This is a genomic window from Alcaligenes faecalis, assembly GCF_009497775.1.
GTDB lineage: Bacteria > Pseudomonadota > Gammaproteobacteria > Burkholderiales > Burkholderiaceae_B > Alcaligenes > Alcaligenes faecalis_D.
In genome coordinates, this window is the sequence record NZ_CP031012.1 from 3,038,142 (window position 1) to 3,153,484 (window position 115,343).

Annotated in this window: 93 protein-coding genes and 2 pseudogenes (2 of these 95 cut by a window edge); 48 read left to right on the forward strand and 47 right to left on the reverse strand. The window is 57.3% G+C overall.

Annotation, left to right across the window (positions count from 1 at the left end; all coding sequences use genetic code 11):
• Together dbpA and DUD43_RS14125 are read left to right on the forward strand one after the other, a co-directional pair.
• Positions 1 to 522 carry the 3' portion of an ATP-dependent RNA helicase DbpA gene (gene dbpA, locus DUD43_RS14120; protein WP_153230765.1) on the forward strand. It extends 879 nt beyond the left edge of the window, so the window shows 522 of its 1,401 coding nt (coding positions 880-1,401); its start codon lies off the left edge, out of view; its stop codon occupies positions 520 to 522.
• A gap of 309 nt (positions 523 to 831) precedes the next feature.
• Positions 832 to 1,278, forward strand: coding sequence for an OsmC family protein (locus DUD43_RS14125; RefSeq protein ID WP_153230766.1), 447 nt, complete (start codon positions 832 to 834; stop codon positions 1,276 to 1,278).
• Between the two features lie 47 nt (positions 1,279 to 1,325).
• Here DUD43_RS14125 and DUD43_RS14130 read toward each other — a convergent pair whose 3' ends face one another.
• Complete coding sequence (locus tag DUD43_RS14130; RefSeq protein WP_086061156.1) at positions 1,326 to 2,279, reverse strand: LysR substrate-binding domain-containing protein; 954 nt, start codon at positions 2,277 to 2,279, stop codon at positions 1,326 to 1,328.
• Between the two features lie 386 nt (positions 2,280 to 2,665).
• Here DUD43_RS14130 and hcaE point away from each other — a divergent pair, with 386 nt between their 5' ends.
• The 12 genes from hcaE (at position 2,666) to DUD43_RS14190 (ending at position 14,072) form a co-directional block, all read left to right on the forward strand.
• On the forward strand, positions 2,666 to 4,024 hold the full coding sequence (hcaE, locus tag DUD43_RS14135) for a 3-phenylpropionate/cinnamic acid dioxygenase subunit alpha (protein WP_042487239.1): 1,359 nt from the start codon (positions 2,666 to 2,668) through the stop codon (positions 4,022 to 4,024).
• Positions 4,021 to 4,569, forward strand: a complete 549-nt coding sequence (hcaF, locus tag DUD43_RS14140) for a 3-phenylpropionate/cinnamic acid dioxygenase subunit beta (protein WP_042487236.1) — start codon at positions 4,021 to 4,023, stop codon at positions 4,567 to 4,569. Before hcaE ends, hcaF begins: the two co-directional genes overlap by 4 nt.
• Positions 4,570 to 4,597: 28 nt before the next feature.
• A complete protein-coding gene (hcaC, locus tag DUD43_RS14145; RefSeq protein ID WP_026484793.1) occupies positions 4,598 to 4,918 on the forward strand; it encodes a 3-phenylpropionate/cinnamic acid dioxygenase ferredoxin subunit in 321 nt (106 codons plus the stop codon).
• Positions 4,915 to 5,730, forward strand: coding sequence for a 3-phenylpropionate-dihydrodiol/cinnamic acid-dihydrodiol dehydrogenase (gene hcaB / locus DUD43_RS14150; RefSeq protein WP_153230767.1), 816 nt, complete (start codon positions 4,915 to 4,917; stop codon positions 5,728 to 5,730). The genes hcaC and hcaB overlap by 4 nt, the downstream gene beginning before the upstream one ends.
• Positions 5,730 to 7,025 (forward strand): 3-phenylpropionate/cinnamic acid dioxygenase ferredoxin--NAD(+) reductase subunit, encoded by a 1,296-nt coding sequence (hcaD, locus tag DUD43_RS14155; protein WP_153230768.1) that lies wholly within the window; start codon positions 5,730 to 5,732, stop codon positions 7,023 to 7,025. The genes hcaB and hcaD overlap by 1 nt, the downstream gene beginning before the upstream one ends.
• A gap of 19 nt (positions 7,026 to 7,044) precedes the next feature.
• Positions 7,045 to 7,992 (forward strand): 3-carboxyethylcatechol 2,3-dioxygenase, encoded by a 948-nt coding sequence (locus tag DUD43_RS14160; RefSeq protein ID WP_042487230.1) that lies wholly within the window; start codon positions 7,045 to 7,047, stop codon positions 7,990 to 7,992.
• Positions 7,993 to 8,024: 32 nt separating this feature from the next.
• Complete coding sequence (locus DUD43_RS14165; RefSeq protein ID WP_153230769.1) at positions 8,025 to 8,879, forward strand: alpha/beta fold hydrolase; 855 nt, start codon at positions 8,025 to 8,027, stop codon at positions 8,877 to 8,879.
• 1 nt (position 8,880) lies between these two features.
• The gene (mhpD, locus tag DUD43_RS14170; RefSeq protein WP_045930314.1) at positions 8,881 to 9,678 is read left to right on the forward strand and encodes a 2-keto-4-pentenoate hydratase; all 798 of its coding nucleotides are present in this window, start codon (positions 8,881 to 8,883) and stop codon (positions 9,676 to 9,678) included.
• A gap of 25 nt (positions 9,679 to 9,703) precedes the next feature.
• A complete protein-coding gene (locus DUD43_RS14175) occupies positions 9,704 to 10,651 on the forward strand; it encodes an acetaldehyde dehydrogenase (acetylating) (RefSeq protein WP_153230770.1) in 948 nt (315 codons plus the stop codon).
• A 17-nt stretch (positions 10,652 to 10,668) separates the two neighbouring features.
• The gene (gene dmpG, locus DUD43_RS14180) at positions 10,669 to 11,703 is read left to right on the forward strand and encodes a 4-hydroxy-2-oxovalerate aldolase (protein ID WP_045930316.1); all 1,035 of its coding nucleotides are present in this window, start codon (positions 10,669 to 10,671) and stop codon (positions 11,701 to 11,703) included.
• Between the two features lie 139 nt (positions 11,704 to 11,842).
• Positions 11,843 to 13,087: a 3-(3-hydroxy-phenyl)propionate transporter MhpT gene (gene mhpT, locus DUD43_RS14185; protein WP_153230771.1), complete on the forward strand. Its 1,245-nt coding sequence runs from the start codon at positions 11,843 to 11,845 to the stop codon at positions 13,085 to 13,087.
• A gap of 367 nt (positions 13,088 to 13,454) precedes the next feature.
• Positions 13,455 to 14,072 carry a hypothetical protein gene (locus tag DUD43_RS14190; protein ID WP_153230772.1) on the forward strand — a complete coding sequence of 206 codons (618 nt, stop codon included), beginning with the start codon at positions 13,455 to 13,457 and terminating at the stop codon, positions 14,070 to 14,072.
• 40 nt (positions 14,073 to 14,112) lie between these two features.
• Here DUD43_RS14190 and DUD43_RS14195 read toward each other — a convergent pair whose 3' ends face one another.
• Positions 14,113 to 15,267 (reverse strand): fimbrial protein, encoded by a 1,155-nt coding sequence (locus tag DUD43_RS14195; RefSeq protein ID WP_194273399.1) that lies wholly within the window; start codon positions 15,265 to 15,267, stop codon positions 14,113 to 14,115.
• Positions 15,268 to 15,652: 385 nt separating this feature from the next.
• Between DUD43_RS14195 and DUD43_RS14200 the strand changes: the two genes are divergently transcribed.
• The 6 genes from DUD43_RS14200 to DUD43_RS14225 all read left to right on the forward strand — a co-directional run bounded on the left by DUD43_RS14200 (position 15,653) and on the right by DUD43_RS14225 (position 26,546).
• Complete coding sequence (locus DUD43_RS14200) at positions 15,653 to 16,219, forward strand: fimbrial protein (RefSeq protein ID WP_153230774.1); 567 nt, start codon at positions 15,653 to 15,655, stop codon at positions 16,217 to 16,219.
• A gap of 66 nt (positions 16,220 to 16,285) precedes the next feature.
• Positions 16,286 to 17,041, forward strand: a complete 756-nt coding sequence (locus DUD43_RS14205) for a molecular chaperone (protein WP_153230775.1) — start codon at positions 16,286 to 16,288, stop codon at positions 17,039 to 17,041.
• A 127-nt stretch (positions 17,042 to 17,168) separates the two neighbouring features.
• The gene (locus DUD43_RS14210) at positions 17,169 to 19,841 is read left to right on the forward strand and encodes a fimbria/pilus outer membrane usher protein (RefSeq protein WP_153230776.1); all 2,673 of its coding nucleotides are present in this window, start codon (positions 17,169 to 17,171) and stop codon (positions 19,839 to 19,841) included.
• The gene (locus DUD43_RS14215) at positions 19,838 to 22,627 is read left to right on the forward strand and encodes an ATP-binding protein (RefSeq protein WP_153230777.1); all 2,790 of its coding nucleotides are present in this window, start codon (positions 19,838 to 19,840) and stop codon (positions 22,625 to 22,627) included. Before DUD43_RS14210 ends, DUD43_RS14215 begins: the two co-directional genes overlap by 4 nt.
• Before the next feature lie 97 nt (positions 22,628 to 22,724).
• Positions 22,725 to 25,862: a hybrid sensor histidine kinase/response regulator gene (locus DUD43_RS14220; protein ID WP_194273400.1), complete on the forward strand. Its 3,138-nt coding sequence runs from the start codon at positions 22,725 to 22,727 to the stop codon at positions 25,860 to 25,862.
• Between the two features lie 24 nt (positions 25,863 to 25,886).
• Entirely contained in the window at positions 25,887 to 26,546 is a 660-nt protein-coding gene (locus DUD43_RS14225; protein WP_153230779.1) for a response regulator, read from the forward strand.
• On the opposite strand, the gene DUD43_RS14230 is transcribed toward DUD43_RS14225, so the two are convergent.
• Positions 26,543 to 27,466 (reverse strand): EAL domain-containing protein, encoded by a 924-nt coding sequence (locus tag DUD43_RS14230; protein WP_153230780.1) that lies wholly within the window; start codon positions 27,464 to 27,466, stop codon positions 26,543 to 26,545. The two genes, DUD43_RS14225 and DUD43_RS14230, sit on opposite strands and share 4 nt — an antisense overlap.
• A gap of 420 nt (positions 27,467 to 27,886) precedes the next feature.
• On the opposite strand from DUD43_RS14230, the gene DUD43_RS14235 reads away from it, so the two are divergent.
• Positions 27,887 to 28,069, forward strand: a complete 183-nt coding sequence (locus DUD43_RS14235; protein ID WP_153230781.1) for a hypothetical protein — start codon at positions 27,887 to 27,889, stop codon at positions 28,067 to 28,069.
• Complete coding sequence (locus tag DUD43_RS14240) at positions 28,062 to 29,474, forward strand: amidase (protein WP_153230782.1); 1,413 nt, start codon at positions 28,062 to 28,064, stop codon at positions 29,472 to 29,474. Before DUD43_RS14235 ends, DUD43_RS14240 begins: the two co-directional genes overlap by 8 nt.
• Positions 29,475 to 29,908: 434 nt before the next feature.
• Here the strand turns inward: DUD43_RS14240 and DUD43_RS14245 are convergent, their stop codons facing one another.
• Positions 29,909 to 31,246: a PLP-dependent aminotransferase family protein gene (locus tag DUD43_RS14245; protein ID WP_153230783.1), complete on the reverse strand. Its 1,338-nt coding sequence runs from the start codon at positions 31,244 to 31,246 to the stop codon at positions 29,909 to 29,911.
• Positions 31,247 to 31,441: 195 nt separating this feature from the next.
• Here DUD43_RS14245 and DUD43_RS14250 point away from each other — a divergent pair, with 195 nt between their 5' ends.
• The 3 genes from DUD43_RS14250 to DUD43_RS14260 all read left to right on the forward strand — a co-directional run bounded on the left by DUD43_RS14250 (position 31,442) and on the right by DUD43_RS14260 (position 34,557).
• Entirely contained in the window at positions 31,442 to 32,638 is a 1,197-nt protein-coding gene (locus DUD43_RS14250) for an MFS transporter (protein WP_153230784.1), read from the forward strand.
• A 309-nt stretch (positions 32,639 to 32,947) separates the two neighbouring features.
• The gene (locus tag DUD43_RS14255) at positions 32,948 to 33,310 is read left to right on the forward strand and encodes a hypothetical protein (RefSeq protein ID WP_153230785.1); all 363 of its coding nucleotides are present in this window, start codon (positions 32,948 to 32,950) and stop codon (positions 33,308 to 33,310) included.
• Positions 33,307 to 34,557 (forward strand): FKBP-type peptidyl-prolyl cis-trans isomerase N-terminal domain-containing protein, encoded by a 1,251-nt coding sequence (locus DUD43_RS14260; protein ID WP_153230786.1) that lies wholly within the window; start codon positions 33,307 to 33,309, stop codon positions 34,555 to 34,557. Before DUD43_RS14255 ends, DUD43_RS14260 begins: the two co-directional genes overlap by 4 nt.
• A 112-nt stretch (positions 34,558 to 34,669) precedes the next feature.
• Here DUD43_RS14260 and DUD43_RS14265 read toward each other — a convergent pair whose 3' ends face one another.
• From DUD43_RS14265 to DUD43_RS14315, 11 genes and pseudogenes are all read right to left on the reverse strand, one after another.
• Positions 34,670 to 35,422, reverse strand: a complete 753-nt coding sequence (locus DUD43_RS14265) for an SDR family NAD(P)-dependent oxidoreductase (protein ID WP_153230787.1) — start codon at positions 35,420 to 35,422, stop codon at positions 34,670 to 34,672.
• 111 nt (positions 35,423 to 35,533) lie between these two features.
• Positions 35,534 to 36,286: an SDR family NAD(P)-dependent oxidoreductase gene (locus tag DUD43_RS14270; protein ID WP_045930327.1), complete on the reverse strand. Its 753-nt coding sequence runs from the start codon at positions 36,284 to 36,286 to the stop codon at positions 35,534 to 35,536.
• A gap of 784 nt (positions 36,287 to 37,070) precedes the next feature.
• Positions 37,071 to 39,314 (reverse strand): annotated as a pseudogene (locus DUD43_RS14275) (DUF3141 domain-containing protein); the annotation flags it as partial.
• 73 nt (positions 39,315 to 39,387) lie between these two features.
• Entirely contained in the window at positions 39,388 to 40,572 is a 1,185-nt protein-coding gene (locus tag DUD43_RS14280; RefSeq protein ID WP_086061162.1) for an acetyl-CoA C-acetyltransferase, read from the reverse strand.
• Between the two features lie 70 nt (positions 40,573 to 40,642).
• Positions 40,643 to 41,389: an acetoacetyl-CoA reductase gene (phbB, locus tag DUD43_RS14285; RefSeq protein ID WP_153230788.1), complete on the reverse strand. Its 747-nt coding sequence runs from the start codon at positions 41,387 to 41,389 to the stop codon at positions 40,643 to 40,645.
• Positions 41,390 to 41,394: 5 nt separating this feature from the next.
• A complete protein-coding gene (locus DUD43_RS14290; protein WP_416202927.1) occupies positions 41,395 to 41,835 on the reverse strand; it encodes a phasin family protein in 441 nt (146 codons plus the stop codon).
• A gap of 54 nt (positions 41,836 to 41,889) precedes the next feature.
• Positions 41,890 to 43,014, reverse strand: a complete 1,125-nt coding sequence (locus DUD43_RS14295; protein WP_153230790.1) for an ABC transporter permease — start codon at positions 43,012 to 43,014, stop codon at positions 41,890 to 41,892.
• A 1-nt stretch (position 43,015) separates the two neighbouring features.
• On the reverse strand, positions 43,016 to 45,757 hold the full coding sequence (rbbA, locus tag DUD43_RS14300) for a ribosome-associated ATPase/putative transporter RbbA (protein WP_153230791.1): 2,742 nt from the start codon (positions 45,755 to 45,757) through the stop codon (positions 43,016 to 43,018).
• A gap of 3 nt (positions 45,758 to 45,760) precedes the next feature.
• Positions 45,761 to 46,840 carry an HlyD family secretion protein gene (locus DUD43_RS14305; RefSeq protein ID WP_153230792.1) on the reverse strand — a complete coding sequence of 360 codons (1,080 nt, stop codon included), beginning with the start codon at positions 46,838 to 46,840 and terminating at the stop codon, positions 45,761 to 45,763.
• On the reverse strand, positions 46,837 to 48,342 hold the full coding sequence (locus DUD43_RS14310; RefSeq protein WP_153230793.1) for an efflux transporter outer membrane subunit: 1,506 nt from the start codon (positions 48,340 to 48,342) through the stop codon (positions 46,837 to 46,839). The genes DUD43_RS14305 and DUD43_RS14310 overlap by 4 nt, the downstream gene beginning before the upstream one ends.
• A 137-nt stretch (positions 48,343 to 48,479) precedes the next feature.
• A complete protein-coding gene (locus tag DUD43_RS14315; protein WP_153230794.1) occupies positions 48,480 to 50,234 on the reverse strand; it encodes a PHA/PHB synthase family protein in 1,755 nt (584 codons plus the stop codon).
• 465 nt (positions 50,235 to 50,699) lie between these two features.
• Here DUD43_RS14315 and DUD43_RS14320 point away from each other — a divergent pair, with 465 nt between their 5' ends.
• The 3 genes from DUD43_RS14320 (at position 50,700) to queC (ending at position 53,002) form a co-directional block, all read left to right on the forward strand.
• The gene (locus tag DUD43_RS14320; RefSeq protein ID WP_153230795.1) at positions 50,700 to 51,365 is read left to right on the forward strand and encodes a TetR/AcrR family transcriptional regulator; all 666 of its coding nucleotides are present in this window, start codon (positions 50,700 to 50,702) and stop codon (positions 51,363 to 51,365) included.
• Positions 51,366 to 51,617: 252 nt separating this feature from the next.
• Complete coding sequence (locus tag DUD43_RS14325) at positions 51,618 to 52,292, forward strand: 7-cyano-7-deazaguanine/7-aminomethyl-7-deazaguanine transporter (RefSeq protein WP_153230796.1); 675 nt, start codon at positions 51,618 to 51,620, stop codon at positions 52,290 to 52,292.
• The gene (gene queC, locus DUD43_RS14330; protein ID WP_153230797.1) at positions 52,289 to 53,002 is read left to right on the forward strand and encodes a 7-cyano-7-deazaguanine synthase QueC; all 714 of its coding nucleotides are present in this window, start codon (positions 52,289 to 52,291) and stop codon (positions 53,000 to 53,002) included. The genes DUD43_RS14325 and queC overlap by 4 nt, the downstream gene beginning before the upstream one ends.
• 8 nt (positions 53,003 to 53,010) lie before the next feature.
• Here queC and DUD43_RS14335 read toward each other — a convergent pair whose 3' ends face one another.
• From DUD43_RS14335 to serC, 3 genes are all read right to left on the reverse strand, one after another.
• Entirely contained in the window at positions 53,011 to 53,823 is an 813-nt protein-coding gene (locus DUD43_RS14335; RefSeq protein WP_153230798.1) for a DUF6216 family protein, read from the reverse strand.
• A 54-nt stretch (positions 53,824 to 53,877) separates the two neighbouring features.
• Positions 53,878 to 55,167: a serine hydroxymethyltransferase gene (gene glyA / locus DUD43_RS14340; protein ID WP_153230799.1), complete on the reverse strand. Its 1,290-nt coding sequence runs from the start codon at positions 55,165 to 55,167 to the stop codon at positions 53,878 to 53,880.
• Between the two features lie 72 nt (positions 55,168 to 55,239).
• Positions 55,240 to 56,322: a 3-phosphoserine/phosphohydroxythreonine transaminase gene (gene serC / locus DUD43_RS14345; RefSeq protein WP_153230800.1), complete on the reverse strand. Its 1,083-nt coding sequence runs from the start codon at positions 56,320 to 56,322 to the stop codon at positions 55,240 to 55,242.
• Positions 56,323 to 56,448: 126 nt separating this feature from the next.
• On the opposite strand from serC, the gene DUD43_RS14350 reads away from it, so the two are divergent.
• Positions 56,449 to 57,954: a PLP-dependent aminotransferase family protein gene (locus DUD43_RS14350; protein WP_042487158.1), complete on the forward strand. Its 1,506-nt coding sequence runs from the start codon at positions 56,449 to 56,451 to the stop codon at positions 57,952 to 57,954.
• Between the two features lie 11 nt (positions 57,955 to 57,965).
• Here the strand turns inward: DUD43_RS14350 and glyA (DUD43_RS14355) are convergent, their stop codons facing one another.
• Positions 57,966 to 59,261: a serine hydroxymethyltransferase gene (gene glyA, locus DUD43_RS14355; RefSeq protein ID WP_153230801.1), complete on the reverse strand. Its 1,296-nt coding sequence runs from the start codon at positions 59,259 to 59,261 to the stop codon at positions 57,966 to 57,968.
• 665 nt (positions 59,262 to 59,926) lie between these two features.
• Here glyA (DUD43_RS14355) and DUD43_RS14360 point away from each other — a divergent pair.
• From DUD43_RS14360 to DUD43_RS14380, 5 genes are all read left to right on the forward strand, one after another.
• Positions 59,927 to 60,880 (forward strand): AurF N-oxygenase family protein, encoded by a 954-nt coding sequence (locus tag DUD43_RS14360; protein WP_042487153.1) that lies wholly within the window; start codon positions 59,927 to 59,929, stop codon positions 60,878 to 60,880.
• Positions 60,877 to 61,929 carry a 2Fe-2S iron-sulfur cluster-binding protein gene (locus DUD43_RS14365; RefSeq protein WP_153230802.1) on the forward strand — a complete coding sequence of 351 codons (1,053 nt, stop codon included), beginning with the start codon at positions 60,877 to 60,879 and terminating at the stop codon, positions 61,927 to 61,929. The genes DUD43_RS14360 and DUD43_RS14365 overlap by 4 nt, the downstream gene beginning before the upstream one ends.
• 32 nt (positions 61,930 to 61,961) lie before the next feature.
• A complete protein-coding gene (locus DUD43_RS14370; protein ID WP_153230803.1) occupies positions 61,962 to 62,684 on the forward strand; it encodes a glutamine amidotransferase in 723 nt (240 codons plus the stop codon).
• Positions 62,681 to 63,550, forward strand: a complete 870-nt coding sequence (gene pdxK / locus DUD43_RS14375; RefSeq protein ID WP_153230804.1) for a pyridoxine/pyridoxal/pyridoxamine kinase — start codon at positions 62,681 to 62,683, stop codon at positions 63,548 to 63,550. The genes DUD43_RS14370 and pdxK overlap by 4 nt, the downstream gene beginning before the upstream one ends.
• 85 nt (positions 63,551 to 63,635) lie before the next feature.
• On the forward strand, positions 63,636 to 65,627 hold the full coding sequence (locus DUD43_RS14380; protein ID WP_042487145.1) for a BCCT family transporter: 1,992 nt from the start codon (positions 63,636 to 63,638) through the stop codon (positions 65,625 to 65,627).
• Here DUD43_RS14380 and soxR read toward each other — a convergent pair.
• Positions 65,624 to 66,100, reverse strand: a complete 477-nt coding sequence (soxR, locus tag DUD43_RS14385; protein WP_153230805.1) for a redox-sensitive transcriptional activator SoxR — start codon at positions 66,098 to 66,100, stop codon at positions 65,624 to 65,626. The genes DUD43_RS14380 and soxR overlap by 4 nt on opposite strands.
• Before the next feature lie 281 nt (positions 66,101 to 66,381).
• Here soxR and DUD43_RS14390 point away from each other — a divergent pair, with 281 nt between their 5' ends.
• From DUD43_RS14390 to DUD43_RS14400, 3 genes are read left to right on the forward strand one after another with little or no spacing between them, the layout of a single operon-like run.
• Positions 66,382 to 67,455, forward strand: a complete 1,074-nt coding sequence (locus DUD43_RS14390) for an efflux RND transporter periplasmic adaptor subunit (RefSeq protein ID WP_153230806.1) — start codon at positions 66,382 to 66,384, stop codon at positions 67,453 to 67,455.
• Complete coding sequence (locus DUD43_RS14395) at positions 67,452 to 70,568, forward strand: MexW/MexI family multidrug efflux RND transporter permease subunit (protein ID WP_153230807.1); 3,117 nt, start codon at positions 67,452 to 67,454, stop codon at positions 70,566 to 70,568. Before DUD43_RS14390 ends, DUD43_RS14395 begins: the two co-directional genes overlap by 4 nt.
• Positions 70,565 to 71,998, forward strand: coding sequence for an efflux transporter outer membrane subunit (locus DUD43_RS14400; RefSeq protein WP_153230808.1), 1,434 nt, complete (start codon positions 70,565 to 70,567; stop codon positions 71,996 to 71,998). Before DUD43_RS14395 ends, DUD43_RS14400 begins: the two co-directional genes overlap by 4 nt.
• 2 nt (positions 71,999 to 72,000) lie before the next feature.
• On the opposite strand, the gene DUD43_RS14405 is transcribed toward DUD43_RS14400, so the two are convergent.
• The 4 genes from DUD43_RS14405 to DUD43_RS14420 form a co-directional block, all read right to left on the reverse strand.
• The gene (locus DUD43_RS14405; protein WP_153230809.1) at positions 72,001 to 72,420 is read right to left on the reverse strand and encodes a hypothetical protein; all 420 of its coding nucleotides are present in this window, start codon (positions 72,418 to 72,420) and stop codon (positions 72,001 to 72,003) included.
• Positions 72,421 to 72,600: 180 nt separating this feature from the next.
• A complete protein-coding gene (locus DUD43_RS14410) occupies positions 72,601 to 73,290 on the reverse strand; it encodes an ANTAR domain-containing response regulator (RefSeq protein ID WP_026484656.1) in 690 nt (229 codons plus the stop codon).
• 3 nt (positions 73,291 to 73,293) lie between these two features.
• Positions 73,294 to 74,448 (reverse strand): transporter substrate-binding domain-containing protein, encoded by a 1,155-nt coding sequence (locus DUD43_RS14415; RefSeq protein ID WP_228125808.1) that lies wholly within the window; start codon positions 74,446 to 74,448, stop codon positions 73,294 to 73,296.
• A 131-nt stretch (positions 74,449 to 74,579) separates the two neighbouring features.
• Complete coding sequence (locus DUD43_RS14420; protein WP_153230811.1) at positions 74,580 to 75,062, reverse strand: AmiS/UreI family transporter; 483 nt, start codon at positions 75,060 to 75,062, stop codon at positions 74,580 to 74,582.
• A gap of 677 nt (positions 75,063 to 75,739) precedes the next feature.
• On the opposite strand from DUD43_RS14420, the gene DUD43_RS14425 reads away from it, so the two are divergent.
• Positions 75,740 to 76,600, forward strand: coding sequence for a DMT family transporter (locus DUD43_RS14425; protein WP_153230812.1), 861 nt, complete (start codon positions 75,740 to 75,742; stop codon positions 76,598 to 76,600).
• A 1,094-nt stretch (positions 76,601 to 77,694) separates the two neighbouring features.
• Here DUD43_RS14425 and DUD43_RS14430 read toward each other — a convergent pair.
• The 3 genes from DUD43_RS14430 to DUD43_RS14440 are packed head-to-tail and all read right to left on the reverse strand — an operon-like array spanning position 77,695 to position 80,547.
• The gene (locus tag DUD43_RS14430; RefSeq protein WP_153230813.1) at positions 77,695 to 78,285 is read right to left on the reverse strand and encodes a c-type cytochrome; all 591 of its coding nucleotides are present in this window, start codon (positions 78,283 to 78,285) and stop codon (positions 77,695 to 77,697) included.
• Complete coding sequence (locus DUD43_RS14435) at positions 78,282 to 78,890, reverse strand: cbb3-type cytochrome c oxidase subunit II (protein WP_153230814.1); 609 nt, start codon at positions 78,888 to 78,890, stop codon at positions 78,282 to 78,284. The genes DUD43_RS14430 and DUD43_RS14435 overlap by 4 nt, the downstream gene beginning before the upstream one ends.
• Before the next feature lie 4 nt (positions 78,891 to 78,894).
• Positions 78,895 to 80,547 (reverse strand): cbb3-type cytochrome c oxidase subunit I, encoded by a 1,653-nt coding sequence (locus tag DUD43_RS14440; protein WP_153230815.1) that lies wholly within the window; start codon positions 80,545 to 80,547, stop codon positions 78,895 to 78,897.
• Positions 80,548 to 80,782: 235 nt separating this feature from the next.
• On the opposite strand from DUD43_RS14440, the gene DUD43_RS14445 reads away from it, so the two are divergent.
• A complete protein-coding gene (locus DUD43_RS14445) occupies positions 80,783 to 82,210 on the forward strand; it encodes a PLP-dependent aminotransferase family protein (protein WP_153230816.1) in 1,428 nt (475 codons plus the stop codon).
• A gap of 116 nt (positions 82,211 to 82,326) precedes the next feature.
• Positions 82,327 to 82,752, forward strand: coding sequence for a lipocalin-like domain-containing protein (locus tag DUD43_RS14450; protein ID WP_194273401.1), 426 nt, complete (start codon positions 82,327 to 82,329; stop codon positions 82,750 to 82,752).
• A gap of 41 nt (positions 82,753 to 82,793) precedes the next feature.
• Here the strand turns inward: DUD43_RS14450 and DUD43_RS14455 are convergent, their stop codons facing one another.
• Positions 82,794 to 83,717, reverse strand: a complete 924-nt coding sequence (locus DUD43_RS14455; RefSeq protein ID WP_153230818.1) for a LysR family transcriptional regulator — start codon at positions 83,715 to 83,717, stop codon at positions 82,794 to 82,796.
• A gap of 100 nt (positions 83,718 to 83,817) precedes the next feature.
• Between DUD43_RS14455 and DUD43_RS14460 the strand changes: the two genes are divergently transcribed.
• From DUD43_RS14460 to DUD43_RS14480, 5 genes are all read left to right on the forward strand, one after another.
• Complete coding sequence (locus DUD43_RS14460; RefSeq protein WP_153230819.1) at positions 83,818 to 85,164, forward strand: aspartate aminotransferase family protein; 1,347 nt, start codon at positions 83,818 to 83,820, stop codon at positions 85,162 to 85,164.
• Between the two features lie 158 nt (positions 85,165 to 85,322).
• Positions 85,323 to 86,159, forward strand: coding sequence for a glutamate racemase (gene murI, locus DUD43_RS14465; protein WP_153230820.1), 837 nt, complete (start codon positions 85,323 to 85,325; stop codon positions 86,157 to 86,159).
• Between the two features lie 902 nt (positions 86,160 to 87,061).
• Complete coding sequence (locus DUD43_RS14470) at positions 87,062 to 89,140, forward strand: LamG-like jellyroll fold domain-containing protein (RefSeq protein WP_153230821.1); 2,079 nt, start codon at positions 87,062 to 87,064, stop codon at positions 89,138 to 89,140.
• A 21-nt stretch (positions 89,141 to 89,161) separates the two neighbouring features.
• Entirely contained in the window at positions 89,162 to 89,359 is a 198-nt protein-coding gene (locus DUD43_RS14475) for a hypothetical protein (protein WP_153230822.1), read from the forward strand.
• Positions 89,360 to 89,380: 21 nt separating this feature from the next.
• Positions 89,381 to 91,558, forward strand: a complete 2,178-nt coding sequence (locus DUD43_RS14480; protein ID WP_153230823.1) for a phosphocholine-specific phospholipase C — start codon at positions 89,381 to 89,383, stop codon at positions 91,556 to 91,558.
• A gap of 158 nt (positions 91,559 to 91,716) precedes the next feature.
• Here DUD43_RS14480 and DUD43_RS14485 read toward each other — a convergent pair whose 3' ends face one another.
• From DUD43_RS14485 to DUD43_RS14505, 6 genes and pseudogenes are all read right to left on the reverse strand, one after another.
• Positions 91,717 to 92,193, reverse strand: a complete 477-nt coding sequence (locus DUD43_RS14485) for a hypothetical protein (RefSeq protein ID WP_153230824.1) — start codon at positions 92,191 to 92,193, stop codon at positions 91,717 to 91,719.
• A 24-nt stretch (positions 92,194 to 92,217) separates the two neighbouring features.
• A complete protein-coding gene (locus tag DUD43_RS14490) occupies positions 92,218 to 92,766 on the reverse strand; it encodes a SecDF P1 head subdomain-containing protein (RefSeq protein WP_153230825.1) in 549 nt (182 codons plus the stop codon).
• Positions 92,767 to 92,830: 64 nt separating this feature from the next.
• Complete coding sequence (locus tag DUD43_RS14495; RefSeq protein WP_153230826.1) at positions 92,831 to 93,604, reverse strand: OmpA family protein; 774 nt, start codon at positions 93,602 to 93,604, stop codon at positions 92,831 to 92,833.
• A gap of 74 nt (positions 93,605 to 93,678) precedes the next feature.
• Positions 93,679 to 99,504: a YadA-like family protein gene (locus tag DUD43_RS14500; protein WP_228125809.1), complete on the reverse strand. Its 5,826-nt coding sequence runs from the start codon at positions 99,502 to 99,504 to the stop codon at positions 93,679 to 93,681.
• A gap of 78 nt (positions 99,505 to 99,582) precedes the next feature.
• Positions 99,583 to 99,654: pseudogene (locus tag DUD43_RS19440) on the reverse strand (ESPR domain-containing protein); the annotation flags it as partial.
• Positions 99,651 to 100,940 carry an EAL domain-containing protein gene (locus DUD43_RS14505; protein ID WP_153230828.1) on the reverse strand — a complete coding sequence of 430 codons (1,290 nt, stop codon included), beginning with the start codon at positions 100,938 to 100,940 and terminating at the stop codon, positions 99,651 to 99,653. The pseudogene DUD43_RS19440 and the gene DUD43_RS14505, both read right to left, overlap by 4 nt.
• Before the next feature lie 574 nt (positions 100,941 to 101,514).
• Here DUD43_RS14505 and DUD43_RS14510 point away from each other — a divergent pair.
• Positions 101,515 to 102,078, forward strand: coding sequence for a recombinase family protein (locus DUD43_RS14510; protein WP_153230829.1), 564 nt, complete (start codon positions 101,515 to 101,517; stop codon positions 102,076 to 102,078).
• Positions 102,079 to 102,152: 74 nt separating this feature from the next.
• Here DUD43_RS14510 and gspF read toward each other — a convergent pair whose 3' ends face one another.
• Genes gspF through gspG form a run of 11 tightly spaced genes read right to left on the reverse strand, consistent with a single transcriptional unit; the run spans position 102,153 to position 112,111 of the window.
• On the reverse strand, positions 102,153 to 103,355 hold the full coding sequence (gene gspF / locus DUD43_RS14515; RefSeq protein WP_153230830.1) for a type II secretion system inner membrane protein GspF: 1,203 nt from the start codon (positions 103,353 to 103,355) through the stop codon (positions 102,153 to 102,155).
• Positions 103,356 to 103,369: 14 nt separating this feature from the next.
• On the reverse strand, positions 103,370 to 104,788 hold the full coding sequence (gene gspE, locus DUD43_RS14520; protein ID WP_042487051.1) for a type II secretion system ATPase GspE: 1,419 nt from the start codon (positions 104,786 to 104,788) through the stop codon (positions 103,370 to 103,372).
• The gene (gspD, locus tag DUD43_RS14525; RefSeq protein ID WP_153230831.1) at positions 104,785 to 107,085 is read right to left on the reverse strand and encodes a type II secretion system secretin GspD; all 2,301 of its coding nucleotides are present in this window, start codon (positions 107,083 to 107,085) and stop codon (positions 104,785 to 104,787) included. The genes gspE and gspD overlap by 4 nt, the downstream gene beginning before the upstream one ends.
• Positions 107,086 to 107,098: 13 nt before the next feature.
• Positions 107,099 to 107,845, reverse strand: a complete 747-nt coding sequence (gene gspN, locus DUD43_RS14530) for a type II secretion system protein N (RefSeq protein ID WP_153230832.1) — start codon at positions 107,843 to 107,845, stop codon at positions 107,099 to 107,101.
• On the reverse strand, positions 107,842 to 108,393 hold the full coding sequence (gspM, locus tag DUD43_RS14535; RefSeq protein WP_194273402.1) for a type II secretion system protein GspM: 552 nt from the start codon (positions 108,391 to 108,393) through the stop codon (positions 107,842 to 107,844). The genes gspN and gspM overlap by 4 nt, the downstream gene beginning before the upstream one ends.
• Entirely contained in the window at positions 108,390 to 109,355 is a 966-nt protein-coding gene (locus DUD43_RS14540) for a GspL/Epsl periplasmic domain-containing protein (protein WP_153230834.1), read from the reverse strand. The genes gspM and DUD43_RS14540 overlap by 4 nt, the downstream gene beginning before the upstream one ends.
• A gap of 4 nt (positions 109,356 to 109,359) precedes the next feature.
• Positions 109,360 to 110,220 (reverse strand): type II secretion system minor pseudopilin GspK, encoded by an 861-nt coding sequence (gene gspK / locus DUD43_RS14545; RefSeq protein WP_153230835.1) that lies wholly within the window; start codon positions 110,218 to 110,220, stop codon positions 109,360 to 109,362.
• Complete coding sequence (locus tag DUD43_RS14550; RefSeq protein WP_153230836.1) at positions 110,217 to 110,816, reverse strand: PulJ/GspJ family protein; 600 nt, start codon at positions 110,814 to 110,816, stop codon at positions 110,217 to 110,219. Before DUD43_RS14550 ends, gspK begins: the two co-directional genes overlap by 4 nt.
• Positions 110,813 to 111,172 carry a type II secretion system minor pseudopilin GspI gene (gene gspI / locus DUD43_RS14555; protein ID WP_153230837.1) on the reverse strand — a complete coding sequence of 120 codons (360 nt, stop codon included), beginning with the start codon at positions 111,170 to 111,172 and terminating at the stop codon, positions 110,813 to 110,815. Before gspI ends, DUD43_RS14550 begins: the two co-directional genes overlap by 4 nt.
• Positions 111,169 to 111,639, reverse strand: a complete 471-nt coding sequence (locus DUD43_RS14560; RefSeq protein WP_153230838.1) for a type II secretion system protein — start codon at positions 111,637 to 111,639, stop codon at positions 111,169 to 111,171. Before DUD43_RS14560 ends, gspI begins: the two co-directional genes overlap by 4 nt.
• Before the next feature lies 1 nt (position 111,640).
• Complete coding sequence (gene gspG, locus DUD43_RS14565) at positions 111,641 to 112,111, reverse strand: type II secretion system major pseudopilin GspG (protein WP_153230839.1); 471 nt, start codon at positions 112,109 to 112,111, stop codon at positions 111,641 to 111,643.
• Positions 112,112 to 112,240: 129 nt separating this feature from the next.
• Between gspG and DUD43_RS14570 the strand changes: the two genes are divergently transcribed.
• Both DUD43_RS14570 and DUD43_RS14575 read left to right on the forward strand, forming a co-directional pair.
• Entirely contained in the window at positions 112,241 to 112,681 is a 441-nt protein-coding gene (locus tag DUD43_RS14570) for a hypothetical protein (protein WP_153230840.1), read from the forward strand.
• A 55-nt stretch (positions 112,682 to 112,736) separates the two neighbouring features.
• Complete coding sequence (locus tag DUD43_RS14575) at positions 112,737 to 113,870, forward strand: HPP family protein (RefSeq protein ID WP_153230841.1); 1,134 nt, start codon at positions 112,737 to 112,739, stop codon at positions 113,868 to 113,870.
• Between the two features lie 100 nt (positions 113,871 to 113,970).
• On the opposite strand, the gene hppD is transcribed toward DUD43_RS14575, so the two are convergent.
• Together hppD and DUD43_RS14585 are read right to left on the reverse strand one after the other, a co-directional pair.
• On the reverse strand, positions 113,971 to 115,047 hold the full coding sequence (gene hppD, locus DUD43_RS14580) for a 4-hydroxyphenylpyruvate dioxygenase (protein ID WP_153230842.1): 1,077 nt from the start codon (positions 115,045 to 115,047) through the stop codon (positions 113,971 to 113,973).
• Between the two features lie 268 nt (positions 115,048 to 115,315).
• On the reverse strand, positions 115,316 to 115,343 hold the 3' portion of the coding sequence (locus DUD43_RS14585; RefSeq protein ID WP_153231649.1) for a sulfite exporter TauE/SafE family protein. Its footprint extends 722 nt past the window's final position; the window shows 28 of its 750 coding nt (coding positions 723-750); its start codon lies beyond the right edge, outside the window; it ends in the stop codon at positions 115,316 to 115,318.

Consider the following 115,343-nt stretch of genomic DNA (forward strand, 5'->3'; position numbering starts at 1 on the left):
AATCAAAGCTGCGCCGTACTGGTCGCCACCGACGTGGCCTCGCGCGGTCTGGATATTCAGAATCTGGGCGCCGTCATCAACGTAGACGTCACCAAGGACAGCGAAGTGCATATTCACCGCGTTGGCCGTGTTGGCCGTGGTGATCAGAAAGGCCTGGCCCTGAATCTGGTCTCGCGCAGCGAACAGCGCTGGGTGAAACTGATTGAAGAATTCCAGGGTAGCGAAGTGAAATGGGGCAATCTGAAAGCCTTGCGCTCGCAGTCCAAAGAGCCACTGCGCGCCCCCATGATGACGCTGGAGATTCAGGGCGGCAAAAAAGACAAGCTGCGCCCCGGCGACCTGCTCGGTGCCCTGACCCGCGATGTAGGCCTGAAAGGCGACCAGGTAGGCAAGATTGCGATTACCGACGCCCGTTCCTACGTAGCCCTGGACCGCCAGATTGCGCGTCAATACTTTGACCGCATCGCCAACGCCAATATCAAGGGCCGTCGCTTCCGTATGCGTTTTGTGGAAGATAAGTAAAAAGGACTGCCCCAGGGGCAAAACCAAAGACCGGCAACGCCAGCACTATAGCCTATTGGAAGCAATAGCCCGTGCCGTTGCCGAGTCGGCAAGCGGCAGCCACTCCTGCCAGTAGTTGCTAGCTATTAGCTTAGGCAGCTAATTTTTAAAATAAATGCCGCGGCTAAAAAAAATATATAAACTACCCTTCAAGCCAAAAAGCTCCGCCCCCACCTGGCCGTACTAAAAACGCCCATATTCAATTTTAAAAAAGAGACAGAAGTCTGGAATCATTAGCCAATTAACAAGCCACAAGCAAAAGGAACAGCCATGAGCAACCACGTTTTTTCTGCAACCGCAACGTTAATCGACCAACTAAAGACTGAATGCACCTCCCGGGATTTTTCCCTTGTTATGGATGAACCCAGCAAGAGAGGCAATGAAAGCAGTGGAATGACTCCCCTGGAGGCCCTGCTTTCGGCAATTGGAGCCTGCAAATGCATTGCTGCAAAAAGCTTTGCAAAGAGTCAAAAAATTGACTTAATCGACATAAAAATCGAGCTGGATGGTGAAATAGACACGGATGGCTTCTATGGAATAAACAAAGAGGCCAAAATGGGATTTCATAAAATCACATCCAAATACTATATCCAGGCCAATAATAGCGATAAAGAAATAGAAGAGTTTGTCAATTTCGTTGAGAGAACCTGTCCAGTTCTGGACACAATAATAAATGCCCCCGAACTCTCAAACGAGATCAACATTATAAAAAAATAAGATAAAGCCAGTCTTCTTGTAGAAAATACCGTGGCCTGTGTGAGTAACTACATACAGGCTATTTTGCTGGGCGCCTGTTTCAAATGACTGGCTGCTGAAGGTCCCGAACCATGCCAGCGTGCCAGCTCCCGTATACGCTCTATCAGGCTGGCAGCGGCTTCACTCATGCTGCCGGTCTCTCTTGGGTAGGCCATCAATAACTCGCAGCGCGGGCCGCCGCCGATCAAGGGCCGCGACACCACGTTCTTGGGCATGAAGTATTCCGCGTAAGTCGGCAACAAGGTGTAGCCCAACCCGGCCGCCACCAGATTAATGCTCATCAAGGGATTGGCCGAGTTATAGGTATGCTCGGGCACCACCTTGTGGTGGGCCAGATAACGAGCCAGCACATCGTGCATGGAACGGCCATAGGAGCGGTCCACTGCAATCATGGGCAGGCGGTTCAAGCGCGCAGGCGGGATCAGGCTATACGCTTCCAGTCGATGGCCTTTAGGCAGATAAACCCGCAAGGGCTCATCCAGCACCACCTCGCTACAGACATTGCTCGCCCGCACCGGACCGCGCATAAAACCCAGATCCAGTTCCCCTCGTGCCATGGCCCCTTCCTGCTCGTTGGACGTCAGACTGCGCAGCACCACATCCACCTGCGGAAAAGCAGCACGGAAAGCAGGCAAAACTGCCGGAAAAATACGGACTTCTGCCGCTGGCACAAAACCTATCGTCAGCACTTCCCTGGCTTGCGACGCCGCTTTGCCGGCACGTATCACCGCCTCGTCTACTTTCTGCAAAATCTCGCGGGCATCATCCAGGAAAACAGCCCCCGCTTCCGTCAGTTCGACTTTGCGACGAGTCCGGTTCAGCAAGGGATAGCCAATCTCTTCCTCCAGATTACGGATCTGCTCGCTCAGGGAGGGTTGAGAGGTGTAGAGCCGCTCGGCAGCACGGGTGAAATTCAACTCTTCCGCGACTGCAACGAAGTAACGCAAGTGTCGCAATTCCAAGTTTGTCTCCTGTCAAATTAGTCGCCCTCTGCCCGGATCGGACCCGAACAGCATCTGGCTCAGCCTGCGGTATCTCACCTGAACAGGCCGTTCTTGTAAGCACTATTGTCGCTGCTACCAAGACTTCAAAAGCAGCTGCAATTCCCATTGCTGCAGCGCAGCAATTGAAGCTCTCGTAAACCCTAACCCTCCGTAAAGCCGCATCAATATTGGGCTTCAGACTTAAGCCCTATCCATACCAGGGTTTTAAAGCGGACTTATCGGGTTTGCCGATCACCCGATCTAAAGCAAGTATTGGTCGGATTCATTTCAAGCTTCTACATTTTGCCGTTGGCGACAAAAACCTGTTTTGCAAAAGCACGCATTGCAATAGCGAGGAGCAAGCGATGGGAATCAACCCTGAAAAAATCGAAGCCTTGGTCGACGCACGTAATGGACGCGTTACCCCTTCCATTTACACCGACCCGGATATTTATGAGCTGGAGCTGGAACGCATCTTTGGCCGCACCTGGCTGTTTTTGTGTCACACCAGCCAGATTCCCAAAGCGGGAGACTTCTTCAATACCTACATGGGCGAAGACCCGATTATCGTGGTCCGTCAAAAAGACGGCTCGATCAAGGCCTTCCTGAACCAATGCCGACACCGCTCAATGCGCGTGTCCTATGCCGACTCGGGCAACACCAAAGCCTTTACCTGTCCCTACCACGGCTGGAGTTATGGCACCAACGGCGATCTGGTGGATGTACCGCTGGAACCACGCGCCTATCCGCAAGGCTTGTGCAAGGAAAAGTGGGGTCTGCAGGAAGTGACCCGCGTCAAAGTATACAAAGGCCTGGTCTTTGGCAATTGGGATGCCACCGCTCCTGATCTGGAAGAGTATATGGGCGACATTGCCTGGTACCTGGACGGTGTGCTGGACCGGCGCGAAGGCGGTACCGAGATCATTGGTGGTGTTCAGAAATGGACCATTGAATGCAACTGGAAATTCCCCGCCGAGCAGTTCGCGTCTGACCAATACCACGCCTTGTTCTCGCACGCGTCTGCCGTGCAAGTGCTGGGCCAGAAGCCCGGGGACGAGGACAAGGCACTGGGCGCCGGTCAAACCGCACGCCCGGTCTGGGAAACCGCCAAGGACGCCGTTCAATATGGCCAACGTGGCCATGGCAGTGGCTTCTTCTTTACCGAGCAGCCCGACGCCAACGTGTGGGTAGATGGTGAAGTTTCGCAATACTTTCGCGACACCTATGCCGAAGCCCACGAGCGCCTGGGCGAAGTACGTGCCCTGCGTCTGGCCGGTCACAACAATATGTTCCCCACACTGAGCTGGCTGAACGGCACGGCGACGCTGCGCGTCTGGCATCCACGTGGCCCGAACCAGGTGGAAGTCTGGGCATTTTGTATTGCCGATGCCGCTGCACCCGACGATGTGAAGGCTGCCTTTGAACGCAGCGCCACCCGCGCCTTCGGCCCCGCCGGTTTCCTGGAGCAGGACGACTCCGAGAACTGGGCTGAAATTCAGAAAATCCTGCGTGGCAAACGCGCCCGTGGCACTCAGTTGTGCATGGAAATGGGCTTGGGTAACGAAGGTCTGCGCAGCGACGGCGTACCGGGCGTTACCAACTACATCTTCTCCGAAACAGCCGCTCGCGGTCTGTACAAGTACTGGGCCGACCTGATGGTGTCCGAGACTTGGGATGAAGTGCTGGAGCGCAGCCGCGTCTACGAAGAGGAGCTGGTGAAATGAGCGCCGTCATTGAAGAACCAACCCAAACAGCCATCGTCGACATGCAACTGCATCATGAAATTGCCGACTTCCTGTACATGGAAGCCGAACTGCTGGACGACTGGCAATTTCGTGATTGGCTGGATCTGCTGTCCGAGGACATCCACTATCACATGCGCAGCACCAGCAATGCGCAAACCCGTGATCGCCGCCGCAGCGTACAACCGCCGACCACCTGGATTTTCAACGACAACAAATTCCAGCTGGAACGCCGCGTTGCCCGCCTGGAAACCGGCATGGCCTGGGCGGAGGAACCGCCTTCGCGCACACGCCACTTTGTCAGCAACCTGCGTATCCGCCCCTCCGCCGACGGCCAGGGTTACGAGATACGCAGCAACTACATCCTGTACCGCGCCCAGAAAGAAAAGGACGAGACCTGGTACGCCGGCAAGCGCCTGGATTATGTACGCCGCGCAGACAATCGCTTTGGTTGGGAACTGTATGAACGCGAGATCGTTCTGGATCAAGTCGTCATTACATCCCACAACCTGAGCGTTCTGTTCTGACCCTGCTCACTTTCCGATGTTGATTGATATGACACGCATTACCGCATGTGAAACCGGTGCCCTGGCCGATGGCGAGGCACTGAAGATAGACACTCCCGACCGCCAGATTGCCCTGTTCAATATCGATGGCACCTTCTATGCGACTGACGACCGTTGCACTCATGGCAACGCGTCCATGTCCGAAGGCTATATCGAGGACGACGGCACCGTGGAGTGCCCGCTGCACGCTGCCCGTTTCTGTCTGAAAACGGGCGCTGCCCTGTGCCAGCCCGCGACCGAGGCGCTACGCACCTATCCGGTGATCATCAGCGAAGGCATGGTCTATATCGATCTGGAGGCCCAGGCATGAATGGCTGGCTGCAAAACGAAGTCGCCTTGATCACTGGCGGCGGTTCAGGCCTGGGTCTGGCATTGGTAGAGCGCTTTCTAAAGGAAGGCGCATCCGTAGCCGTGCTGGAACGCTCGGCAGAAAAATGTACCGATCTGGAACAGAAATTCGACGGCAAAGTGCTGGCCATCCAGGGTGATGTGTGCAGCGCAGCCGACAACCAGAAGGCTGTGGATGCCACGGTGGCCCGCTTTGGCAAGCTGGACTGCTTTATCGGCAATGCCGCAGTCTGGGACCATGGCGCAAGGCTGATCAACACCAGCATGGAGCATCTGGACAAAGGCTTTGACGAGCTGTTTGCCATCAACGTCAAAGGCTATCTGCTCGGTGCCAAGGCCGCCGCGGCCGAACTGGTCAAATCCTGCGGCAGCATGATTTTCACCTTGAGCAATTCGGCTTTTTACGCCGAAGGCGGTGGCCCGCTTTATACCGCCAGCAAACATGCCGCGGTCGGTCTGATTCGTGAGCTGGCTTTTGAGCTGGCGCCTAAAGTCCGTGTCAACGGCGTGGGGCCTTGCGGCATGAAAACGGATTTGCGTGGCCCACAAGCTTTGGGGCAGCAAGATACGCGCATCATGGATTCGCGTTCACCGGATGCCATCAAAGCAATCCTGCCCCTGCAATTCTTTCCCGAACCTGAAGAATTTACCGGCCCCTTTGTGCTGCTGGCCTCGCGCCAGAACAACCAGACTCTGACCGGCGTCATGATCAATGCCGACGCAGGTCTGGGAGTACGCGGCATACGCAATGTGGCCGGCGGACTGGAGTTGTGATGCAGACACCTCATATTGTGATTATTGGTGGGGGACAGGCCGGTGCCACGGCTGCCGCTGAACTGCGCCGCCGTGACTTTGCCGGACAGATCACCCTGGTTGGTGAGGAGCCCCACCTGCCTTACGAACGCCCGCCCCTGTCCAAAGACGCCTTGCTGGACCCCGACAATGTGCAGCTGACCCTGCATCCGGCCAGCTTTTACAGCGAGCAGAACATCAGCCTGAAATTGGGTATCCGTGCCGAAGCGATTGACGCTCAACAAGGCTGCATCACCCTGTCCAACGGCGAAACCCTGCGCTACGACAGCCTCTTGCTGGCAACGGGTGCGCAAGCGCGACGCCTGCCCGAACTGGACGCGCTGGGTGCGGTATCGCATGTTCTGCGCACCCTGGACGATGCCAACCGCATTCGTGCCCAGCTCAAACCTGGCAGCCATGTGCTGGTGGTCGGTGCCGGTGTCATTGGCCTGGAACTGGCATCCAGCCTGGTCGCTTTGGGCGCCACAGTGGAGCTGATCGATCCGGCCAGCCGCATCATGTCGCGCAATGCCCCGGAGGTCCTCAGCCAGTATCTGCAAACCGTGCATGAAGCTCGCGGCGTGCGCTTTCACCTGGGTACCCGTGTCAGCAAGGCTCGTCTGGACGAAGAACAGAAAGTGGCGCTGACACTGGACAACGGCCAGCAACTGCAAGGTGATCTGCTGATTTACGGTGTCGGTGTGACCATTGATACCCGTTTGGCCGATAGTGCCGGACTGCACACCGAACAGGGTGCGATTGTGATTGATGAGCACGGCCGCAGTTCCCAGCCTGCTATTTATGCCGCTGGCGACACCACCGTGCAAATTGGTCTGGATGGCCGCTGGCAACGTCAGGAGACCTGGGAAAACGCCAACCGTCAGGCATGCATGGCCGTTTGCCACATGCTGAATCAGGAACCTGCCCAGGCCTGCCCGGCCTGGTTCTGGACAGACCAATGCGATCTGAACATTCAATTCGCCGCAGACATGGCCGCCGCCCACTGGATTGTGCGCGGCAATCTGGACACACCTCCTTTTGTCCTGATTGGTCTGGACCCGGAAGGAGCCATTTGCGGTGCCATCACGGTCAATCAAGGCCGTGATATGCGCCCGCTTAAAGAGCTGATCGAACACCGGGCCGTCCTGCCGCTGGAGGTCTGGACCGACCCCGCCCAGAACCTGCGCAATCTGGCCAAACAAGTCGCGCAGACAGCAGACAAGCAAACCGCCATCTCCGCCTTGACTGGCGAAGCGGCGGCACCCGCACACCCATAATCAGAATCAGGAGACTGACATGCTGGCACACCTGGAGTGTCTTTCACATACGCCTTTGCTGGGGCATCACGATCCGGCACAAAACGTACTGGACGAGGTCTTTGCAGTACAGAAAGCCGCCCGCGAACGGATTGCGGCATTCAAACCTGACCTGATCGTGCTGTTCACCCCCGATCACTTCAACGGTTTTTTCTACAACGTCATGCCCAGCTTTTGCATCGGCACCGGCGCGCATGCCATTGGCGATTTTGACAGCCTGGCCGGACGCCTGGACGTGCCCTTCGAGCTGGCCACGCAATGCGCCACCCATGTGATCAATAGCGGCGTGGACGTCGCCATTTCACACGATATGCAGCTGGATCATGGTGCCGCCTATCCGCTGGAGCACCTGGTGGGCAGTCTGGACCAGTACCCGGTTATTCCAGTTTTCATCAATTCGGTTGCCGCGCCCTTGCCAACCTTCAAGCGCGCCCGTTTGCTGGGCGAGGCCATCGGCCAATGGGCCCGCTCCACTGGCAAGCGCGTGCTCTGGATCGGTTCGGGCGGCTTGTCGCATCAACCTCCCGTCCCCGTCTACGCCGAAGCCCCCGATGCCGTTCGACGCTCGCTGGACGGCGAAGGCTACACGCTGTCGCCCGAAGCCCGTGCCGCCCGCACACAACGCACGATCGATGCTGGCAGAGCCTTCACCCAGGACCCTTCTGTTCTGCATCCGCTCAACCCCGAATGGGACCAGAACTTTCTGGATCTGCTGCAAACGCAGGGCTATGCCCAGCTCGATGAGGTCGCCAACGACGACGTGTCCGCCCTGGCAGGCCGCAGCGCCCACGAAGTCAAAACCTGGGTAGCTGCCTTTGCCGGGCTGTCGGCCTATGGCCCGTACGAAGCAGGACATCGCTACTACCGCGAAATTCCCGAGTGGATTGCCGGTTTTGGCGGCTTGTCTGCCCATCCCAGCAAGAACTGAAATCCACCACAACAAAACATCAGGAGATTGTCATGAGTCTGAATGAATCTGATTACAGCCGTTTCGCGACCGTGGTCGAGGAAGGCAAGGAACTGCGCATCCACTACAACGATCTGGGTCAGGGCGAACAGACGGTTGTCATGCTGCACGGCTCGGGCCCCGGCGCCACCGGCTGGGCCAACTTCAATCGCAATATTGAGCCGCTGACCCAGGCTGGTTACCGCGTCCTGCTGATCGACTGTCCTGGTTGGGGCAAGAGCGATTCCATCGTCAACAGCGGCTCGCGCTCCGACCTGAACGCCCGTGTGGTGAAAAGCATTATTGACCAGCTGGCCATAGACAAAATCCACATGCTGGGCAATTCCATGGGCGGCCATAGCTCGGTGGCCTTTGCCCTGACCTGGCCCGAGCGCGTGGCCAAGCTGGTTCTGATGGGTGGCGGCACAGGTGGCATGAGCCTGTTTACCCCCATGCCCAGCGAAGGTATCAAGCTGCTGAACGGTCTGTACCGCGAGCCCACGCTGGAAAACCTGAAGCGCTTTAACAATGTGTTCGTCTTCGACGCCAGCGTGCTGACCGAAGAGCTGCTGCAAGCCCGTCTGAACAATATGCTCAGCCGCAAGGACCACCTGGAAAACTTCCTGAAATCCCTGGAAGCCAATCCGCGCCAGTTCCCCGATTTCAGCCCTCGTCTGCCTGGCATCACCGCCCCTACCCTGATCATCTGGGGCCGTCAGGACCGGGTTGTCCCTTTTGATACTGGCCTGCGTCTGCTGGCTGGCATTCCCAACTCCGAGCTGCACGTCTACAACCAGTGCGGTCACTGGGCGCAATGGGAGCATGCCGAGAAATTCAACCAGCTGGTTCTGGATTTCCTGGAGCGTTGAAATGAACAAGGCATCCAGCGATCTGCTCGATACCCTGGCCAGCCGTCTGCGCCAGGCCGAGAGCAGCAATCAGTCCATAGACCCGATTCGCAGCCTGATTGGTGAAGACAATGCCGAGGCGGCCTACACCATCCAGCGCATCAATATTGCCCGTGGGCTTGCCCAAGGCCGTCGCCTGACGGGCCGCAAGATTGGCCTGACCAACCCCAAGGTCCAGCAGCAACTGGGCGTGTCGCAACCCGACTTTGGCGCCCTGTTTGCCGACATGGCCTATGGCGATGGCGAAACCGTCCCTGTCGAGCGTGTCCTGCAACCCAAGATTGAAGCCGAAATTGCCCTGGTACTGGAGCGCGACCTGCCCCATGCCGACACCAGCTTTGGCGATGTCGCCGCGGCAGTAGGCTGGGTCATGCCCTCTCTGGAAATCGTGGGCAGCCGCATTGCCAACTGGGATATCCGCTTTGTGGATACCGTGGCCGACAACGCCTCCAGCGGCCTGTACGTGCTGGGCGGCCCTGCTCGTCGCCTGGACGGCCTGGACCTGCGCAATGCTCGCATGAGCCTGCATCGCAATGGGGAACTGGCCTCCAGTGGCAGCGGTGCCGAATGCCTTGGCCACCCTTTTAATGCCGCCGCCTGGCTGGCCCGCACCATGGCCAAACTGGGTGAACCGCTACGGGCCGGCGATCTGATTCTGACCGGCGCACTAGGCCCCATGGCACCCGTTGCCCCCGGCGATCACTTTGAAGCCGTGATCGAGGGCATAGGCTCGGTATCCGTCACCTTCAGCGCAGGCTAAGTCCCCTTTGTACGGAGTAACACACATGACAAACCCCAACGGCATTGCCGTCGCCATCATTGGCTCGGGCAATATCGGCACCGACCTGATGATCAAGGTGATGCGCCAAAGCAAACACCTGAAAATGGGCGCGATGGTCGGTATCGACCCGGCCTCCGATGGTCTGGCCCGTGCGGCCCGCCTGGGCGTGCCCACCACCCATGAAGGACTGGTTGGGCTGTTGAAGCTGCCCAACTTCAAGGACATTCGCATTGTGTTTGATGCGACCAGCGCCGGTGCCCACGCCCGCCACAACGCCGTCCTGCAAGAGCACGGCATCCAGGTTATTGACCTGACCCCTGCGGCTATCGGCCCTTACACCATCCCGGTCGTGAACCTGGACGACAATCTGGACGCACCCAACATCAATATGGTCACCTGCGGCGGACAAGCCACCGTCCCCATCATTGCGGCGGTCTCGCAGGTCACTCCCGTGCACTATGCCGAGATCATTGCCTCGATCTCGTCCAAATCGGCCGGTCCGGGCACCCGCGCCAATATTGACGAGTTTACTGAGACCACCAGCAAAGCCATGCAAGTCGTGGGCGGTGCCACCGTGGGCAAGGCCATCATTGTGCTCAACCCGGCCGAGCCGCCTTTGCTGATGCGCGATACCGTCTACACCCTCAGCGATCCGGGCCAGGAAGCGGAAATCGAGCAGTCCATCCAGCGCATGGCCGACAAGGTTCAGGCCTACGTGCCCGGCTATCGCCTCAAGCAAAAAGTGCAGTTCGATGTGATCCCCGAGGACAAGCCCATCAATGTGCCCGGTCTGGGATGGCGCTCCGGCCTGAAAACCTCGGTGTTTATCGAGGTGGAAGGCGCCGCACACTATCTGCCTGCCTATGCTGGCAACCTGGACATCATGACCAGTGCCGCGCTGGCCTGCGCCGAGCGTCTGGCCCAAACCCGCCTGCTGACGCAAACCGCATGACACGCAAGGACATCACAATGGCACACGATCCCAACAAGAAGCTCTTTATTTCCGACGTGACCCTGCGCGACGGCAGCCACGCGGTACGTCATCAATACAGTCTGCAAAACGCCATGGATATTGCCCGTGCCCTGGATCAGGCCAAGGTCGATTCCATCGAGGTGGCCCACGGCGACGGGCTGTGTGGCTCCAGCTTCAACTACGGTTTTGGCGCACACACCGATCTGGAATGGATTGAGGCCGTGGCCTCGGTCATTACCCATGCCAGGATTGCCACCTTGCTGCTGCCAGGCATTGGCACCATCCACGATCTGAAAGCCGCCTATGACGCCGGTGCCCGCATTGTGCGGGTGGCCACGCACTGTACCGAGGCCGACGTCAGCAAGCAGTACATCGAATATGCCCGCAATCTGGGCATGGACACGGTGGGCTTTCTGATGATGAGCCACATGACCACACCTCAACATCTGGCCGAACAAGCCAAGCTGATGGAAAGCTACGGGGCGACCTGCTGCTATGTGGTCGACTCGGGCGGGGCCTTGAACATGAACGATGTGCGCGACCGTTTCCGCGCTTTCAAGGATGTGCTCAAGCCCGAAACCGAAACCGGCATTCACGCCCATCACAACCTGTCCCTGGGTGTGGCCAACAGCATTGTGGCCGTGGAAGAAGGCTGCGACCGCATTGATGCCAGCCTGGCGGGCATGGGTGCCGGAGCCGGCAATGCTCCGCTGGAAGTGTTTATTGCCGCCGCCGCACGCATGGGCTGGAATCATGGCACGGATCTGTACACCCTGATGGATGCAGCGGACGATATTGTGCGCCCCTTGCAGGATCGCCCGGTGCGCGTAGACCGCGAAACCCTGGCCCTGGGCTATGCAGGCGTATACAGCAGCTTCTTGCGTCACAGCGAAGTAGCCGCCCAGAAATACGGTCTGAAAACCGTGGACATTCTGGTCGAACTGGGCAAGCGCCGCATGGTTGGCGGCCAGGAAGACATGATTGTGGACGTGGCTCTGGACTTGCTGCAACGACAAGCCGCGACGGCCTGATTCCAAAACTCTAAAAAAGCTTTACCCCGACTCACCGCCGCTTTGGCGGTCGGTGAGCGGATTTCTGCGCCCTGAATTCGGGGCGGGCAGGTCGCAGAAGCAATAAAAAAACGTCCCGGTCAACCGAGGAGACATTGCAATGACACAAACCCACGGCCGCAGACACGCGGTCATCACGGTGGCGATCTGCTTTCTGATCGCTGTTATCGAAGGCATGGATATTCAGGCCGCCGGCATTGCCGTTAAAGGCGTGGCAGCGGAGTTTGGACTGGATAAAACCTATCAGGGCTATTTTCTAAGTGCAGGCATTCTGGGACTGCTACCCGGTTCACTGATGGGCGGGCGTTGGGCAGATAAATACGGTCGCAAGGCCGTGCTGATTGCCTCGGTCGCCATCTTTGCCCTGTTTACCCTGTTCACCGCCTGGGTCAACAGCCTGGCCATTCTGTTGCTGGTGCGCTTTCTGGCTGGTGCCGGGCTGGGCGCAGCCATGCCCAACCTGATCACTCTGGCCGCCGAATCGGTCAAGCCAGAGCACCGTGCCCGCGCTGTGGGCATGATGTATGCGGGCATGCCTGTGGGTGCAGCCATCCTGTCACTGGTGGCCGCTTCCAACTTTGGCGAGAACTGGAAAAACATCTTCTATCTGGGCGGCTTGCTGCCCCTGCTCGTCATTCCTGTCATGGTATGGTTCTTGCCCGAATCACGCGAGTTTCTGCAGGCACGCCAGAGCCGGACCATCGTCCAGGGACGTTTCCAGGATCTGTTCAGCAATGGTCTGGCCACCCGTACGCTGCTCCTGTGGGTCAGCTATTTCTTCACGCTGATGGTGGTGTATCTGATGCTGAGCTGGCTGCCTTCCCTGTTCCAGGAGCTGGGCTTTAGCCGCAAGCAAGGCAGCACCGCACAATTCTGGTTCATGGTCAGCGCAACCGTGGGCACCGTCTTGCTGGGCTATCTGACAGACCGCTGGCACAAGGCTTTGGTGATCGCGCTGATGTATGGCGGAATCCTGGCCGGTTTGCTTAGTCTGAACGGCGCATCGGGCTTGGGACAAATGTATTGGGCCGCCGCATTGACGGGCGCTTTTGTCATCGGTTGCCAAGGTGTCCTGTATGCTTTTGGCGGCATCGTCTACCCCACCGCCGTGCGAGCCACAGGTGTAGGCACTGCCGCTGCAGTCGGCCGCATTGGCGCCACCTTGGGCCCGACCATTGCAGGCATGTTGCTTAGCCAGGGCTATGGTGCTGCCGGTGTGATCAGCTCGGCCATTCCCTGCATTATTGTCTCGGCGCTGTGCATGTTCCTGGTGGTGCGTCAGATCAGTCAGGAGCGAGCACTGGCCTCCAGCAATCCCGCCCTGTCAGCAGCAGGCAAAGCGTAAAAACAGAGCAGATTGCAAATCAAAACCGGGCTGCAATCTGCACACCAGTCCTCCCATAGCCAGCCCTTGCACTTAAGGGCTGCTGCCAAGCCAAAGTAGCACTGTCTGCATGACTGGCTCTCGAAGGTTGACCGTATTCGACCTTGGGGGCCACTCGCAATGGCAGCTCCCCATTCAGCGTTGCAGACCTATGCGATCTATGCGGGGTCACTTGTGACAATCCCTGAGGAGAATGGAAACAAGAATAAAGAATGACGGGATACAATGGCCGGCTGCTATTTTTTGGCAGCAGTTTTTTATGGTCGGGCGTAACCCTGCAGCGGGGAAACAAGAACAAGGTGCCTGACCCAGCACGGAAACACGAGTGATGGACACAGTCATACTTCTTCTGATCGCCGCTATTGCCTTGCATTTTGTGCGGGCACGCTATCAACGCGAGCGCATTATCTTGCTGGGCCGCCACTTGAGCAGCTTCCAGCTGGAGCGCCACATGGAAACGCTGACAGAAGGCTATGCCCGCGCCATCGGTGAACAGGATCCCTCGCGCCAACTGCAGGTTCTGGAGATGTTTGCCCAAACTGAACATGCCGTGGCGACACAGGTTCAATCCTTGGCGGATCTGCTGCAAAAGGAACCCGCAGAAAGCACCCGTGTGGGCATGCTGCCCTTCTGTGTGCCTTATGCAGAACGAATCATCCCGTCCATGACGCGAGACTTTCGTCAGCTCCTGCAGATTCATGCCGCCGGGCTGCGCCATATGGCGGACAACCCCGAGCAGTTGGACCCCAAAAGCCGGGCCTACCATTTGTCGGCAGAGCTGTACCTGTTTCAGCACAGCTGCCACTGGTTCTGCAAATCCCGCACGGTGGCCGATGCCCGCTTGCTGGCACGCCACAAGGTGACGCATCAAAAGGTATTGGAATCCGTCTCTGCCCAGACTCGCAACGCGTATTTACGCTGGCAGCAAAGCTCGGACAAGAAATAAAAAATGGAGCCTGTTGGCTCCATTTTTTATTCGCTGCTTATCAGGGATACACAATCACAAAGGTGGCTGCCGCCTCCAAAGGCCCCGGTCTGATATCCGCTTCAGTTTTATTCGGAAGGCGTACGTATTGGGCGGTAAAGCCGGTAGAAAGCGTCGCCCCGTCTGCTGTTGCCGGTCCTACCGTCGGTGCATAGCGCTGCGGCACCCAGGAGCCTGACGGTGCGGGGCCAAAAGGCACGGGTTCATACTCACCACGATGAAACAGACGGATGCCCACTGCCGGATTACTCGTCAGCAGATAGTCTTTGGGCGTTGCCGTATCCCTGGTGTCGGTAAAGTAAAAACTCAGCTTGGTGTCTTTCGTACAGCCTGTTCCCTCAATCAGGAAATAATTTTGCCCTGCCTCACCCGAGGGACGAAGAGTACTGGCAGCTGGAATCTGACCAGGGTCAACCGGCCCCAAGGTGACGCTCTGCGTCAAGGTACTGGTGGCGAACTTGCAACTTGGCAAGGCAGGTTTGGGCAATTCGGGCACCTGCAAGGTTCCTGTAAGTGCTGCCATAGGGTCCAGCCAGCCATTCACACACAACTGAGGAATAGCAGCCCCCTTTTTATTCGAGGTAGCCACCGTCGTCTGACCGCTCTCAGTAAAAGTCAACTTGCCACCCTTGTAGACCGTCTCATCAATAATGACTAATTCCATATTAAAGAACTGGGTCATAGTGTAGTTCGCACGAGTCTGAGCCTGCAGAACTCTAAACCAGCTCTGACCTGAAATAATCGTGCCTGTGCTAGCTGGAGGAGCCAGCATTGTCAAATTAGTAGTTGCCGAGTAGCCGCCCCAGCGAACCACCAATCCCAATCCGGGCATACCGCTCAAGGGGACAGCACTGTAATTATTGCTAACGACCTGCCCGCTCGCCAAAACGTCGGCAACCTCACCATGAGCTAAAGGTATATAGAACTGTGCATACGCAGAGATACGCCCGATCACGTCACCATTTTTAAAAACCTGACCGCCGGGCACCATGTTCCAATTTCCACTGGGCGTCAAATCGCGTGAGCGGAAACAAGTGGTGGACTGTGCCTGCACCTGACTCATTCCGGCCAACAATACGATGGGTACCAACCATGCTCGGGCCCCAGCAGACAACAAACCTGACAACCCTTTTTTTTCAAATAAACGTTTCAACATGTCGCGCTCCTGATTCCTTAGCATTACATCGCCTCTATAAAGCGAGCCTAATTACAAAGGAATTTTAAAAGCGCGGCCTATTTTTTTATTTAAGACTAATCCGAGAATACTTTTCCCGTCTTTAATAGATACTTGAATCCCATAGAGGTTAATCGTCAAGAATTGCAAAGCCAGCAAGCAAGCCACTTGACAGAGAATTTAATTAAAAAACAAATCCTCTCAATTAACAGGACTGCATTTTAAGAATAGTCCTAAATCTTTTCACCGATTGATTTCCTAAACTTCAATTGTGCCCAAACAGAGCACACTCCTGGGAACCTTCGAGCGCCCCAAGGCGTACAACAAGGTTGCTTCGTTTGTCCAACAATCGGAAGTCAAATCAATCATGAAAAAGATCCTTTTCGGCCTCACTATCCTTTCCGCTTTCGCCGCTACCGGTGCCCACGCTGCTGACCCAACGATCGGCGCTCGCGGCAATATCCAATTTACCGGCAGCATCAACGCTGACAGCTGCACCGTGCGCTCGCCTGGTGCTTCCAGCTCCGGTGCCAACATGCTGGTCGATATGGGTCCCGTTTCGGCCAAGACACTGGGTACCGAAGCTGTGCCAGCAACCTCCGCTGGTGGCATCACTGCGATCTCCAAAAACATCGATATGCAAATCGAATGTGCCAGCGGCACCAAAGTTGAGCTGAAGCTGGCTCCTACCGCTACCTCCGGTAAAGGTATTGCTGTTACCGGTGGCGCACAAAACGTGCAGATCATGCTGGTCAGCGACCAAACCGTCCTGGACTTCACGGACGGCACCGCCAAGCTGGAAGCTCCTTACGCTGGTGGCGCCATCAACATCCCTCTGACCGCCTACTACACCCGCAAGGCTGGTACTGACGTGGCTGATGTGGTCGGCGGCCAAGCCAACGCAACCGTTGCTTACGAGCTGTCTTACGAATAAGACCGCATAAGCCCCTGGCGAAGGGTGATCCTCTTCGCCAGACCCACCTCTCAAGGAGAATGAACCATGTCCATCTTAACTTTCAAGAAACTGGCTTTCGGATGTCTAACCCTTGGCGCTGCGCTGTTGAGCAGTCAGGCAAATGCATCGATCTCCTTGAGCGGTACTCGTCTGATCCTGCCCGAGAAACAACAAGAAGCCTCCATCGTGGTTCGCAACGACAATTCGCCCATCCTGGTTCAGTCCTGGCTGGAAACGAATACCGATCACGATCAAGCTGAACTGCCTTTTGCCATTACCCCCGCATTGGTCAAAGTTGCCCCTAACGGACAACAAGTGATGCGCGTGCTCTATGCCGGTGGTGATCAAGGCCTGCCCCGCGACCGCGAAACCGTGCTCTGGCTGAACATCCAGGAAATCCCCCAACAGGGGCCCGGTGAAAACCAGCTGCAGATTGCCATTCGCCAACGCATCAAATTATTTTTCCGTCCTGACGGCCTGCCCGGTTCGGCAGAGCAGGCCCCTGCCCAGCTGCAGTGGTCTGTGGTGAACAGTCAGGGCAAACCCATGCTGGAAGTCCACAACCCCAGCGCGTATCACGTGTCCATGTCTACCCTGCGCACCGCCAAGGGCCAGGATATGGAAGACCCCGGCATGATTGCCCCCGGCCAGACTCGTCTGCTGCCACTGGGCCGCTCGGGTGCCCAGGACACCTTGCAGTTTCGCGCTATCAGCGACTACGGCAGTGCCGATCCGTATGAAGTGCGCCTGAACGGCCAAACCAAAGTCCAGCCTCGCGCCTTGAGCACGGACACGCCGTAAGACGGCGGCCCAGTCCGCCGCCCCTCCCCCGCTTCACGTCTGACCCTTTCGGCTACTGGCATCTGGCCAGTAGCAGGAGCCCTTGCACGTCTTCAAACCGTCAATTACGCCCCCTGGGTGCAGAGTCATGTTCACAAAAAACCATCAGTTCTGCCAACGCATTCGCCCCATCAGCCGCCAGCCACTGGCCGCGCTGTGGCTTGCCTTGCTGCCCTGCATGGTCATGGCGGCTGGCTCCGCCCAGGCTCAGACGAACGCTGTCACCATTCCCGCTCCCCAGGACAATCAGGCCGAAGCGGTTCAAGTAGCCGCTCTGGATAACACGGAAACGCTGGGCTTTAACATGGCCTTCCTGCAAGGCCAGGCCTCCACCGCGGACCTGCGCACCCTGCTCTCGAACAGCAACGTGTCCGAAGGTGTGCAACGCGTGGACTTGTACGTGAACCAGCAGCGCACCGGACGACGCGACATCACCTTCAAGCGCAACCCGCGCACCGACGAGAACGAGCCCTGTTTCAACCAGGAGATGCTCGATCAGGTCGGGATTGACATGAGCAAGCTGCCCGCCCCGGTATCGGCCGAAGCCACTTGTTTGCGCGTGCCCGAGATCGTGCCTGAAGCCACAGCAGTGTATGAAAGCGCCCAGCTGCGTTTGATGCTGAGCATCCCACAGATCTATCTGAACCCCAGCAAACGCGGCTATGTAGACCCGTCGCTGTGGGATTCGGGCCAGACCGCGGCCTTTGTGAACTATGGCGTCAATGTGCGCCGTGACCAGAGCAAGGGCATGGCCGCCACCAATGACGTCAGCGCAGACCTGCGCATGGGCGTGAACATTGGCTCCTGGCGTATACGCAACAACTCCTACTACAGCTCGGGCACCAACCGTTCCAGCACCTTTACCAGCCAGAACACCTATGCCCAGCGCGACATCGTCGCCCTGAAAAGTCAGCTGCTGGCAGGCCAAACCTATACCCGCTCGCCACTTTTTGACAGCGTGCGCTTTATGGGCGTGCAAATGCTCTCGGACGACGCCATGCGTCCTGATAGCGAGCAAGGCTACGCGCCCGTGATCCGTGGCACGGCCGAGAGCAATGCCACCGTGGAAGTGCGCCAGAACGGCTATGTGATCTACACCACCAACGTGGCACCCGGCCCGTTTGCAATCAGTGACCTGTCTCCTTCGGGCTCGAACGGCGATCTGGAAATCACCATTATCGAAGCCGATGGTTCCCGCCGCATCCTGCGCCAGGCTTTTTCCGCCCCTCCCCTGATGGTGCGTGAAGGCCGCCTGAGCTATGACATTGCCGCCGGTCAGGTACGCCTGAACGACGACATGCAAGAGCGCCCCAATTTTGTCAGCGGCTCCATGCTGTATGGCGTCAGCGCCAACACTACCCTGGCCGCAGGCGTGCAAGTGTCCAAAGACTTCAACGCCTATTCCATGGGCGTAGGCATGAACACCCAACTGGGTGCAGTTTCGCTGGATGCAACCCGCTCCACCAGCCGTGTTCGGGGTCAGCAATCCCAGGGCACCAGCATGAACCTGCGCTACAACAAGTTCATCGAAGCCACGGGCTCGAACGTGTCCATCAATATGCGTCACGACCTGAGCCGTGGCTATCGCACCCTGGCCGACCACGTCAATGCCAGCGAAGCCCCTTCGCACCTGCGTCTGTATGGTCAGCGCAACTCGCGCCAGCGTATTGATGCCAACATCAGCCAGCCCGTGGGCGGCGGCAATATGTACCTGAGCGCCTCCTACAACAAGAGCTGGGACAGGGATTCCTCCAACAGCTTGTCGGTGGGGTACAGCAACCATATCGGCAAGGTGAACTACAACCTGTCGTACACCCGCACCCGCAATCTGCAATCCTCGTTCGGTCCTTCGCGTTCGCACGACAACGCCATCATGCTGACCCTGAGCATTCCTCTGGGTAGCGGCCCGAATGCGCCACAAAGCTTTACCACCATCAGCCACGACAATACCGGCAATGCAGTCCAGGCTGGTGCCAGTGGCCTGCTGCCTACCGAGCGCGAAATCAGCTATGCCGTTGCCGGTGGTCGCAGTGCAGCCGGTGAAAGCAGTGCCTCGGTCAACGTAGGCACAGCGACTTCCTTTGCCCGTCTGAACGCTGGCTACTCCTACGGCAACCGTCACAACTCCGGCAACTTCTCGGCCAATGGCTCGATTGTGGCGCACAGCGGTGGCGTGAACCTGGGTCAGGCCCTGGGCGAGACCATCATGCTGGCCAAGGTGGAACCCGCCGTTGCCGGTGTGGGCATCTCCAGCCACGCCGGGGTCGAAACCGGCTCGAACGGCTACGCCATCATCCCCAACGCCACGCCGTACCGCAGCAACCACGTCAGCCTGGATACGCGTAACGCCCCCAAAAATGCCGAGTTCGACAATGCGGTGCAGCAGATCGTGCCGACGCGTGGTGCTGTTGCGCTGGCCACCTTCAAGGCCGAAGTCGGCTACCGCGTGCAGTTTGAACTGCGCGACGAGCAAGGTGCATCTCTGCCCTTTGGTGCCATGGTGCGCGATGCCGCGGGCCAGCAACTGGGCATGACCGACCCGCGCGGCCGCATTCTGACCATGGTTTCGCCCGAACAAATGCGCGGTTATCTGGATATCAACCGTGATGGTCAGCTGTGTCGCGCTCGCTACGAACTGACCGAAAACGCGGAAAACCTGAACTATCAGCTGGTTCGTCTGAGCTGCGTCAACCGCGATCCCGATCCCATGCTGCCTGGCGATCTGGCCAAACAGGGCACAGCCCAGGACGGTGCGGTATGAAAACGGCACAGCTAAGGGGCGGCCCTCTGCGTGAGAACCTGCCTGTCATGCAGGTTCCGCGCTTTCCCAGTGTCTTGCTGGGTGCCTTGTCCCTGATTCTGATTCTGTGTGCTTCCCTGGGCACGGGTGCCTATTTGTATGCGTCGGCCACACACCTGATTTCCGAATATCGTCGCCAGCTCAATAGCGCCGCTGACCACGCTCAATTGTTCTTTGACCAGCGTGAAGTGCTGCTGCGTGCCGTGGCGGCCAGCGCGGTTGCCCCGGATACGGTCGTGCTTTCGCCCCAGTCCCGCAATCTGGAGGCCATCAGCACACCGGACAATGGCTCTGCCGATCCCTACACCCTGCTCTTGACGCGTCGCCATTGGAACGCCATCCATCGCACCGGCACTCTGCGTTATAGCGAACTGAATCCCGCCCAGGATTTCCGTCTGGAGCAGGAGGGTCAGCGTCTGTCCTGGGAACCTCAGATGGATGCACTGGCAACGCGCCTGATCACCATCAATCAAGAACCCCATGCCCGGCAAATCCCCGTGGTCTGGCTGCATCAGGATGATGACTCCCCATCGCGGCTGGTGGCCTACACCCCTATCGACAGGGACAATCGCCAGGGCGCCTGGCTGGGTCTGGAGCTGAAGGACATAGACCGTGCCTTGACCCTGACGCCACCACCACCCAGCACTGAATACATTCTGTTCGATATACGCGGGCAAGCCGTCCTGTTCAGCAGCGCCCCACCCGATGCGTCCGAACTGCGCTGGATCCAGCAGGACTATTTTGGTTTTGATGGCAAAGGCTGGCCGCAACACATCATCCTGAGCAAATCCATCGGCACCGGCGGCTTGCGGGTGCTCTACGCCTTGCCAACCCAGCAGTTGCTGCGCGATGGCCGCAGCGCCCTGATTACCGCCTTGCTGACGCTGACCGTCTTCACCACGATTGTGCTGGTCGGTGCCAGCCTGATCCGACGCCGTTTGCTGCTGCCTGCCCGCCAGCAACAGCAAAGCCTGGTTGATAGCGTGTCCCTGAATCGCAAGCTGATTGCCATGGCGCCTGTGGGCCTGGCTTTGGTCGATGCCCAGGGCGACGTGATCTTCCAGGAAAATCTGCAGGCTCGCACCTGGATGCAAGGCGATGATCAATGGCGCACACGCTTGCCTGGCGAGCACGATCAAAGTGCCTGCACCGACATCACCTTGAAAGATGGCCGCAGCGTGCGCGTGCATGCCATCAGCCTGAATTACCGTGGCAACCGGGCAGCCCTGTGCTCCATCATCGACATCACAACCGAGAAAGCCGAAGAGGCAGCGCTGCGTCATTCCCGCCAACTGGCGGAAAACGCCAATATCGCCAAGACCCAGTTCCTGACCACCATGAGCCATGAAATCCGCACGCCCCTGTACGGCATTCTGGGCACGCTGGAACTGATTTCCCTGGCAGAAAACCAGAAGCACCCTTCGCCCTATCTGGACACCTTGCGTCGCTCGGCCGAAACCCTGTTCCGGGTCGTGGGCGAATCGCTGGACCTGTCCCGCATCGAAGCGGGCCATGTCACGCTGGAGCCACGCGAGTTCACGGCCCAGGAACAAGTTGATGAGGTAATTGCCGCCTTTGCCGCCACTGCTCAGAACAAGGGCTTGCTGCTGTATTCGGTAACTCCGGTGCGGGCCTTGGTCCCCACCATTGGTGACCCTTTGAAGATTCGCCAGATTCTGGGCAATCTGGTCAGCAATGCCATCAAGTTCACAACATCCGGGCATGTAGTGCTGCGCCTGCATACCGAACCGCAACCGGGCAACCGTCTGGCCCTGCGTTTTCAGATTACGGACTCCGGCCACGGCATCAATGCCGATGTGCTGCCCAAGCTGTTCCTGCCCTACTTCAGCATGAACGAAGGCGGTGTCAGCAAGCAACCGGGCACCGGCCTGGGCCTGCCTATTTGCCAGCGCCTGGCCAGCCTGATGGGCGGCTCCCTGTCTGTAGTCAGTGAACCGGGGCTGGGCACCAGCATTACCTTTGAAGTGATTTTGCCTGTGGCCTCGCCTCCTGGCACACCCCCGGCTCCCGAGTCCCTGCTGGCGTTCCGTCCCGTCTATGTCACTGGGGACATTCCGGAAATCGTCTCCAACGTCAGCAAGTGGCTGCGCCATTGGGGGGCCTATGCCTTGCCCTACAACGGACAGCCCGCCAAGCCCGGTACGGTGCTGGTACATAGCTGGCCGTCCTTTGCCACCAGCACGCCTGAATGGACTGGACGTCAGGTCATGGCTCGACCCAATACACCGGCCACTACGGCAGCCGAACAAGCCGATTATTTTTATACCGCCTCGACCGCCATGAACGACATCATGCATGCGGTACAGCAGGCGCAGGCCCTGGATTGTGCACCCGCGCAAACCGAAGAGGCTTTTAATCCACCGGTACGCACACAACGTGTACTGGTGGTGGACGACAACCCGGTGAACCGGCAGATTCTTCAGGAGCAACTGACCTTGTTGGGCTGCACCACCCATCTGGAAGCCAATGGCGAAGCCGCCCTGGCCCTGCCAGACAAAAACCGTTTTGATATTGTCTTTACCGACTTGTTCATGCCCGGCATGGACGGCTACTCCCTGGCCCGTGCCTTGCGTGCCGAGGGGTATCAGGGACGCATTATTGGCATTACGGCCAATGCCATTCTGGACAAGGACAAGGAGTGGTCTGCCGCCGGCATGGATGCCCTGCTGATCAAGCCTTTGCCCATGGCCGCCTTGCGCGACAGCCTGCAGCCTCCGACGCTCTAGGCCTGCCCCACTTATGCACGATTCCTGCGTCGCCATCGCGGCGCGGGACGGTATGATACGGCAGGACTTGCCCTATACGGCGCCCCCACGGAGAACCATGGCCAATTCACCCTTTAACCGCATGACGCGACGCTCGCGTGGACACACGCGGCTGTTGCTCAGCGTTATTCCTGTTTCCTTTATTTTGCTAGGCGCGCTGGTCGTAGGCGGCCAGCATTTTTTCAGCAATGAGCGCCATCGCCTGGAATCAGATTTCACGGTGACGGTGGCTTATATCCACGAACAGGAACGCTTTCTGACTCACTTGAAAGCCGATGCGGCCAAACTGGAAGCCGGGCCGGAGCCCAAACCTCCGCCGGTAGAAAGCGGCCAGGCTGTCAGCATCTGGCGGCCAACCGCCAGCGTGTCCTTTTCCATGCTTTGCGAGCAGCATTGCCGTGCGCCCAAAGAGGCTTACGGGACGATGGGTGCGGACCTGGCCGACAGCTTTGCCTCCTTCTGGGCACTGTCCTATTTCCCATCCGGCTATTTGTTCCTGTTCCATCCCGAGATGGAAGACAGCTTGAGCATTCCGGAGCTGGAATCTTCCCGAACCGATACCGTCCTGCCTATTGCTTCGCACAAAGAGGCACGCCAGCATATTCAGCCGCCCAGCAAGCCCGTCCCCGGCCCGCCAACGGTGAAATGGGTTTCCTTGCCCGAACACCCTTTGCATATGCTGGGCATCATCCCGATTTCCTTGCCCGGCCTGCCCATTCCCGGTGCAGACCCGTCCTTGTTCCAGGCCATGAGCCTGTTTGATAAAGGCCGACTGCGCGAGTTTTTCGGTCAATCCGAAGCGCCGGTAGGCTATCGCTTCTGGCTGCACCATGCCGAGCAGGGTTTGTTGATCGGCAAGAACGACTCCCCCGACCTGAAACATGATGGTTTCACCATCAGCCTGCAAGGGCTGGCCTTCCAAATGCGCGACACGTCGGGCACCTGGACGGGACGCTATCTGATCAGCCCCAGCCAATTGCTGGACAGCACCTGGGTCCCCCTGGGGACAGTGGCGTTTTTATTATTGAGTCTCCTGGGTGGCATAGCCTATGCCCGCTGGTACGGACGCCGTGTGGTGGAACCGGCCCGTCAGGCACAACGAGCACTGCTGGAAAGCCAGGACTTCAACCGCAGCATTATTGATACCTCGCCAGTCGCGCTCTGCGTGATCAGCAAGGACAAGCGACAGATTATTTTTGGCAATGCCCAGGCGCTGGAGTGGCTGGAACTGGATGCAGGCGACAGCTTGCCTGAGCAGTCTCCCCTGTCTCTGGCCTTGAACGAACTGCAGCAGCAAGGACCGGATGCGAACGAGGGCAAAGTAGATTTGGCCGATGGCCGCAGCCTGCATCTGGCCTGTGCGCCCAGCCGCTATCACGAGCAGGATGTCTTGCTGTGTGTCCTGATGGACCTGACCGCCCAGGAGGAAATCCAGCGTGAACTGGAGCGCGCGCGTGCCGCGGCGGACGAGGCCAGCACCGCCAAATCCGCCTTCCTGGCCACCATGAGCCACGAAATTCGCACCCCCTTGTATGGCGTATTGGGCTCTTTGGAATTGCTGTCCATGACCGAGCTGGATGGCCAGCAGCATCAACAAGTGGACCGGATTCAGGGGGCCTCGCGCCAGCTGCTGCAAATCATCAGCGACATTCTGGACATCAGCCGGATTGAAGCCGGTCAAACACATGTGCAGACCGTGCCCTTGGACCCGGTCGCACTGGTGCAAGATTGCACCGCCACCTATACCGCCATGGCCCAGCAGAAAAACCTGCTGCTGTTTTGCCATGTCAGCCCGGATGTGCCGCGCAACGTTCTGGGCGATCCGCTGCATATACGGCAGGTTCTAAGCAATCTGATCAGTAACGCCGTCAAATTCACACAGGCGGGCCACATTATTGTGCGACTGCGCCAGGAGCAGATTGCCAAGGGAAAATCGCAATTGCTGTTTCAAGTAGCGGACAGTGGCGTAGGCATTGAGCATAAACGCCAGGACAAGCTGTTCACTCCCTTTTATGTGGCCCATTCGGGTGAGCACACCATACGCGGAGCGGGTCTGGGCCTGTCCATCTGCGCCCGTCTGGCCGAACTGATGGACAGCCAGATTCAGCTGACCAGCGAACCCGGTCTGGGCAGCAGTTTCTCTTTTACGCTGAATCTGGATATAGAGCCCGCCGGTGAGCAAGCCCGCCCTGCTCCAGACCTGCAAGGTATGAGGCTGCATGTACGCACGCCACATGCCGAGCTGTCCGAGTCAATTTGCACCTGGCTGAATCGCTGGAATGCCCAGGCGCAAGCCATGCTGCCCAGCTATCAACTAATCGGCAATGCTGAGGATGTCTTGCTGGATGTGATGATGCCCGCCAGCAGCCCGGCTCCAAACTGGCCCGGCCCTTACGTCAGCATCTCCGCACGTGATGGCAGCGCCACCTTGCCCGAGGCCGATGGCACCAACCCGGAAAGCATTGCCCGTGCGCTGGAGCGCTGGAAGACACAACAGGACGCCACGCCCGAACAGGCTGTCGCGCCACCCGTCAAAGCCGCCATCAAAACACCCAGCCGCCCCGGTCTGCATGTGCTCGTGGCGGAAGACAATCCGCTGAACCAGGCTACCTTGCGCGAGCAACTGGAGCGTTTGGGATACCAGGTGACCCTGGCTCAGGACGGTGAAGAGGCTCTGGGGCTGTGGGATGGAAACAGCCATGATCTGCTGCTAACTGACGTCAATATGCCCAATATGACGGGCTACGAACTGGCCCGACGCTTGCGCGCCCAGGGCATGAACGCGCCCATTATCGGCATTACAGCCAATGCCATGCGTGACGAGGCCCAGCGCTGCACACAAAGTGGCATGAACGCCTGCCTGGTCAAACCCATGGATCTGGCCACCTTGGGCAAGCTGCTGGAATCCCTGGTCAGCTCGCCCGTGCCCCAACGCTATCGGGCTATTTTTCGCAGCACCATGAGCAAGGATCTGGAAGCGCTGGAACAAGCCCTGCAAGAGCAAAACGCAGCCCAAAGCCAGGCCGTGTTGCATCGTATGGCTGGCGCGCTGGTGGTGATGGGCCTGCATGAAATCGCTGACAGAGTGAAGGAATTGGAACAGAATTTCAGGCAGAATACTCAACAAACTGAAACACAAGTTCAAACAGCCATCGCAGTTTGCAATGCATTACGCGAACTGATCGAACGAGCTTAGCAAAACAGGCAAGGAAACCCCGGTATGCCCGCCATTCAAAAATTGCGCGTCATCATTGCAGACGATCACCCATTGATCCTGATGGGCATACGCGAGCTGCTGGGACGCGATATCAACTTGAGCGTCGAGGCCGTGGCGGCCAGCCCCTCGGAGCTGGTCGAACACCTGCAAGGCAATCCGCCGGATGCCGTGATTACGGACTACTCCATGCCTGGCGACGAGCAATACGGCGACGGCATCCGCTTTATTTCGTATCTGCGCCGCCACTTCCCCGACGTGAAACTGATTGTGCTGACCATGGTGTCCAACCCCATGATCATTTCTTCTTTGTACGACGCAGGCGTGCAAGGGGTGGTGCTCAAACAGGACGAACTGTCCGAGGCGCTGGTGGCCCTGCATTTGTTGCGCCAGGGCGTGAAATATTACCCGGCCAATTTCAAACAGGACACACCCAAGGATGTGCTGGAAAGCTCGGTGCCCGATCGCCTGGCTTCCCTGAGCCCGCGTGAATTTGAAGTGCTGCGCCTGTTTGCCATGGGTGACTCCATCAGCAGCATTGCTGAACAATTAAATCGCAGTATCAAAACCATCAGCGCGCAAAAAGCCTCGGCCATGCGCAAGTTGAATGTGCATAACAACCAGGATCTGATTGTGTTTTGCACTCAACACAATCTGTTTTCCTAAGCCGCCCAACGCTGACGCATCCACATATCCAGCTCGAAAGCGGGAGTGGGTTTGGCAAACAAATACCCTTGCGCGTAATCGCAGCCCATTTGCTGCAAGATATCCAGATCAGCCTGGGCTTCCACCCCCTCTGCCGTCACTCGCAAGCCACGTTCCTTGGCGGTCGCAATCCAGCCCAGAACCTGATTGGCCTGCTGACGGTTGCCCGACAAACCATGCACAAAACGCCGGTCCAGCTTCAACTCTGAAAACGGTGCACAGGCCAATCGTTCCATGGAGCTGTAGTCCACACCCACATCATCCTGAGCCAGTCCAAAGCCTATTGCCACCAGGCGACAAGCGCCCATGAACAAGGCACAGGGTGTTTTGGTATCGGAGTTCTCCAGCAGCTCGAAAGTAATGTCACAGGCCCGACCCTGCTTGGCTTGTACACAGGCCATCAAGCGATCTGGCAGACCAGCATCATCCAGCAAATGCGTGGGCAAATTCACCGACACCGGCATCACCGTTCCTTGACGTCGCCAGTAAGCCTGCAGGCCCAGCACCTCCTGGAGGACGTGCATCAGCAAGGCTTCATCCAGGCCGTGCTCGCTGAACCAGGGCAAAAACGCATTAGGCGACAACAGGCCCAATTGTGGATGACGCCACCGCGCCAAGGCCTCCAAAGCCACCAGCTTTTGGGACTGCACCGATACCTTGGGCTGCAACCAGGCCTGAATCTGATCCTTGTGCAAGGCATCCAGCAAGCCAGCCCGGCTGATGATCACTCCCCCTGCCTGAGCACCCGGCAAGGCAACCGCAGGCCTTGGCACCCACAAGCCCGACTCGGAGCGGGCGCGAAGGGTGGACCGAGCCAGTGTTCTGGACGGGCGGTAGGTCAAACATCCGGACGATTGTTGAAACACAGAAGGTGCAAACATGAAGAGCCCCGGCAACAAGAGATGCGCATCACAAGCCGCCTTGCGGTTCGCTAGCCATCATCGATGCTTCAAATCGTAAGATTCCGGGCGCTGTACGGGTCTAGGAATAATCCGAAAAACCCGCTGGCAAAACCTCAACGCAGGGTAAACATGGAGGCTCTGTCCACAGCCAAGGGCCTGCAAAGCCTGCGCGCACAGCTCTCCCCCAAAGCGCTGGAAAACCCTAGTATTTTTCAAAGAACAGATTTTGTAGATTAAATAAGCAGACATCTTCGTCTGCCAAAAACAGATGCATGCGCTGCCAAAGTTGCCAGCGACATGCAGGCAATAAAGCCTCATTCCCTTTCACAAGGGGTGGGGCTTTTTTTGTGCGCGCGATTTATGCATGCCTGTTTTATGACCACCACAAGGAGAAGACAAATGACGGTAAGTGTGAAAGACGCCTTGGCCGCAAAAGGGATACATCCCAGCCCCCAGCATTTGGAGAAACTGGAAGTCAAATGGCGCGAAATCCAGGCCATGAAAGGCAATCTGGAAGGCATTGCCATTGACGATGCAGACCTTGCGATCAAACACCTGGCCGGAGGCGACCACCATGAATAAAGATCTACTTGAACTGAGCGTTATCGACCTGGCCGACAAGCTGCGCAGCAAAGCCGTCTCCCCCGTTGAAGTCACCGACAACCTGCTGGCCTACATCGAGCAATCCAACAAGCAGACCAACGCCTACATCTCTGTGACGGCTGATCAGGCCCGCAAGAGCGCCAAACAAGCCGAGCAGGACATCATGGCCGGGAAGTACAAAGGCGTGTTCCATGGTGTGCCGCTGGCCCTGAAAGACAATATTTACTTTGCGAACGAGGTCACCACCATGGCCTCCAAAATCCACAAGGACTTTGTCTCCAAAGACGACGCGACCGTGGCCACCAAGCTGCGCGATGCCGGGGTGATCTTCACCGGCAAGCTGAACATGCACGAATACGCCTGGGGCATCGACAACAACAACCCCCACTTTGGTGCCGTCCACAACCCCTGGAACGCCGACCGCGTCCCCGGTGGCTCCAGCGGTGGATCGGGTGCAGCCGTGGCCTCCCACAGCTCCTACAACACCCTGGGCACCGACACGGCCGGTTCCATCCGTATCCCATCGGCCGCATGCGGCATCGTCGGCCTGAAACCCACCCATGGCCGCGTCAGCAAATTCGGCGTCTACCCCCTGGCCTGGACCCTGGACCACGTAGGCCCCATGTCCAAAACCGTGGCTGACGCCGCTGCCATGCTGGAAGTGATCGCCGGCTTTGATGGCCGCGACCCCACTTGCGCCAACGTTCCCGTCGGTTCCTACCTGAGCGCACTGAATGGCAACGTTAAAGGACTGCGCATCGGCATCATCGAAGACTACTTCTTCAAGAACGTGGACGCCGGAATCGAAAAAGTAATCCGCGACCGCTTGGCCGACCTGGAAAAACAGGGTGCCAAAGTCATCCCGCTGAAAGTCCCCGCCCTGCGCTACTCCGAATGGGCCGAGCTGGCCGTCAGCCTGACCGAAGCTGCCACCATCCACCACCAGGACCTGATCAAACGCCCCGACGACTTCGGCGGCGACATCCGCTTCCTGTTTGAACTGGGCGAACTGTTCAGCGGCATCGACTACCTGCAAGCCCAGCAAGTACGCCGTGCGCTGAAACAGCAATTTACCGCCACTTTCAAAGACGTAGACGTCATCATCGCCCCCACCCTGCCTTGCCAGGTACCCAATATCGGCACCGATACCGTCAACATCAACGGCAAAACCCTGGACTTCATCGACGAAGGCATCCGCTTTACCGGCCCCAGCAACCTGACCGGCCTGCCCGCCGTCACCGTGCCAGCCGGTATCTCCGAAGGCATGCCCGTGGGCCTGCAAATCATCGGCCCCGCCTTTGAAGAAGCCCGCATCCTGAACGTTGCCTACGCCGTGGAAAACATGAAACCACTGGCAGGACACCACCCCGTCCTGAAACCGTAAGCTCAACCAGGCACCACAGGAACAAGCCCCTGTCCGCTACAAGCAGACAGGGGCTTTCTTTAGAACCAGGCCAAAGCCATCAAAATCGTAAACACAGAGGGACTCTATTTTCTTTCAATAAGCCATTCGGGTTCGCCCCAGGGCTGAGCGGCGAGTCAGAGTTCTTGCCGCGGGCGATTGCGGGATACGGGGTGCAAGCGCCCTTCTGTTCGCGCCCGACGCTTGTGATGTGTCCGGGGGACACATCACCGGGCAAGTTAAGGGCGCGCCCGTATCCTGCAATTGCCAAGGGGACCGACGCGCAGCGTCGGCAAGGACTCAGCCGCTCAGCCCTGGGGCGAACCCGAATGGCGTCTTTCAGAACGAGCCCCCTGCTCCAACCCGAGACGCTTCAGACAAGAAAGCAATCTAAACGAAGTCAAACAGCACAGACATTACCCCCCCCCCAAGCAAGGCATCACCTCCTGCGTCAAATGCGCCACATTCAAGCGCATCCTGTCCTTGAAATCCTTGTCTACCGCAAACGAGGCCCCCGGCATCAGCAAAATCCCCTGCTGTTCCAGCCTCTCTATATAAGCCGTCAAATCCGACATCTCCGGATGCCCAACCCACAAGAACATCCCGCCCTGCGCCGGTACATCAAACACCCAGCCGTATTCCGTCAGCACTTTCTGTGCAATTTGCTGATGCGTCATCAACTGCCGCTGAATCGCCTGCGTATGTTTCGCATACGTGCCATCCGCCAGAATCGTATTGACAAAGCGCTCGCAAAACCCCGGCACAGCCACACTGGTCAACAGCTTCAAACGAATCAAAGGCTCCAGCAACTGCATCCCACAAGCGATATAGCCAATCCGCAAGGAGGCCGACAAGGACTTGGAAAAACTGCCTATATAAACCACATGCTCCAAATCCCCCAGCCCTGCAAAAGTCTGCCGCACGCCGGGGAAGAAATCCCCGTACACATCATCCTCGACAATCAGGAAATCGTGCTCCACCGCCAGCTTGACCACGGCAAAAGCCACCTTGGGACTTAAACCCGCCCCGGTCGGATTATGAAAAGTGCTATTGCAGAAAAAGGCCCGTACCTTATGCGCCTGCAAAATCTGCTCCAAGGCAGCCACATCCGGCCCATCCACCAGGCGCGGCACACCAATGGGCACACCGCCACACAAGCGAATCAGCTTGATCAAATTGCCATTACACGGCTCATCCACCAAGACATGATCACCCTGCCGAATCACCGTGCGCGCAATCAGATCCAGCGCTTGCGTCGCCCCCAGAGTCGTCACAATCTGCTGGGGAGAGACCTCGATCAAAGTCGATTGCCGCAACAACATGGACAGTTGCTTGCGCAAGGGCAGATAGCCCTGAATGTCGCCATACTCAACCAGACCACTGCGCCCGGAACGCGCCGTCTTGCGTATGGCCTTGGCCAAGGCATCCGTATCGCGCCACGGCACAGGCAACCAGCCACAACCCAGCTTGCACTGCTCGGGCTTGGCTTGCAGGATTTTAAGCAAAGGATCCGTCGCCGCCTCGGACGGCGATAAGGGCAAGTGCTCCCCCAGCCCGGACCAGCGCGCCACAAAATAACCGCGACCTTGCAAAGCCTCCAGCATCCCCTCGCCAACCAGACGGGTGTAGGCACTGACCACGGTGTGATGGCTCAGGCCTTCTGTGGCCATCATCTTGCGGATGGAAGGCAGTTGCTGCCCCACCGCCCAGTCACCCTGAAGAATCGCTTCCTTCAGACGCTCGTAAAAATCCATGCTGCCTGCCTCTAAACACTGTTAGAAAAAATTAACTAACAGTTTTCAGGATAGTACACCGACTGTTCGAGACAAACGCCTCGTGAAAATACAAAATCGTCCCGACAGTTTTTCATTGGCTGCGTCTGTATAGCTCTGCTCTCAGAAACAAGGCTTGTATCAGCGCCCTCTCTCACCCCCGCACCCAGTAGCACCATGACAGCCACCCACCTTCCGTTTCGAACTTACTTGTACTTCCTGGCCCAATCCATCAACCTGACTACCGCCGTCATGTCCGTCACCATGGCGGCTCTGGTCGGTGGCAGTCTGGCTCCCGAACCGTGGCTGTCCACCGTGCCCTACGGTTTTCAGTTCCTGTTTGTGATGCTGTTCACGCTGCCAGCCTCCAGGCTGATGGCCGCCATAGGCCGGAAAAAATCCTTTTTGCTGGCCAGCCTGCCCTTGGCCGCCTCCGGTGTGGTCGGTTATTGGGCAATCGAAATGAAGCAGTTTTCCTGGCTGGTGGCCTCGCATGCCTTGCTGGGTATTTATATTGCCTTTGCCAACTTCAACCGCTTTGCCGCCACCGACGGACTGGGCAGCACGCTCAAACCGCGCGCTATCTCCCTGGTTGTGGCCGGAGGAGTGATTGCCGCCGTAACAGGCCCCTTGCTGATACGGGGTTTGAAAACCAGCAGCTTCGGGCCAGAGTTTGCCGCCTGCTATGCCGCCTTCACCTTGCTGGCTGTGATCTCCTTCATCCTGAATCTGTGCATCAAAGAAGTGCAGCCTGCCCAACAGACTGCTCGCAAGAAAGCGAATCGTGGCCAGACCTTGGGTCTGGTGCTGCATAACAAGACACTGGCCATTGCCATCTGCATCGCCGCAATCGGCTACGGCATCATGAATTTGCTGATGATTCAGGCGTCCATGCATATGTCCCATCTTCATGTGCATTTTTCAGACATCAGCACGGCGATTCAATGGCATGTGCTGGCCATGTTCGCCCCCTCTTTCTTTACCGGCATCCTGATCCAGAAGTTTGGCCTGAAAACCATTGCCATCACGGGCATTCTGCTTTTGCTCTTGAGCAGCCTGGTCAATATTGTTGGCCACAGCTATACGACTCTCAGCCTTTCCTTATTGATTCTGGGTTTGGGCTGGAACTTCACCTATGTGGGTGGCAGCGCCTTGCTGACAGAGACGCTGGAAGGCAAGCCGCAGTTTCTGGAAGTGCAGGGCTTAAATGATTTGGGTGTATCCATCTGCGCCACCCTGGGGGCGTTTGCACCGGCCTTTCTGTTCAGCTTTGCAGGCTGGGGCGGCACCAATATTCTGTCCGCCCTTATCTGCCTGCTGCTGTTGCTCCTGTCGCTGATTTATATACAGCCCACAAAAACCGGTAAGCCCTAGAGCCGGGCCTGCCCAGATCTCCACAGCCTGCTCATTCCCAATGAAATCGCCGCATCCCTGCCTGGGAAGCGGCGATTTTTTACGTCGGTCTCAATAATCGTAAGCCATGAAAATCAGATAGTTCTTAATTTTTAGCCCGAGTCTGCATGTTCCAATTTCTGCACCCAACAAGCCAATGCAATCTGCTTTTCTAAAGGTCCAAAACAAGGAGTCTGGACCCCGTGTTTTCAAGGCTTGCAGCAACGCTCGAATTCAATACTCGTCCCCAAAAGAATCTGAATAAAGATAGTCGAACGTATCGAGGAGTTTATGCGATTCACCTTTCCCGGCGCGGCCATTGTGGCCGCCTTTGTTTTATCTGCCTGCCAAACAACCGCTCCTGTTCACAACGCCCCGGAGACCAGTGCACCCAGCAAAGAGGACAAGTGTTATCAGGAATTCGCTGCACTCAAGGAGCTGGACCCTGTTGCCTACGAAAAGTACCGGCAGCAAATGCGGACCATAGACGCGAACTTCGGGATCTATAAAAGCAATGCAGCACTGATTGATGAAAACGCCTCAGAAATCATGCTGACTGAAGTCAACAAGATGCTTTCTCTGGTTTGTGTCCGAATTAATAACGCCGTCTATTCCAATATGATGGATCGCGTTCAGAGCCTGAACAAGCTATGAGAAAGTACTTCAACGCAGCACTCTGCTGCAGCTTGCTGCTGTTTTATGAGGCTTCCCACTCGGTAGGAACGGGCCTGCTGGACCGCCTGGCTCACGAAAATATCATTGGGGATGGCCTGCCCAGACCGCAAGGGAATACAGGCTCGGCTCCAGCCAGCGCCCTACCCTCTACAACAGTTCAGGTCGAGAACAATGCCTTGCTTAGAAACGAGCTGCATCAGGCCAATACACAGCTGATTGCCTTGCAGCAACGCTTGTCGGATACCGAAAACCTGAACAGCCAGCTGCAACAACAATTGCAGCAACTACAGGCAGAACCGGACGGCTCTCTGGTCCTGGCTCCTATTGCTATTGATCAGGAACAGAACCAGGCCAGGATCAAGGAATTAAGCCAGCGTCTGGAAGAGGAACTGAATCAGAAACATGCTTTGGCATCGGAGCTGGAAAGCCTGCAAAGAATCCAAAGCCAGGACCTGTCCAATGGCCAGTCACAGGACAACAAGCTTGCCGCAACCGCGACTGAAATCGCCGCGCTTAAAAAAGAAATTGATGAGCTGAAAGAGGCGAAACAGGACTTGCAGCACCGGCTGGTTGCACAGGCGCTGAATTCAAGCAAGAATGAACCCACAGGCTCGCCCCGGCGCATGATTGTGAATGACGCCGCCTCGCCAGACATTCGCCTTAGCTACGCCATCGGTGCCTGGTATGCGGACAGTGCACCGCACGAGACGCAGAAGCTGGCCAGCATTGGCAAACAGCTGGACTTGCAAGCCTTCTCCCAGGGCTTTAGCGACAAGATCGACCAGCGCCTGCAATTGTCCTCCAGCATCATTTCTATAGAGCTGGCCAACGTCGACAAACTATTGGAACAGGCCATGCTGTCCAAGAACGAGAAGCAGGCCAAATCGGTTCTGGCAGCAGCGGGAGCGGAAAAGGGGGCAGTCAAACTGCCGGATGGAGTGGTCTACAAGATTCTGAACAAGGGCAAGGCACCGATGGTGAGTGCCAGCAGCGATATCTTGTTTGAGCTTGATGAGGAACTGGGCACGGGGGAAATCCTGGCCGCCAGAGAAACCAAAACCAGCCTGACCGTGGACCTGCCGCCGCTTTTCCAGGACATCGTCAAACAACTGGGGATTGGTGGCTCTGCCCGCATCCATGTCCCTATCACGGAGGCCCATGCCGCTACCGGTGTGCCACCCGGCTCGGTGTCGATCACGACGATCAAGATTATTGGTGTGAAATAAAACAAATGCCGGTACTCGCATAAAAACGAGCACCGGCATCAGGACAGCTTTGAACACAAACCTGCGGCAATGGCTCCATCCATCAAAGCAACAGAGCCACCACCGCTATCGCTTACTTGGCGGTATAGCCACCATCGGCAACCAGACATGCACCTGTCATGAAGCTGGCCCCTTCCGAGAGCAGAAAGGCAATCGTATGCGCAATCTCGTCAGAATGACCCAGGCGACCAATAGGATGCTGAGTCACCAGATTGGCACGCGCGGCCTCGTCATAGTCTGACAGGATGGGCGTATCCACATAGCCGGGGTGAATCGTATTGATGCGTATGCCCTTGGACGAATACTCCAGCGCCGCCGCACGACTCAGGCCCACTACCCCATGCTTGGCCGCGTTATAGCCGGGCAAGCGTGCATTGGACACCAGCCCCATGATGGACGACATATTCACAATCGCCCCACCACCAGCCGCCAAAATAGCCGGGATCTGATAACGCAAACCGTAGGCCACGCCATTCAGATTGGTATCAATCAGGTTGTGCCAATCGTCCAGATCCATCTCGCCCACCGGCTTGGAGCCACCCAGAATGCCTGCATTATTCACCGCAAAATGCAGGGCACCGAAGTTCTCGATGGCGTAATCCACCAGTGCCTTCACCTGATCCGGCTTGGTCACGTCCGTTACTTTCGCAACGGCCTTGCCACCGGCTTTTTCAATATCCTTGACCACCTCGTCCAGCGCACTTCGATTCCGACCCGATACCACCACAGACAAACCATTCGCAGCCAGCAGGCGGGCTGTTGCGGCACCAATACCCGAAGTAGCGCCGGTAACCAAAGCAGAGTGACCAGAGAATGAATACTTCATTGTGGAACTCCTTCAAAAAATAGGCCCCGCTCAAAGTGGGGGCCCGGATTTTCGCTGGCTAGTCTTGGATTGAGGTACTGATTTTGTTCTCGCAGCGACGTGATCCCCAACTTAACGAGAGGTGTAACCCCCATCAGCCACCATGCACGCGCCCGTCATGAAGCTGGCACCGTCCGAGAGCAGGAAGGCGATAGCGTGGGCAATTTCATCGGCATGGCCCAAACGGCCAATCGGGTGCTGGGCTACCAACGCTGCACGAGCCGCATCATCAAAGCCCGACAGAATGGGTGTATCCACATAACCGGGATGGATGGTGTTGATGCGTATGCCTTTGGCGGAATATTCCAGTGCGGCAGAACGGCTCAGGCCAATCACCCCGTGTTTGGCGGCGTTGTAGCCGGGCAAAGTGGGGTTGGCCACCAGGCCCATGATGGACGACATATTGACGATAGCGCCCCCGCCTGCGGCCAGAATGGCGGGAATCTGATAGCGCAGACCATAAGCCACGCCGTTCAGATTGATGTCGATCAGGCGACGCCAACCGTCCAGATCCATCTCGCCCGCCGGGCCGGAATCCCCGCCCACACCAGCGTTATTGACCGCAAAGTGCAAGGCACCGAAATGCTCGATAGCGCAATCGACAGCGGCTTTCAACTGATCGGGCTGGGTGACATCGGCCACATTCGCCACGGCCTTGCCACCGGCCTGCTCAATTTCCTTGACCACGGCTTGAACCGCGTCGGCCTGTACGTCAGACACCACAACCGACAGGCCATTGGCCGCCAGCAGGCGGGCCGTAGCGGCACCGATACCCGAGGCGGCGCCCGTTACCAAAACAGAGTGGCCGGAAAATGAATACTTCATACTGAAAACTCCTTCAAAAATTCACTGAAGCCAAGTCTCAAGACTTGCGCTGACGAGTCCGGGACGCCGCGCCCGTGCTGGCAGGCTTGGTGACAGCCTTGCCATGCCTGGATGCTGGCGACGAACTCGTTGCAGACTTGGCGGCCGATTTGCTCGCTGGCGAGGCTGGTGCTGACTTGGCGGCTGGCTTTGTTGCCGGCTTTGTAGCTGCGCTTGCCGGACCAGGCTTGGCTTCTGCACTGGCGGCCTTGGCAGGTGCGCTGGCAGCAGGCTTGCTTGCAGCTTGCTCTGTGGGAAACAGAGATCCAGAAGCAGACGACGTAGCAGCGGGCTTAGTAGCTGAACCTGTAGCAGGTCGTGCTGCTGAGCTAGTCGTTGCAGACTTGGGGGCTGGCGATTTGCTTGCCGCCGGGGCCGCCAAGCTTGAAGCCCCTGATGCTGGACTCCCGGCAGCGCTGGTCGCTTTACCCGTTTCCTTGTTAGCCTCTACCGACTTGGCCTGGGGTTTGGCCGCCTCTGCTTTTGCTGCGGCACCGACTTTGGTATCACCCACGGCGCGAGCAGCAGGCTTGTCAGCTGCGGGCTTGGCTGCCGCTTGAGCCGGAATACCTGCCGAGGTCTGAGCAAGCGGTTTTGTCGCTGGCTTGGCAACTGGTTTCACTGGTGCTGCTGTTTTAGCCGTCGTATCTGCTGACGATGTACCCGTCGATTTCGCGGCCGTTTTCTTTGCTGGCTGGGCCGTCGTCGGCTTTACTGACGCAGGAGCAACCGACTTATTGGCCACTGCTGGCGTCGTTTTAGCAGCGGCCTTTGTTGCGGCCTTGCTTGCTGTTTTGGCAACGGGCTTGGTGTCTGCACTGCTCGACTTCCCGCCCTGCTCCTGCTGTTTGGCGGCTGCCTCGAACAAGCCCAACACTTCTTCCGACGCCTTGACCACTGCTTCGGGAGCGGCATCCTGCTCGTCAATGGCGCTGATCAGTTTCTTGATCAGGGACGCCACCAGACGGATTTCCTCTGGCGTATGTTTGCTCAACAAATGCGGAATCGCTTCTACCGCTTTATGGCCGTGATGCGCCAGCACCAAAGCCTGCTCGCGGATCGCAGCACGCATTTTTTCAATATCAAAATTGCCCGTGTCGTACTGCTCGCGCAGACGCATGGCAGCATGGTGATAACGCTCGTCCACGCTGTTGCGCTGTTTGGCGATATGGAACAAACCGCGCAGTGCCGCTTCCAGCAAACCGCCTTCGTTCAACAAACCGTCCAGTCTGTGCATTTGCTGACGCACAAACGCCAGATGTTCAGGCGAGCTGCCAGGATGCGGGCGTGCCGGCACAGAATCACCCGGAGCGTGGCCCGCCAGGGCCATCAGCAAAGGCGAACCGTACACCGTGTCGAACCAGATCTGATAGATGCTGTCGCGACGGTCCCGGTAATTATTCAAGACCCGTTCCATAGCCTGGGAGAAATTCTCCTGCGCTTCCAGGAACAGATTATCGTCATCCACAGTCTGGCGCTGCTGGCTGATGTTCTCGGCCCATTGATGAATCGTGGCAGCCCAAGGGTGGGCGCTGGTCCAGGACTCGTAGGACAGACGCATAGGGTGCAGCGCTTCCAGCAATGCCGCGGTATACGGCGTGGACAACGCTTTGACCCACGGTTGCAAGGTGCTCTTGTAGAAAGCCAGGTTGATTTCCGACAAGCGTGCAGCCGCTGCAAAGCGGCGGTCTGATTCAGGATCTGGCTGCACAATCTCGGCAATTTCCGCCAGATTGCTTTGACGCACCGACATCAAATAGGGGTCGTTCAGCAAGGTGTCGTCATCAGGTGTTTCTTCAACGGTGGCCCGATAAATACCGGCAGGCAACAGATCAATCTGGTCAATGGTGCTGGCAAATTTGCGGTGCTCCTTGCTACCCACACTGCCGGACACAAAAATACCCAAATGCCCGATACGGTCATGGGTTGTGAACACGATGGTCTGGTCGTGACTGCGTACATCGTCGTCATCCAGATACAGATCGGTAATCCAGCCCAAAGCCTGTGCAGGCGGCGTGATGTTGTCGCCAAAGGAGCTGAACACCACAATGGGCGAACGGATATTGCGCAGGTCGATACGGATGCCGTCCGAGGTCATCAACTGAGCCGTAGACAGCTTGTTGCCGATGAACAGGTTATCCACGATGTACTGCATTTCCACATCGTTCAGGAACACATAACCGCCCCAGTACTTCTCGAAGCCGATATAGCGTTCGGCCTCGGTGTCGGCCTTGGCATACACGTTGTACTGCTTGGACCACAAGGTATTGGCAGGGTCCAGGTTTTCAAAGTTCTTGACCAGCCACGCGCCATCAAAACGGCCATTGCCCAGGTCGCTGGTCATGGCAGTCAACCAACTGCCGCCCAGCAAACCACCGGCATAACGCATGGGGTTGCGACCAGCCCAGTAGGACACGGGGGCCCCGGCCAGAATCAGAGGGCCAAACAGCTCCGGCCAGACAGCGGCGGCCATCATGACCTGCCAGCCTGCCTGACAATTGCCGATCACCACCGGCTTGCCCTGACTTTCCGGATGCAGCTCGGCCGCTTTGCTGACAAAGGCAGCATGGGCACGCATCACATCCTCGACCGTCTGGCCGGGAATGGGGTCGGGTAAGAAGCCGACGAAATAGCAAGGGTGCCCTGCTTGCAGCGCGGCACCGATTTCACTGTCGGACTTGAAGCCACCGATCCCCGGCCCATGCCCCGCCCGGGGGTCCACCACCAGGAAAGGACGTTTGCTGGGATCGGTAGGCTGATCTTCCGGTGCCAGAATGCGCACCATCAGATAGTTGACGGGTCGGGGAAGAGTCAGACCCGACATGACCAGTTCAGCCGGGAAGTTCAGCACATTCGGCACTTCAACCTTGCGTTGGGCCTGATACTGATCCCCGACCTGACGCTCGATATCAGCATACAGAATGGCGCGCTGCCAGGCGTCCACAAAGTACGAGGAGACGGTCTGACCCAGGTTCCAGGGATTCATCATCCAAGGGGACCAAGCCGTGCTGTCGTCACGAGACTTATCTGTCATCATCTTCTCCCTTCAATCTGCTATCTGTTCAAGCGGCCTCAATGGCAATCGCTACGCCTTGACCACCGCCAATGCACAAGGTGGCCAGACCTTTCTGGGCACCACGGCGACGCATTTCATGAACCAGAGTCACCAGCACGCGCGCACCGGAAGCACCAATGGGGTGACCCAAAGCGATGGCACCGCCATTGACGTTGACCTTGTTCATATCCCACTGCAAGTCTTTGGCCACAGCCAGCGACTGGGCGGCAAAGGCTTCATTGGCTTCGATCAGGTCCAGCTGATCCAGTTCCCAACCCACCTTTTTCAAGACCTTGCGGCTGGCCGATACAGGCCCAATACCCATGATGGCCGGGTCTACACCCGTGCTGGCCCAGCCACGAATCCAGGCCAGAACGGGCAGGCCCAATTCCTTGGCTTTTTCTGCGCTGGCCAGCAATAGCACGGCTGCGCCATCGTTAATGGTGGATGCATTGCCCGCTGTGACCGTGCCCTCTTTCTTGAAGGCGGGACGCAGCTTGGCCAGAGACTCCAGGGTGGTTTGTGCGCGTGGTTGCTCGTCGGCCTCAACACGGACTGGGTCGCCCTTGCGCTGGGGCACGTCGATCGGGGTGATCTCGTCCTTGAAACGCCCGGCCTCCATGGCGGCCACGGCTTTACGCTGGGACTCCACCGCAAAAGCATCCTGCTGTTCGCGGGTGATGCCGTAACGCTCGGCCAGGTTTTCTGCCGTGATACCCATGTGGTAGTTGTGGAAGGCGTCGGTCAAACCGTCACGCAGCAAGGTGTCGTCCATCATGGCGTGGCCCAGACCCAAGCCGGTACGTGCCTTGTGCACAACAAAGGGAGCCAGGCTCATGCTTTCCTGACCCCCAGCCAGCACCAGATCGGCATCGCCCAGGGCAATGGCCTGTGCCGCCAGATGCACGGCTTTCAAACCCGAACCGCAAAGCTTGTTCAGGGACATGGAGGGGACTTCATAAGGCAGACCGGCGTTCACGGCGGCCTGACGGGCCGGGTTCTGGCCAGCTCCGGCGGTCAGAATCTGGCCCAGAATAACTTCATCAATCTGCTCGGCTGCAACGCCCGTGCTCTGGAGCACGGCACGGATCAGTTGTGCGCTCAAATCGTGGGCGGGCACCGTAGACAGCCCCCCTTGAAAGCGGCCGATGGGGCTACGAGTCGCAGCAACAATTGCGATATCTTTGTGCATATCCATTCCTTTCATAAGTCGCAGGCCCGACAAGCGGGCCCATACAGACAGCAGCCGAACAGGGTCGGGCTTAGTACATATGCTGGCCGCCATTCATGGCGACATTACTACCTGTCATAAATCCGGCTGCTTCGCTGGCAATAAACGTCACCAAAGCGGCAATTTCCTCGGGCTTGCCCAGACGGCCAACCGGAATGCCCGCGATAATGCTGTTACGCACATCTTCAGGCACGGCCATGACCATTTGCGTAGCCAGATAGCCGGGGGAAATCGTGTTTACCGTCACGCCCTTGCGCGCCACTTCCTGAGCCAGCGCCTTGGTAAAGCCGTGCATCCCTGCCTTGGCGGCCGAGTAGTTGGTTTGACCGAACTGCCCCTTGCTGCCATTGATGGACGAGATATTGATGATCCGGCCCCAGGTACGCTCCAGCATGCCGTCAATAAAGGGCTTGGTCACGTTGAATACCGAGTCCAGATTGACGCGCAGCACGTCATCCCACTTGTCCTTGCTCAGCTTGCGGAACGTGCCATCGCGCGTAATACCGGCGTTATTGATCAGGATGTCGACCTGCAGGCCATCCTTCTCAATGGCTTGTGCCATTTGCTGGCACGACTCGAAGTCGGCCACATCAACGTGATAGCCCTGAAACACATAACCTGCATTGGCCTGCTCTTTAAGCCAGACCTGGGCATCGGCCTCGCTGCGCGAGTGAGTCACCAGGACTTGGTGGCCCGCATCATGCAGGGCACGGGCGATCTCTTGACCCAGACCGCCCATCCCACCTGTCACCAACGCCGTGCGTTTAACCGTAGACATACCGCTTATGCTCCCTTTTTAGTGTCAGAGGCGCTGGCAGCATTTGCCCAAGGTGCGCCCCACTGCTTGAAAATATCCATCATTGGCACGGCTGCGCTGGTATTGCTGACCACCGTCATGACCGACTTCTGCCAGGCTTCCAGTGCTTCCTGCAAACCGGAGGTGAACTCGGTCTGGTTCTGGATGGCCAGCTGATTGACGGTCTGGCTGTCGTTGACGCCGTGCTGGAACAAGCGCCAGAACGTGTCGGCCGGCAAAGTCGCCAGGGACTGCCAGTTGCCGGTTTGCAGCAGGCCTTCAATTTCGGCCGTGGTCTGCTCCATGCTCCTCATGCTGCTTTTCTGTACGGACTCCAACCAACGGTGACCGCCCTCCTGCAGCAGGCGCGTGATACGCAGTTGCAACTCAACATTGGCCTTGTACAGATCCAGGGGAAGTGTCTCCATGCTCATCGAAATCTCCTTAAAGGAAAAAAGTGCCCCCTGACGGGGCCCAGTCCATCAAGCCATCTGAGAGATGGTGTTACGAAAACGCCGCAGCGACAGAACGAACAAAGCCGTCCCGATCACCAGCAGGGCTAAAAAGGGTTGCCACACGGTTTCAAGACCCGCGCCGCGGAACAAAATGGCCTGCCCCAGCGACACGAAGTGCGTGGTGGGGGCCAGTTGCATCAGGTTCTGAACAATTTCCGGCATGCTTTCGCGGGGGGTACGACCGCCCGAGAGCAAGTTCATGGGCAGCAAGGTCAGCATCAGGAGCAAACCGAATTGCGGCATGCTGCGCGACAAGGTAGCCAGATAAATGCCCATGGAAGTCATGGCGAACAAACACAGCACCGCGCCGCACAAGAACAGCGGGATAGAGCCTTCAATCGGCACACCCAAAACACCGCGCACCACAAAGTTCAGCGAGGCCGCCGTTGCCACCAGGACCACCAGACCCATGGCCGTCACCTTGGACGCCATGATCTCGCCGGGAGTAACCGGCATCACCAGCAAGTGTTCGATGGTGCCGTGCTCCCGTTCCCGAATCAGGGCTGCCCCGGTGAGAATGATGGACAACATGGCCACCGAGTTGATGACCTCGGCAATACTGCCGAACCAGGCTTTTTCCAGCGTGGGGTTAAAGCGTATCCGCAAGGCCAGATCTACCGGCAAGGCATCAATGCTGCGATAGCGCCGCACGAACTCGTTGACCTCACCCATCACCACCTGCTGGATGTAGTTATTGCCGGTAAAGGCCTGACTCATGCGGGTGGCGTCAATATTCAACTGCACTTCCGGGCTGCGTCCGGCCAGCACATCGCGCTGGAAATTTGGCGGAATATTCAGCACAAAGGTGAAGGCGCCGGTATCCATGCCCGAGTCCATTTCGCCGTACTCGATCATGCGCGGGTGAATGAACTCCGGCGGATAGAAAGCCGAGGTAATACGCGCGGACAAGGGGCTTTGGTCCTGATCCACAATTGCAATGGGCGCATTGTTCAGGGTTTCGGGCTGAGCCGTGGCCGAGGTGTAAATCGAGACCGAAAACACGTACACAATGAGCAGCAACATCATGGGGTCACGCGCCAGACTCCACAGTTCCTTGCGACCCAGCAACAGCACATTCTTGAGTTTTCTCATCTCACTTCTCCTGCTTTTTCAGCAGCATGACCGCCGCACCCAGGACTACCGGAATCGCCAGCGCCAAGGCCAGCAAGGCCCCATGCAAATCCGAGAAAGTCAGAGCCTTGTTAAATACCCCACGGCTGATGTTGAACATATGCGTAGCCGGGTAAATTTCACCTGCCCAGCGACTGATCCCTTCCATGGAAGACACGGGGTTGAGCAAACCCGAGATCTGCACGGCGGGCAGCATAGTGCCGATCATGGCGAAGAACATGGCCGCAATCTGGCTCTGGGTCACCGTGGAGGCCACCAGACCCATGCCGGTCGAAATCACGCAGAACATCAAGGTGGCCACACTCAAGGTCAGGAAACTGCCCTTGATAGGAACGTCAAAGACCGTGATTGCCAGCAGACACATGCATAAAAAGTTGATCATCGCCAGGCCGATATAGGGAATCTGCTTGCCCAGCAAGAACTCCACTCGCGTCACTGGCGTGACGTACAGATTGATGATGGAACCCAGTTCTTTTTCACGCACCACCGATAGCGCCGTCAGCATGGCCGGCAGCATCAACAAGAGCACCGGAATCACGGCGGGAACCATGGCGGGCAAACTCTTGACGTCCGGGTTGTAGCGGTAACGGTCCTGAATACTGGCGGGAACCACCAGGGCCCCTGCCCCCAGGCGTTCCTTGGCCTGTGTAATCAGCCATTGCTGGTGCATGGCTTTCACATAGCCCTGAATCGTCTCGGCGCGGGTAGGCATGGAACCATCCACCCAGGCGGCAATTTCAGGCTTGCTACCACGTAGAACATCACGTCCAAAACCGGGGGGAATTTCAATGGCCAGGGCAATCTTGCCGCGCCGCATTCTGTCGTCCAGATCCTGATAATCCGTCAGCGGCGGCTGCTCCAGAAAGTAGCGTGAGCCGGACAGGTTCAAGGCGTAGTTCTGACTGATACTGGTTTGATCCCGGTCCAGCACGGCGTAGCGCAAATCCTCTACGTCCAGCGTGATACCGAAGCCCATCACAAACAGCAAGATCAGGGAACCGGCCAAGGCCAAGGTGGCACGCACCGGGTCGCGACGCAGTTCCAGCGCTTCGCGCCAGGTGTAGCTCAATAGACGCTGCAAGCTGAAACGGTCGCGCTTGTCGCTATGCGCCTGCTCGGGGGCGACCACGGCTTGTTCGGGATCGGCTTCCACTTCCGGCTCGGGGCCGCTGGCTTCCAGCAAGTAGCCGATAAAGGCTTCTTCCAGATCCGCCGCACCCCGTTTTTTCACCAGATTGGCGGGCGTGTCACTATCGAGCACCTTACCGGCGTGCATCATGGACATGCGGTCGCAACGCTCGGCCTCGTTCATGAAGTGGGTCGAGATAAAAATCGTGACCTTGTCACGACGCGACAGCTCGATCAGCAAACGCCAGAAATTATCCCGAGCCACCGGGTCCACGCCGGAGGTCGGTTCGTCCAGAATCAGCAGTTCTGGCTTGTGCACCATGGCCACGGCCAAGGACAAACGCTGACGCATGCCCAGAGGAATCGCATCGGGCAGGCGGTCCAGAATCTGGCCCAGCTCAAAACGCTCCACCATTTCAGCCACACGGCCTTCCACCTCGTCCTCGGGGACGTGGAACAGCTGGGCGTGCAGCACCAGGTTTTGTCGGACCGTCAACTCGCTGTACAGGGAGAAAGCCTGCGACATATAGCCCACGCGACGGCGGGTATCAATGTCCTTGGGGTTCACCTCGTGCCCGAACAGCCAGGCCTGACCTTCAGACGCAGGCAGCAGCCCGGTCAGCATCTTCATGGTGGTGGACTTGCCGCAACCATTCGAGCCCAGAAAGCCGAAAATCTCGCCACGTCGGATTCGGAAGGACACATTGTCCACGGCGGTAAAGTCGCCAAAACGAATCGTCAGCCCTTCGGCTTCAATGGCGATATCGTCAGCATCCACATCCAGCGGCGGGATTTCTACAGCCTGGTGACCTTGGCGCTTGTCGTCCGGCAAGAGACGGATAAAGGCCTGCTCCAGACTCTTGCTTTCGGTACGCTCCAGCAATTCCTTGGGCGAACCCGTTGCCAGAATCTGGCCGTCATCCATGGCAACCAACCAGTCAAAGCGCTGGGCTTCATCCATATAGGCGGTAGCCACAATCACGCTCATGCCGGGGCGTTCGATGCGGATGCGCTCGATCAAATCCCAGAACTGCTTGCGGGCCAAAGGGTCCACACCCGTGGTCGGCTCGTCCAGCAGCAGAAAATCCGGGTCGTGAATCAGTGCGCAGCACAGCCCCAGCTTTTGCTTCATACCGCCCGAGAGCTTGCCTGCGGGCCGCGTCAGAAAAGGATGCAGACCCGTGCTGCGCGTCAGATCGTCAATTCGACGACGGCGCTCGGCCGCATCGTGTCCGAACAAACGGCCAAAAAACTGCAAGTTTTCTTCCACCGACAAGGTGGGGTACAAGTTCTTGCCCAGGCCTTGAGGCATGTAGGCAATGCGCGGGCAAATCTGGTCGCGATGGCTTTTTTCCGCCATATCGCCACCCAGCACTTCAATACGGCCTTCCTGAATCACGCGGGCACCGGCCAGCAGGGACAGCAAGCTGGACTTGCCCACGCCGTCAGGACCAATCAGTCCGACCATGCAAGCGGCAGGAACATCCAGGCTTAAACGATCCAGTGCGAGCGTGTCGCCATAACGCTGACTAAGCTCAACAACGCGAGCAACGGCCGCCGCTTGCTGCTTGGGCATGGTTTACTCCGTCAAGGTAGAAGTCAGCGACTCAGGCCAGCTGGCATTGGGGTCCAGCTTGACCCAGGCCACACCGGGCAAGCCGGTCTTGACTTGCTCCAGATGCTTTTTCAGCAGCTCGGGGGCGATCTGGGCCTTGACGCGGAACATCAGCTTTTGACGCTCCGAGGCTGTTTCCACACTCTTGGGGGTGAACTGAGCGGAGCTGGCCACGAAAGACACAGTGGCTGGAACCGGGATATCAGGAATGGCATCCAGCACCAGACGCACCTCGGTACCCAAAGCCACCTTGCCGGCTACTTCGCTAGGCAGGAAGAAGGTCATGTACACATCGGACAGGTCCAGCACATTCAGCACACGGCCACCGGCACCCAGCACTTCACCGGGTTGGGCAACACGGAATTGCACACGACCGTCGCGGGGGCTGACCAGCTTGCTGTCACGCAAGTCGGCTTCGATACGGGCGACATGTGCAGTGGCCGCTTCCACGGCAGACTGCGCGCCGATCAGCTGAGCTTTAGCGGCGTTAATAGCGGCTTCTGCGGCAGTGGCCTGGGCCTTGGTGGCGGCGACGGCAGCCTGGGCACCACGCACACGAGCGCGGTCATCATCCAGTTCCTGAGCCGAAGCGGCACCTTCCTTGGACAAGGTGGTGGAACGGGCCAGACGACGCTGGGCCGCATCCAGTTCCGACTCACGCTGACCAATCAGGGCTTTGGCGGCGATGGCATCGCTTTCACGCAAGGCCACTTGGGCCTGAGAGGCCGCCACATTGTTTTCTGCCTGACGCAAACCAGCCACGGCTTCGTCGCGGGCCGCTTCCAGACTGTCTTGCTGCATGATGGCGAGCACTTCGCCTTCTTTCACAAAGTCGCCCTCGTGAGCGGCAATGCTTTGGATACGTCCGGCAAACTTGGTGGAGATATCAATCTCGGTCGCTTCGATACGGCCATTACCGCTGACAAAGCCATCGCCAGGGCCGGTATTGGACATTTTCTGCCATGCCCACCAGCCCAGGCCCAGAACCCCGGCAACGATTAGGACAGGAACAAGATTTTTTTTCAAAGAAGATTGTTTGCTCATAGCTGGCTCGAGGATGGATCCGAAGTAGAGGAGTTATGGGTGTTGGTCAGGGGCTCGGAGGGGTCCAGCCCACCGCCCAAGGCGCTATACATGGCAATCTGGCTGGCCAGGAGCGCACGGCGCGTTTGCACCACTTGCTGCTCCACATCCAGCAAGTCACGCTGCGCATCCAGCACTTCCAGATAGGCGGCCGAACCGTTGTCGTAACGCATCTGTGCCAGACGGGCGCGCTCGGTCTGGGCGCCACGGGCAACCAGCTGAACGTCCAACTGCTGGCTTAACCAATGGCGAGTCGACAAGGCGTCTGACACTTCACGGAAGGCGGTTTGAATGGCTTTCTCGTACTCCGCGATACGCATGTCACGACGCACGTAGGAGGCGTCCAGATTGGCGCTGCGACGGCCACCGTCAAAGATAGGCAGTGAAATCGTGGGGGCGAACATCCAGGCTTTGCTGCCCGAATCAAACAGGCCATCCAGCTCGGCGCTGGCGGTGCCGAAGTTGCCGGTCAAGGCAATGCGGGGGAAGAAAGCGGCACGGGCTGCACCAATATTGGCATTGGCAGCACGCAGCTTGTGTTCAGCCGCAATAATGTCGGGACGCCAGACCATCAGATCGGACGGCAAGCCAGGGCTCAGCTCGGCCAGCATGATGTTTTCATTCAAGGGCGCGCCCGTTGGGGAAACACCCGGATCGGCACCCAGAAGCTGTTGCAAGGCATGCAGTTGCACCGCACGTTGCTGTTCCAGCTGGGCCAACATGGACTGGGCCTGCGTCAGCAAGGTTTGCACCTGTGTCACATCCAGCTTGGACGTTGCGCCTACTTCATAGCGGCGGGAGAAAATGCGGTAAGACTCCTGACGAGTCTCTACGCTTTTGCGGGCGATCTGCACACGCTCGTCCAGCTCGCGCACCACAATATAGTTATTGGCTACTTGCGAGACCAAAGCCACATGCACGGCCTGTCGGCCTGCCTCGGTAGCCAGCCAGCCTTGCAAGGCGGTATCTTCCAGGCTACGTACGCGGCCCCACAAGTCCAGCTCCCAACTGGTCAAACCAACCTGGGCACGGTAATCGCCACCTGTCACAGCCTGGCCGCTGGGGTTCATATCCCCCGGCACGCGCGAGCGGGCAGCCTGACCACCCACGGTAAATTCAGGAAAGCGTTCGCTGCGCTGCAAATTCAGCATGGCGCGGGCTTCGTCCACCCGTAAAACAGCCACGCGCATATCGCGGTTATTTTCCAGCGCAGTCTCAATGAGCTTGCTCAGAACCGGATCTTTAAAGTATTCGCGCCAGCCCAGATCACGCGCGCGCACAGCATTGGCTTGGCCGGCGGACAGGTCCGAGTAGGCTTGCGGAACGGGGGAAGCGGGCTGATCGTAATCGGGCGCCATCGAGGCACAACCCGCCAGGGTGACCAGCAAGGCAGCCAGCGCGAAATGAGGGCGACGCGCAGCGCTTCGGTGCTTGATACTCAAATCGTAGGTCTGTGGGGCCATTGGAAAAAATGCCTAATGAGAAAAAGGGAAACTGCCGTCAAGGCAAAACAGCACGTCAGCGATGGGCTTTGCGCCTATCGCCGACATAAAACAGAGCGACAAGCTCACCGTGAAACGAGCTTGTATGACCTGACTGCTTACTTCACTAATACGTATTGACCGGGTGCCGGGCCGACCGGGGCGTAGCCCTGTTTGGCGGCACCCATTTGCGGTGGCTTCACGTCCGCTCCGGAGCGCGCCTTGAGCCATTGCGTCCAGGCGGACCACCAGGAACCCTGATGCGAGGCGGCTTGTGCCTGCCAGTCGTCCACCAGAACAGGCGCGGTGCCTGCTGCGCGGGTATGAATCTGATACTTGCGACGCGGATGGCCCGGTTCGCTGACAATTCCGGCGTTATGCCCACCTGTGGTCAAGACAAAGGTGATTTCGGCAGGCACCAGATAATGCAACTTGTAAACAGAGCGCCAGGGTGCAACGTGATCGGAAACAGTACCGACGCAAAAAATAGGCAAATTAACTTGCGCCAGAGAAACGATACGGCCTTCAACCGGATAACGGTTTTGACTTAAATCATTATTCAAATACATACGGCGCAAATATTGCGAATGCATGGTGGCGGGCATACGCGTGGCGTCTGCATTCCAGGCCATTAAATCGTTCAAGGGGCGGCGTTCGCCCAATAAATATTTATTAACCATGGGCGCCCACAATAAATCAGCGGAACGCAGCATTTGAAAAGCCGCTTCCATCTGATTGGCGCGCAAATACCCCTCGTCGGCCATCTGGGCTTCCAGCAGGCTGACCTGGCTCTCGTCAATGAACAGGGACAGGTCGCCGGGCTCGGAAAAGTCGGTTTGGGCTGCAAAGAAAGTCAGGGAAGCGAGCCTGTCGTCCCCATCGCGTGCCATGGCAGCCGCGGCAATTGCCAGCAAGGTGCCACCCAGACAATAGCCGGTGGCGTGGATTTTCTGGCCGGGGACAATGGCGTTGACCGCATCCAGACTGGCCTTCCAGCCCAGACGAATGTAGTCGTCCATCCCGAAGGCATGATCTTCGGCAAGCGGGTTTTTCCAGGACAGGCAAAACACCGTGTGGCCTTGATCCACCAGGTATTTGATCAGGGAATTCTGCTCGGACAGATCCAGAATGTAGTACTTCATGATCCAGGCCGGAACAATCAGGACGGGCTCTGGATGGACCTGTTTGGTGGTGGGTGTGTACTGGATCAGTTCAACCAGTTCATTACGCAGTACCACCTTGCCCGGTGTCGCTGCTACATCCTTGCCGACCACAAAATCTTCCGTGCCTACGGGCGGTTCGCCCGCAAACTGGGCCTGCATATCCTGCTGCCAGTTCTGCAGGCCACGATTGAAGTTATCCCCCTGTTCTGCAAGGGTTTTGTCCCATACCAAGGGGTTGGTCCAGGCGAAGTTGCTGGGGCTGAGCATGTTCAGCCATTGCTCGGCACCAAAGACAATCAGTTTTTGATGATGGGGCTCCACACCGGCCACGCCTTCCGTAGCGCTTTGCCACCACTGCTGCTGCGCCTGATAGGTTTGTCGCAGCAAATTAAAAGGCCAACGATCCCAGGCGGGATCGGAAAAGCGGCGGTCGGTGTAGGCAGGTGTAGGGGCTTGCTCTGAATTTTGCGTGGACAGCTGGGCCGATGCGGCCAGCTCCTCGCTCCACTCGCGAAACAGCTGTTCCCACTGGCTTTGCGCCAGCTGCCGTAACTGTTCTTGTTTGCCAGGGCTAAGGGCCAGATGACGTATCCAGTCCATCCAGGCAAGAAACTGCGATTCGGGGGAGATGGAACTCCAGATACGAGCCCAGGCGGCTCGTGCGGATGCGTCTAACTGCTCAGTCTGATCAAGGGACTGCCTGCTAACCATTGCCACTCCGCAAAAAGTACATACAAAAAGCAGATACGACTGCTTGGTCTTTTTAATAATACACCAGTTTACATCTAAACTTTTTGTATGCAGGCCTTTTAACAAAGAGCTATAAAAAACCTTTGCGTTAGATCAAGTTCATGACAGATAAAAAACGGCCAGCCCCAGCCGCATTTGTTGTTATACCGTGCCTGTTATGGAATAGGGAAATAAAAACCGGCAAAAAAATAAATAAAGCGTCACTAAAAAGAGAAGGCTTTTAAAAAAAACAAAGGTGGCGCAATTCAGTGAAACAAGCGGTAACTCAAACACATGGCCGAACTATTATTTCTGCAGCCATGTGACAAAACAAGCACAGCGTCTCGTCAAGCCCTCAAGCCGCAGCCAGGCTGGCTTGCCATCGGCCTGGGACAAGTGGCCTGATATACTGCAAGCCCCATATCTTGCCCATCCACACAGGATGACATGACAGACACGCACCAAAATAAACCACCTAAAAACGAAAGCACAAACAAGCGACGTTACCTGCCGTCGGCCGAGCGCAAACGCGAAATCCTGAAAGCCGCTTTTGAAGAATTTTCCCATCGGGGATTTCTGGGCACTTCGCTGGAGCGCATCGCTGCCCGCGCCGGGATTTCCAAGTCCGGAATCTACGCGCACTACAGCAGCAAGGACGATGTGTTCGAGGACATGCTCCACAGCACACTGCTACCGCCCGATGGCAATACCTTCGAACTGTCCGATACCTCCGAGGCAGACACCCTGTCCTGTATCGTGGATGAGTACCTTCACCAGTTGTATGAACGCCTGTCCAACCCGGACGTGCAAGCCATGTTCAGGCTCTTGATGACTGAAAGCGGCCGCGTGCCGGATCTGGCCCATTACTGGGGCAAGCAGCTCCTGAGCCAGAACTACACGGCCAATCAGGCGTTTTTTGAACTGGGCATACAGCGAGGTCTCATCCGCCCCGACGTCAGTTCGTCCGACTACATTCTGGCCGCCTCCCCGTCCCTGATGTGGCTGATGGTCTTGCTGGTTCTGGGTCCACAGAACTCGCCGGTGGCCTTTGAAGAAGTGCGCCAGTTGCACAAGCGCTTGCTGATAGAACGCCTGCAACCTGCATCGGCCTGAGCGCCACTTAGCAATATCGCGGGCCGCACAAGCTCGTTTGCTTAGGCAAGCGAGCTTGTTTGAACCTGTGCAAGGCCCCTCCCCCTCTGTTGTGCCATAAGCCTCATCAAGCCAGACGTATAAACGCGCCTGACGCGCACGCTACACTTGCAGGCAACAATCATTCCCTCGAACCGCAACTGACCGTACAATAGTCGGTTGCAGTCCATTTCCAATGGGTTCCCTCACCCCATCCACCAAAAAGGTCCAGACATGACTCTGCCTACCGTGCCGTCTTCACGGCTGTCGTTCTACGTGCGACTTCTGATTGCCTTTCACATTTTTATTGTGATTGCCAGCAATTACCTGGTTCAACTTCCCATTGAGCTGTTCGGCTTCCATAGCACCTGGGGGGCCTTCAGCTTTCCCTTTGTTTTTCTGGCTACCGACCTGACCGTCCGCTTGATGGGCAAGTCCGAAGCGCGCCGCGTGATTACCCGCGCCATGTTTCCGGCCCTGATCGCCTCGTATGTGGTCTCGGTGCTCTTTAATGACGGCCAGTTCAATGGCTTGCAGGCACTGGTCGAATTCAACAGCTTTGTGTTCCGTATTGCCTTGGCCAGTTTTGCCGCCTACGTCCTGGGGCAATTGCTGGATGTACAGGTCTTTGACCGCATCCGTCGCGACTACAAGCAATGGTGGCTTGCTCCAGCCGCTGCTTCTGTCTTTGGACAGGCGCTGGATACGCTGGCCTTTTTCGGCATCGCCTTCTGGCACAGCAGCAATCCCTTCATGGCCGAACACTGGGGCGAGATCGCCGTTGTCGATTACGTCATCAAACTGGGCGTCAGCCTGCTGCTGTTTGTGCCTATGTACGGCGTGCTGCTCAACTCCCTGATCAGCACCATGAAGCGCCGCGCGCTGAGCACCGCACAGGCCAAAGCATGAAGCCGCACACTCCCCGCCGCCGGGCACTGGTTTTATTTTCGGGCGGACAGGACTCAGCCACTTGCCTGGCTTGGGCACTGGACCGCTTTGCCTTTGTGGAAACCGTGGGCTTTGACTACGGCCAGCGTAACCATGCTGAACTGCAGTGTCGCCAGACGCTAAGAGACAAGCTTTGCCAGCAATTCCCGCATTGGGCTGAGCGCCTGGGGCAGGACCATGTACTCGATGCCAGCGTCCTGGCTCAGATAGGCGGCAGCGCCATGACTGAATCCATGACGATCGCCATGCAGGAAGACGGTCTGCCCAATACCTTTGTGCCGGGTCGAAACCTGCTGTTCTTCACCCTGGCTGGCGCCCTGGCCTACCGTCGGGGGCTGGATACGCTGGTTGGCGGCATGTCTGAAACCGACTATTCGGGCTACCCGGATTGCCGCGACAACACGCTGAAAGCGCTGCAAGTGGCCTTGAGTCTGGGGATCGAACGCCCACTGACCGTAGAAACGCCACTGATGTGGCTGGATAAAGCGGATACCTGGGAACTGGCCCACCAGCTAGGCGCAGATGCTTTGGTGAAGTTGATTCAGGAAGACAGCCATACCTGCTACCAGAACGAGCGGGAAACCCTGCATGACTGGGGATATGGCTGCGGGCAATGCCCGGCTTGTGAGCTGCGGGCCAAGGGGTATGGGGATTGGAAGTTGCGGGGCTGATCGCCTCGCTACTTTTTGCAATGGCACGGGTACATTTCACGATGCAGACGCAATGCGGCGCTCCAAGAGCTCAGAGTTCTCAATAAGAGCATAGAAAGAAACAAAAGATAAATTAAAATCGGAAAGCCGAAATACCGCTGAAACTTCACTGTAGATTTTAAATTAGAAAAATAAGCCCCTGAATCTACAGAGGAACAAATAAAGTCAATCTCATCCTGATGGATAGGGACCTCAGCAAGGACATCAGACTGAGAACAACTCGAAACATCATATTTCCACCCATCCCCTCGAGAAGCCAGGAATGACCTTAACCCCTGATCTCCTTGCCACGCCCACACCTTGCTCTCTTTGAACTGAATAATCGCCTCTGAATTAAAAGACAAAATAGCAAAGGGAACAGATAAAAAAACGACTATAACTAGAAATAAATATAGAAGCCCCATTCGGAAAGCATCTGGCTTATCCACCCTCTGCTCTTTCCAATTAACCCAACTACCTGCCTTGCCCAGAGCCCTTAAAGCGATTGATCTACTACTAGACCACTTAATTGCGCGACGCGCATCTCTTACCGTCTGGATATCATCGATACGATTCATACCAAACATGATCTTGAAACGCTCAACATCAAGGGTGTTTTTTCGCTCAGAGTCCAAATAGGAATCATAGAACTCATCCCTATGCAAAAAAGACCATAGCTTATTAAAAAATATAAAATAAGCACCTTTCAAAAAAAGATAAATAAAAATAGCAAAAACAACAAGAAAAATAAAAACAAAAGAATAAGAAGAAAAATAAGAGAAAATCGAAGAAACGAAACTCATAATAAAAAACCCAACCACCAAAGTGGCTGGGCCCTTATAAAGAAGTTAATCAAATCACAGCTGCGCTGGTTCCGTCTGCACCTGATACACCGGGTAGCGTCGACACAAGGTCACGATTTTTTCCCGGATATCGTGCTTGATCGTATCCAGGGTGCCCGCCTCATAGGCATCAAGCACATCACACAAGTAATGCGCCAGCTGCTCGCAATCCGCCACCGTAAAGCCGCGTGTCGTCACAGCGGGCGTTCCAATACGGATACCCGAGGTCACCATGGGCGAGCGCGGATCGTTGGGCACCGAATTCTTGTTTACGGTGATGTAGGCATCTGCCAAGGCATCGCTGGCCTCTTGCCCGGTGTAGGGCTTGGCCGACAAGTTGATCAGCATCATGTGGTTATCGGTCCCGCCTGACACGATGTTGTGGCCACGCTGCATCAGTACCGCCGCCATGGCACGGGCATTACGGACGACGTTTTGCTGATAGGTACGGAATTCCGGCTGCAGAGCCTCTTTGAAAGCAATCGCCTTGGCTGCAATCAAGTGCATCAAGGGGCCGCCTTGCACGCCAGGGAACACCGCGGAGTTCAGACGTTTGTAAAAATCTTCGCTTTGTCCTTTAGCCATGATCACGCCACCACGTGGGCCACGCAGGGTTTTGTGCGTTGTACTGGTGACCACATGCGCGTATGGCAAGGGGCTGGGATACTCGCCAGCCGCCACCAGACCTGCCACGTGGGCCATATCCACCCAGAACCAGGCACCGACCTTGTCTGCGATCTGACGCATACGTGCCCAATCCTTCACACGCGAATAGGCCGAAAAACCACCAATCAGCATTTTGGGCTTGGTCTCGATAGCAATACGTTCCATCTCGTCGTAGTCGATCAGGCCGGTCTTGATATCAACTCCGTAAGGAACAATGTTGTAAAGACGCCCGGAAATATTGATGGGGTTACCGTGGGTCAGGTGACCGCCCTGCGCCAGGTTCATCCCCATGACCGTATCGCCCGGTTTGAGCAAGGCCAGGAACACGGCGGTATTGGCTTGGGCTCCGGCATGAGGCTGCACGTTGGCGTAGTCGCAATCGAACACGGCTTTCAGGCGTTCGATTGCCAGACGTTCAGCCACGTCCACAAACTCGCAACCGGCGTAGTAACGCTTGTCCGGGTAACCCTCGGCGTACTTGTTGGTAAACACGGAGTTCTGAACCTGCATGACCAGGGGGCTGGCATAATTTTCCGAGGCAATCAGTTCTACGTGATCTTCCTGACGGCTTTCTTCACCCTGAATGGCCAGAGCCAATTCCTTGTCGAATTCAGCCAGGCTGAGTGTGTTGTCGTACATCGCTTTTCCTTAAAAAATTTCTATCCAAGTCGCGGCCAGCTATTTGGCCGCTTTGCAAAGCAGGCCCACGCCTTAACCGTGCGTGCGCTCGAACTCGCGCATGAACTGTCCCAGCGCCTGTACCGCATCCAAGGTGACGGCGTTGTAGATGCTGGCGCGCAAGCCCCCCGTTGACTGATGGCCCTTCAAGCCATGAAATCCATTCTTTTGCGCTTCTTCGGCAAATAAATTATCTAAATTAGTTTCAGCAATATGAAATGGAACATTATTGATGGATCGATAGTCAGGCAAAACATTATTGATATAAAAACCATTGCTGCCATCAATAAGCTCATAGAGCACCTGCGATTTTTTCTTATTTATTTCGTGCAATATTTCTATTCCACCAACACGTTCAATCCATTCCAGCATCAAACCCAGCACATACCAGGAAAAGGTAGAGGGTGTATTTAATAGGGATTGTTTTTTTGCTTGAATGGAAAAATCCAAAGCTTGTGGCGTACTTGCCAAAGGCTTGTCTAAAATAGCGGGATTAAGCAATACCATCGTGACACCGGCAATTCCCATATTCTTCTGGGCCGAGGCGTAAATCAAATCGTGCGCCGAGATGTCAAGCGGTTTTGACATCAAGCTGGAGCAGGCATCACAGACTAATGGAATAGGTGAGGTGGGTGGTTTTGAAAATTGCAAGCCCTGCGCAGTTTCATTCTCTGTGTAATGCAAGTAAGCAGCATCCCGATTAATATTAGATTCATTAATCTCGGGAATACGATCAAATCCAGTTTCATAAGAGCTGGCTATGATTCTGGCATTCCCATATTGCTTGGCGGCATTAGCTGCTTGTTCCGACCATAAACCCGTATGTATATAGTCCGCTGTGTTTGTTTGATGAAACAAGTTCATCGGTATTTGAGAAAACTGCAGGTACGAACCCCCTTGCAGGAGCAAGACGTGATAGTCCGATGGCACAGCCAGAACACGACGCACCGCGGCGTCGGTACGATGGGCAAAATCCATGAAAGGCTGAGAACGATGGCTGATTTCCATCACAGACACCCCTGTGCCCGCAAAATCAAGCAGCTCATCACGTATTTGCAACAGAACATCCATTGGCAAGGCGCTGGGCCCTGCGCTGAAATTAAAGGGTCGGGACATACTTGCTGAGATCCTGTACAAACCTGAACGCCGGAACAGGCCCCCCCTATTTCGGCAATGACAATCAAGTCTACGAGCACAATGGTCTGACTAGTCAGACCATTAATATTCTCTGGAGCAGACCGCATGACGCGTTCGTTTGAACTGGACACCTTGAAGATGCGTCTTAACGATGACGAACTTCAATCCCTGGATCTTCACCAGCGCATTCAGCGTGCCTTGCGGGCATTGATTCTGGATGGCGCCCTGGGTCCTGGGGTCAAGCTGCCTGCCACACGCTCCCTGGCGAAATCCCTGAGCATGGCCCGCGACACGGTGGAGAACGCCTATGTTCAGTTGCATCGCGACGGCTTTATCGTGCGACGTGAAGGCTCGGGCAGCTATGTTTCCGAATCGGTAGGCACCGAGCTGCGTGGCAGCGCCTATCGCCGTATCAAAGCCCAGGACCTGAAACGCAGCGTGATGGAACCCGGTACAGGCTTGAGCCGTCGGGGCCGCGCCGTGTTTGAAAGTGGCGGCATTGCCGATCAACAGACGATCAAGGCCTTTGCCACCGGCCTGCCGGAAACCCGCAACTTCCCCACCGATGTCTGGGAGCGCCTGCAACGTCAGGCCATGAAAGACTATCGGGCCAACATCCTGCTGCACGGCGACCCGCAAGGCACCGAGTCCCTGCGTAAAGCGATTGCCGTGTACCTGAATCTGGAGCGCGGTGCGAAAGTCTCTGCCGATCAGATCTTGATTCTGAGCAGCACACGCCAGGCCCTGTTCCTGTGCGCGCAATTACTGGTCGATGCAGGCAAACCCATTCTGGTTGAAAACCCCGGCTACTTCGGCGCCCGCAAAGCCTTTGAGGCAGCCGAGGCCCGTGTAGTACCCATTGGCGTGGACGAACAAGGTCTGCGTACCGATCTGCTGAATGAAGATCGCAGCGGCGCGAACTGCATTTATGTGACGCCCTCGCACCAGTACCCTACCGGGGCCACCATGTCCCTGGAGCGTCGTCTGGAACTCATACACTGGGCAGCAGAAAATGGCCGCTGGATTATGGAAGACGACTACGACAGCGAGTTTCATTACGACGGGCTACCCACGGCATGTGTGCAGGGTCTGGATAAATACCAACGCACCATTTATCTGGGCACCTTCAGCAAAACCCTGTATCCGGGCCTGCGCATGGGCTATATGGCCTTGCCGCCCGAGCTGGTCAAACCCTTTACCCAAGCCCGCAGCATCATGGATGGCCACACGCCGCAAATCCTGCAACTGACGCTGGCACGCTTTATGGAAGACGGGCATTACAACTCCCATATTCGTGCCATGCGCAAGCTGTATGCCGGGCGGCGGGAGATCATGCTGGAAGCCATCGAGCAGCACTTGCAAGGCATAGTCCGTGCGGCCCGACCTGAAGGTGGTTTGCAGATTCCCTGCTTTCTAGAGCCGGGCTGGTCAGAAGAACACACTCTGCGCCGCGCTTTGAGTGCTGGCGTTCAATTGCCAGGTTTGAGCCGTCTGTACATTGGTGAGGAAAAACAACAGGGTTGGTTGTTGGGCTATGCGTCCCTGACCGCCTACGAGATCGAATCCGCCATGTTGCGTCTGGCCAACGCTCTACGTCAGGGCAAAGGCTAGGCCAGGAAAAATCAGTACATCAAGGGGTATCGCCGGTTCAGGTCGGCAACCCCTTCCAGAATGGCATTCTCGGTGCGGGGATTGCGCGAACCACTGCGCACCCCGCCCAGCAAGGCCAGAATCATGTCGCCAATTTCCTTGAAATCATCCTCGCCCAAACCGCGAGTCGTACAGGCGGCGCTGCCTACCCGTACTCCCGAGTAGGCTCCCGTGACCTGCTCGTAAGGCACTCGATGCTTGCTCAGGCTAATCCCCAACTGAGTCAGGACCCGCTCCACCAACGGCCCGGACAGGTCCCAAGGACGCAAATCCACCACACCAAAATGACAGTCAGTCCCCCCGGACACCACCGTCAGTCCGCCTTCGGACAAGCGACGACACAAGCTGCGCGCATTGATGATGACGGACTGGGCGTAGGCTTTATAGGAGGGGCTCATCGCCTCCCCCAAGGCCACTGCCTTGGCGGCCAGAATATTCAGCAACGGCCCGCCTTGCAGTCCTGGATACACGGCCTGGCTCAAGCGCTCGGCCAGCTTGGGCTCATTGCTCAAGATGATCCCGCCACGCGGACCACGCAAGGTTCCATGCGTGGAGAAGGTCGTAACGTGGGCATGCTTGACGGGCGACTCCATCAGACCCGCCGCCACCAGTCCCGCACTATGGGCCAGATCCACCATCAAATAGGCGTTGATCTCGTTGGCGATATTTCTGAATTCGGCAAAATTCGGCGTGCGCGAATAGGACGAGCCCCCAGCAATGATCAGCCGCGGCCGCTCCTTGTGAGCCAGGGCACGAACCTCGTCCATGTCCACCCATTGCGTCTGACGATCCACCCCATACGAGCAAGTCTGAAACCAGCGTCCGGACACATTGAAATGCGAACCATGGCTAAGGTGCCCGCCCGCGCTTTGGTCCAGCGCCAGAATCGTGTCGCCCGGTGAAAGCAAGGCCAGATACACCGCCAGATTGGCCTGACTGCCCGAGTGCGCCTGCACATTGGCATAGGAAGCGCCAAAAACCGCCTTGGCCCGCTCGATGGCCAGCTCTTCAGTTTGATCGGCTTGTTCGCACCCGCCGTAAATCCGTTGCCCAGGATAGCCTTGCGCCTGCTTGTTGCTGAGCAAGGAACCCTGCACGTCCAGAACGGAGCGGCTCAGGTAATTCTCGGAAGCAATCAGTTCAATGGTGTGTTGTTGGCGACGCCGTTCGGCTTCGATGATGTCCCAAAGATTGCGATCGCTTTGCTGTAGAAATTGCGAACCCACCAGAGGCAGGTGGGGGGTGTCGCCACCGGCAAGACTCTTCATGGGAGTTCCTGTTTAGAGATTGGCCACTTGATGCTCGTGGCTGTTTGCCAGATACACGGCAAAAGCGCAGCCCCGGATATGTCGGCTCCAAGGGCGAAAGATAAACATCCTATTCTGTTTATCGCTGTATCAAACAGTCCATTAAAAATTAATTCACCAGACCACTTTTAATTATTGTTATTTGAATAAACATTCAAAGCATAAAGAATTAAAAAACCTCTGGAACACAGAGAGAAAGCCTATTCCGATTATTCTGGTCAAGAATTAAAACAAGATTCAAATTTTTATTCTTAAGTGGTCTGTTAAATGATCTTGAAATGGTCTGTCATTTATTGTCATAGGATCATTAGAATGCAGCCAACGAATACTCAACACCCATACTTCTAAACGCTCAAGCAGATTATCACCTTTCTCTATCTGCGCACGATAAAAACATCCCCAGTTTTCCCACGACTACAGGAAACGCCATTGCTTTAACGGCAGTTCAACCACGCTGATCCCCACGGTTCAAGAAACCCGGCAACGGGATTTTTTTGGGCCTTGTCCATAAGAATCGGCAAATCCTTTTAAGCCTGCGAATTTCCATTTGGAAATAAAGACAGGTGGAATAAAGAAACGACCTGTTCATTTCGAACAGATCGCAATCAACAGCAAGGAAGTTTGAAATGACAATCAAAAGCTACGAAACTGATGACGCCGTACGTAATATGCTGCAAAAGCTGTCTGTACTTTGGAAAAACCGGGCTGCCGTGAATCAGGAACTGCCGGACTACAACAATCTGGCTTTCGATCCCAACAAGGCCGATTTCAGCGAATGCCTGCTGCCTTTCCGTGAGCACCAGGCCTGGCTGGAAGCTCCTGAAGAATTGAAATCGCAGTGCTTGTCCTACGCATGGGGCATTTACAACCTGAAGACCATTTACGTTGAGTGCAACGTGGTCACGCCGTCCTGCGAAGACATCATCAAGACCCCACCTCCAAGCGCCAACCGCAATCTGCTGCAAGACGTCATGTCCCAGGCTTTGCTGGACGAGGCCCTGCACACACGCATGTCGATCATGGCCTGCAACTACATCTACTCCATGCGTGGTTTGACGCCCCTGGACTTCACCAATTTCAACCTGGTGCAGTGGCGCAATGACATCCTGAGCCAGTGCAGCTCCGAATCCGAGCGTCGCCTGACCCGCTTTGCGATTGCCTGCGCCTCCGAGACCCTGATTACCGACTATCTGAAAACCATGGCCGAGGATAAGAGCATCCAGACCGTGTGCCATGAAGTCACCCGCACCCACGCCATGGACGAGTGGAGCCACTCCAGCGTGTTCAGCTTTGTGGCCTCCGACATCATCCACGGCCTGAGCCAGAAAGAGCGCGAGCACATGCGCGCTGTCATTTTGCGCACGGTAGAGATGTTCGCCAACAATGAAATGGGCGCCTGGGAAAAAGTCTTCTCCATGGTGAACTTCCCCAATGCCCGCGACATCCTGCACGACACCGGCGACTCCAACGAAATTGGCGTCTACACCGGCTCGGTAGAAAGCCTGATCGAGCGCATTGGCTTGAACAGCAAGTCCGGCAAGGCCCAGCCAGAAGCGGAGCAACAGGAGGCGCTGCAATGACAGCCATGATTCAGGCGCGCTGCGAGACCGTTCGCCCCGAGGCCGGAAACGTCAAAGTTTTTACCTTGCGAGTGCAAAGTGGCCACTTTGATTTTCTGAGCGCCTTGCAGGCGGGCAAGCATGTCGCCCTGAGCTACCCCGATACCGGCGGCACCATTCAACAGCGTATGTATTCGATCACTCGCGTGGCCGATCCAGACCTGATTGAAATTGCCGTTAAAGGATCGGGCCGCAATAGCGTCTCCGATCACTTGCACGCCACGTTGCGCGAGGGCATGAGTGTGCCCCTGCAATATGTGGCCGGTGATATCTCGGTGGACTCTATTGTGGGTTATGAGCGTATCGCCATGATCGCAGGCGGCATTGGCATTACCCTGCCGATCGCCTTGCTGCGTGAATTGGCGGCGCGAGCCCAGGACGGCTTGCCAGTACCACAAGTACATTTGCTGCTCAGTATTGCCCGTATTGCCGACATTCCCTTCTTGCATGAACTGCTGCAACTGGATCTGAGCACCAGCTGGTTCACGCTGACGGTGTTTGTCACGCAGGAAAAAATCCGCGATAGCGCTCATTTCAAAGTAGGTCGCCCCTCTTTTGAAAACATGGAGCTCTTGAAAGACCCGCAGGCAGTGGTGATTTGCGGCAGCCACGGTTTTGCCCAGGCCTTGCGCGAATACACCGTTCAGGCGCACCCCATCTCGCATATGTTGATCGAGGCCTTTTCCCCACCTGCCAAATCCGGTGTGGAAATCCTGCCTGAAGCAGGCAGCGCCCCCTTGCAAATCAATGTACGCAGCACCGGGCAAACGCTTTCGCCTGAACCGGGCAACAGCCTGCTGGAAATGCTGGAAGCAGCCGATGTACCTATTCGCAGCCAGTGCCGCTCGGGCATTTGCGGCGCTTGCCGGGTACAGATCTCGGAGGGCGAATACCGCTCTGAACCTGACTTTTGCCTGAGCGATCAGGACAAGGCCCAAGGCCATGCACTGGCGTGTTGCACCTTCCCTCTATCGGGTGCCATTAATGTAGACATCGGTACCACGAGCTGACATCCTTACCATCTGGACTGAAAGAAACCCTTATGAAGAAAGTCATCGCACTGCGTCATATCCATTTTGAAGACTTGGGCACACTGGAACCTGTTCTGATCGAACAGGGCTACCAAGTTCAATACATTGACCCTTCCGTCGAGTCACTGCGTCACGTGGGTGAACAGGACGCTGACCTGCTGGTTGTACTAGGCGGGCCAATCGGCGCCTACGACGAAAAGATTTACCCCTTCCTGTCTGATGAGCTGGAACTGATCAACAAGTTCTTGCTGGCTGGCAAACCTTTGCTGGGCATTTGCCTGGGCGCACAACTGATTGCGCGCGCCCTGGGCGCCAATGTGTATCCCCTGGGTGTGAAAGAAATCGGTTTCTCTCCGTTGAAACTGAGCGAAGCGGGCAAAGAATCGCCCCTGGCCGCCGTTAGCGGCATTCCCGTCCTGCACTGGCACGGGGATCAGTTCGACATTCCTGACGGAGCCATTCACCTGGCCAGCACGGACGTAGGCCCCAACCAGGCCTTCTCCTTTGGAACCCAAGTACTGGGCCTGCAATTTCACCTGGAAGCTGACACCAGCAAGCTGGAACGCTGGCTGGTTGGCCATGCCAACGAACTGGGACAAGCTGATATCGACCCGCAAATGCTGCGTCTGGAAGCCATGGCGGTACAAAAACGCCTGCACGCCGCTGCCGCTACGGTCCTGACCAGCTGGCTCAGCCAACTTAAACAAGCCAGTTCCGCTAATTGCGCTGCATGAACACTGCTGCTGTAACGTTTGTTGATCGTGAACGACATCCTTACCATGTGGATGTCGTTTCGATTCAGTCTCAAGTCGTCTACGGTCGGGTAGGCAACAATGTTGCCGGCCCGACCTTGCGTAGACACGGCTTTAAAGTGGCCGCCGTTCCCACCGTGTTGCTCAGCAACAACCCGCAATACCCCACGGTGCACGGCGGTGCGGTACCCGATGAATGGCTGGAAGGCTTTCTGAATGATCTGGTCCTGCGCGGTGCGCTGGACCAGGTGCGCGCTGTCCTGATCGGCTATCTGGGCAGTGCCAATCAGGCCGTCATCATTGCGCGCTGGTTAAAAGCGCTGCTGCAAGCGCACCCCGATACTCTGGTGATTGTGGACCCGGTCATTGGTGATCTGGATGTAGGCGTCTATGTAGACCCGGCTCTGATCCCCACTTATCACGAAACCTTGCTGCCACTGGCCAACGGTTTGACGCCCAATAATTACGAGCTGTCGCTGCTGTCTCAGCAGCCTTGCGACACCATCCAGGCCAGTTCAAGCGCGGCCCACGCCTTGCTCAATGGCCGTACCGAATGGGTGATTGCCACCAGTGCCGCCCCCGAGTCCTGGCAGGATGGCCAGATCAAATTATTAATGTCGCGCAAAGAGCCGCGTGCCGACACCCTGCTTAGCCATCCGCGCGTGGATTGTGCTGCCAAGGGCACGGGTGATCTGTTTGCCTCCACCTTGCTGGCCCACCTGATTCTGGGCGCAGACCTGCATTCTGCGGTGCATACAGCCAGTGCCAGTGTGCTCCATCAATTGGAATTAACCCGTCAGGCCGGACATCAGGAATTAATTTTGCCCATAGATCCTTTCCGAGCCTGAGCAAATATTTCTTAATCTAACAAACCTTTCAACAGGCAGTCGTTCTCGTTAAGCTGTGCCCTCTTAGTTACAAACGGAGCATGACATGGGGCTGCCTTTTAAAAGCACGCTACATCCACGGGTGTTCTGGGGATCTACCTTTATCGTCCTGGTCTTTTTGCTGATCGGGATTATTTTCCCTAAAGACGCCGCACTTATTTTTGAGCAGTTACAAAACTGGGTCATCAAAAGTTTCGGCTGGTTCTATATCCTGGCTGTGGCCTTGTTTTTCTTTGCCGTCGTCTATCTGGCATTAAGCCGCTACGGCAACTTGAAATTAGGGCCGGACGACTCGGAACCTGACTACCCGTATCTCACCTGGATGGCGATGCTATTTGCCGCCGGTATGGGTATTGGTTTGATGTTCTTTGCCGTGGCCGAACCACTGCAACACTTCTCGGCCCCGCCCTCGGGTCTGGCCAGCACAGTGGAAGCCGCCCATCAGGCGCAGATCATCACCTTCTTTCACTGGGGCGTTCATGCCTGGGCCGTCTATGCGGTCGTGGGTTTGTCGCTGGCCTATTTCTGCTTTCGCTACAACCTGCCGTTAACGATTCGCTCGGGCCTGTATCCCTTATTTGGCAAGCGCATTGAAGGCTGGATTGGCGATAGCGTGGATATTTTCGCCGTTTGCGGCACGCTATTTGGTATTGCCACCTCCATGGGTTTGGGTGTGCTTCAAATCAATGCCGGTCTGGAGCATTTATTTGGCTGGCCACAGGAAACCTGGCTGCAAATTGTCCTGATTGTGGTGGTTACTTCGCTGGCTACCTTATCTGTTGTCAGTGGACTGGATGTTGGCATTCGCCGCCTGTCCGAACTGAATTTGCTGGTTGCCATTGCCTTGATGCTGTTTGTGCTCGCCGTGGGCCCCACAGCCTTTTTGATGAATGCTTTTGTACAGAATATCGGTGGTTATCTCGATAACTTCTTTGCACGCTCATTTAGTACACAAGCATTCCGCGGGCAAAGCTGGATGAAAGCCTGGACCTTGTTTTACTGGGCCTGGTGGATCGCATGGTCGCCTTTTGTCGGCATGTTCATCGCCCGCATCTCGCGTGGTCGCACCGTGCGTGAATTTGTGCTGGGCGTACTGCTGGTGCCCACCGTCTTCACCTTCTTCTGGATGACCGTTTTTGGCAACACCGCCATCTTCCTGGATATGGGTGTGGCCGCGGGTCAACTGGCGCAGGACGCTGCCGCCAATGCATCCGTGGCGCTGTTCGAATTCCTGGAATACCTGCCCTGGTCCAATGTGACCTCGACGCTGGCTATTATTCTGGTCGCCATTTTCTTTGTGACCTCGGCTGACTCGGGCTCTTTGGTTATCGATACCTTGGCCGCCGGCGGGGTGGAAGACGCTCCAGTCTGGCAACGCATTTACTGGTGCGCGCTGGAAGGCACCGCCGCCTCCCTGCTCTTGCTGGCCGGTGGTCTGACAGCGTTGCAAACCGTCACGCTGGTCAGCGCCTTGCCCTTTGCCATCATCATGTTCTTGTTGATTCTGGGGCTGTTCAAAGGCATGAAGGCAGATATGTCACGATTGCGTCGTCAAGGTCCCATGTCCGGCCCGGCACCGGGTTCGGAAGTGTCCTGGCGTCGCCGCCTCTCGACCATTCTGCACACGCCCAACCAGCGTGATGCCCGTCGCTTCATGGGTGAGACCGTGGTTCCCGCCTTGCAGGCTGTGGCAGACGAGCTGAGTAAACGCAACCTGAATGTCAGCCTGGAAACGGGCGAGCCGGATACGGCGCAACTGACCATTCAGGCCGACAACCAACGCAACTTTGTCTATGGCGTGGAATTACGTGCACGTCGGGTTGCCAGCTTTACGGCAGCGGCTGCTCGCAACGAGCAGGCTCGACCTCAGGAATGGCAGGTGCGCACCGTCTTTGCCGATGGCAGTCGGGGTTATGACCTGATGGGCTTATCCTCCAGCCAGGTCATCAACGACATCCTGAACCACTTCGAGCGCTATCAGTCGCTGGTCACCTCCGAGGCGACAGCCCTGTACGCGCAGTCGCCCGACCCGACCTAAACCTCTGATCCGGCCTCCAGCTTTCTTTCCAGAATCTGGGGGCCGGGCCCTTGCTGGCCCAGAATATCGGCTGGGTTACGCAAGGGACATTCACTCATGGACAAGCACCCACAGCCAATACAGTGGGTCAGCTCATCGCGCAGTCGCGTCAACTGCTCAATACGATCATTCAAACTGGCTTGCCAACGACTGGACATGGCCCGCCATTGCTTGCTGGATGGCTTGCTGCCCGGTGGCAAACCACGCAAGGCCTCGTGGATTTCTTCCAGAGGAATGCCGGTACGCTGCGCCACTTTGATGATCGCAATGTAGCGTAAAACCACCGAATCAAAACGACGCTGGTTGCCGCTGTTGCGGGTACTGGCAATCAAGCCTTTGGCTTCATAAAAATGCACGGTCGAGACAGGCACACCACTGCGTTTGGCCACTTCCCCCACCGTCAGGGCACGGCTGTAATCCACTGTTTTTGCCATCTTGACACCCCTTGACCTCAAGTTAACTTGAGGTTTTATAGTCCAGGTACCTAATTAAGGCAAGCCATGTCGGCTGCCTCTTTGTTGTCACAGGAACCTGCCATGCCTTCCCTCATTTGGATTCTGTTTGCCGGACCTCTGTCATGGTTACGGCAAGCCCAGCTTGTGCCAGCCACTTACTTCAAACCCGAAGACTGGTCGCAAAGTGATCAGCGATTCGGCTGGACTCTCCCCAACAAACAGCCTCTGTGGCCCTCTTCAATGACAGGAGGATCCGCAGCATGAGTTCGCGTCGTACTTGGATCATCATTCCCGTTCTGGCCGGCGTATTGGCCATAGGCTGGCGTTTGCTGCCCGCCTCGCAAGAAGCTCAGGCAGGTGGCGCCTACCCGCCTGCCGTTGTCGAACTATCCAGCGTCGACTCCCAGACCGCTCCACGTCTTTTGCATGCGGTCGGTGCACTGGAAGCCTGGCAGCAAGTGCTGCTCAGCGCAGAGACCAGCGGTCGTATTCGCAAGATTGATTTCACCTCCGGGCAGCAAGTCAAGGCAGGCCAGCCACTGGTCTTGCTGAATGACGAACTGGAACAAGCCAGCGTGCGCCGCGAGCAGGCGCAGGTCAAACAGGCCGCCATTCAGCTCAGCCGGGTACGCAAGCTGAAAGAACAGCAAGCCGCCACCCAGGAACAGCTGGATCAGGCCCAGGCCGATCACGCCGTGGCTCAGGCCCAGCTGCAATATCAACGTGCTGAACTGGCCTTGAAACAGATTGCCGCCCCCTTCTCGGGCCGCATCGGTATCACCAGCCTGCACCAGGGCCACTACTTGCAACCCGGCCAGGCCATCGCCAGCCTGGTCGATGACAGCCAACTGCGTGTGAACCTGACCGTGCCAGAGCAAAGCCTGCCGGATCTGAACGTGGGCCAGACACTGCAAGTGCAGGTGGACGCCTGGCCGGGCGAGAACTTCCAGGCTGAAATCAGCGCCGTTGATCCCTTGATCGGTGATTCGCGCACCGTGCGCCTGCAAGCCTTGCTGCCCAATCCGGACAATCGCCTGAAAGCCGGGATGTACGCCCGCGCTCAATTGAAACGCCCCGCCGAAGCTCCCGTGCTGACCGTGCCCGAAACTGCACTGACCTACACCGCTTATGGTCAGACCGTCTTTGTGGCCTCCCCCAAGGATCAGGGCCTGTGGCAGGTCAAGCGTGTAGCCGTACAAACCGGCGAGCAATGGGACGAGCGTGTCGAAATCATTGATGGTCTGAAGGAAGGCGACACCGTTGTCAGCGCCGGCCAGATCAAGATTCAGGACGGCTCCACTGTGCAGACCGCCAAGGACAAGGAGCCCGTATGAACACCACCTCCCGTCCCGGCTTTACCGACTTGTTCGTTCGTCGGCCGGTACTTGCCCTGGTGGTCAGCGCCTTGCTCCTGATGTTGGGCCTGTTTTCCCTGGACAAGCTGCCCATCCGGCAGTACCCCCTGCTGGAAAACTCCACCATCACAATTACCACCGAGTACCCCGGCGCCTCTGCACAGCTGATGCAAGGCTTTGTCACCCAACCTATCGCCCAGGCTCTGGCCTCGGTCGAAGGGGTGGATTATCTGTCCTCCAACTCCGTGCAAAGCCGCAGTGTCGTGACCTTGCGCATGGAACTGAACCGCGACTCCACCCAGGCCCTGACGGAAGTCATGAGCAAGGTCAGCCAGGTGCGCTATCGCCTGCCTGAAGGCGCGTATGACCCGGTTGTGGAACGCTCCTCCGGGGACTCCACTGCCGTGGCCTATGTGGGCTTTTCCACAACATCGATCTCCATCCCGGAACTGAACGACTATCTGTCCCGCGTGGTGGAACCCATGTTCTCCACCATTGACGGTGTGGCGAAGATTCAGACCTTTGGCGGTCAGAAACTGGCCATGCGACTGTGGCTGGATTCGGACCGCATGGCTGGCTATGGCCTGACCGCTGCCGATATTGCCCAGGCCGTGCGTGCCAACAACTACCAGGCCGCTCCCGGCATGGTCAAAGGCCAGCATGTCTTGAGCAATATTCAGCTCAACTCGGACCTGACCAGCGTGGCCGAATTTCAGGACCTGATCGTGCGTGAGGACGGCACCTCGCTGGTACGTCTGCGCGACATAGGCAAGGTGGAACTGGGTGCAGCAGCGACTGAAACCAGCGCCTTGATGGATGGCCTGCCCGCCATTCACCTGGGTTTGTTCCCTACTCCCGGCGGCAATCCCTTGCGCATTGTGGAAGGCATTCGTGATCGCCTGCCCGCTATTGAGGCGACCCTGCCACCCGGCGTGGAAGTGGCCCTGGCTTTTGAAACCGCCCGCTTCATTCAAGCCTCGATTGATGAGGTGCTGAAGACCCTGACCGAAGCCATGATTATCGTGGTGCTGGTGATTTACCTGTGCCTGGGCTCCTTCCGCAGTGTGCTGATTCCCCTGGCTACTATCCCCTTGTCCATGCTGGGAGCCGCTGCCTTGATGCTGGCCTTTGGTTTCAGCATCAACTTGCTGACCTTGCTGGCCATGGTGCTGGCGATCGGGCTGGTCGTGGACGACGCGATTGTGGTGGTTGAAAACGTGCACCGTCATATTGCTGCCGGGCGTTCGCCCGTGGTGGCCGCCTTGCTGGGCGCACGTGAAGTAGCCGGCCCTGTGATCGCCATGACGCTGACCCTGGCTGCCGTCTATGCCCCGATTGGTCTGATGGGTGGCCTGACTGGAGCACTCTTCAAGGAGTTTGCCCTGACGCTGGCCGGTGCCGTGCTGGTATCCGGTGTAGTGGCCCTGACCCTGTCCCCGGTGATGAGTTCCTTGCTGCTGCCCTCGCAGCAAGATGAAGGCCGCATGGCGCACATGGCAGAGAGCTTCTTTGGGGGCCTGTCGGCCCGCTATGGTCGCTTGCTGGCACGTTCCTTGCGTCACCGCTGGATCACGGGTGCCATGGCCTTGCTGGTCTTTATCAGCCTGCCCGTACTCTATCAAATGACACACAGCGAACTGGCTCCCATTGAGGACCAGGCCAGCGTGCTGACAGCCGTGAAGGCTCCACAAAACGCCAACCTGGCCTACGCCGAACGCGACGGCAAGCTGCTGGATGACACCTATCGCCAAGTGAACGAAACCGAAAGCACCTGGTTGATTGTGGGTACGGACGGCCCGGCCGCCAGTTTTGGCGGGATCAACCTGAAGGACTGGAGCAAGCGCGAGCGCGATGCCAGCGCCGTACAGGGCGAGCTGCAAGGACGTGTCAGCACCATTCCCGGCAGCAGCATCTTTGCTTTCCAGCTTGCCCCCTTGCCCGGCTCCAGCGGCGGTCTGCCCGTGCAGCTGGTACTGCGTAGTCCCGGCGATTACCGCACGGTGTACGACACAATGGAATGGGTCAAACAGCAAGCCCGTGAAAGCGGATTGTTTGTGGTGGTGGACAGTGACCTGGACTACAACAAGCCCGTTTCCCGCGTCCAGATCGACCGCAGCAAAGCTGCCAGCATGGGCATCAGCCTGCGAGATATTGCCGACTCCCTGGCCGTGCTGGTGGGCGAGAACTACCTGAACCGCTTCTCGCTGGATGGTCGCTCCTATGACGTGATTCCGCAAAGCCAACGCGAACTGCGCCTGACGGCACAAGCACTGACGCGCCAGTTTGTACGCAGTGCCAATGGCGAACTGGTGCCCTTGTCGGCCATGGTTCAGATTCACAGCGAAGTGGAGCCCAACAGCCTGCGCCAATTCAACCAGCAAAACTCGGCCACGCTGCAAGCCATTCCCGCACCGGGCGTAACGCTGGGACAAGCCGTTGGCTATCTGGACGAAATCGCGCGTCAATTGCCCGCAGGCTTTACGCATGACTGGCAATCGGAGTCGCGCCAATTCACCCAGGAAAGTCAGTCTCTGGTGTGGGCCTTCCTGGCCGCGCTGGTTGTGATTTATCTGGTGCTGGCCGCGCAGTACGAAAGCCTTGTGGACCCCATCATCATTCTGGTGACGGTGCCCTTGTCCCTGTGCGGTGCCCTGCTGCCCCTGGCACTGGGATTTGGCACGCTCAACATCTACACCCAGATAGGTCTGCTAACGCTGGTCGGCCTGATCAGCAAGCACGGTATTCTGATGGTGGAGTTTGCCAATGAGCTGCAATTCAAAGAAGGCCTGAAAAAGCCCGAAGCCATCTTGCAGGCCGCCCGCATTCGTTTGCGTCCTGTGCTGATGACAACCGGAGCCATGGTCTTTGGTCTGGTGCCTCTGCTGTTTGCCTCGGGTGCTGGCGCAAACAGCCGCTTTGGCCTGGGTGTGGTGCTGGTCTCGGGCATGTTGATCGGTACGATCTTCACCCTGTTCATCTTGCCTACTTTGTATACCTTGCTGGCGCGTGACCACGCCCATCAAGCAGACACCCCGCGGGCGCGCGCCTTGGCTCAAGCCCTGCGCCCTTCGACTGGAGAACACTCATCATGACGCCACTATTATCAAACAGGCTAGCGCCTGTGGCGCGTGCTCTGCGACTGGTGATCCCCAGCCTGATCCTGAGCGGTTGCGCCGTGGGACTGGATACCTCCATTCCCACCGCTCCCAGCCTGGCCGAAACCAACTGGAACAGTCAGTTCGCTCAAGCCAGCGAGCAACGCGAAAACTGGTGGACCTTGCTGCAGGACCCGCAGCTGGACGCCCTGATTGCCAAGGCTCTGGATCACAATCTGGATATTGCCCAGGCACAGGCCCGCTGGCGGGCCTCCCGCGCCCTGATCGACGAGCGCCAGCACGATCGCCTCCCGGCCGTCACAGCCCATGCCAGCTACAACCGTAGTGGTTCACAGTTTGCTGCACCAGACGGCTCCATTGATCACGGTATTACCGAGAACTGGCGTTTGGGTATGCAAGCCACCTGGGAGATCGACCTGTTTGGCCGTGTGGAACAACTGGCCCGCTCTGCCCAGGCACGCAGCGAAGCCAGCGCGGATCAACTGGAGCTGACTCGACAGGCGATGGCCGCTGAGCTGGCACGCCAATACGTGCAGGCCCAAGGTTTGCAGCGACGGCTGGCTCTGGCAGAGGACGATGTCCGCAGTTGGGAACATACGATCAAGCTGGTACAGGCTGGCGTATCGCTGGGCCGGGAATTACCGGAGAATCTGGACAATGCCCAGGCCGGTCTGGAACGTGCCAAAACTCTGGTGCCGCAACTGCGCAGTGACCTGGAACTGGCTCGCTTGCGCATCCAGGTGCTAAGCGGCGGGCAAGCCGAGAGCATTGATACGCCACTGCCTAGCGCCAAGGCACCGTTGGCTGCTTCCCTGCCTTTGGGCGATGTCAACGCCATGCTGTTCAACCGGCCTGACGTACGCGCTGCACGACAGGAAATCCTGGCCAGCTCACACGAAGTCGCCTCAGCCACCGCCGAGCTATACCCCCGTCTGGATCTGGCTGGTTTTATCGGCTTCTTTGCCCTGCGTGGCAGCAACCTGGGCAATGCTGCGCGAGCATTCGATGTCTCGCCCGCCATGCAATGGCCTGCTCTACGCCTGGGCCATGCCAAGGCACGCTTGCGTGGCATGGAAGCGGTGGCCGATGAATCACGCCTGCACTATCAACAAGTGCTGTTGCAAGCGCAGGAGGAAATTCAGGGGTCTTTGCAAAGGCTGACTCAGCATCAGGAAAGCCTGCTTAGCCTGACACGGGCTGCTTCGCATCTGGAAAACGCCCATGAACGTGCCTTGACGCGTTATGAAGTGGGGGCTGGAGCCTATCAGCAAGTGCTGGAAAATCAGCGCAGCTTGAACCAGACCCGGCAAGAGCTGGCAATTGCGGAAACCGGCTCGTACCTGAATGTGATTGCCTTGTATCAGGCCTTGGGTTGGGGAATAGCAACGCCAAGCAGCCCTGAGTAATTTCAGGCTTGATGGGATTGGGGGTGGTCTGTCTCAAAGATGGACCGCCCCTTTTCTATTTGGGCATCCGTCTGTTGCAGAAACTCGGATAGATTCGCAATCTTGCTTTGCATCAGCCGCTCCAGCAGCTTCCCGCCAAACCACAACAAGGCGCAGCAGAAAAGCGTAATCGGCAATACATACCAACGCAGCCAGGCCGAAGCATCCAGCAACCAGCCCAGCACGGTAAAAATCACCACCAAGGTGCAGGCAATCCAGTTATTGCGTTTGGCTTTGAGCAAAAATTTACTCAGATCCTGGTGACCACGCTCCAGTGTCTCTAATTGCTCGCTCAGTTGATCACGATCTTTCGTCAACTGTGCCCAGGCCGCGCGTTGCTCCTGTGTCACCGGCCTGCCGGGTTCATGTTCCTGATTGCTCATTATCTCTACGCCTGACAGCGGAGTGCTCTGGAAAAACGCTATTGTAGGAGGAATGAAAACGGGGAGTGTTTCTGTCTTTTTCTTTAGCAAGCCAGCCTATGTCTATTACTTCCAGCACGTCACTCCATACCACGCCTGCTCTCGCTACCCGCAGCACATCAGAATAGCCAGAACACCTTGCTAGTTCCCCAGCAAGGACGAACCTTTCTGCCCCAGGGACAGCACTTCACTGGCGTTCACAATGGCAATCGAAATATCTTCAATCGTGCTGCGCTTGTTCATGGCCTGTTCGCGGATCAGATCGTAGGCCTGATCTTCCGATACCTGATGGGTACGCATCAAGATCGTCTTGGCCTGCGCCACATGCCGCTGCCCCATCAATTTGGTTTGCAGCTTGCTGATCAGACGACGCTGCTGGCGCAGTTCCTTATGGTATTTGCGCGCTAGCACAACGGTGGACAGCAAACCGAAAGAACGAATGGGCGAAGGCAGGATCGCCTGAATATTCAAATCCAGCACCGCCGACACGATCGTGGGGTTTTCATAATTGACCACGGCAATAATCGTGGGCGCTTCCTCCTCGCAGACCCAATCCAGACGTAGGTGCAACAGATCAGGTTGCACGGCCAGAAACACCAGATCCGTTCCTGAAGGCAGGTTTTGCGTGGGCGGCCAGATCGTCTGGACCGAACACCCGATACGCTGCAGTTGCTGGGTCAGCAAGCGGCCATCGCTATCGTCCGGATGCATGACCACCATCGTCAATTGCCGCAGTTCCTTGAGCTGCGGCGAGGTGGCATGCGGAAAACGATTCCGCACTCGCAAGGGCTTGTTTGCCGGCTCATCACCGTAGGAAGAGGAGTTGGCCACGCTTTATGTCTCCAAAGTATCCAGCTTGGCAGTCCAGTCGCCCAAAGAATGGGTGACCAGATACGGGTCGGGCGAGACCGGGCGCGTTGCCTGGCGCACAATCGCAAATTCGCCGTCGGCATTGATGCGTCCAATCCGTGGATAAAGCCAGGTGTGGTGATTATTGGGATCGACCTTGATCCGCCCCTGAGGCGCATCCAGTTCACTACCCAGCAGGTAGGGCAGCAAATCCCCGATCGCATCACTGGCAGATTGCCGATACGCATTGGCGAACAAATGCATCTGTGAATAGGCAGCTTCCCAACACAGATTAGGGTGGCAGTCGGCCCCAAAGCGCTTGCGCAAACTGGCCAGGCAACGCGCATTGACCTCCGACTCGATGGATTGGAAATACGGTGCAGCGGTGAAATGCCCACAGGCAATTGCTGCGCCCATCTGTGCAATCTCGGCCTCGGAGGTCGTCAGGCTGGCAATGGGCATGGTTTGCGGATTAAAGCCCGCATTGGCATAAGCGCGATACAGATTGGCCGTGGAGTCCCCCACTACGGTGGAGAAAATAAAGTCCGGCTGCTTCTGGCGTATATCTTCCATGATCAGGCTGTAATCGCTCTCGCTGGCATCCAGTGGCAGATAGTGTTCGCCCAGCACCTTGCTATCGGGATGCTGCATGACCAGCTCGCGCATGATGCGGTTGGACTCGTAGGGGTAGATATAGTCCGAGCCAATCATGTAGACCCGCGCGCCAAAATTGCTGGTCATGAAATGCGCCAGCTGCACACTGTTCTGATTGGGCGCCGCGCCGGTATAGATCACATTGCCCGAGAACTCGAAACCTTCGTACAGCGTGGGATAGAACAGCAGCTTGTTCCACTTTTCAACAATCGGGATTACGGCCTTGCGGCTGCTGGACATATAGCAGCCAAAGATCACATTGACGCGATCCTGCACAATCAGCCGCTCGGCCTGTTCAGCGTAGCAAGCGGGCTTGGACGCCGGGTCGTAACACACCGCCACCAGCTCGCGCCCGAGCAGGCCACCGGCCTCGTTGATTTCCTCAATCGCCAGTTTGGTGCCCTGCCATTGCGACTGACCAATGGTAGAGGTCATGCCGGTTGCGGAATAAAGAACGCCGACGCGTACGGGTTCGTTGTGAGCCAAAGTCCATCTCCTGTCTAGCATGGTAGGGGCGCAGGTCGACAGACCTGCCGGTAAACACTACGAGCGAGCATCAGGTTACTCCAAAAAACTGCATTACTCTGGCCCCCACCGAGCTTGCTTCCCTATGTGAACTACCAGGCATCCATCAGGATCAAGGTGCCGGGCAACCAGCAGGTCAGCGCGCCGATCAGGACGGTGTACACGGGCAAGATACGCAAGGACCGGCCCAGTCCCAAGGCCAGAAAAAACAGGAACCACAGGCTGGACCACAAGAGCCACATGGTGATCAAACGCGGGTCGCTGGCAGTCCCGGCAAAGGCCAACGCGCTGATGGCCACAAACAGGCAATACCAGCCAAAGCCCACTCCTTTCAGGCCATACCACTGCACCACGGCCAGATACAGATAGGTGAAGGCAAACAGCAGCCCACCGGCAACGGCAAAGTAATCGGCCATTTGCTCGCCGCGCTGCAAGCCCAGCAAATTGATGAACAGGGCCAGCAGCCCCACCAACAAGTTAAAGGGGGCCAGGTCCCGACTTTCAATACGTCCAGTCAAACCCACGCCATTAACAATCAGCACAGCCCCAATAAAGAAAAGCGCAACACCCAACATGGCATAAGCCTCCAAAACAAGGTGACGATTCCGGCCTGGCTGGCGTCAGTCCTTGCTGACGCTGCGTGAGCTCTGTGTATCACGATGGCATAGGGCTGCGAAGCAGGGTTCCAAATAGTTCGCGACCTAATTACGAGGTCGGATTTATTTCAGGCAAACAAAAAGGCCCAGACCGGTTCAAGCACTGAACCAGTCTGGGCCTTTTTGCCCGGCATCGGCGCTGGCAGCATTGGCAGCGGATGTCGTCTCTATTTGGAAATGTCGCAGCGATCTGAAATCGCGATCGATGCAATTCTTACATAGCCCGGTCTGTCGTCTGTACTAGCGATTACCCTAGCGGCTGACTATTGGCGTCCTAAATATATTTTGTGCTACAGTAGCCCATCGATTTAACGATCTGATCCCTATTCCATGAACCGCCCCGCATCCTCTTTGCCAAGCACTCTGCCCCTATCGCGGGCCGCGTCGCTGCGGGCGGGCTCTCCTCCATCTGTCTTGCTGATGACTGTCGTCGCCCCGGGCGTCGTCAATCAAGTCGCAGTCGTGTCCGATGTTGTCGTCGACACACGCGTCTACAGCGTCTGCTCCTAAGACCTCTTTTTCTTTTCCTGCGCTCTTGATGCGCCTGGAATGTCTTTGCAGACAAACCTAATTTATTTAGACAGATAAAGAACATCATGACTTCTTCTTCTCGCGCCCAAATGGGTGCTATTGCCCTGTTCGTGCTGCTTTGGGGCAGCGCGGGTATTTTCACTCGTATCGGTTTGGATCATGGCTCGGTTATGGCCATGCTGATTCTGCGTTTTGCCATCGCCCTGCCTATGGTGATCGTGCTGGGTCACTTCAATGGCGGCTGGCTACCGCCTAAAGGGCAACGTCTGCTGCCTGCCATCAGCGGTTTGCTGATGATCGGGCTGTATTCGTTTTTCTATTTTGAAACCCTGGCCCAAGGGATCACACCGGGTCTGCTGGCCACGATTCTGGGTGTACAGCCAATTCTGACTTTGGCGCTGACCGAGCGGCGTTTTTCCCTGACCCGTATGGCTGGTTTGGCCTTGTCTTTGACTGGCCTGATTCTGGTGGTTTATCAAAGCCTGATTGTCAGCCGTTTGTCCGTGACAGGTCTGGTATTTGCAATTGCTGCTTTGTTAAGCATCACTGTCGGGACGATTGTTCAAAAGCGTCAGCCTGTGGGGGCCCTGCAAGGAATGCCTTTGCAGTACTCCTTGTCTCTGGGCTTGTTTATTCTGGTGTCCCTGGGCTTGGGACAGGAAATCCGCTGGGAGAACACGCTAGGCTTTTGGGGGCCGGTGGTATGGCTTGGCCTGGTGATTTCCGTGCTGGCCCAGTTGCTGTTGTATCGCATGATTCGCAGCGGGAATCTGGTCAATGTCACTAGCCTGTTTTATCTGGTGCCTGTGGTGACGGCGGGATTGGATTTTCTGATTCTGGGGAATACCTTGGCAGCTCGCGCAGGGCTGGGACTGGTGGCTATCTTGGCTGGTCTGTGGCTGACATTACGGAAGAAGGCGGCGTAAGTCTGCTTTTTATAAGTGGGGTTTCATAGAGAGTGAAATCGGTCTTTGAATGATGGGATCGGTCTCCGTGAAGCCACCACTTGGGGCCCTCTGCAGGGATTGGGCTGAGAACTTGCCGGTGCTGCGCACCGGTGCCCTTGTCAGGAGATAGCTACGGGCGCATCCTGAACTCGCCGGGTACTTGGTCCCCCGGACCAAGTACAAGCGTCCGGCTCAAACAGCAGGATGCTTGAACCCCTACGCTATCTCCTGACCGCGGCAAGTACTCTGATCCGCCCAATCCCTGCAGAGGGCCCCAAGTGGTTCACAGTGATGCATATCCACGATTCAAGCTGGTTTACTTCCAAGATCCAAGTGCTCAGAGACAGATCGCAATGCCTAGATCTCTATTTTTTAGCAACCCTCGTCAAAACACCCCCTAAAAGCCCCTGACTTACGAGTTCTCGCTACAGATAGATGCCAATAATCAGCGTGTAAATACCGCAAGCATGCTGATCATCATTGATGATTACTTTTGGGCTTTTTTCAACTGGCCTCACTGCGCTCAATGGCAGTAACCCTTCAATCCATCTCAACAACTTGGCCAACAACAAGCCCTAAGCCCACCAAGCGCCAAGCCAAGGAACGCTAAAAAGCCCCCTGTCCTCTCTACAACCAGCACTTTCTCCCGCCCCAAATCGGTTTTTTTATATTTCTCCGTTGTGAGTCGCTTGGGGGCCGGGTCCAGGGGGGTGGGCGATTCAGACTGCTTGCCGCAGGCGATGTCTTGATACGGGATACAAGCACTCTGCTGTTTGAGCCCGACGCTTGTGGTTTGTCCGGGGGACAAACCACCGGGCGAGTTCAGAGTGCGCCCGTATCAAGACATCGACAAGGGCACCGATGCGCAGCATCGGCAAGTAGTCAAGCCCACCCCCCTGGACCCGGCCCCCAAGCGGCGTCCCCACAGAGACTCTAAACAAAAAAAAACCGACATCTCCAACCCTGGGGTCGGGCGAGATATCGGTTCAAAAGCCGGGGGCCTGTTCCCGGCGTGCTACCGTTTCAAAACGTGCTTCTAATTATTAATTCCAGAAGAACCAATCCCAGCCGCCTCAATGCGCCGCAATCCAGTCCTGCAGTTCCTTCTCTCCTTGCCAAGGCTGACTACGATCCACACTGGCAGCCCGTGCCTCGGCCACAAACTCGGGGGTGATGGCATCCACCTCATTCCCCCACTCATGGCGAATAAAGCTCAACACAGCCGCCAGCTCCGCATCATTGAACTGCTCTGCAAACGCAGGCATTGCCCCCTGATATTCCTGACCTTTCACCGTGATGGACCCGGTCACCCCATGCAGCACCAATTGCGCCAGCACCTTGGGTTCTCCCTTCACCCACTCTGAATCCGCCAAAGGAGGAAACACCCCCGGCAAACCTTGCCCCGTTGCCTGGTGGCACGCCACACAGGCATTGGCATACAACTGCTTGCCATCCGCAGATGCACTGCCAGGCGCTGGAGCCAGGACCGCCAAAGGTCGCTGATCCCCCAAACGAGGAGAGCTATTGGGCTGAGCCGAGACGATGTAATACACCGCCCAGGCCAGCAAGGCCAAAATCACCAGAATCACCACTCGCGGAACCGGGTTGTACTGCTCGTGGGGATCGGCATTCTCGCTTTGACGACTTTGCACAGGTCGGTTCATTCCTCACTCCCCACCACATCAGCACTCAAGATCGGATACACATGCTTGAGCGACTGCAAATACACCACCAGATCCAAAGCCTCCGGACGGGCCACCACAACTTTGCCCTCCGGTGCCACGCCCGGCGGCAAGCTCACGACGCGCTCATCAGGCTGCACCTGATCCGGGTTCTTGGCTTCAAACAGGAAACGATAGGGAGGCATATTGCTGCCCGGCGAGTAAGCACGCGGATCGTACAAGTGCCCCAAATGCCAATCCTGACTAGGTTGACGCACACCAATATTGAACAGATCCGGCCCGGTACGCATGGTGCCCAGCAAAGGCGGATCGTCGTAGTGATAATCCCCCGCAACCGAAGCACGCCCCCAGCCACGGCTGGCGTCCGCCACACCTGCGCCCGTGGTACTGGGCTGCTGCGTGTGGCAGGTGATGCAGCCATTACCCCGATACACCGCCCGTCCCCGTAATTCCTGACTGGTATAGGGCGACAAACCTTCCGGGGCTGGCTCGTCTTTCAACTGCAAAAAGGGCACCACAATCATGGCCGCTGTTGCCAGGGACAAGGTCACCATGGACCCGATAATCAACTTCAGTTCGTTTTCCATGTCCTTAAACCTCCAGCTCAGCGCCAGGGCGCACCGCAGCCGAGCGGGACTCGGTCAGCGCAAACGCACCCGACTTCACAATCATCAGCAATACGTGCAAGGCAAAGACCAGATGGCCCAGCGTCATCATGGCGCCGCCAATGGAACGGCCTTGCAGCCAGGGCATGGTGACCGCCACCGATTCCATAAAGCCACGGGCAGGATCCAGCAAGGCCAAACCTTGCAGCACGCCACCAATGCTGAGCGTGATCATGTAGACGGCAAAGCCAGCCACCACCAGCCAGAAGTGCCAGGAGATCAAGGCAGGACGGGGCCAGGCCGTGTTCAGAATGCGCGGCAAGGCAAAGTACACACCACCAAAAATCACCATGCTCACAAAGCCATACATACCCAGATGAGCGTGAGCCACAGTGAAGTGCGTGAAGTGAGTAATGGAGTTCAACGAACGCAAGGCTTCAGCAGAACCTTGCAGGGACGCGACGGTGTACATCATGGCGCCAAAGACAATGAAACGCAGAACGGGCGAGTGACGCAGCGCACTGAAATGCCCCTTGAGCGTCAAGTGCTGGTTAGCCGAGAAGGCCAGCACCGGAATCACCATCATCATGCTTTGCACAATGGACAAGGTAATCAGCCATTCAGGGATAGGACCACCAATCAAATGGTGCGCCCCAACCTGTCCGTAGAAAAAGGCCAGCGTCCAGAAACCCAGCAGCGACAAGTTGTAGGAGCGCACAGGTCGTCCAATGACTTTGGGCAGGAAGTAGTAAATGGCGGCAATCGACATGGGTGTGTAGAACAAACCCAGGACGTTATGCCCGAACCACCAGTTCATGGTGGCTTGCTCCACCCCGAAGTGCACGCCAGGAACCTTGGCCACCAGATACAGAATGGGGAACCAGAACAGCGCCGCACCGATGTACCAAACCGACACGTACAAGTGCTTGACCTTGCGTTGCGAGAGCATCAAGGCCAGTGGCATACCAATCATCATGCCGCCAAAGGCGAACAGCACGCCGATTTGCCAGGGGATTTCCAACCATTCCAGGCCCGCATTCAAACCAATGGCCAAAGCACCAATCCCCGCAACCAGCGCTGCGTTCCAGACCAGCCCGCCCACCATCACCAAACGACCACCCAACAAGGGGGTTTGCAGCAAGCGCGGCAACATCCAGATAGTCAGACCCAACAAACCCATGGGCGCCCAGCCATACGCCACGCCGTTCAGGTGAATCGTGCGCAGACGGCCAAAGCTCAACCAGGACACATCACCCAGGAACTCGGGCCAGTGCAGTTTCAAGGAGCTGATCAGACCCGCAAACGAGGCCACCACCAGCCAGACCACCGCACAGACGATCAGCAAAAAAGCGGGCATGGAGCTGGAACGATCGGCCTGCTCACGCGCAGCCATTTCAAGCGCGCTGGTTTGCTGACCATGGTTCTCTGCAATATGGTCGGCCGCCGCCAGACTTAGCGCCTGCCGTTGGGCAGCATCTGCCGAAGGTTCTTCGGGCTGGCCGATTTCGCCCTTGTGAAAAATAGTGCGTGCACCACTGACGTCAGCATCGAACAGGCCCTTGCGCAAGGACCAGATAAAGGCAAAAAGCCCGGCAATCGACAGGATGAATGCGGCAAGCAAAAGCGCCGTCGGGTTCATGGTATTCCTCTGATTAGGTAAGGCCGCAGCCCGCAGGGGCACGGACGAAAACACCCGGCAAGGCTACCCGTCGGTACAGAGCATTCCAAGAATCAGTTAAAGCTTCAAAAACCCTATCAGTTTGCTTGAAAGCCACGTAAATCGCGGTTTACTTGTGCTTGAAGGCATACCCATCAGATAATAAAAAAACTACATTTATCGAATTCACCGTATCAGTTTGAGTACAAAGGGCAGCATGAAACTGTATGAGACTCTGGCCAAGGAGCTGGCCCAGGCCATTCTGGACGGCACCGTAGCGGCAGGCGAGCGCATGCCTTCCGTGCGCCAATTGATGGATAAGCACAAGATCAGTGCATCAACGATTTTCCAGGCCTATTACCGTCTGGAAGCACAAGGCTTGATCCAGGCTCGCCCGCGTTCGGGCTATTACGTCTGCTCCAATCTGGCGCCTCATACATTGGAAGCGGACACCGCCTCCCAGCCGCCACTGCAAGCGACCAGTGTCAACAATAGCGACCTGATCATGGCGATCTTGCAATCCAGCTCCGAACGTTCCGTGGCGCCTTTGGGCTCCGCATTCCCCAGCCCCCTGCTCTTTCCGCTGGAACGGCTGGGCCGCTTCCTGTCTGCCAGTCTGAAGCAGCAAGATCCCTGGGCCAGTGTGGATGACCTGACCCAAGGCCACGCCCCCCTGCGCCGCCAGATTGCCTTGCGCTATCTGGCTCAGGGCATGGCCATCAATGCCAACGATATTGTGATTACCAACGGAGCACTGGAAGCGCTGAATCTGTGTCTGGCAGCGGTGACGCAACCGGGTGACATTGTGCTGGTGGAATCGCCCACCTTTTACGCCGCCCTGCAGTCGCTGGAGCGCATGAAGCTGCAAGCACTGGAAGTACCCACCCATCCGCGTGAAGGCATTGATCTGGAAGCACTGGAACACGCCATCAAACAACACGCTCCCAAAGCCTGCTGGCTGATGACCAACTTCCAGAACCCGCTGGGCAGCCTGATGCCCGACGCTAAAAAAGCCCAATTGGTCGAGCTGCTGGCCCGCTATGAAATCCCCTTGATCGAGGACGATGTTTACGGCGAGCTGTACTTCGACACAGAACGCCCCCGCCCCGCCAAAGCCTTTGACCGCCAGGGACTGGTGATGCACTGCTCCTCGTTCTCAAAAACCCTGGCACCCGGTTATCGCATCGGCTGGGCTGTGCCGGGACGCTATATACGTGAAGTCGCCCAGGCCAAACTGACCACCACCCTGACCTCTCCCGTCCCCACCCAACTGGCCCTGGCCAGCTATCTGGAAAAAGGCGCGTACGACCAGCACCTGCGCCGTTTACGCACTCAGCTAAAAAACCAGTATGGGCAGTTCTCCAAAGCCTTGGGACGCTACTTCCCCGCAGGCACCCGGGCAACCCGCCCCGAGGGCGGCTACTTCTTGTGGGTAGAACTGGAAAAAAGCGTGCAGACCCTGGAGCTACATCGTCAAGCCCTGTCGCAAGGCATCAGTCTGGCACCCGGCTCCATCTTTTCAACCACCCAGAATTACAGCCATTGCCTGCGTCTTAACTTTGGCCATCCCTGGACAGAGCACAGCGATCACGCGCTGGAAATTCTGGGTAATTTATGCCGACCATTGCCACTTAAAAAGTCATGAAACGTAGGGCCTGACGATAGAAAATAAGAATCGGCAAGTCGTTGAATAGCAAAAGAAAAGACAGCATGATGGCGCAGTTACACAACGCAACAACACTGTCTATTCAGGAGTTTTTGATGGCCCATACCTTACGTAACAAGCTGATCGGTGTCTGGCAATTGGAGTCCTTTGAATTTGTTCCGGAAGATGGCTCGCCCAGCTATCCAGGCCTGGGCCCCAACCCCATCGGTCAGCTGATTTATACAGAAACAGGTTATGTGGGGGCACAACTGTGCAACAGCAGCCGAACGGCACAAGACAGCAGTCAATCGCTACTGGATACCTACCTGGCTTACGCCGGTACTTTTGAAGTGGATGAAGCCGCCCAATGCGTTACCCACTTTGTTGATATGTCCCTGAACCCCGATTGGGTAGGCGTTCCCCAGCCACGTCTGGCGCGCTTTACCCAAGGCGCACTGGAACTGATCACCCGTGATCCCGTGGTCGTGGCAGGCAAGCTGGGAGTGGGCACCTTGCTGTGGCATCGCGCCGGACCAGTTTAAGCAAAAACTCCGTGACCAGCGGCCAGCCTTTGCTGGCCGTTTCAGTTGTGAACCGCCTTATCCAGCAGGCCCAGAAAATAATCCACAATCGCATGAGCACGCCTGTCCTTGCGCATGGCCAAGGACAAGGGAATCGTGAACTGACGCTGCTGCGGGTCCACCGCAATCATCTGGCCCTTCTCCACCCAACGAGCCGCCACGTGCTCGGGCAAAAAGCCGATGTACTCCCCCGTCAAAATCAAAAAGGCGATCCCTTCCCGATCACTGGCGGTGGCCACACAATTCAAATCCTGATGCTGCCCGATCGCCTCCGGGCTCATGCGATAAGCAGGCGCAATGGCCGCAGCCCGGCGCAAGGCTTCCTGGGACACCGTCCCTTTTTGCACCGCTGCAAACAAAGGATGTTCCCAGGAGCAGTACAAAAAATAAGGCTCGGCATAGAGCGTGCGATACTCCAGCCCGCTCAAGGCATTGGTTTCGGGCAGCACGCCCATATGCAGACGACCATCCAATAAACCGCGCTCAATTTCCCCCGGTGTACTCATGCTGATATGCACACGCACCGCCTCGCTGTTTTGCCGCAAGGCACGCAAGGCCGAGGTAATGTGCATATGAGGTTGCGAGATCAGGCTATTCATCAAACCTATATTCAAATCCCCCCGCAAGCTGGAGTGCAGTTGATTCACCTCACTGCGGAAATTCTCCACGGCGGCCATCAAAGTTTCACTGGCCCGCAATACCTGCCGCCCTTCCTCCGTCAAGGCAAAACCCGCCCGGCCACGCTGGCACAGCCGGATTCCACCCAGGCGCTTTTCCAGATCGCTCATATGCAGGCTGATAGCCGAGCGCGTAATGCCCAGCACGCCTTCCGCGGCCGAAAAGCTGCCCACTTGCGCCACCGTTCTGAACACACGCAGCAGACGCAAATCAAAATCGGAAACCTGCAAAAGTCCCTTGAATTGCATATAGGTGAGTAAAACAATAAGTGAAGTTGAATAAAAACGTATTTTACTCAACAACTTAGCTGCCTACACTGGGGGTATTCACCGCCTTGAGGAGACCACCGTGAACTCACCCTACTTTGCGCCACAGCAGATTACCAGTGAACTCAATCTCCAGTCCCACTGGATGCCCTTTACCGCGAACCGGCACTTCCAGCAGGACCCGCGTCTGGTCGTCAAAGCCGAAGGCAACTGGCTGTACGACCAGGATGGCCGCCAGATCTTTGACAGCCTGTCCGGGCTTTGGACTTGCGGAGCCGGACACGCTCGTCATGAAATCCAGGCAGCCGTGCATCGTCAACTCGGGCAACTGGACTACTCCCCTGCCTTTCAGTTTGGACACCCCGCCGCATTTCAACTGGCCGACAAGCTGACGCAACACACCCCTGACGGACTGGATCACGTTTTCTTCACCAACTCCGGTTCTGAATGTACCGATACCGTCGTGAAGATGGTGCGGGCCTACTGGCGTATCAAAGGCCAGGCGACCAAGACCCGTTTGATTGGCCGTGCTCGTGGCTACCACGGCGTGAACGTAGCTGGCACCAGCCTGGGCGGCATAGGCGGCAACCGCAAAATGTTCGGCCAGTTGATGGATGCCGACCACCTGCCCCACGTACTGCAAGCAGACTGCGCCTTCACACGCGGCCAGCCCGAAACAGGGGGCCTTACCCTGGCCGACGAACTGCTGAAACTGATCGAATTGCACGATGCCAGCACCATCGCCGCCGTTTTTGTCGAACCCGTCTCGGGCTCGGCAGGCGTACTGGTGCCGCCTACCGGCTACCTGCAACGCCTGCGCCAGATTTGCGATCAGCACAACATCCTGCTGGTCTTTGATGAAGTCATCACCGGCCTGGGCCGCCTGGGCACCTACACCGGGGCCGAATACTTTGGCGTCACCCCCGACATCATGACCATGGCCAAGCAACTGACCAACGGGGCCATCCCTATGGGCGCGGTCGTTGCCAGCAAAGAAATCTACCAAACCTTCATGGGCCAGGACTTGCCACTGCACGCCGTGGAATTCAGCCACGGCCACACCTACTCCGCCCACCCCGTCGCCTGCGCCGCCGGACTGGCTGCCCTGGAGTTGCTGGAACAAGACAATCTGCTGCAACGCTCCGCCGACCTGGCTCCGCACTTCGAACAGGCCCTGCACCAACTGCGCGACAGCCCGAATGTCATCGACATCCGCAACTGCGGCCTGGCAGGCGCCATCCAACTGGCTCCCCGTAACGGCGACCCCGCTATCCGCCCCTTTGAAGCTGGTCTGCAACTGTGGAAACAAGGCTTTTACGTACGTTTTGGTGGCGACACCCTGCAATTTGGCCCCACCTTCACCAGCACACCCGCCCAGCTTGACTCACTCTTCGATGCCGTCGGTGGCGTCCTGAAGCAACTGGCCTAAGCACTAAAAAGGCGGCCTGCCACGGGCCGCCCCAAAACCAGCCCCCGTCGTAGCAACTGGAAACCTTAACTTTCCCCCCAAGCTGTCCCCACAGCCTGCTCCAAACCTCACAAACGCGCCATAATACGAGCTTTGCTCCCCAAGAAACGTTCAGCGCCATGAGTTCACCCACAACGCCCACCTTTGCTCAGGCCCCCATCGGCCTGTTTGACTCGGGCGTGGGCGGCCTGTCCATCTGGCGCGCCCTGCGCCAGTCCTTGCCCAATGAAAACCTGCTGTATCTGGCGGACTCACAATGCGCCCCTTACGGCGACCGTTCCCCGGAATGGATCATCGAGCGCACCCAGCGCATGGCACAAGTGCTGGTCGACCAAGGTTGCAAAGCACTGGTCATCGCCTGCAACACCGCCACCCTGGTCGCCGCCCCGACCCTGCGCGCCACACTGAACATCCCCATCATCGCCATCGAACCGGCCATCAAACCCGCCGCCGCGCTGAGCCGCAGCCGTAGCGTCGCCCTGATGGCCACCAGCCGCACCCTGGACAGCAGCGGCCTGCAAAGCCTGATCGAACGCTACGCCAGCGACATAGAAGTCATCCGCATTCCCTGCCCCGGCCTGGCCGACCGCGTCGAAGCCCTGCAACTGAGCGGCCCGGAGATCGAAGCAGAACTACGCGAACGACTGGCCCCTGCCCTGCAAAGCCAGGCCGACACACTCGTGCTGGGCTGCACCCACTACCCCTTCCTGCGCCCCACCATCGAAGCCATCAGCGGCTCGCGCTTCCACATCCTGGAACCCTCCTTCGCCGTGGCCGCCCAAGTCCACCGCCGCCTGCAACAAGCCAACTGCCTGAACACCCAAACCCAAGCAGGCAACAGCGCCTTCATCAGCAGCGCCCCCATGGAGCAAGCCCAAAAAGTCATCCAAGTACTGACCGGGCTGGCAGAACCCACCATGCTGACATTCCCGACACAGCCGCTAAACGCACTGTAAAACCCGGCCGTCCTCCATCTCCCGATATATCCAATAAGAGCAGCTTGAATTGGCTGCTCTATCTGACTGACCTCTAGTTTCCGCTGCCCAGTTGCAGCCCTCCTCTTCCACCCCCTCCGATCAAGCCCACATCCGCATTGCGGTGATGCCGTGGAGCTGTGGAGCTGTGGAGCCTTTAAAAACCCCAGCCCTCACAACTCGAACGTCAATCCGCAGGACCAAAGATCCCAAGCATGCCTTCCCAAACCGTTGAGAGCTGCTCAGGGTGCGGGCACAGGGGTCGCGGGGGCGAGTCAGACTACTTGCCGCGGGCGGAGTATTGATCGGGGATGCAAGCGGCCTGCTGTTTGAGCCCGACGCTTGTGGTTTGTCCGGGGGACAAACCATCGGGCGAGTTCAGGCTGCGCCCCGATTGACACTCTGCCAAGGGCACCGACGCGCAGCGTCGGCAAGTAGTCCGCCCTGCGCCCCCTGTGCCCGCACCCCGAGCAGCGGCCTACGAAGAATGCCCCCGGCAATCCTCCCCTCATCTGCCCCCATCAAGCCCCCCCGAGCCTGCCCCCCACCCTCAACCCAAACCTCAAACCCAACAAACTTTGAACCTAAAGCACAAAAAAATCGCTCAAAACCCGCCATCCCCCTCCCCCCGTAACAAACCATCCATCAACCCGCCACATCCCCGCCAAGCCGCAGCCCGCCACCACTCTCCCCCCTGCCCATCTCCCCAGAACCAGCCCACCACATAAAACACAATCCAATCATCGGCGGATTTGCTGATCCGTTCACAGGGCAGTCATACGCCCTTCCTACACTGCCCGCAGTCCTGATCCGATGCCGACTGGGCAGCCCACCCCCACGCACAGTCCGGCCTCTCTTTCCACCTTCTCTCCTCGAGTGGCTGTATGACCTTCACCTCCCGTCCCCAAAAATCCCACACCGTGCAGCGCCTGCAGCAAGCCGGGATCTCCCTGTCCCTGGCACTGCTGCTGACCGCCTGCGGCAGCGGCTCCGGCGGTAACGATGGCCCGGCAAACCCCGGCGTCGACCCCGAAACCCCCACCGTCGAACCCGGCGACAAACCCCAGGCACTGGGCGGCAAAAAAGCCCTGATCGTCACCATCGACGGCCTGAGCTACGAAGCCCTGCTGCAAGCCCGCCAGGCAGGCCAGCACCCTGCCCTGAAAAACCTGACCATCGCCCCCGCCCAAACCGGCGGCTACGCAGGCACCGCCAGCGAACAACGCACCCTGCCACTGCCCGGCTGGGCCTCCCTGATTACCGGCGTATGGGCAGACCAGCACGGCCTGCGCGGCGTCGGCCAGGAAGCCACCAAACTCAACAGCCCCACCCTGGTGGCCCAAACCTCCGAACCTACCCAGGCCGCCCTGGCCTTGAGCACCGCCGACTACCGCACACTGTGGAGCCAGGACCTGCAAGAAGGTCGCATCATCGAAGCGGCCAACTGTACCGACTCCGACAGCTGTGTCAGCGAACAAACCCAGAAATACCTGCAAGAAGGCAAATCCCTGATCCTGGCCCAAATCCAGGCTCCAGCCCGCGCTGCCACCCAAGGAGGCCTGGGTAGCCCCGCCTACCAGGACGCCGTCAACGCCTCCCTGGCCTCGCTGGACAAACTGTTCGCCCTGATTGACAAACGCAAACAGGCCGACGCCTCCGAAGACTGGCTGGTCATCCTGACTACCAGCTATGGTATGGACGAATTCGGCAGCGCCACCGGCTCGCAGTTCAACCGGAACAAGACCAGCTTTATTGCCACAAATAAAACCCTGGCCTCATTGCCCGCAGCCGACAGCAAAATCTCCAGCAGCACCGACATGAACGCCCTGGCCTCCGTCATCGACATTGCGCCCACCGTACTGTCGCACCTGGACCTGCAAAATGAGCAATACCACTTCCGTGGCTCGCCCCTGCAAGCCGACACCCGTGTGCGTAATCTGGCACTCAGCAAGCCGGCTGACAAAAACATGGTTGATCTGAGCTGGATTCTGGAAGGCGATACCTCGCAAGAAATCCAAGTCATGCGCGATGGCAAACTGATTGCAAGCCTGCCCGCTGGATCAACCCACTACTCCGACCCGCTGCCAGTCTCGGAAAACGCCCAGACCTACTCACTGAGCTACTCGGTAAAAGCTGGCAAGGCCGCCTCCACCATCAAGGCTGACGTCGGCTACCAGCCCCCACCCAAGCTGGCCGATACCCTTAAAAACGGCCTGCGCAGCTACTACACCTTCAGCGCACAACCTTTTACCGACAGCAAAGGCGGGAGCAGCCTGCAGACATCCAGCCCAAGCACTCCAGCCGGAGAGCTGATTGCAGCCGACTTCCTGGACCCGACCCAACCTCAAGGTGGCTTGCGTCTGGTCGGCAGCAAAGCCGACACAAATGGCAACCGTGGTTATCGGCTGTCCTTGAGCCGCGAATTACTGGGTACGGGCGGCGCACAGAAACTGACTATCGGCTTTTGGTTCCGCACACCCGATAACTGCCATGGCTACGGCGCCTCCATCATGGCCAACAAAAACTACGACTCGGGCAACAACCCCGGTTTTGCGCTGGGCCTGTTCAACGCCAATGGCTGTGACATCCGCTTTAACACCGGTTATGGCGGTGGTCGCAATGAAAGTCAGGGCTACAACATCACACCTGACCAGTGGGCCTATGTGGCTGTCGTTATCGACAAGTCCAAAGGAATCATGCGCGGACACGTATTCGATACAAAAAAAGGCGCGCAATTTGGTTCGGTTGCGCTGGAGGCTCGCACGATCACCGCTCTGGGCGGGACCGGCACCAGAGAACTGAGCCTGAACGAGGACGTTACCGGCCAGTACTACAAACGCTGGGGTCGTAGCGACATCAATATGGACTTTGGCGAACTGGCCATCTGGGACCGCGACCTAAGCACTGACGAGCTAACCAGTATTTATGAATCGCGCAAACCCTTGTCCAGCCTCCAACCCTAATTGCACAACCAAGGATTTCTCATGACTCCAAAGAACACCTCATTTACTTTTGAGCGCATAAAACGCGCATCTATCTTACTGATGTTCTGCGGTCTGCTGGCCGCCTGCAGTAGCGGCAGCGACAACGATGGCTCGAACAACACAGGCTCACCAGAAGAACCTACCGAACCGGGTAAACCTACTCCAGAACCCGCACCGCAACTGAAATGCGCCCCTTGATTGACTAAGAGATTAAGCACAATGACTTCACGCCGCACATTCCTACGCAATATGACTGGTGCCAGCCTGGCGGCCGGTTCCCTAGGCGCTTTCCCTCCCAGCATTCGCAAGGCACTGGCCATTCCTGCGAACAACAAGACCGGCACCATCAAGGACGTAGAGCACATTGTGGTTCTGATGCAAGAGAACCGCTCCTTTGACCACTACTTTGGCACCATGAAAGGTGTGCGAGGTTTTGGCGACCGTTTTACCATTCCTCTGCCCAACCACCGCAATGTCTGGCAGCAAAATGTCAGCTCAACCGAAACTGTCCTGCCTTATCACCTGGACGCCACCAAAGGCAATGCTCAACGTGTTAACGGCACCCCCCACTCTTGGTCCGATGGTCAAGCGGCCTGGGACCACGGTCGCATGGACTTCTGGCCCAAGCACAAGAACCGTCACTCCATGGGGTACTACCGCGAAGCCGAAGTGCCTTTCCAATTCGCGATGGCTAACGCCTTCACCATCTGCGATGCCTATCATTGCTCAATGCACACCGGCACAAACTCCAACCGCATGTTCCTGTGGACCGGCACAAACGGTCCAACCGGCACAGGCGAGTGTACAGTCAACAATGCATGGGACAGCCTGTGGCCCTCACTCTTTGGCGGCTACACCTGGAAAACCTATCCCGAACGCCTGGAAGAAGCCGGAATCAGCTGGAAGGTGTATCAGAACCTGCCCGACAACTTCACAGACAACTCGCTAGCCGGTTTCTTGCAGTACCGTATTGCCAACGAGCAATCCGGCAAGCCAACCAATACGCCTTATGAGCCCTCGGACGACATTGGCAATCCGCTCTACAAAGGCATTGCTAACACCATGCCCGACGGCGGTTTTCTGGAGCAAATCCGCAAAGATGTACAGGCAGGTACCTTGCCACAGATCTCCTGGGTCGTGGCCCCTGCCAACTACTCCGAACACCCAGGCCCATCAAGCCCGGTACAAGGCGGCTGGTACACCCAGGAGTTGCTTGATGCTCTGACCGCCAACCCTGAGGTCTGGAGCAAAACTGTTCTGCTGGTCAACTTTGACGAAAACGACGGCTTCTTTGACCATGTACCCTCACCTTCAGCTCCCTCAATTGATCCGGTCACTGGCAAGCCCGCCGGCAAGACAAGCTTGAGCAAAGAAGAACTGGCCTTCGAATATTACAACTACCCCAGCCCACAAGGTCTGGCTGGCCAACCCCCGCAAGACGGCAAGGCCTTTGGCCCCGGCGTACGTGTACCTATGTACGTTATTTCCCCCTGGAGCCGTGGCGGCTGGGTGAACTCCCAAGTGTTTGACCACACTTCGGTCATCCGCTTCATGGAAGAGCGCTTTGGCGTGATGGAGCCCAACATCAGTCCGTACCGTCGTGCCGTATGCGGTGACCTGACTTCGGCCTTCAACTTCGCCAGCCCGAATGATGAGCCGCTGCCCATGTTGAATGGCCGACGCAGCCGCCAAGATGCCGATGCCATCCGCAGCGCCCAGGAACGTCTGGCCCAAGTGCCACAGCCCGTGGACAACCAGCGCATTCCCGTACAGCAAACCGGTGTGCGCCCGTCGCGTGCCCTGCCTTACGAACTGCACGTCAGCGCCCGTTGCGACAGCGAAAAAGGCGTACAACTGCTGTTCTCCAACACGGGTAAAGCCGCCGCTGTTTTCCACGTCTACGACAAGCTGAACCTGGACCGTATCCCCCGCCGCTACATGGTCGCTCCCGACCAGATTCTGGACGATGTCTGGGACGTGCAAGCGAACAATCTGGGTCACTACGACTTGTGGGTACTGGGCCCGAACGGCTTTCACCGTCACTTCCGTGGCGACGTCAGCGTGCTGAGCCAGCCCGAAGCCGCCCGCCCCGAAATTCGTGTCTGCTATGAAGTCACCAAGGGCGATGTCTATCTGGAAATGATGAACGGTGGCCAGTCTGCCTGCACCTTTACCATCCAGTCCATGGCCTACCGCGAAGACGGCCCATGGGAAGTGACCGTGGAGCCAGGCCAGCAGTCCAAACAATCCTGGGCCCTGAAGTCCAGCGGCCACTGGTACGACTTCGTGGTCCGCAGCAATAGCGACCCAAGCTACTACCGTCGCTTTGCAGGCCGAGTGGAGTTTGGCGAACACGGCGTCAGCGATCCGGCCCTGGGGATCCCTGCTTACCTGTAAGACTTAAACGCTCTGAATGTATAGTTCTATCGTCTGACTATGTGTGCGTGCGCACCACGCACACTTTTTTACCCCGATGCCAGTACTTGGCATCGGGGTTTTTTTATTGATTGCGAGTGATGTGAAACAACAGCGGAAAACTCGCTGATCCAGCGAGCTTAGCGAGAAAAGCGCGATCGAAGACTCAAGCCTATGTAATGCCTTCTACGTTGTCGCTTTCTTTTCACCGCCACTCTTTCATCAATGATGGGAGCCGGTTTCCGACCGCTGGCCAGATCCACCACCGAACGTAAAACAGCAGAGTAAGCCGTACGAGCAGGCAAACAAACATCGGCCCCCGCATACATGGCACGCTCACAGGACAAGGGGGACTCATCGGCCAGAAACACAATGCCGACATTATCCAGCTGCCGCATCGCGGAGATAACGGCGTACACATCAAACGCGCTCTCGCCCTCCCCATCAATAAGCAGAATGCGCAGGCGCTTTCCGAGCATGGCAAGGTCTGTAGGACTGGTTGCTACCGTCGTGCACACCCCGGAGCTGGCCAGATAATCATGCAGGGCCAGCATATCGCCCACACGCGATGATGCAGGCTGTGCAATCAGGAGAAAAACCACATCAAAATCATACATAGGGCGCGATACGCAGTCCTGTTATCACTGGCCACCTTGCATCAATTTAATAATGGCCTGTGTATGCTGGGCGTTCTGGGTTCCGATCAGCAAACGCCCGTCGGAAATCGTTTCACTGATACGAGCCACACTCACCAACTGCCCCTGCACACTCAAGAGCAGATAGTGGCCTCGTGCCTGAGCCGTGACGCTGCGCAGTTTATTGATGCCGTTCTGGTTCATCTCCAGCAGCAAAAACGTGCCTTGATCCTGAGTCGTGACAGGCGTGACGCGGTGCAGATCAGCTTGCGTCAAAACAGGCTGGGGCAGCGCATACAAAGAGGTTCCCCCCACATCGACGGCCACCAAAGGTGCTTCTGCCTTCTCTTGCGCCAGATGCAAGGTAATGACGGTTGTCGCCTGAGTACGGGAGGCCGTTGGCGCCGCCGTGCGGGCATTCGTAGTCCCACCCGAACTTTGCATGACAGGCGGTGCAGGATCCACAGGCTCGGAAATATGACGAGGTATTGTTTGCTGACAAGCAGCCAGGCCGCCCGCCAGAATCAACAGCGCTAATTTGTGCAGAATATTCATTGTTTTCTCGATACACGGCACGCACCCGTCTTAGCCGGGTGCGTGCCTGGTTACCGCATCCAACTTAGCGTTGGCCTTGAACCTCAATATCCACCCGACGATTCGGTGCCAGGCAGGCAATCAAATCACTGCGGTTGGGCTGATCACACTGCACAAGGGGGCGGTCCGAACCAAAGCCTTGCGTCACAATCGCAGAAGCTGGAATGCCCTGGGCAGACAAGGCCTGTCGTACCGTCTGAGCACGTTGCTGCGACAAATGCTGATTCGATGCCGCATTTCCGATCCGATCCGTATGACCGGAAACAGTCACGCGTTCGATGTCCGACATTTGCTTGAGCTGGCCTGCAATGTCACGAATCGTGCTCAGACCCGCGCTGGTCAAAGTTGCACTGCCAAACGCAAAGGCCACGTCCCCGGAAAGCGAGAAAGGCTGAATGGTCGCGGTTTTCGGCGTTGCATCCAGAACAGACGCACACTCGCCAGGCTTCCAGTAAAAGCTGCGGCCCAGCTTGTCCTGGTCAAACAGCACCTTGAACTGACAAGTCTTGATGCCCTGAGCCGTGTTGAAGTGGAACAGGTAATCCCACTCCCGAACCTTGAAGCCTTCGGCAAAGTGCGGGCGACCCAGCAAGTCATACAGCTGATCGCGTGTCACGCCTTCCCGAACCTGACGCAGATTGTCGATATTCGGATAAGAGCCCGTGTGAAAAGTCGCTTTATCCACCTCAGGAAACACCGGGTTTTCTGTATGACCTTCCGAGTCCACCTGACTCAGGGTTCCGCAACCAGCAAGCACCAGACTGCTCAGCAAAGCAGCCCCAAACCAATTTTTCTTCATGATCTGAATTCCTTCAAAAGTGTGTGCTGTGCATCGGCGTCAATGCGCCGATGCACCATAGAGTCAGGGCCGACTTACCATTGATAACCAATACCCACGGCACCACCGTAATCACCGCGCGAAGTGGTATTGCCCGAGAGCTTGTAAACCCATTTGCCGTTATCGGTAATGCCGGAGAAACCAATGGCCATACCGGACTCTCCACGCCAGGTGCCGCCGGCCATGGACATCATGTGTTTACCTGGCAAGTAAGCCTGAGGCAGAGACGCTGTTGCCATCGCGGCCGCCACACCTGCACTTAAGCGGTTATCCAGACGGTTGATATCGTGGCGAATATTGTTGATCTGGCCTTGCAGATTGCCCGCAACCTGATTCAACTGGCTCACGTTCACCGCATCGGTGTCATTAACGCCCGCCGCCACATTGGTAATGTGCTTGCCGGACATATTGATGCCGTTCTCGTTGATGATCGGGCCACCGTTATTGATCTGAATTTCATCCGCGTGAACATTCACCGCCGTAATGGAATTGACCTTCAGATCCTGGGACACCGACACCTTGATATCCGCGCCAATGGTCTGGCCTGCATCATTGACCCGGTCCGTCTTAGAGATCACGATGTTGTCGCCTTCAACAAAGCCCACGGTGTTGCCATTGTGGATAGGCGTGCCGTCACCGGAGCCATTATTGCCACCACCTGTGGAGCCGGAACCATTGCCGTTGGAACCACCGTTATTGCCACCGTCCTTGCCATCCGTCGGTGCTTCAACATTCCAGTGCATGCTGTCCAGAACATCTTTCAGGGATGTGTGCTGGCCACCGTTATAGGCAAACGAGCCATTTCCATCCAGACCAATGAAGGACTCGATAGGCTGGAGCTGGCCGTAATTGACAGCATCCGTCGGATTGCGACCGGCGGCCACATTGGTGATACGCATATCACCCGCATTGATGCCAGCCAGGGTGATGCTCGGGCCATTGTTGATGGTCAGGCCGGTGTTACCCAGGTGTACGTCGTTTCCTACCGCAACGCCTGCGTTATTGATGAGGGTATCGCCAGTCTTCAGGCTGCCATCAGCACCCAGATCAATGTCCTTGTTCAGCTTGACCTCAACCTGCCCGGAATCATCGGTGCCGGTCTGTTCGACCGTTACGTTCTTGTCACCAACAAAGGCAACCTGGCCGTTCGGGCCAATATTGGCGCTATTACCCTGCTCATCGGTCACATTCCAGCCAGCGCTGGCAACGTCACTGACTTGCTTGAGCTGGTCTTCAGTAGCCGCCTGGCCGCTGGTGTAGTTGTCCGGATCCCAAGTCAGATTGGTCAGGCCACCAATTCGGCCAGTATCACCATTGATCGTGATCTGATTCGCTCCGCCCACCACTACCTGCGTGCTGCCGATAGCCGTGCTATTACCAGCCGCATCTGCCACCGTGATCGAACCTGCGCCTACCGTGGTCTTATCACCGGCAGCATTGCTCACCGTGGTGCCTGCCGCTGTCGTGGAGGTCTTGTTGCCTGCTCCGTCATCCACCGTCAGACCATCGTTATTAACGACCGTGTTTCCTGTCGTCAGGCTGCCGTCCGCCCCCAGATCAATGTCCTTGTTCAGGTTGAAGGCCAGATCCGTGCCATCACGTGTGATGTTGATATTGCCGTCAGTGTTGCTGAAGTCCACCGAAGCGCCTGGTTTGACGTTTTCAGTGGCACCGCCATTGGCGCTTATGTTCCAGCCTGCGTTGGCGACCTCTTCAACATCCTTCAACTGCGACACATTCACAGCATCGGTATCATCTGTACCGGCAGCCAGATTGGTAATCTTCTTGCCGTTCATATTGATGCCGTTACCGTTGATCACCGGACCACCGTTATTGATGGTAATGCTGTTGATATCCGTCAGGTTCTGAGCCATGACCAGGTTCAACTTGTTGCCGTCGCTATCGACGCGCAGGTTGGCACCTGTGGACTCTTCACCTTCGGCCAGTTCACCTGAAATGGTCAATGGTGTGTTGTCAGCCAAGGTCTTGGCAATGGTATTGCCGGTATTGCCAGCAAAGCTCAAGCCATCGGCCTGGGTGGCAACTTCGTTACCCTTGTAAATGACATCACCCGCGTTGTTGACCACAAAGTTGTCGCCCAGGCGGGTTTCGCCCTGAACGGTCAAATTGTTGGTGGTGATGCTATCGCCATTGACGACTGTGTCACCGACGGTGACGCTGTCGCCGTTGATGATCGTATCGCCTACGGTAATGCTGTTGCCCACGGTCAGATCATCAGCCAGGTTGAAAGCCAGATCGGTACCGGTACGTGTGATGTCGATATTGCCGTCGGTGTTGCTGAAGTCCACCGAAGCGCCCGGCTTCACGTTTTCAGCAGCAGCACCATTGGCGCTGATGTTCCAGCCTGCGTTGGCTACATCTGAAACCTCTTTCAACTGCGATACATTCACCGCATCGGTGTCGTCCGTGCCAGCATCCAGATTGGTGATCTTCTTGCCACCCATATTGATGCCATCGCCATTGATCACCGGACCACCGTTATTGATGGTGATGCTGTTGATATCCGTCAGGTTCTGAGCCATGACCAGATTCAACTTGTTGCCGTCGCTATCGACGCGCAGGTTGGCACCTGTGGACTCTTCACCTGCAGCCAGTTCACCAGAGAGTGTCAACGGTGTGTCGTCACCCAAAGTCTTGGCAATGGTGCTGCCGGTGTTGCCAGCAAAGCTCAAACCATCAGCCTGAGTGGCAACTTCGTTGCCCTTGTAGATAACGTCACCCGCGTTGTTGACCACAAAGTTGTCGCCCAGGCGGGTTTCACCCTGAACGGTCAGATTGTTGGTGGTGATGCTATCGCCATTGACGACTGTGTCACCGACCGTGACGCTGTCGCCATTGATCACCGTATCGCCCACGGTGATGCTGTTGCCCACGGTCAGATCATCAGCCAGATTGAAGGCCAGATCGGTGCCAGTGCGCGTGATGTCGATATTGCCGTCGGTGTTGCTGAAATCCACCGAGCCACCCGGCTTCACGTTCGCCGTGGCGGCACCATTGGCACTTACATGCCAGCCTTGAGCAGCGTATTTGATCGCATCGTGCACCGTGTTTTCTCCGGTATCACCGATATTGCTCATGCTCAGATTGCCGTTGGGGGCCAGCGTGGCATTACCACCCAAGATGTTTTTCGTGGTGTTGGCCACATTACCCAGCACCGAATTCGTGGCATACAACTGGCTGCCATTGATCGCATCCGTGCTGCTCGCACCGATCCGGCCTGCGGCCACATTCGTCACAGTGCGTTTTTCCTGCTCCGTGCCCACGCTGACGGTAGCAACAGGACGATCCCCGGCAAAGTTACCGTAGTTCAGTCCGTTCAAAGAAGCATTCGAAGTGCCAACTGCGTTTGCTGTCTCTGCACCATCACCCAGAGCTACCGAGCGTGCATTGCCTGCACGTGCGCCCTGACCAATAGCGACGGCACGGTCGGCCGTGCTGCGGGAACCGTCACCCAGCGCAATCGCCTGCCGCTCAAGAGCCCAAGCGTCACGACCTTGTGCAATCGATGCCTCGCCAAAGGCATGAGCGCCCTTGCCCTGTGCCTGTGCATAATCAGCGGTGGCCTGAGCTTCGCGACCTACCGCAATGCTGCTATTGAACTCGGCAACGGAGTCCGTACCCAACGCAATGGAGTCGCGGTTTCTGTCCTGATTTTCTACATCAGGACTGGACTGGCCAGAGCGAGCACGCGTGCCCATGGCAATACCACGTGTCGCAAAGGCCTGGGCATCCGTACCGCTGGCCTGGGCATCACCCGCAGCCGCACGCGACCGGGTGCCAAAGGCCATGGCGTCATTGGCTGTTGCCGTTGCATTGCTACCCTGCGCGATACCGCGAGCCGCATTCACCACCGAGTTTTTACCGATCACAATCCCTTCCACTGCTGTGGAACTGGATTCTGTACCAATCACAATCGAATTCTCGACAGAGGGACCATTTGCCTGGCGATCCGTATAGGAATCCCGACCAATCACGATGGAGTTCTTGTCACGGCTAACGACGTGCGTACCAATCGCCACACCGCTCTCGTCTCGCGCCTCGGATTGGGAGTTACCAATAGTCGTGGAGTTCATCCCCAGACCCTTGATGTTGTGCCCCATCACTACAGAGGACGCCCCTTCTGCCCCAGCCATATGCCCAATGGCGACCGAGTCTTTCTCCTTGGCAGTCGCATCCGGGCCGATGGCAATCGAATCAATGGCGGTAGCAGCGGCACCGTTATTATTCTTGTTGCCCTTGTCCACACCACCATCATTGACACTGAAGTAACGAGGCTTGCTGTCGGCAATCTGCTGACCCCAATCGTCACCGACCTTCTCGGCCAGCTTCTCGTAGTCCACTGTCGCGCCCAGCGTTACCTGATCCACAGCCGATTGCAGCTGGCGCACGTTCACGGCATCCGTATCATTGGCACCGTCTTCCACGTTCACGATACGACGTGTGAAATCACTGCCTGCCTGGCTGCTGCCAACAGAAACAGCACTTCCCGTGAAGCCTTTATTGGTGAACCGGCCCAGACCAGACACATCGCTTTGTGCGGCATGAGAGTTCAAACCCAGGGCCACAAAATTGCTATCCGCATGTGCATTAGGACCAATGGCTGTACCCGTTCCCAATGCCGTTGTCTGACGGCCCACTGCGACCCCGGTATTCCCGGCAATCGCCTTGTACCCAATCGCCACGCCTTCTGTGTCAGCGCCGGAGTCCTCACCTATACCAATCGCACGGTTTGATGTAAGCCCTTGATTAGCATTCTTACCCAGACTGACGTTGCCATCTCCTAAAAGATTCAGACCGGCACTGTGGCCCAACGCCACGTTATCGTTACCATTTACACCATTGCCGGTGCCATCACCCAGCGCCACATTGAACTGACCTTTGACGTTCTGACCACTGGCCTGACCGATGGCAATATTGTGCGAACGATCACCCGGCAGATGATTGCCAGTTGCCCGGCCAGCACCATTACCGATAGAGATATTGTTGTCCGCATCGGCCTGCGCACCCAGACCCAAGGCGATACCGTTGGCGCCACTGGCCTGTGCTTGCGTACCCAAGGCAAGTGCATTGTTTCCGCCCGCCGCTGCTTCGCGACCCACCGCAACGCTGGCCAGGCCGCTGCTCTGACTATCCTTGCCAATGGCAATGGCCGCTTCCGGCTTGGGTCGGCTGTCTGCACTGGCGACACGGGCACCGTCACCCAACGCAATGGCGCTTTCGGCATCCGCCAAAGCGCCTTGGCCTGCAGCGATACTGCGGTCACCCTCTGCCTTGGACTCAGGGCCAATGGCAATGGATGCTTCGCCGTTCGCCTCGGCGTCAGGCTGCTCCGAATTGGCGCGGAAATACTTCACGCCAGGATTCGTTTCATCGACTCCCAAAGCGGTCAGACGATTGTTGATCGTGACCAAGTCCGCTTCGGCCGTTCCAATGCGAGTGCCCTGCGCCGTAATGGCCGTTTCATTGTTCGTTATACGGCCAGCATGGTCCGTAATGGCAGTCTGGTTATCGGCCAGTTTGGTCGCATGGTCAGCAATCGCAGCTTCATTGCCAGCGACCTTGCCTTCCAGCACGCCAATCTTGCCAGTGTTGGTCTGTACGTCAGCAGAAGTAGCATTGAGCTGTGTCAGGGTTGCCACAGACTCACCACCCACCGTAATCTGATCGGCACTCAAGACACCGGAGATCGTCAGGTTGCTCAGCCCCACAATGCTGCCACCACCCGTAAACTGGATGGTGCCGCCTGGGCTGGTGAAGTGAATAAGGTTGTTCTGACCGTCGCCTGGGATCTCGACCACCGCCCAGGCATTGCTCATCGCCAACGCACTTGCTGTCAGCAAGGCGAGCAATCCCATACGTGCGGAAAAAGACGAACGCTTTCCCCCTGTGACGCAAGAAGAACTGCGCTTCCCTTTGGCTTTCTTATGCTCTGAAACGGCAACGAATGTCCCGGTTTTCTCATTCCAGATGGCTTTATAGACGTGATTCATCTCTGTTCCTGATCCTTTAAGGAATACGTGTTGAGTGCTACGTGGGTGTGGGTAGGGTTGAAACTGTCTCGAACGCACAAAGGCTCCGCCCCCTCCCAGGGGGGCAGGACGCAGGGAGGTTCTATGAGGTAGCCTTGGACGGCGTGCACGCCGGCATCGACGCTCAACTGGAGATCCAGGGCCGTCTCGATTCCTTCGGCGATGACGTATTGGCTGATGCCGCGCGAGGCATGAACCCAAGAATGAAGGGCCGCAATGCCGTCCCTCTCCCGTGCCTGATGCACCAGGGACTTATCGATTTTTATGACGTGAGGACGGATCTGCCGGGCCAGATCCAAAGTGTTGAATCCGGTCCCGATATCATCAATGGCCACTTTGCAGCCCAGGCCGCGCAAGGTACGCAGCAAGCTGGCGGCGGCTTCCTGATCAAAGACAGAAGCCGTTTCGGTAATTTCCAGAGTCAAGCGACTGGCCAGCTGCGGCGCACCGCGCAGCACGGCAATCAGCAGCCGCCACCACGGCCCATACTGCAAAGACAAGGGGGAAATATTGCAGGCCAGGTGAATATCCGGATAACGCTCCAGCACCTGTAGCACCGACCACAGAACGCTGGCATCCAGGCGTTCGGTCACATGCAGCCGCTCTATGGCCTGAACAACCGACGCACAAGAAACCGGCTCCGTGCTGGCCTGTGCATCGTCCCAGCGCAACAGCACTTCGTAGTACAGAACTTGCTCGCAGTCCTGCACAAACACCACCGGCTGAAATGACAGGGCAACCTTCTCGTCCCGCATGTCTGCAAAGAAACGGGTCGCCAGAGCCATATCGCGTCGCGTCTGCTCGCAAACGGGGGGCTGGACTTCGGAAAAAGCAATGGTGCTGGCCAGAGAATGCAAATGAGACAGGCAAACCGGCTGATCACCCGATGCCTCTACCCAGGCTGGAACCACGCTGACCAGAATGCGGTCCGAGCCGCAACGCACGGGCTCGTAACACAGCGCCGCCTTGACGCGTTCCAGGAACAGGTCCTTGTCGAACTGGGTGGGCAGACGGCAATCCGTCAAGCCAATCAACACCACCTGATCAAGTACCAGAATGTCGCTGCGCGCAACGCCATAAGGACGCAGACGCTCCTGAATGGCGGACAAAAAGGCTTGCTGGAACAGGCGCGCATCATAGGCCTGGGCAAGCGATGCCAGGCTGCGCAAACCTAAAAGCAAGTAGCTGCTTGAAGGAGTAACTTGCTGCAACCAGCAGGACAAGGACTCTACCGATCGGGCGCTCATTACGCGCCCCGCACCGTCGGTCGGTACCCTGGACGCTGAGCCTGAATCAGCGCCTGGCTTTCAACCGGGCAGCGGTCAAAAAGCCTCCTTTATGTCAACATCCATTCCATAACAAATAGACACGTTTGTACGTGGAAATTACGCTGAAAAGGATCATTTCGATGCGCTATTCGGTTGGGACTAAAAGGAGGCTTCTTGTCAAAATCGCAGGCCTATTTACGCCTTTTCTTAACCATTGTTGACGCTTGCCTATGGCTGGCTGCAACGTTCTTCAGAAAGTGCATCAGCCAGACCTACTTCGTGTTGACACACTTGTGGCCGCCGCTAACACTTAATCAGTATCTGCATCTGAAACACAGCGTTAATAAAAAATTACGTAATAGTTTTTATTGCAGTACGAGCTACCTCAATCGCCGTTTACGTGGCAGCAGGTTTGCATGCAGTTAGTAAAACTTGACATCGCGTGGCCAACATTCCACTAGACCATCTTGGGTTTACTAACATCGATTGCACTGAGATGCAGTCGACAGGGGGGGGGAGGGAGGCTGCGCTTTGCGCTAGGAAGATGGGTACTATGAGTAAGAAATATGGATATGCACGCGTTTCAACACAGGATCAAAACCTGGACCTACAGATCGCGGCTTTAAAAAAGGTGAATTGTGATCATATCTATACGGATAGAGGAATATCCGGGGCTAAAGCCTCGCGTCCAGGCCTGAATCATCTGCAGCGAAAACTGAAATCGGGCGACACGCTGATTGTCTGGCGTCTGGATAGACTGGGCAGGTCATTGCGCTATTTGGTCGACACCATTGATCGCCTGGGCAAAGAGAATATCCATTTCATTTCCCTGACGGAAAATATAGACACCACCACATCGGGCGGCAGATTGCTTTTTCATATGATGGCCGCCCTGGCCGAATTTGAACGATCGCTGATCAGCGAACGCACTCGCGCGGGAATGGCAGCGGCACGTGCCAATGGCAGACCACTAGGCAGACGCCCTGCCCTGTCCCCTGCCCAACACAAAGAAGCCCTTATTGCGCTGACCAATCAAGTACCGCTGGAAATCGTTGCGAAAAAATATGACGTACACCCCAGGACTATCCGCCGCATCAAAGCCACGGCCTCGTCGTAGCGGTGACGGTACACAGTGCTTGAAGAAGCAAGACACACTGCCGCCAGGTTCAGCCTTGGCGGCATCACGGCTCTTTACTGCACCAGCTGATTCATTTCGATAATCGGTAGCATCACGGCCAGCACAATCAGCAAGACCAAGCCCCCCATCAGCAGAATCATCAAGGGTTCCAACAAGGCGGTCATGGTCAGGGCCTTGCGCTCCAGTTCGGTCGACAAGGTCGTCGCGGCCCGATCCAGCATGGGGGCCAGTTCGCCGGTTTTTTCTCCGCTGGCAATCAGTTGCACTAATAGCGGCGGGAACAAGGCACTGCGCTGCAAGGCGGTCGCCAAAGGCAGACCCTCACGCACATGGATAGCGGCCTGATTCACGGCATCGCGCAAGGCCAGATTGGATACGGTGCGTCCAGCAGCTTCCAGAGCAGTCAGCAAGGCGACATTGCTACCAGCCAGAATGGCCAGCGTGGCGGCAAAGCGAGCAGTATCCACGCCCAGCAAATAGCCCCCCAGAACAGGCACGCTTAGCAGGCGTCGGTGAAAGGCCAGCCTCAAGGCTGGTTGTCGCAGCAGGAAAGCCACCAGCACGGCCGCCAATACCAGCACGACAAATAGCACAACGCCCCACTCGCGTAGCAGATCGCTGGCACTGATCATGACGCGGGTCAGCATGGGCAATTGTTGCTTGGCTTGGGTGAAGGCCCCCACCACTTGCGGGACGACATAACTCAGCAAGAACACCACCATCGCCACTGAAATCAGGCTGACGATGGCCGGGTAAATAAAGGCCGTCAGTACCTTGCCGCGCAAGGCTCCGCTGTCCTCGATGAAACTGGCCAGACGATCCAGCACTTGCTCCAGTTCGCCGGACTGTTCCCCTGCCCGTACCAAGGCCCGATAGATTTCCGGGAAGTCGCGCGGGTGATTGGCCAAGGCATCGCTCAGGCTTTGACCGGCACGAATATCAGCACGCAAGGCGGCCAGCAATTGCACCAAAGGCCGACGAGTCGCCTGCTCAATCACCACACCCAGGCTGGCCTCCAGAGACAAGCCTGCCGCCACCAGACTGGCTAACTGACGGGTCAGCCAGGATAACTCGGTACGACGCAAACCCGCACTGCGGGCACGGGCGGCGGCTCGGCTACGGCCCGCCTTCAGGGAAACCGTCAGCAACCCTCGGGACAGTAATTGCTGACGCGCCAGCCGTTCGCTCTCGGCCTCAAGCACACCCCGTTCGCTGCGTCCGGCCTGGTCCACCGCTTCATAGTGATAGGTACCCATGCTGTCTCGCCCCCCTATAACTCGCGCGTGACGCGCAATACTTCTTCAGGGGTACTGATGCCCTGCTCTACCCAACGCTGGGCATCTTCACGCAAGCTGCGCATGCCCGATTCACGTGCGGCCTGACGCAAGGCGGGTTCAGCTCCGGCGGCATTCAACAAGTGCTGAGCGCGTTCGTCGATGCGATACAACTCGTGAATCCCGGTACGGCCTTGATAGCCCGTGTGGGCGCAATGCTCGCAACCATCCGGGCTGGCCCGGTACTGCCCATGTTCTGCTGGCTGACGGCAATGTCGGCACAACTTGCGTATCAGCCGCTGAGCCAGCACGCCACGCAAGGTGGAAGCCAGCAAGAAAGGCTCTACACCCATATCCACCAAACGGGTGGCAGCGGACACGGCATCGTTGGTGTGCAAGGTGGCCAGCACCAGGTGCCCCGTCAGGGAAGCCTGTACCGCAATCTGCGCGGTTTCCAGATCCCGAATTTCCCCGATCATGATGATGTCCGGATCCTGTCGCAATATGGCGCGCAAGGCACGTGCAAAGCTCAACTCAATACGGGGATTGACCTGCGTCTGGCCTACACCGGGCAAGTCATATTCAATTGGATCTTCCACCGTCAGCACATTGCTGCGCGCCGTATCGACTCGCCCCAGAGCCGCATACAAGGTGGTGGTTTTACCGCTGCCGGTAGGCCCGGTAACCAGCACAATGCCGTGTGGTTGATGAATCAGCTCGTCCAGTTGAGCCAGGATGTCCGGGGCCATGCCCAGACGCTCCAGCTCCAGTTGCCCGGCTGACTTGTCCAGCAAACGCATTACGGCGCGTTCGCCATGTCCGGTAGGCAGAATCGAGACACGCAGGTCCAGGGCCCTGCCCCCCACTTTCAGGGCAATACGGCCATCTTGGGGCAGGCGTTTTTCGGCAATATCCAGACTGGCCATAATCTTGATACGGGACACCAAAGCACCATGCAAGGCTCGACGCGGGCTGACGATATCGCGCAAGCGGCCATCCACCCGGTAACGCACGACCGAATGGGTTTCATAAGGCTCCAGGTGAATGTCACTGGCACCGTCCCGCACCGCCTGGGTGAACAAGGCGTTGATCATGCGTATGACCGGCGCATCGTCCTGGTTTTCCAGCAAGTCGGTTACAGCGGGCAGTTCCTGCATCAGGCGATCCAGGTCCACCTCGTTGGCCGCCGCATCCACTACGCTGGCGGCATCATCTCCCTGCGCGTAACTGGCATCAATCAAGGTATCCAGTTCCGCATCCGGGACTTGCCGCTCGTCCAGCTCGGGATAGCGTCGCCGCAATTCCACCAAGGCCCAATCCGGTGTACGTTCGCTAATCACCAGCGTGCCCACACCTTGCTGCTGCGTCAGCACCGCGCGATGCTGACGTGCCCAGGAGTACGGCAGGCGGGTCATAAAGACTCTCGCAGGTCCACTGCACCACCGGCTTGTGGCAGAACCATATGGCCTGCATCGGGGTGGAACCAGGTAGAGCGATCCGGCAAGCCCGTCTGCACAGCACGCATGTAGTTATAGCGGTCCAGGGACAGGCTCTGGCTGTCTTGAGCATTACGCACAATATGGGGGCGCAGGAACACCATCAAATTGGTTTTGGTGCGCTTGCGTTTCTCGTACTTGAAGAGGTTGCCCACCAACGGAATATCGCCCAGCAAGGGAACCGATTGCTGACCATCCTCAATCGAGTCTTCCAATAAGCCGCCCAGCACAATAATCTGCCCATCATCGACCAGGACATTGGTACTAAGGGCACGTTTACGCGTGACAGGCGCGCTGGGCGATACCGACATAGTAGGATCCAGGCTGCTGACCTCCTGGTACAGAGCCATCTTGACGGTCCCACCTTCGGAAATCTGCGGACGCACTTTCAGGGTCAGGCCCACATCCTCGCGCTGAATGGTCTGGAAAGGATTGCTAGCCCCGTCGCCCGTGGTGGTGTATTGCCCCGTCACAAAAGGAACGGTGCGGCCTACCATGATGCTGGCCTCTTCGTTATCCAGCGTCATCAGGTTTGGAGTGGACAGAATATTGGTGCCCCCCTGGCGTTCCAGCGCACGCGCCAAGACACCCAGATTGACCACTTGCTGGCCCAGCACATTCACCGTGCCTTTCACCACACCAAGACTTAAACCCGCTGCCAGCGAATCCAGTGTGGTGGCCCCGGCCTTGGTGATACCGCTGCCGCCCAGATTGGCACCACCCACAAAGCCCGAACCATCCGCAATATTGCCGCCGCCTGTCATCCACTGGATGCCGAACTCAGCCGCATTCTCCGCATTCACTTCCACGATCAGGCTTTCAACCAGCACCTGCGCACGGCGTTGATCCAGCTGGTCGATCACTTCACGCAAGCTGCGATAAACCGGATCGGGGGCCGAAATAATCAGGGTATTGGTGGACGGGTCGGCTTGAACAGTAGCACCACCCGCACTGAAGGCTACGGTGCCACTGGCATTATTGGCGGCACTCAAACCCATCTCGCCTTGGGGCTGCTGGCCTGCCGTTGCCGAAGTCGTCATGGCCTTGGCACCGCCAGTGGTGTTGGCATTGGTATCAGGAGCCAGACTATTGTTGTTCTGCTGCTGATTCCCGGTAGCCGTGTTCCCCGAACCCGATTGTCCGGTCAAGGCAGCTCGCAACACTTCCGCCAGTTGCACGGCCTGGGCATTACGCAGATAGACCACATGCAGATTGCCCTTATTGCTTTCCGGGCTGTCGATACGGCGTATCAGGTCACGTGCCAGATCCAGGCGGGCCGGACTGCCTGCACGCACCAGCACGGAGTTGCTGCGCGGGTCTGCCACCACGGTAATGCGCTGTGCTACATCGTTGCCGGGCGTGTCCAGCATTTGCGAGGCCAAAGCAGCTACATCCAGAGCCACCCCGTAATCAATCGGGATGATGTCCGTATTCAATCCTGCGGGGGTATCGATCCCGGCAATCACCTGAGCAATACGGTCCAGATTGTCGCCATAGTCGGTCACGACCAGGGTGTTATTGGAGGGGTAAGCATTGATAGGGTTGTTCGGCGAAATCATGGGCCGCAACACCGGCACCAGGGCCGTAGCGTTTTCATAACGCAGGGTGAACACACGGGTTTCCAGCTCGCCACTGCCGCTGGCCCCGGCACCGGCGGCACGCACGGCACCGCCTTGTTGACGCGCTTCGGCTTCAGGCACAACCCGGCTGACCTTGCCATTACGCAATACCGCAAAGCCTTGCATACGCAGGGCAGACAGCAGCATCTCGTAGGCGGTACGGGCATCTACCGGCACCTCGGACACCAGGGTCAGTTGTCCTTTTACGCGTGGGTCCACGATAAAGTTCTGGCCGGTAAAACGCGCCAAGGCGGCCACCACACCGTCCAGCTCGGCATCCACAAAATTCAGCGTAATGTCGTTGCCTTGCGGGAACTCGGCCGGGTCGGGCAAGTCGATCGGAGCCGCACTGCCCCCGACACGCTGCGGAACCCGACGCGTCACGGCAGGCGACGGCGTATTGCTATTGGCAAAGCGCGGGTCTGCCTGGGTACTACGCACAGGCGTCTTGCCGACCGAGGCGAAAAACGAAGAAGGATCGGGACCGGGTTCAGGCTTCTGACCATTGCTCGCACAGGCGCTCAACAGCGCGGCTGCACCCAGGCTCAAAAGGAAGCGAGGCCGCAGCCCAGGAAGTCGTTTAGTCAAGGTACTCATAGTCAAAATATCGTTATTCCTGCTTGCTAGTCGTTGTGGCTATTCGCCATTGGGTCACACCCTGACGCTGAGGCCCCAAGGCCTCTAATAACTCTTTGAATCGTTGATCGTCGGCTTGTTTGGCTTGGGCCCGTCCTTCAAACAGCCCGCCATCCGGCCCCCACTGACCTTGACCTGCCAAGGTCAAATCCCCCGCCAGGGTTCGCAGGCTAAGCTGCACGCCCTTGCCCTTGCGGCTGACTGCCAATTGGTAATCACCCAGCTCGGCCTGGGCCGCTAAAGCAGAGCGCGCATTGCGCCAATCCAGCTCCAGCAACGGTCCGTTTTCAGCGGCCAGCGCCTGACTGGGCCAGCGCAGCTGCAATTGCCCTTGCGGCTGCACGGTCTGCAACAAGGGATGCAAGCGTCCTAATAGCGCGGCGGGAGCCGTCAGGCTTTGGCCCGAAATACGCCAACCTTGCAGGCTGGCCTGCAGACGCACAGGCTGGTCCAGCCAGCCATGGCTTAATTCCATTTGCGGCCAGGGCGTCAAACGCCAGCGCCAGCTGACAGGGCCAGGAACGGTGCGAGCCAACAGCCCCGAACCGACTACCAGCAAGCCTTGCCCGGAAGCCAGACTGCCGTGTGCCGTTTCCAGCCGTAGCGGCAACTGCGCGGGCTGCCAGGCCAGCATCATGCGGGCAGGCAGAAAGGGCACAGCGGCCAGCAGCAGGCACAGTGCCAGCAAGGCCCACGCCATGATCTTTGCCAGTTTCTTCATGAAGGATCTCCCGCGCGCAGCACAATGCGGCCATCCAGCAGACCTGCACGTTCACGGCTATCCACCACAGAGCGATTCATGCTGACTTCCTGCACCGCAAAGCCCAGCACACGGGGGGCGTGCATCAACCAATCCATCAAGGCGGGAGCCGCCACGGCTTGGCAGACCAGAACACGCTGCTCAGCCTGAGGCTCCTCTGTCTGGCACTGGGTACCCAGGGTCTGCAAGCTGCGCTGCAAGGCCTTGTCCTGTCCTTGCGCGTCCGCAGGCGCTACCAGTTCTTTATCCAGCACCTGAATCTGCGCCAGCACAGTTTGCAATTGCGCCATCTCGTATTGCAGACGGGGCAGCTCCTGTTTTGCCAAAGCCAGATCACGAACGGCAGGACGTAGCAGCAGCAACCACAGCAACATCAACACCAGCAAAGCGCCCAAGACCGACAAGGCCAATTGATCCCGACGGCTCAAGGCTTGCCAGTACTGTCTGGCTATCGAAAGCTTGCTTTGCAGGGTCAGCAGTACAGGCTGGAGGGCCGTGAATTTGCTCATTGCTGCGCCCCCTGCTGGCTGGACGCCTGCGCTGCTTTGCTGAAGCCAATTTCCCATTGGCGGGCGGACTCGCCCTGCTTCCACTCCAGATCCGATTCAGCTGGCAAAGGCTGTGCAGGCAGCTCGCTGGCCAGAGTCAAAAGCAATTGCTGATCTTTGAAATTCAATGCCCGCACCTGTCCTTGCAAGGCCGGCCACTGCACGGCGCTGGCCATCAATAAACGATCAAAGGGAGCCGAGGCCGGGCTCTTCTCGGCCAATAAACCATCGCGATGCTGTCTGGCCTGCGTCAAGGGTGCGACGATGACGGGTAAATGCGGCAAGGCTTGCCGAACAGCCTGTTCCATCTGGGTCTGTACCTGCTTCATTTGAGAGCGCAGCGATTGCGCCTGCTGCTGCAAGACCAGGGTCCAGCTCAACACCGCCGCCAAGGTCCACCACAGGCTTTGTCGCAGCACACTGCTTCCGCCATTCGATGCCATCTCGGGCATCAGCAAGGAGCAGGCGGGTACGGTCAGCGTTTGGCCTTGCCCCTGCCTGTCCTGCTCATGGCCATCGGACCAGGCATAGACTCCACTCAAGGGCAGCCCCAACTGGCGCGCCTGCTCCCCCAAGGCCAGCAGGGGCAGGCGCTCCGTCCAGGCCAATTGACTCATCCCGGAAGGCCCCGGTGCCGAACAGGCCACCCACACCTGTTCGATAGGGCTCAAGCACATGGGCTCGACCGCACTGCATGCCACCGCCTGCCGCCGCGAAGCGCTGACCGAAGGAATACGCGCTTCCGTCACCGTCGCCATACCCGCAGGCAGGACCAGTTCCAAAGACCGGGCCAGTGCCTTGAACTCCTGCACCTCTCCCCGCCCACGGCGCAGCACCTTGGCGCGCTTGTCCCGCAGCACAAAGTCCACCGGCTGATCCAGCCTGGGCGGAGAGTCCAAATAAATACGCAGCACTTTGCTCATCACTTCAACGAATCCAGACAATCCGGCTGCGGTCCGCAGCCCTGTTGATCAGGGCCTGGGTCGCCACCCGGCTATGGTCAAGTCGCAACTCACCACTTAATAAAAACCACTCGCTGCGCACACTCAGCGTTTGCCCTTCCAGCGCCTCCTGACGTTGCAAGCGGGCTTGCACATCAGCCTGATCCCGGAACCACTGGCCCCGGTCGCGCTGCTCCAGCAGGCCACGCCACTCCACCAGGCTGACGGACGGCTGCACCGCCGCCAGCACCTGGGCACTGGCGGTATTCACATTCACGGATTTGGCTTGCGGCAGATAGCTGAGATAAGGCTCCAGCTGCTTGGCCTGTTGCGCTGCATTGGGAAAGAAGTCCTGCAAATGGGAAGGCCAGGGAGCTTGCCCGACCTGCGCCCGCTCCAACCGCTGGGCCAGTTCCAAAGCCAGCGACGGCGGCTGCTGCACACTGCCCAGCAGTTGCTCCAAGGCCTGCACGTAGCGGGCCTGAATACGGCCATCGCGCAGCAATAAGGCCAGATTGAATTTGCCCTGCTCGTCCTGGATATAGCCGGAGAAGTAAGCCGCACGGGTCTTGTCCGGAGTCTCTATCTTCAGCTCGCTCAGAGCCTGCGCCCACAGTCCGCCTTTATGGGTGACAGCGGAACGCTGCAAGTCCAGACGCAAGACCAGCACGGCCCAATCCAGCGCGCCACGCAGCAGCCAGTTGGCCTGCATGTAATCGCGCTCGCTGGCCAACTGCGTTGCCAGCCCGCTTTGACGCTGCACAATGCCCATGGTGGCAATGGACACTGCCATCACAACCACTAGCGCATTGATCACCGCCATGCCTTGTTGGGATACTCGTTTCATAGCAGCATCACCACTTTGCGGTATGGGTGCTCCTGCCCTTCCAATTGCACGGTCAGCTCTATGCCAGTCGCCGCTGCTCCGGCCTGCTCAGGCCACGGCCAGCTTTGCCAGCCACGCGCCGGAATCCAGATACGCAAGTTCCAGGCAGTAACCTGCTCCAGCACATCTTGCAAAGGGCCCAGCTCGGGCAAGGGATACACCGTTCCCGCCTGGGCAATGGCCCGTTGCAACACGCCTTGCTGCAAACGCCATTGAATCTGCTGGGTTCCTGCACCAGCCTCCGCACGGCGCTCAATCATCAGAATGGCCGGGCCTTCGCCCTTGGCTTGCCAGCGAATACTGGCAGGCAATACCGCCATCGCCCCTGTCGGGTCGGCAGGACTGGACGCGGTGGGTAGATGCAGTTCCAGATCCCGGCCCATTTGGGATAGGACATTGAACAAGGCCTGGGTCTGACGTGCCTGTCGGCCAAGCTGTTCATCCGCATGCAGGACCGCATCCAGACCACGCCAGGACATCAGGCTGATCAAGGCCATGATGGTCAAGGCCACCAGCATTTCCACCAGAGTGAAGCCCTCCTGGCCTGCGTCTGTCATGGCAAGGACGCCAAAGTCGCGTGTAGCTCGGCCAGCACGGGGCCTTTGGGCAAGGACGCTTGTACCGTTACCTGACGAAAGAAACGATTGGCCGTGGCTTGCACGGTTTGCTTGCACTGCAAATTCAAGGAGCCCTGGCGACACGCGACCACGGTTTCACCCGGCTCGGGAAACAGGCGGCGCAGGCGCATCTCGGCCACCACACCATCCACGGCCAGCAGCGCCAGGCTGCGTTCATGCATGGCCTGACTACCGGAGGCGCTAAGGCCCAGCGCACGCAATCCGGCGGTCAAGGCCACCGAGACGATTGCCAGTGCAATCAATACTTCAATCAAACTCATGCCACGCTCTGTCATGACTGCACATCAAAACGGCCCGTCGGGTCGCTGCGTAAATGCAGGACCTCGTGACCATCATCCAGCTCCAGCTGACGCGGCGCGGACAACCATTCATTCACAAAAACCCACGGCCCTGCCGGCTCCAGACGCACACGCAGCGACTCCAGAGTCCAGGATCGTTGGGGAAACAATTGGGCAAATCGGGCCTGATCACGCTGCCAGCCCGGCGTGGGGCTGGAGCCATCGGTAGCGTCCGGGATCAGGCTGAAGCGATAGCCTTGCTGATCCGCGGTCCAGGCCACGCTGCGCCCGCTTTCACGCACATAGCTTTGCAATTCGGCCAGACGCAGGGCCAGTTGGCGGGCCTCTCGCTGTATTCCCTGATCCCGGTCCAGTACCAGCACGCTTAAACCTGCGCTGCTGACAATGCCCACGATCAGCAAGACCACCAGGGTCTCGATCAAGGAAAAGCCCCGCTGTGCCACATCAGTCCCAATTGCCTATATCGGCATCGCTGCCCGACCCACCGGCCTGCCCGTCCGCCCCCAGCGAGAACACATCAATCTCGCCATGAACACCGGGCTGCAGATACTGGTACGGATTGCCCCAAGGATCATTGGGCAGACGGTCCATATAAGGACGCCAGTTGCGTGGCTCGGGCGGTTGAGCAGGTCGCTGGTGCAACGCCGCCAAGCCCTGAGCAGTACTGGGGTAACGGCCGTTATCCAGGCGGTACAGCTTCAATGCCTGTGTCAATGCAGCAATATCCTGACGAGCGGCCACTGCACGAGCCTGATCGGGACGGTCCATCAGGCTGGGGACAACCAGGGCCGCCATAATGCCCATGATGACCACCACCACCATGACCTCAATCAGAGAAAAACCTTGTTGAGCGCGGGACTGAAGCGAGCCGGCCAAACGGCGTGCCGGACGGCGAGAGAAAGTAGATCGAGACATGAGAAGGAAATAAGCTACCCAAAAAAACCCAAGCTCTTGTCATACGGGCTTCATGCAGCACACGCACACTAAGAGCCCTTAAGACAGCCATATCGGCCGTCTGCCAAAGCACTATGCAATGCAGTCTAAATGGGTATTATTTCCGCCATATTTCCGTCACATCTTTGGCTGCGTCTGTGTCAGGCCGGTATTGCTCTGGCCCTGATCAACCTGCTGATCAATCTGTTCCTGCCCTCGGAGGGAACGATTGCGCCGGTGCTGGATGAAGATCATCGCGAACAGATCAGCACACGACAAATTGCGCAGTGGTTTGGAGGCAGTACCGCGCTGCCCGAGCTGCGCTTGCACGGCATGATTGTGAGCGGCCAGGCTGGCGCGGCCCTGCTCAGCATCAATCAGCAGCCGGTACGTGCGTATCGCCCTGGCCAGGAGCTGGCGCCGGGCGTACTGCTGGATTCGCTGCAACGCGAGCACATTGTGATTACGGTTGATGCCGTGCCCCAACAAATCGCCACCGAGCGCAAAGGCCCCGCCCTCATTCCCGGTATCCAGCAAGGGGCTAAGCCCTGAATGGAAGAGTTAGCAGTATGATTTAAAGCTGTCTTTCTTCTTCACCCTGGTGGGTATGCCTGCTTTACTTCGTCACTGGTTTGACAGCCTGCGCCCCAAGTCGCTAGCCATTGCACGCCCTGAAATGCTGCGTGCCACGCTAGGCGCCACGCTTAGTGTGCTGATTGTTTCCTCGCTTAGCCTGTATCTGTCGGATTTTGCACACACGCATCATTGGTTGGTGGCATCCCTCGCCGCCAGTGCCTTGCTGATCTTTCTGGTACCAACCAGCCCTCTGGCTCAACCCTGGAACATATTGCTGGGCAATCTGGTGGGCGCGCTCACAGGCATTACCTGTGCAGTGCTGCTCCCTCATCCGATTGCTGCCATTACGATGGCCGTCTGCGTTGCCATGCCCATCATGCTGGCCCTGCGCTGCGTGCACCCGCCCAGTCTGGCTATGGCGGTCTTTCCTGCCCTGAATGGTATTCAGAACTACGATTTCGTCCTGTTTCCGGTACTGTTTGACTCCTGCGTGCTGATCCTTCTGGGCATGTTGTACAACCGCCTGACCGGCGTGGCTTACCCGCCAGTACACAAGCCCGCAACACGCCCCGCCGCAACTCCTGCCCGCTTTACGGACCAGGATTACGATGCGGCCTTGAGCCACTACAACCAGACGCTGAACATCAGCCACGATGACCTGGAAAAGCTGGTCAGCTATGTGCACCAGTCTGCCTTCCGGCGCAATCTGGGCACCCGCCGTTGCTCCACCCTGATGAATGATGCTCCCCTGTCCTGCCAGGTCAGCACGCCCCTGCAACAAGCCTGGGACATGATGCGCGAGCGCAAGATCAAGGCTTTGCCGGTACTGGATCAGAACAAGCACGTGATTGGTATCTTGGCCCTGTCGGACTTCTTGCAGCGTGCCGGGCTGGATCAACCGGATAATCTGCGCCAGCGACTCAAGCGCTTTTTAAGCCCCCGGCAGCGTGCCGCGCCCACAGTAGCCGAGATCATGACCACACCTGCCGTCACCGCCAATGCAAACTGGTCGGTGGCCGAGCTGATTCCCCTGTTCAGCCAGGGTCGCCATCGCCATATGCCGGTGGTCAATGATCACAAGGAGCTGGTGGGCATGATCACCCAATCTGATCTGATGCTGGAGCTGTTCAGAATCCTGCAGCCCGCACGCGGCAAGCCGGATTGAACATAAAGGCTCAGCCCAAATAAAAATCCCCACTGTTTGCCATCGCCAAACAGTGGGGACAGATCAGCGCCAGTACAGTGAGCACCGGCACAGAACCTTTTTACTCGGCCTGCAAAACACCACGGCGCAACTGATCGCGCTCGATGGATTCAAACAAGGCCTTGAAGTTGCCTTCACCAAAACCATCATCGCCCTTGCGCTGAATGAACTCGAAGAACACGGGGCCCATCAAGGTTTCAGAGAAAATCTGCAGCAATAGACGGCGGTGGCCACCTTCCGATGTGCCATCCAGCAAAATGCCTCGGTTTTGCAGTTCTGCGGTGGGCTCACCGTGCGCAGGCAGGCGACCTTCCAGCATCTCGTAATAGGTTTGTGGCGGTGCGGTCATAAAGCGCATGCCCATGGCCTTGAGCTTGTCCCAGGAGGCGATCAGATCGTCAGTCAGGAAAGCCACGTGCTGGATGCCTTCACCATTGAACTGCATCAGGAATTCTTCAATCTGGCCCGAACCCTTGGCGGATTCCTCGTTCAGAGGGATACGGATTTTGCCATCGGGGGCGGTCATGGCCTTGGACGTCAGGCCGGTGTATTCACCCTTGATGTCGAAGTAGCGAATCTCACGGAAGTTGAACAGGTGCTCGTAAAACTGGGCCCAGTACGCCATGCGGCCGCGGTACACGTTGTGGGTCAGGTGATCGATCTCTTTCAGGCCCGCGCCCACAGGATGACGATCCACGCCGTCCAGGTAAACGAAGTCAATGTCGTAGATGGAGTTGCCTTCGCCAAAACGGTCGATCAGGTACAGGGGTGCGCCGCCAATGCCTTTAATCGCAGGCAGACGCAGTTCCATCGGTCCAGTAGGAATATCGACAGGTTGAGCACCCAGCTCCAGCGCGCGCTCGTAGGCTTGTTGCGCATCGCGCACGCGAAAGGCCATGCCGCAGGCCGAAGGGCCGTGCTCGGCGGCAAAGTAAGCGGCGTGGCTCTTGGGTTCTTCGTTCAGGATCAGATTGATCTCACCCTGGCGATACAGGGACACTTTCTTGGAGCGGTGTACCGCCACTTTGGTGAAACCCATCATCTCGAATACGGGTTCCATCACGCCAGGCTGGGGAGCGGCAAATTCGATGAACTCAAAGCCCATCAGGCCCATTGGATTTTCAAACAAGTCAGTCATAGCAGACTCCAGTTGCAATCAGGTAATCAAATACGGCGCAAGAACGCCATGAAACTTTGACTCAAGCCTGGCTGGGCGGAGCGCAGGATATCCCGCGCACACTGCGTGCCAAATGATCACCAAACAACAATTGAAATCCCAGAAACCTCACAGGCTCTGCTCCAGTGGGCGGGAAGCCGAAATGCGTTCCCATCGCCGACACTTATTATCAGGGAAACCGGCCTTTTTTCGATATAGAGCATTACCCTAGAGGCTTAAACCACCTGCTCTAGCGCGCCAGCAGCTGTGGCACCGAA

Coding starts and splice junctions, on each gene's coding strand:
- DUD43_RS14125 (WP_153230766.1), top strand. CDS start 832: ATGAGCAACCACGTTTTTTCTGCAACCGCAACGTTAATCGACCAACTA.
- hcaE (WP_042487239.1), top strand. CDS start 2,666: ATGGGAATCAACCCTGAAAAAATCGAAGCCTTGGTCGACGCACGTAAT.
- hcaF (WP_042487236.1), top strand. CDS start 4,021: ATGAGCGCCGTCATTGAAGAACCAACCCAAACAGCCATCGTCGACATG.
- hcaC (WP_026484793.1), top strand. CDS start 4,598: ATGACACGCATTACCGCATGTGAAACCGGTGCCCTGGCCGATGGCGAG.
- hcaB (WP_153230767.1), top strand. CDS start 4,915: ATGAATGGCTGGCTGCAAAACGAAGTCGCCTTGATCACTGGCGGCGGT.
- hcaD (WP_153230768.1), top strand. CDS start 5,730: ATGCAGACACCTCATATTGTGATTATTGGTGGGGGACAGGCCGGTGCC.
- DUD43_RS14160 (WP_042487230.1), top strand. CDS start 7,045: ATGCTGGCACACCTGGAGTGTCTTTCACATACGCCTTTGCTGGGGCAT.
- DUD43_RS14165 (WP_153230769.1), top strand. CDS start 8,025: ATGAGTCTGAATGAATCTGATTACAGCCGTTTCGCGACCGTGGTCGAG.
- mhpD (WP_045930314.1), top strand. CDS start 8,881: ATGAACAAGGCATCCAGCGATCTGCTCGATACCCTGGCCAGCCGTCTG.
- DUD43_RS14175 (WP_153230770.1), top strand. CDS start 9,704: ATGACAAACCCCAACGGCATTGCCGTCGCCATCATTGGCTCGGGCAAT.
- dmpG (WP_045930316.1), top strand. CDS start 10,669: ATGGCACACGATCCCAACAAGAAGCTCTTTATTTCCGACGTGACCCTG.
- mhpT (WP_153230771.1), top strand. CDS start 11,843: ATGACACAAACCCACGGCCGCAGACACGCGGTCATCACGGTGGCGATC.
- DUD43_RS14190 (WP_153230772.1), top strand. CDS start 13,455: ATGGACACAGTCATACTTCTTCTGATCGCCGCTATTGCCTTGCATTTT.
- DUD43_RS14195 (WP_194273399.1), bottom strand. CDS start 15,267: ATGTTGAAACGTTTATTTGAAAAAAAAGGGTTGTCAGGTTTGTTGTCT.
- DUD43_RS14200 (WP_153230774.1), top strand. CDS start 15,653: ATGAAAAAGATCCTTTTCGGCCTCACTATCCTTTCCGCTTTCGCCGCT.
- DUD43_RS14205 (WP_153230775.1), top strand. CDS start 16,286: ATGTCCATCTTAACTTTCAAGAAACTGGCTTTCGGATGTCTAACCCTT.
- DUD43_RS14210 (WP_153230776.1), top strand. CDS start 17,169: ATGTTCACAAAAAACCATCAGTTCTGCCAACGCATTCGCCCCATCAGC.
- DUD43_RS14215 (WP_153230777.1), top strand. CDS start 19,838: ATGAAAACGGCACAGCTAAGGGGCGGCCCTCTGCGTGAGAACCTGCCT.
- DUD43_RS14220 (WP_194273400.1), top strand. CDS start 22,725: ATGGCCAATTCACCCTTTAACCGCATGACGCGACGCTCGCGTGGACAC.
- DUD43_RS14225 (WP_153230779.1), top strand. CDS start 25,887: ATGCCCGCCATTCAAAAATTGCGCGTCATCATTGCAGACGATCACCCA.
- DUD43_RS14230 (WP_153230780.1), bottom strand. CDS start 27,466: ATGTTTGCACCTTCTGTGTTTCAACAATCGTCCGGATGTTTGACCTAC.
- DUD43_RS14235 (WP_153230781.1), top strand. CDS start 27,887: ATGACGGTAAGTGTGAAAGACGCCTTGGCCGCAAAAGGGATACATCCC.
- DUD43_RS14240 (WP_153230782.1), top strand. CDS start 28,062: ATGAATAAAGATCTACTTGAACTGAGCGTTATCGACCTGGCCGACAAG.
- DUD43_RS14245 (WP_153230783.1), bottom strand. CDS start 31,246: ATGGATTTTTACGAGCGTCTGAAGGAAGCGATTCTTCAGGGTGACTGG.
- DUD43_RS14250 (WP_153230784.1), top strand. CDS start 31,442: ATGACAGCCACCCACCTTCCGTTTCGAACTTACTTGTACTTCCTGGCC.
- DUD43_RS14255 (WP_153230785.1), top strand. CDS start 32,948: ATGCGATTCACCTTTCCCGGCGCGGCCATTGTGGCCGCCTTTGTTTTA.
- DUD43_RS14260 (WP_153230786.1), top strand. CDS start 33,307: ATGAGAAAGTACTTCAACGCAGCACTCTGCTGCAGCTTGCTGCTGTTT.
- DUD43_RS14265 (WP_153230787.1), bottom strand. CDS start 35,422: ATGAAGTATTCATTCTCTGGTCACTCTGCTTTGGTTACCGGCGCTACT.
- DUD43_RS14270 (WP_045930327.1), bottom strand. CDS start 36,286: ATGAAGTATTCATTTTCCGGCCACTCTGTTTTGGTAACGGGCGCCGCC.
- DUD43_RS14280 (WP_086061162.1), bottom strand. CDS start 40,572: ATGCACAAAGATATCGCAATTGTTGCTGCGACTCGTAGCCCCATCGGC.
- phbB (WP_153230788.1), bottom strand. CDS start 41,389: ATGTCTACGGTTAAACGCACGGCGTTGGTGACAGGTGGGATGGGCGGT.
- DUD43_RS14290 (WP_416202927.1), bottom strand. CDS start 41,835: ATGGAGACACTTCCCCTGGATCTGTACAAGGCCAATGTTGAGTTGCAA.
- DUD43_RS14295 (WP_153230790.1), bottom strand. CDS start 43,014: ATGAGAAAACTCAAGAATGTGCTGTTGCTGGGTCGCAAGGAACTGTGG.
- rbbA (WP_153230791.1), bottom strand. CDS start 45,757: ATGCCCAAGCAGCAAGCGGCGGCCGTTGCTCGCGTTGTTGAGCTTAGT.
- DUD43_RS14305 (WP_153230792.1), bottom strand. CDS start 46,840: ATGAGCAAACAATCTTCTTTGAAAAAAAATCTTGTTCCTGTCCTAATC.
- DUD43_RS14310 (WP_153230793.1), bottom strand. CDS start 48,342: ATGGCCCCACAGACCTACGATTTGAGTATCAAGCACCGAAGCGCTGCG.
- DUD43_RS14315 (WP_153230794.1), bottom strand. CDS start 50,234: ATGGTTAGCAGGCAGTCCCTTGATCAGACTGAGCAGTTAGACGCATCC.
- DUD43_RS14320 (WP_153230795.1), top strand. CDS start 50,700: ATGACAGACACGCACCAAAATAAACCACCTAAAAACGAAAGCACAAAC.
- DUD43_RS14325 (WP_153230796.1), top strand. CDS start 51,618: ATGACTCTGCCTACCGTGCCGTCTTCACGGCTGTCGTTCTACGTGCGA.
- queC (WP_153230797.1), top strand. CDS start 52,289: ATGAAGCCGCACACTCCCCGCCGCCGGGCACTGGTTTTATTTTCGGGC.
- DUD43_RS14335 (WP_153230798.1), bottom strand. CDS start 53,823: ATGAGTTTCGTTTCTTCGATTTTCTCTTATTTTTCTTCTTATTCTTTT.
- glyA (WP_153230799.1), bottom strand. CDS start 55,167: ATGTACGACAACACACTCAGCCTGGCTGAATTCGACAAGGAATTGGCT.
- serC (WP_153230800.1), bottom strand. CDS start 56,322: ATGTCCCGACCCTTTAATTTCAGCGCAGGGCCCAGCGCCTTGCCAATG.
- DUD43_RS14350 (WP_042487158.1), top strand. CDS start 56,449: ATGACGCGTTCGTTTGAACTGGACACCTTGAAGATGCGTCTTAACGAT.
- glyA (WP_153230801.1), bottom strand. CDS start 59,261: ATGAAGAGTCTTGCCGGTGGCGACACCCCCCACCTGCCTCTGGTGGGT.
- DUD43_RS14360 (WP_042487153.1), top strand. CDS start 59,927: ATGACAATCAAAAGCTACGAAACTGATGACGCCGTACGTAATATGCTG.
- DUD43_RS14365 (WP_153230802.1), top strand. CDS start 60,877: ATGACAGCCATGATTCAGGCGCGCTGCGAGACCGTTCGCCCCGAGGCC.
- DUD43_RS14370 (WP_153230803.1), top strand. CDS start 61,962: ATGAAGAAAGTCATCGCACTGCGTCATATCCATTTTGAAGACTTGGGC.
- pdxK (WP_153230804.1), top strand. CDS start 62,681: ATGAACACTGCTGCTGTAACGTTTGTTGATCGTGAACGACATCCTTAC.
- DUD43_RS14380 (WP_042487145.1), top strand. CDS start 63,636: ATGGGGCTGCCTTTTAAAAGCACGCTACATCCACGGGTGTTCTGGGGA.
- soxR (WP_153230805.1), bottom strand. CDS start 66,100: ATGGCAAAAACAGTGGATTACAGCCGTGCCCTGACGGTGGGGGAAGTG.
- DUD43_RS14390 (WP_153230806.1), top strand. CDS start 66,382: ATGAGTTCGCGTCGTACTTGGATCATCATTCCCGTTCTGGCCGGCGTA.
- DUD43_RS14395 (WP_153230807.1), top strand. CDS start 67,452: ATGAACACCACCTCCCGTCCCGGCTTTACCGACTTGTTCGTTCGTCGG.
- DUD43_RS14400 (WP_153230808.1), top strand. CDS start 70,565: ATGACGCCACTATTATCAAACAGGCTAGCGCCTGTGGCGCGTGCTCTG.
- DUD43_RS14405 (WP_153230809.1), bottom strand. CDS start 72,420: ATGAGCAATCAGGAACATGAACCCGGCAGGCCGGTGACACAGGAGCAA.
- DUD43_RS14420 (WP_153230811.1), bottom strand. CDS start 75,062: ATGTTGGGTGTTGCGCTTTTCTTTATTGGGGCTGTGCTGATTGTTAAT.
- DUD43_RS14425 (WP_153230812.1), top strand. CDS start 75,740: ATGACTTCTTCTTCTCGCGCCCAAATGGGTGCTATTGCCCTGTTCGTG.
- DUD43_RS14430 (WP_153230813.1), bottom strand. CDS start 78,285: ATGAACCGACCTGTGCAAAGTCGTCAAAGCGAGAATGCCGATCCCCAC.
- DUD43_RS14435 (WP_153230814.1), bottom strand. CDS start 78,890: ATGGAAAACGAACTGAAGTTGATTATCGGGTCCATGGTGACCTTGTCC.
- DUD43_RS14440 (WP_153230815.1), bottom strand. CDS start 80,547: ATGAACCCGACGGCGCTTTTGCTTGCCGCATTCATCCTGTCGATTGCC.
- DUD43_RS14445 (WP_153230816.1), top strand. CDS start 80,783: ATGAAACTGTATGAGACTCTGGCCAAGGAGCTGGCCCAGGCCATTCTG.
- DUD43_RS14450 (WP_194273401.1), top strand. CDS start 82,327: ATGGCCCATACCTTACGTAACAAGCTGATCGGTGTCTGGCAATTGGAG.
- DUD43_RS14455 (WP_153230818.1), bottom strand. CDS start 83,717: ATGCAATTCAAGGGACTTTTGCAGGTTTCCGATTTTGATTTGCGTCTG.
- murI (WP_153230820.1), top strand. CDS start 85,323: ATGAGTTCACCCACAACGCCCACCTTTGCTCAGGCCCCCATCGGCCTG.
- DUD43_RS14470 (WP_153230821.1), top strand. CDS start 87,062: ATGACCTTCACCTCCCGTCCCCAAAAATCCCACACCGTGCAGCGCCTG.
- DUD43_RS14475 (WP_153230822.1), top strand. CDS start 89,162: ATGACTCCAAAGAACACCTCATTTACTTTTGAGCGCATAAAACGCGCA.
- DUD43_RS14480 (WP_153230823.1), top strand. CDS start 89,381: ATGACTTCACGCCGCACATTCCTACGCAATATGACTGGTGCCAGCCTG.
- DUD43_RS14485 (WP_153230824.1), bottom strand. CDS start 92,193: ATGTATGATTTTGATGTGGTTTTTCTCCTGATTGCACAGCCTGCATCA.
- DUD43_RS14490 (WP_153230825.1), bottom strand. CDS start 92,766: ATGAATATTCTGCACAAATTAGCGCTGTTGATTCTGGCGGGCGGCCTG.
- DUD43_RS14495 (WP_153230826.1), bottom strand. CDS start 93,604: ATGAAGAAAAATTGGTTTGGGGCTGCTTTGCTGAGCAGTCTGGTGCTT.
- DUD43_RS14505 (WP_153230828.1), bottom strand. CDS start 100,940: ATGAGCGCCCGATCGGTAGAGTCCTTGTCCTGCTGGTTGCAGCAAGTT.
- DUD43_RS14510 (WP_153230829.1), top strand. CDS start 101,515: ATGAGTAAGAAATATGGATATGCACGCGTTTCAACACAGGATCAAAAC.
- gspF (WP_153230830.1), bottom strand. CDS start 103,355: ATGGGTACCTATCACTATGAAGCGGTGGACCAGGCCGGACGCAGCGAA.
- gspE (WP_042487051.1), bottom strand. CDS start 104,788: ATGACCCGCCTGCCGTACTCCTGGGCACGTCAGCATCGCGCGGTGCTG.
- gspD (WP_153230831.1), bottom strand. CDS start 107,085: ATGAGTACCTTGACTAAACGACTTCCTGGGCTGCGGCCTCGCTTCCTT.
- gspN (WP_153230832.1), bottom strand. CDS start 107,845: ATGAAGAAACTGGCAAAGATCATGGCGTGGGCCTTGCTGGCACTGTGC.
- gspM (WP_194273402.1), bottom strand. CDS start 108,393: ATGAGCAAATTCACGGCCCTCCAGCCTGTACTGCTGACCCTGCAAAGC.
- DUD43_RS14540 (WP_153230834.1), bottom strand. CDS start 109,355: ATGAGCAAAGTGCTGCGTATTTATTTGGACTCTCCGCCCAGGCTGGAT.
- gspK (WP_153230835.1), bottom strand. CDS start 110,220: ATGAAACGAGTATCCCAACAAGGCATGGCGGTGATCAATGCGCTAGTG.
- DUD43_RS14550 (WP_153230836.1), bottom strand. CDS start 110,816: ATGACAGACGCAGGCCAGGAGGGCTTCACTCTGGTGGAAATGCTGGTG.
- gspI (WP_153230837.1), bottom strand. CDS start 111,172: ATGACAGAGCGTGGCATGAGTTTGATTGAAGTATTGATTGCACTGGCA.
- gspG (WP_153230839.1), bottom strand. CDS start 112,111: ATGTCTCGATCTACTTTCTCTCGCCGTCCGGCACGCCGTTTGGCCGGC.
- DUD43_RS14570 (WP_153230840.1), top strand. CDS start 112,241: ATGGGTATTATTTCCGCCATATTTCCGTCACATCTTTGGCTGCGTCTG.
- DUD43_RS14575 (WP_153230841.1), top strand. CDS start 112,737: ATGCCTGCTTTACTTCGTCACTGGTTTGACAGCCTGCGCCCCAAGTCG.
- hppD (WP_153230842.1), bottom strand. CDS start 115,047: ATGACTGACTTGTTTGAAAATCCAATGGGCCTGATGGGCTTTGAGTTC.